The sequence below is a fragment of the Ciceribacter lividus genome (assembly GCF_003337715.1).
GTDB lineage: Bacteria > Pseudomonadota > Alphaproteobacteria > Rhizobiales > Rhizobiaceae > Allorhizobium > Allorhizobium lividum.
In genome coordinates, this window is record NZ_QPIX01000003.1 from 226051 (window position 1) to 340836 (window position 114786).

101 protein-coding genes and 2 tRNA genes (1 of these 103 only partly in view) are annotated in these 114786 nt (G+C 64.2%); 71 read left to right on the top strand and 32 right to left on the bottom strand.

Going from position 1 to position 114786, the window contains the following annotated elements; all coding sequences use genetic code 11:
- From DFR48_RS07320 to folD, 23 genes are all read left to right on the top strand, one after another.
- The coding region (locus tag DFR48_RS07320; RefSeq protein ID WP_280956414.1) for a flagellin at nucleotides 1-313 on the top strand (313 nt) is incomplete at its 5' end.
- Between the two features lie 272 nt (nucleotides 314-585).
- Complete coding sequence (locus DFR48_RS07325) at nucleotides 586-1551, top strand: flagellin N-terminal helical domain-containing protein (RefSeq protein ID WP_114362519.1); 966 nt, start codon at nucleotides 586-588, stop codon at nucleotides 1549-1551.
- Between the two features lie 272 nt (nucleotides 1552-1823).
- Complete coding sequence (locus DFR48_RS07330; RefSeq protein ID WP_114362520.1) at nucleotides 1824-2468, top strand: GTPase; 645 nt, start codon at nucleotides 1824-1826, stop codon at nucleotides 2466-2468.
- The gene (locus DFR48_RS07335) at nucleotides 2465-3691 is read left to right on the top strand and encodes a MotB family protein (RefSeq protein ID WP_114362521.1); all 1227 of its coding nucleotides are present in this window, start codon (nucleotides 2465-2467) and stop codon (nucleotides 3689-3691) included. Before DFR48_RS07330 ends, DFR48_RS07335 begins: the two co-directional genes overlap by 4 nt.
- A gap of 4 nt (nucleotides 3692-3695) precedes the next feature.
- Nucleotides 3696-4994 (top strand): chemotaxis protein MotC, encoded by a 1299-nt coding sequence (motC, locus tag DFR48_RS07340; protein ID WP_114362522.1) that lies wholly within the window; start codon nucleotides 3696-3698, stop codon nucleotides 4992-4994.
- A 34-nt stretch (nucleotides 4995-5028) separates the two neighbouring features.
- Nucleotides 5029-6480, top strand: coding sequence for a flagellar hook-length control protein FliK (gene fliK, locus DFR48_RS07345; protein WP_170141819.1), 1452 nt, complete (start codon nucleotides 5029-5031; stop codon nucleotides 6478-6480).
- Nucleotides 6398-6985, top strand: a complete 588-nt coding sequence (locus DFR48_RS07350; RefSeq protein ID WP_210205969.1) for a transglycosylase SLT domain-containing protein — start codon at nucleotides 6398-6400, stop codon at nucleotides 6983-6985. The genes fliK and DFR48_RS07350 overlap by 83 nt, the downstream gene beginning before the upstream one ends.
- A gap of 281 nt (nucleotides 6986-7266) precedes the next feature.
- Nucleotides 7267-7938 (top strand): transcriptional activator Rem, encoded by a 672-nt coding sequence (gene rem, locus DFR48_RS07355; RefSeq protein WP_114362524.1) that lies wholly within the window; start codon nucleotides 7267-7269, stop codon nucleotides 7936-7938.
- A gap of 130 nt (nucleotides 7939-8068) precedes the next feature.
- Nucleotides 8069-9274, top strand: a complete 1206-nt coding sequence (locus tag DFR48_RS07360) for a flagellar hook protein FlgE (protein WP_114362525.1) — start codon at nucleotides 8069-8071, stop codon at nucleotides 9272-9274.
- A 19-nt stretch (nucleotides 9275-9293) separates the two neighbouring features.
- Entirely contained in the window at nucleotides 9294-10748 is a 1455-nt protein-coding gene (gene flgK / locus DFR48_RS07365) for a flagellar hook-associated protein FlgK (protein WP_114362526.1), read from the top strand.
- Nucleotides 10749-10752: 4 nt separating this feature from the next.
- Entirely contained in the window at nucleotides 10753-11781 is a 1029-nt protein-coding gene (locus DFR48_RS07370; protein ID WP_114362527.1) for a flagellar hook-associated family protein, read from the top strand.
- Between the two features lie 37 nt (nucleotides 11782-11818).
- Nucleotides 11819-12166, top strand: a complete 348-nt coding sequence (gene flaF, locus DFR48_RS07375) for a flagellar biosynthesis regulator FlaF (RefSeq protein ID WP_114362528.1) — start codon at nucleotides 11819-11821, stop codon at nucleotides 12164-12166.
- Entirely contained in the window at nucleotides 12163-12612 is a 450-nt protein-coding gene (gene flbT, locus DFR48_RS07380) for a flagellar biosynthesis repressor FlbT (protein ID WP_112688995.1), read from the top strand. The genes flaF and flbT overlap by 4 nt, the downstream gene beginning before the upstream one ends.
- Nucleotides 12603-13079: a flagellar hook assembly protein FlgD gene (gene flgD / locus DFR48_RS07385; protein WP_114362529.1), complete on the top strand. Its 477-nt coding sequence runs from the start codon at nucleotides 12603-12605 to the stop codon at nucleotides 13077-13079. Before flbT ends, flgD begins: the two co-directional genes overlap by 10 nt.
- 48 nt (nucleotides 13080-13127) lie before the next feature.
- Nucleotides 13128-13394: a flagellar biosynthesis protein FliQ gene (fliQ, locus tag DFR48_RS07390; RefSeq protein WP_112688999.1), complete on the top strand. Its 267-nt coding sequence runs from the start codon at nucleotides 13128-13130 to the stop codon at nucleotides 13392-13394.
- 118 nt (nucleotides 13395-13512) lie between these two features.
- On the top strand, nucleotides 13513-15600 hold the full coding sequence (gene flhA, locus DFR48_RS07395) for a flagellar biosynthesis protein FlhA (protein WP_114362530.1): 2088 nt from the start codon (nucleotides 13513-13515) through the stop codon (nucleotides 15598-15600).
- Nucleotides 15597-16346, top strand: coding sequence for a flagellar biosynthetic protein FliR (gene fliR / locus DFR48_RS07400; RefSeq protein ID WP_114362531.1), 750 nt, complete (start codon nucleotides 15597-15599; stop codon nucleotides 16344-16346). The genes flhA and fliR overlap by 4 nt, the downstream gene beginning before the upstream one ends.
- 10 nt (nucleotides 16347-16356) lie before the next feature.
- A complete protein-coding gene (locus DFR48_RS07405) occupies nucleotides 16357-16767 on the top strand; it encodes a hypothetical protein (RefSeq protein ID WP_114362532.1) in 411 nt (136 codons plus the stop codon).
- A 33-nt stretch (nucleotides 16768-16800) separates the two neighbouring features.
- Complete coding sequence (locus tag DFR48_RS07410; RefSeq protein ID WP_114362533.1) at nucleotides 16801-17355, top strand: rod-binding protein; 555 nt, start codon at nucleotides 16801-16803, stop codon at nucleotides 17353-17355.
- Nucleotides 17356-17377: 22 nt separating this feature from the next.
- Nucleotides 17378-17743, top strand: a complete 366-nt coding sequence (locus DFR48_RS07415; RefSeq protein WP_112689009.1) for a hypothetical protein — start codon at nucleotides 17378-17380, stop codon at nucleotides 17741-17743.
- The gene (locus DFR48_RS07420; protein WP_114362534.1) at nucleotides 17743-18273 is read left to right on the top strand and encodes a flagellar basal body-associated FliL family protein; all 531 of its coding nucleotides are present in this window, start codon (nucleotides 17743-17745) and stop codon (nucleotides 18271-18273) included. The genes DFR48_RS07415 and DFR48_RS07420 overlap by 1 nt, the downstream gene beginning before the upstream one ends.
- A 257-nt stretch (nucleotides 18274-18530) precedes the next feature.
- Complete coding sequence (locus DFR48_RS07425) at nucleotides 18531-19313, top strand: WecB/TagA/CpsF family glycosyltransferase (RefSeq protein WP_114362535.1); 783 nt, start codon at nucleotides 18531-18533, stop codon at nucleotides 19311-19313.
- Nucleotides 19314-19468: 155 nt separating this feature from the next.
- The gene (folD, locus tag DFR48_RS07430) at nucleotides 19469-20368 is read left to right on the top strand and encodes a bifunctional methylenetetrahydrofolate dehydrogenase/methenyltetrahydrofolate cyclohydrolase FolD (RefSeq protein WP_114362699.1); all 900 of its coding nucleotides are present in this window, start codon (nucleotides 19469-19471) and stop codon (nucleotides 20366-20368) included.
- Between the two features lie 26 nt (nucleotides 20369-20394).
- On the opposite strand, the gene DFR48_RS07435 is transcribed toward folD, so the two are convergent.
- Complete coding sequence (locus tag DFR48_RS07435) at nucleotides 20395-21420, bottom strand: LacI family DNA-binding transcriptional regulator (RefSeq protein WP_114362536.1); 1026 nt, start codon at nucleotides 21418-21420, stop codon at nucleotides 20395-20397.
- Nucleotides 21421-21696: 276 nt separating this feature from the next.
- Here DFR48_RS07435 and DFR48_RS07440 point away from each other — a divergent pair, with 276 nt between their 5' ends.
- The 7 genes from DFR48_RS07440 (at nucleotide 21697) to DFR48_RS07470 (ending at nucleotide 30539) form a co-directional block, all read left to right on the top strand.
- Complete coding sequence (locus DFR48_RS07440) at nucleotides 21697-23049, top strand: ABC transporter substrate-binding protein (RefSeq protein WP_114362537.1); 1353 nt, start codon at nucleotides 21697-21699, stop codon at nucleotides 23047-23049.
- A gap of 95 nt (nucleotides 23050-23144) precedes the next feature.
- A complete protein-coding gene (locus tag DFR48_RS07445) occupies nucleotides 23145-24386 on the top strand; it encodes a carbohydrate ABC transporter permease (RefSeq protein WP_114362538.1) in 1242 nt (413 codons plus the stop codon).
- A 16-nt stretch (nucleotides 24387-24402) separates the two neighbouring features.
- Complete coding sequence (locus DFR48_RS07450) at nucleotides 24403-25566, top strand: carbohydrate ABC transporter permease (RefSeq protein ID WP_114362539.1); 1164 nt, start codon at nucleotides 24403-24405, stop codon at nucleotides 25564-25566.
- 39 nt (nucleotides 25567-25605) lie between these two features.
- Nucleotides 25606-27261 carry a beta-galactosidase BglA gene (bglA, locus tag DFR48_RS07455; protein ID WP_114362540.1) on the top strand — a complete coding sequence of 552 codons (1656 nt, stop codon included), beginning with the start codon at nucleotides 25606-25608 and terminating at the stop codon, nucleotides 27259-27261.
- A 17-nt stretch (nucleotides 27262-27278) separates the two neighbouring features.
- Nucleotides 27279-28370 carry an ABC transporter ATP-binding protein gene (locus DFR48_RS07460; protein ID WP_114362541.1) on the top strand — a complete coding sequence of 364 codons (1092 nt, stop codon included), beginning with the start codon at nucleotides 27279-27281 and terminating at the stop codon, nucleotides 28368-28370.
- Between the two features lie 134 nt (nucleotides 28371-28504).
- On the top strand, nucleotides 28505-28912 hold the full coding sequence (locus DFR48_RS07465) for a hypothetical protein (protein WP_112689027.1): 408 nt from the start codon (nucleotides 28505-28507) through the stop codon (nucleotides 28910-28912).
- 349 nt (nucleotides 28913-29261) lie between these two features.
- On the top strand, nucleotides 29262-30539 hold the full coding sequence (locus DFR48_RS07470; protein ID WP_245415544.1) for a DUF2778 domain-containing protein: 1278 nt from the start codon (nucleotides 29262-29264) through the stop codon (nucleotides 30537-30539).
- Between the two features lie 4 nt (nucleotides 30540-30543).
- Here the strand turns inward: DFR48_RS07470 and DFR48_RS07475 are convergent, their stop codons facing one another.
- The gene (locus DFR48_RS07475) at nucleotides 30544-31557 is read right to left on the bottom strand and encodes an AraC family transcriptional regulator (protein ID WP_114362542.1); all 1014 of its coding nucleotides are present in this window, start codon (nucleotides 31555-31557) and stop codon (nucleotides 30544-30546) included.
- Nucleotides 31558-31641: 84 nt separating this feature from the next.
- Between DFR48_RS07475 and DFR48_RS07480 the strand changes: the two genes are divergently transcribed.
- Complete coding sequence (locus DFR48_RS07480) at nucleotides 31642-32844, top strand: MFS transporter (RefSeq protein ID WP_114362543.1); 1203 nt, start codon at nucleotides 31642-31644, stop codon at nucleotides 32842-32844.
- A gap of 81 nt (nucleotides 32845-32925) precedes the next feature.
- Here DFR48_RS07480 and edd read toward each other — a convergent pair whose 3' ends face one another.
- From edd to DFR48_RS07505, 5 genes are all read right to left on the bottom strand, one after another.
- Nucleotides 32926-34743, bottom strand: coding sequence for a phosphogluconate dehydratase (edd, locus tag DFR48_RS07485; protein WP_114362544.1), 1818 nt, complete (start codon nucleotides 34741-34743; stop codon nucleotides 32926-32928).
- 127 nt (nucleotides 34744-34870) lie between these two features.
- Nucleotides 34871-35569 (bottom strand): 6-phosphogluconolactonase, encoded by a 699-nt coding sequence (gene pgl, locus DFR48_RS07490; RefSeq protein ID WP_114362545.1) that lies wholly within the window; start codon nucleotides 35567-35569, stop codon nucleotides 34871-34873.
- Between the two features lie 5 nt (nucleotides 35570-35574).
- Nucleotides 35575-37047, bottom strand: coding sequence for a glucose-6-phosphate dehydrogenase (zwf, locus tag DFR48_RS07495; protein WP_114362546.1), 1473 nt, complete (start codon nucleotides 37045-37047; stop codon nucleotides 35575-35577).
- A 100-nt stretch (nucleotides 37048-37147) separates the two neighbouring features.
- Nucleotides 37148-38434: an NAD(P)/FAD-dependent oxidoreductase gene (locus DFR48_RS07500; RefSeq protein ID WP_114362547.1), complete on the bottom strand. Its 1287-nt coding sequence runs from the start codon at nucleotides 38432-38434 to the stop codon at nucleotides 37148-37150.
- An 8-nt stretch (nucleotides 38435-38442) separates the two neighbouring features.
- Nucleotides 38443-39879, bottom strand: a complete 1437-nt coding sequence (locus DFR48_RS07505) for a glutamine synthetase family protein (protein WP_114362548.1) — start codon at nucleotides 39877-39879, stop codon at nucleotides 38443-38445.
- Between the two features lie 127 nt (nucleotides 39880-40006).
- Between DFR48_RS07505 and DFR48_RS07510 the strand changes: the two genes are divergently transcribed.
- Nucleotides 40007-41188 (top strand): BaiN/RdsA family NAD(P)/FAD-dependent oxidoreductase, encoded by a 1182-nt coding sequence (locus DFR48_RS07510; RefSeq protein WP_114362549.1) that lies wholly within the window; start codon nucleotides 40007-40009, stop codon nucleotides 41186-41188.
- 151 nt (nucleotides 41189-41339) lie between these two features.
- Here the strand turns inward: DFR48_RS07510 and DFR48_RS07515 are convergent, their stop codons facing one another.
- Nucleotides 41340-41702, bottom strand: a complete 363-nt coding sequence (locus DFR48_RS07515) for a hypothetical protein (protein ID WP_114362550.1) — start codon at nucleotides 41700-41702, stop codon at nucleotides 41340-41342.
- A gap of 91 nt (nucleotides 41703-41793) precedes the next feature.
- Between DFR48_RS07515 and DFR48_RS07520 the strand changes: the two genes are divergently transcribed.
- Nucleotides 41794-42663, top strand: a complete 870-nt coding sequence (locus DFR48_RS07520; protein ID WP_114362551.1) for a LysR family transcriptional regulator — start codon at nucleotides 41794-41796, stop codon at nucleotides 42661-42663.
- Nucleotides 42664-42851: 188 nt separating this feature from the next.
- Nucleotides 42852-45383 carry a methyl-accepting chemotaxis protein gene (locus DFR48_RS07525; protein WP_114362552.1) on the top strand — a complete coding sequence of 844 codons (2532 nt, stop codon included), beginning with the start codon at nucleotides 42852-42854 and terminating at the stop codon, nucleotides 45381-45383.
- Between the two features lie 110 nt (nucleotides 45384-45493).
- On the opposite strand, the gene DFR48_RS07530 is transcribed toward DFR48_RS07525, so the two are convergent.
- A complete protein-coding gene (locus tag DFR48_RS07530; RefSeq protein ID WP_112689055.1) occupies nucleotides 45494-45739 on the bottom strand; it encodes an SMc00767 family acetate metabolism repressor in 246 nt (81 codons plus the stop codon).
- Between the two features lie 148 nt (nucleotides 45740-45887).
- Nucleotides 45888-47177 carry an isocitrate lyase gene (gene aceA, locus DFR48_RS07535; protein ID WP_114362553.1) on the bottom strand — a complete coding sequence of 430 codons (1290 nt, stop codon included), beginning with the start codon at nucleotides 47175-47177 and terminating at the stop codon, nucleotides 45888-45890.
- Between the two features lie 237 nt (nucleotides 47178-47414).
- On the opposite strand from aceA, the gene DFR48_RS07540 reads away from it, so the two are divergent.
- From DFR48_RS07540 to DFR48_RS07560, 5 genes are all read left to right on the top strand, one after another.
- The gene (locus DFR48_RS07540; protein ID WP_114362554.1) at nucleotides 47415-48839 is read left to right on the top strand and encodes a helix-turn-helix domain-containing protein; all 1425 of its coding nucleotides are present in this window, start codon (nucleotides 47415-47417) and stop codon (nucleotides 48837-48839) included.
- A gap of 182 nt (nucleotides 48840-49021) precedes the next feature.
- Nucleotides 49022-50083, top strand: coding sequence for a polyamine ABC transporter substrate-binding protein (locus DFR48_RS07545; RefSeq protein ID WP_280956415.1), 1062 nt, complete (start codon nucleotides 49022-49024; stop codon nucleotides 50081-50083).
- Between the two features lie 89 nt (nucleotides 50084-50172).
- Nucleotides 50173-51333 carry an ABC transporter ATP-binding protein gene (locus tag DFR48_RS07550; RefSeq protein WP_114362556.1) on the top strand — a complete coding sequence of 387 codons (1161 nt, stop codon included), beginning with the start codon at nucleotides 50173-50175 and terminating at the stop codon, nucleotides 51331-51333.
- A gap of 10 nt (nucleotides 51334-51343) precedes the next feature.
- A complete protein-coding gene (locus DFR48_RS07555; RefSeq protein WP_114362557.1) occupies nucleotides 51344-52249 on the top strand; it encodes an ABC transporter permease subunit in 906 nt (301 codons plus the stop codon).
- Nucleotides 52250-52258: 9 nt separating this feature from the next.
- Entirely contained in the window at nucleotides 52259-53074 is an 816-nt protein-coding gene (locus DFR48_RS07560; protein WP_114362558.1) for an ABC transporter permease, read from the top strand.
- 9 nt (nucleotides 53075-53083) lie between these two features.
- Here the strand turns inward: DFR48_RS07560 and DFR48_RS07565 are convergent, their stop codons facing one another.
- Nucleotides 53084-54901: an AsmA family protein gene (locus DFR48_RS07565; RefSeq protein WP_170141820.1), complete on the bottom strand. Its 1818-nt coding sequence runs from the start codon at nucleotides 54899-54901 to the stop codon at nucleotides 53084-53086.
- A 181-nt stretch (nucleotides 54902-55082) separates the two neighbouring features.
- Here DFR48_RS07565 and DFR48_RS07570 point away from each other — a divergent pair, with 181 nt between their 5' ends.
- Nucleotides 55083-57035, top strand: a complete 1953-nt coding sequence (locus tag DFR48_RS07570; RefSeq protein WP_114362560.1) for an acetoacetate--CoA ligase — start codon at nucleotides 55083-55085, stop codon at nucleotides 57033-57035.
- Between the two features lie 22 nt (nucleotides 57036-57057).
- On the opposite strand, the gene DFR48_RS07575 is transcribed toward DFR48_RS07570, so the two are convergent.
- Together DFR48_RS07575 and DFR48_RS07580 are read right to left on the bottom strand one after the other, a co-directional pair.
- On the bottom strand, nucleotides 57058-58629 hold the full coding sequence (locus DFR48_RS07575; protein ID WP_114362701.1) for an ABC transporter permease: 1572 nt from the start codon (nucleotides 58627-58629) through the stop codon (nucleotides 57058-57060).
- A gap of 216 nt (nucleotides 58630-58845) precedes the next feature.
- The gene (locus DFR48_RS07580; protein ID WP_114362561.1) at nucleotides 58846-62292 is read right to left on the bottom strand and encodes an ATP-binding protein; all 3447 of its coding nucleotides are present in this window, start codon (nucleotides 62290-62292) and stop codon (nucleotides 58846-58848) included.
- A 228-nt stretch (nucleotides 62293-62520) separates the two neighbouring features.
- Here DFR48_RS07580 and DFR48_RS07585 point away from each other — a divergent pair, with 228 nt between their 5' ends.
- Both DFR48_RS07585 and DFR48_RS07590 read left to right on the top strand, forming a co-directional pair.
- Nucleotides 62521-62970 carry a phasin gene (locus DFR48_RS07585; protein WP_114362562.1) on the top strand — a complete coding sequence of 150 codons (450 nt, stop codon included), beginning with the start codon at nucleotides 62521-62523 and terminating at the stop codon, nucleotides 62968-62970.
- A 136-nt stretch (nucleotides 62971-63106) separates the two neighbouring features.
- Nucleotides 63107-63183: transfer RNA gene (locus DFR48_RS07590), tRNA-His, on the top strand.
- A gap of 87 nt (nucleotides 63184-63270) precedes the next feature.
- Here the strand turns inward: DFR48_RS07590 and DFR48_RS07595 are convergent.
- Entirely contained in the window at nucleotides 63271-63714 is a 444-nt protein-coding gene (locus DFR48_RS07595) for a DUF1810 domain-containing protein (RefSeq protein WP_114362563.1), read from the bottom strand.
- A gap of 274 nt (nucleotides 63715-63988) precedes the next feature.
- Here DFR48_RS07595 and DFR48_RS07600 point away from each other — a divergent pair, with 274 nt between their 5' ends.
- The gene (locus DFR48_RS07600) at nucleotides 63989-64255 is read left to right on the top strand and encodes a hypothetical protein (protein ID WP_210205971.1); all 267 of its coding nucleotides are present in this window, start codon (nucleotides 63989-63991) and stop codon (nucleotides 64253-64255) included.
- Nucleotides 64256-64349: 94 nt separating this feature from the next.
- Nucleotides 64350-65033 carry a phosphoribosyltransferase gene (locus DFR48_RS07605; RefSeq protein ID WP_114362702.1) on the top strand — a complete coding sequence of 228 codons (684 nt, stop codon included), beginning with the start codon at nucleotides 64350-64352 and terminating at the stop codon, nucleotides 65031-65033.
- A 12-nt stretch (nucleotides 65034-65045) separates the two neighbouring features.
- On the opposite strand, the gene DFR48_RS07610 is transcribed toward DFR48_RS07605, so the two are convergent.
- Nucleotides 65046-66536, bottom strand: a complete 1491-nt coding sequence (locus DFR48_RS07610; protein WP_245415545.1) for a ribose-phosphate diphosphokinase — start codon at nucleotides 66534-66536, stop codon at nucleotides 65046-65048.
- A gap of 182 nt (nucleotides 66537-66718) precedes the next feature.
- On the opposite strand from DFR48_RS07610, the gene DFR48_RS07615 reads away from it, so the two are divergent.
- The 4 genes from DFR48_RS07615 to DFR48_RS07630 are packed head-to-tail and all read left to right on the top strand — an operon-like array spanning nucleotide 66719 to nucleotide 71941.
- On the top strand, nucleotides 66719-67753 hold the full coding sequence (locus DFR48_RS07615) for a hypothetical protein (protein ID WP_114362565.1): 1035 nt from the start codon (nucleotides 66719-66721) through the stop codon (nucleotides 67751-67753).
- Nucleotides 67754-67798: 45 nt separating this feature from the next.
- Nucleotides 67799-68455: an ABC transporter ATP-binding protein gene (locus DFR48_RS07620; RefSeq protein WP_114362566.1), complete on the top strand. Its 657-nt coding sequence runs from the start codon at nucleotides 67799-67801 to the stop codon at nucleotides 68453-68455.
- Nucleotides 68455-70863, top strand: coding sequence for an ABC transporter permease (locus DFR48_RS07625; RefSeq protein ID WP_114362567.1), 2409 nt, complete (start codon nucleotides 68455-68457; stop codon nucleotides 70861-70863). Before DFR48_RS07620 ends, DFR48_RS07625 begins: the two co-directional genes overlap by 1 nt.
- The gene (locus tag DFR48_RS07630; RefSeq protein WP_114362568.1) at nucleotides 70853-71941 is read left to right on the top strand and encodes a lipocalin-like domain-containing protein; all 1089 of its coding nucleotides are present in this window, start codon (nucleotides 70853-70855) and stop codon (nucleotides 71939-71941) included. The genes DFR48_RS07625 and DFR48_RS07630 overlap by 11 nt, the downstream gene beginning before the upstream one ends.
- Before the next feature lie 9 nt (nucleotides 71942-71950).
- Here DFR48_RS07630 and DFR48_RS07635 read toward each other — a convergent pair whose 3' ends face one another.
- The 3 genes from DFR48_RS07635 to DFR48_RS07645 all read right to left on the bottom strand — a co-directional run bounded on the left by DFR48_RS07635 (nucleotide 71951) and on the right by DFR48_RS07645 (nucleotide 75105).
- Nucleotides 71951-72586, bottom strand: a complete 636-nt coding sequence (locus DFR48_RS07635) for a response regulator transcription factor (RefSeq protein ID WP_114362569.1) — start codon at nucleotides 72584-72586, stop codon at nucleotides 71951-71953.
- Nucleotides 72583-74565 carry a PAS domain-containing sensor histidine kinase gene (locus DFR48_RS07640; RefSeq protein ID WP_210205973.1) on the bottom strand — a complete coding sequence of 661 codons (1983 nt, stop codon included), beginning with the start codon at nucleotides 74563-74565 and terminating at the stop codon, nucleotides 72583-72585. Before DFR48_RS07640 ends, DFR48_RS07635 begins: the two co-directional genes overlap by 4 nt.
- A 180-nt stretch (nucleotides 74566-74745) precedes the next feature.
- On the bottom strand, nucleotides 74746-75105 hold the full coding sequence (locus DFR48_RS07645) for an SHOCT domain-containing protein (RefSeq protein WP_210205974.1): 360 nt from the start codon (nucleotides 75103-75105) through the stop codon (nucleotides 74746-74748).
- A 329-nt stretch (nucleotides 75106-75434) separates the two neighbouring features.
- Here DFR48_RS07645 and DFR48_RS07650 point away from each other — a divergent pair, with 329 nt between their 5' ends.
- The 3 genes from DFR48_RS07650 to DFR48_RS07660 all read left to right on the top strand — a co-directional run bounded on the left by DFR48_RS07650 (nucleotide 75435) and on the right by DFR48_RS07660 (nucleotide 78653).
- A complete protein-coding gene (locus DFR48_RS07650; protein WP_114362570.1) occupies nucleotides 75435-76457 on the top strand; it encodes a TRAP transporter substrate-binding protein in 1023 nt (340 codons plus the stop codon).
- Nucleotides 76458-76685: 228 nt separating this feature from the next.
- A complete protein-coding gene (locus DFR48_RS07655; protein ID WP_114362706.1) occupies nucleotides 76686-77327 on the top strand; it encodes a TRAP transporter small permease in 642 nt (213 codons plus the stop codon).
- Between the two features lie 3 nt (nucleotides 77328-77330).
- A complete protein-coding gene (locus tag DFR48_RS07660) occupies nucleotides 77331-78653 on the top strand; it encodes a TRAP transporter large permease (protein ID WP_114362571.1) in 1323 nt (440 codons plus the stop codon).
- 52 nt (nucleotides 78654-78705) lie between these two features.
- Here DFR48_RS07660 and ubiV read toward each other — a convergent pair whose 3' ends face one another.
- From ubiV to ubiT, 3 genes are read right to left on the bottom strand one after another with little or no spacing between them, the layout of a single operon-like run.
- Nucleotides 78706-79641, bottom strand: coding sequence for a ubiquinone anaerobic biosynthesis protein UbiV (gene ubiV, locus DFR48_RS07665; RefSeq protein ID WP_114362707.1), 936 nt, complete (start codon nucleotides 79639-79641; stop codon nucleotides 78706-78708).
- 13 nt (nucleotides 79642-79654) lie between these two features.
- Nucleotides 79655-80632: a ubiquinone anaerobic biosynthesis protein UbiU gene (gene ubiU, locus DFR48_RS07670; protein WP_114362572.1), complete on the bottom strand. Its 978-nt coding sequence runs from the start codon at nucleotides 80630-80632 to the stop codon at nucleotides 79655-79657.
- Entirely contained in the window at nucleotides 80623-81132 is a 510-nt protein-coding gene (ubiT, locus tag DFR48_RS07675) for a ubiquinone anaerobic biosynthesis accessory factor UbiT (protein ID WP_170141831.1), read from the bottom strand. The genes ubiU and ubiT overlap by 10 nt, the downstream gene beginning before the upstream one ends.
- Before the next feature lie 105 nt (nucleotides 81133-81237).
- Between ubiT and DFR48_RS07680 the strand changes: the two genes are divergently transcribed.
- Both DFR48_RS07680 and DFR48_RS07685 read left to right on the top strand, forming a co-directional pair.
- Complete coding sequence (locus tag DFR48_RS07680) at nucleotides 81238-82746, top strand: UbiD family decarboxylase (RefSeq protein WP_114362709.1); 1509 nt, start codon at nucleotides 81238-81240, stop codon at nucleotides 82744-82746.
- Nucleotides 82743-83315 carry a UbiX family flavin prenyltransferase gene (locus DFR48_RS07685; protein WP_114362573.1) on the top strand — a complete coding sequence of 191 codons (573 nt, stop codon included), beginning with the start codon at nucleotides 82743-82745 and terminating at the stop codon, nucleotides 83313-83315. Before DFR48_RS07680 ends, DFR48_RS07685 begins: the two co-directional genes overlap by 4 nt.
- A 16-nt stretch (nucleotides 83316-83331) precedes the next feature.
- Here the strand turns inward: DFR48_RS07685 and DFR48_RS07690 are convergent, their stop codons facing one another.
- Nucleotides 83332-83967: a HupE/UreJ family protein gene (locus DFR48_RS07690; RefSeq protein ID WP_114362574.1), complete on the bottom strand. Its 636-nt coding sequence runs from the start codon at nucleotides 83965-83967 to the stop codon at nucleotides 83332-83334.
- 163 nt (nucleotides 83968-84130) lie between these two features.
- On the opposite strand from DFR48_RS07690, the gene DFR48_RS07695 reads away from it, so the two are divergent.
- From DFR48_RS07695 to DFR48_RS07705, 3 genes are read left to right on the top strand one after another with little or no spacing between them, the layout of a single operon-like run.
- Complete coding sequence (locus tag DFR48_RS07695; RefSeq protein ID WP_114362575.1) at nucleotides 84131-84733, top strand: HupE/UreJ family protein; 603 nt, start codon at nucleotides 84131-84133, stop codon at nucleotides 84731-84733.
- Nucleotides 84733-85479, top strand: coding sequence for a hypothetical protein (locus DFR48_RS07700; protein ID WP_114362576.1), 747 nt, complete (start codon nucleotides 84733-84735; stop codon nucleotides 85477-85479). Before DFR48_RS07695 ends, DFR48_RS07700 begins: the two co-directional genes overlap by 1 nt.
- Nucleotides 85476-86072, top strand: a complete 597-nt coding sequence (locus DFR48_RS07705; protein WP_114362577.1) for a DUF1007 family protein — start codon at nucleotides 85476-85478, stop codon at nucleotides 86070-86072. The genes DFR48_RS07700 and DFR48_RS07705 overlap by 4 nt, the downstream gene beginning before the upstream one ends.
- 3 nt (nucleotides 86073-86075) lie before the next feature.
- On the opposite strand, the gene DFR48_RS07710 is transcribed toward DFR48_RS07705, so the two are convergent.
- The gene (locus tag DFR48_RS07710) at nucleotides 86076-86957 is read right to left on the bottom strand and encodes a LysR family transcriptional regulator (RefSeq protein ID WP_112689133.1); all 882 of its coding nucleotides are present in this window, start codon (nucleotides 86955-86957) and stop codon (nucleotides 86076-86078) included.
- 118 nt (nucleotides 86958-87075) lie between these two features.
- On the opposite strand from DFR48_RS07710, the gene DFR48_RS07715 reads away from it, so the two are divergent.
- The 3 genes from DFR48_RS07715 to DFR48_RS07725 all read left to right on the top strand — a co-directional run bounded on the left by DFR48_RS07715 (nucleotide 87076) and on the right by DFR48_RS07725 (nucleotide 90895).
- Nucleotides 87076-88572 (top strand): CoA-acylating methylmalonate-semialdehyde dehydrogenase, encoded by a 1497-nt coding sequence (locus DFR48_RS07715; protein WP_114362578.1) that lies wholly within the window; start codon nucleotides 87076-87078, stop codon nucleotides 88570-88572.
- 192 nt (nucleotides 88573-88764) lie between these two features.
- Nucleotides 88765-89832: a YjgN family protein gene (locus DFR48_RS07720; protein ID WP_114362579.1), complete on the top strand. Its 1068-nt coding sequence runs from the start codon at nucleotides 88765-88767 to the stop codon at nucleotides 89830-89832.
- Entirely contained in the window at nucleotides 89822-90895 is a 1074-nt protein-coding gene (locus DFR48_RS07725; protein WP_114362580.1) for a M48 family metallopeptidase, read from the top strand. Before DFR48_RS07720 ends, DFR48_RS07725 begins: the two co-directional genes overlap by 11 nt.
- A 185-nt stretch (nucleotides 90896-91080) precedes the next feature.
- Here DFR48_RS07725 and DFR48_RS07730 read toward each other — a convergent pair whose 3' ends face one another.
- Nucleotides 91081-92109: an extracellular solute-binding protein gene (locus DFR48_RS07730; RefSeq protein WP_114362710.1), complete on the bottom strand. Its 1029-nt coding sequence runs from the start codon at nucleotides 92107-92109 to the stop codon at nucleotides 91081-91083.
- A gap of 195 nt (nucleotides 92110-92304) precedes the next feature.
- Between DFR48_RS07730 and rirA the strand changes: the two genes are divergently transcribed.
- The 3 genes from rirA to DFR48_RS07745 all read left to right on the top strand — a co-directional run bounded on the left by rirA (nucleotide 92305) and on the right by DFR48_RS07745 (nucleotide 95195).
- Nucleotides 92305-92778, top strand: coding sequence for an iron-responsive transcriptional regulator RirA (rirA, locus tag DFR48_RS07735; protein ID WP_114362581.1), 474 nt, complete (start codon nucleotides 92305-92307; stop codon nucleotides 92776-92778).
- A 191-nt stretch (nucleotides 92779-92969) separates the two neighbouring features.
- On the top strand, nucleotides 92970-94571 hold the full coding sequence (locus DFR48_RS07740) for a GMC family oxidoreductase (RefSeq protein ID WP_114362582.1): 1602 nt from the start codon (nucleotides 92970-92972) through the stop codon (nucleotides 94569-94571).
- A 90-nt stretch (nucleotides 94572-94661) separates the two neighbouring features.
- On the top strand, nucleotides 94662-95195 hold the full coding sequence (locus DFR48_RS07745; RefSeq protein WP_114362711.1) for a gluconokinase: 534 nt from the start codon (nucleotides 94662-94664) through the stop codon (nucleotides 95193-95195).
- Nucleotides 95196-95226: 31 nt separating this feature from the next.
- Here DFR48_RS07745 and DFR48_RS07750 read toward each other — a convergent pair whose 3' ends face one another.
- The 6 genes from DFR48_RS07750 to DFR48_RS07775 all read right to left on the bottom strand — a co-directional run bounded on the left by DFR48_RS07750 (nucleotide 95227) and on the right by DFR48_RS07775 (nucleotide 101172).
- Nucleotides 95227-95622 (bottom strand): GFA family protein, encoded by a 396-nt coding sequence (locus DFR48_RS07750; protein ID WP_114362583.1) that lies wholly within the window; start codon nucleotides 95620-95622, stop codon nucleotides 95227-95229.
- Nucleotides 95623-95728: 106 nt separating this feature from the next.
- A complete protein-coding gene (locus DFR48_RS07755; protein ID WP_114362584.1) occupies nucleotides 95729-97024 on the bottom strand; it encodes an NAD(P)/FAD-dependent oxidoreductase in 1296 nt (431 codons plus the stop codon).
- 13 nt (nucleotides 97025-97037) lie between these two features.
- The gene (locus tag DFR48_RS07760) at nucleotides 97038-98396 is read right to left on the bottom strand and encodes a glutamine synthetase family protein (RefSeq protein ID WP_114362585.1); all 1359 of its coding nucleotides are present in this window, start codon (nucleotides 98394-98396) and stop codon (nucleotides 97038-97040) included.
- A 299-nt stretch (nucleotides 98397-98695) separates the two neighbouring features.
- Nucleotides 98696-99949 (bottom strand): NAD(P)/FAD-dependent oxidoreductase, encoded by a 1254-nt coding sequence (locus tag DFR48_RS07765; RefSeq protein WP_114362586.1) that lies wholly within the window; start codon nucleotides 99947-99949, stop codon nucleotides 98696-98698.
- A 208-nt stretch (nucleotides 99950-100157) separates the two neighbouring features.
- Nucleotides 100158-100862: an SDR family oxidoreductase gene (locus DFR48_RS07770; RefSeq protein WP_114362587.1), complete on the bottom strand. Its 705-nt coding sequence runs from the start codon at nucleotides 100860-100862 to the stop codon at nucleotides 100158-100160.
- A 236-nt stretch (nucleotides 100863-101098) separates the two neighbouring features.
- Nucleotides 101099-101172, bottom strand: a tRNA-Gln gene (locus tag DFR48_RS07775).
- A gap of 264 nt (nucleotides 101173-101436) precedes the next feature.
- Here DFR48_RS07775 and DFR48_RS07780 point away from each other — a divergent pair.
- Nucleotides 101437-102987: a Ppx/GppA phosphatase family protein gene (locus DFR48_RS07780; protein WP_114362588.1), complete on the top strand. Its 1551-nt coding sequence runs from the start codon at nucleotides 101437-101439 to the stop codon at nucleotides 102985-102987.
- Between the two features lie 16 nt (nucleotides 102988-103003).
- Complete coding sequence (locus DFR48_RS07785; RefSeq protein WP_114362589.1) at nucleotides 103004-103726, top strand: RlmE family RNA methyltransferase; 723 nt, start codon at nucleotides 103004-103006, stop codon at nucleotides 103724-103726.
- 39 nt (nucleotides 103727-103765) lie between these two features.
- Here DFR48_RS07785 and DFR48_RS07790 read toward each other — a convergent pair whose 3' ends face one another.
- Nucleotides 103766-105172 carry a DHA2 family efflux MFS transporter permease subunit gene (locus DFR48_RS07790; RefSeq protein WP_114362590.1) on the bottom strand — a complete coding sequence of 469 codons (1407 nt, stop codon included), beginning with the start codon at nucleotides 105170-105172 and terminating at the stop codon, nucleotides 103766-103768.
- A gap of 314 nt (nucleotides 105173-105486) precedes the next feature.
- On the opposite strand from DFR48_RS07790, the gene guaB reads away from it, so the two are divergent.
- From guaB to DFR48_RS07820, 6 genes are all read left to right on the top strand, one after another.
- Nucleotides 105487-106980, top strand: coding sequence for an IMP dehydrogenase (gene guaB / locus DFR48_RS07795; RefSeq protein WP_114362591.1), 1494 nt, complete (start codon nucleotides 105487-105489; stop codon nucleotides 106978-106980).
- Between the two features lie 26 nt (nucleotides 106981-107006).
- Nucleotides 107007-107564: a hypothetical protein gene (locus DFR48_RS07800; RefSeq protein ID WP_114362592.1), complete on the top strand. Its 558-nt coding sequence runs from the start codon at nucleotides 107007-107009 to the stop codon at nucleotides 107562-107564.
- 97 nt (nucleotides 107565-107661) lie between these two features.
- Entirely contained in the window at nucleotides 107662-108537 is an 876-nt protein-coding gene (locus DFR48_RS07805) for a dienelactone hydrolase family protein (RefSeq protein WP_114362593.1), read from the top strand.
- 195 nt (nucleotides 108538-108732) lie between these two features.
- Entirely contained in the window at nucleotides 108733-109758 is a 1026-nt protein-coding gene (gene adhP / locus DFR48_RS07810) for an alcohol dehydrogenase AdhP (RefSeq protein WP_114362594.1), read from the top strand.
- Between the two features lie 120 nt (nucleotides 109759-109878).
- A complete protein-coding gene (locus DFR48_RS07815; RefSeq protein ID WP_114362595.1) occupies nucleotides 109879-111000 on the top strand; it encodes a DUF3734 domain-containing protein in 1122 nt (373 codons plus the stop codon).
- A gap of 73 nt (nucleotides 111001-111073) precedes the next feature.
- Nucleotides 111074-111856, top strand: coding sequence for a 3-hydroxybutyrate dehydrogenase (locus DFR48_RS07820; RefSeq protein ID WP_114362596.1), 783 nt, complete (start codon nucleotides 111074-111076; stop codon nucleotides 111854-111856).
- Here DFR48_RS07820 and DFR48_RS07825 read toward each other — a convergent pair.
- Nucleotides 111821-112795, bottom strand: coding sequence for a hydrogen peroxide-inducible genes activator (locus DFR48_RS07825; protein ID WP_114362597.1), 975 nt, complete (start codon nucleotides 112793-112795; stop codon nucleotides 111821-111823). The genes DFR48_RS07820 and DFR48_RS07825 overlap by 36 nt on opposite strands.
- A gap of 107 nt (nucleotides 112796-112902) precedes the next feature.
- Here DFR48_RS07825 and katG point away from each other — a divergent pair, with 107 nt between their 5' ends.
- Nucleotides 112903-114786, top strand: the 5' portion of a protein-coding gene (katG, locus tag DFR48_RS07830) for a catalase/peroxidase HPI (RefSeq protein ID WP_114362598.1). 288 nt of this gene lie beyond the right edge of the window; the window shows 1884 of its 2172 coding nt (coding positions 1-1884); it begins with the start codon at nucleotides 112903-112905; its stop codon lies off the right edge, out of view.

Consider the following 114786-nt stretch of genomic DNA (forward strand, 5'->3'; position numbering starts at 1 on the left):
CGACCTGACGATCGGTGCGAGCACGACGGCCGGCCAGCTCGACAAGCTGATCCAGATGGTCGACGATGCACTGACCTCGATGACCAGCGCCGCAGCTTCGCTCGGCTCGATCAGCATGCGGATCGACATGCAGCAGGAATTCGTCGCCAGCCTGACGGACTCCATCGACAAGGGTGTCGGCCGTCTCGTCGACGCTGACCTGAACGAGGAATCGACCCGCCTGAAGGCACTGCAGACCCAGCAGCAGCTCGCCGTCCAGTCGCTGTCGATCGCCAACTCCTCGTCGCAGAACATCCTGACCCTCTTCCGCTAATCGCGGAAAGGATCAGTCGAACGGACCGGCCGCGCCCCTCGGGGCGCGGCCTTTTGCGTTGTTACCTTGCGCGAGGCTTGCCGCCTTTTCGTTTTCGCGGTCCTTCGGCTCTACAACCCTTGCTAATCATGTTAAGTCTTTGTTAAATGTCCCCGTTAACGATTTGTTAACAGGTGACGGGGCGGCCCCAGGTCAGGTGCCGCCAGCATGATGCCCGCCTGTCGCCGCCGGCTTGGCGCCGGATGTCCCATGATGCGAACAGGGCACCCTCGATGACCAGTATTCTGACCAATGCTGCTGCCATGGCGGCACTTCAGACTCTCCGCGCGATCGACAACAACATGGAGACCACGCAGCGCCGTGTGTCCTCCGGTTATCGCGTGGAAACGGCTGCCGACAATGCCGCCTACTGGTCCATCGCCACGACGATGCGGTCGGACAATTCCTCGCTCTCGACAGTGTCGGACGCGCTCGGACTCGGCGCGGCGACGGTGGATACGGCCTACACGGCGCTCGACAACGTCATCAACGTACTGAGCGAGATCAAGGCGAAGCTCGTCGCGGCCAGGGAGCCCGGCGTCGACAAGGCCAAGATCAACGCCGAGATGACCGAGCTCAAGAACCAGCTCGTCTCCACCACCCAGTCCGCGTCCTTCTCCGGCCAGAACTGGCTCTACAATACCGATCCCACGGCACCCGGCACCAAGCAGGTTGTCTCGTCCTTCGTCCGCGCGGCGGACGGCACGGTTCAGGTGACCACGCTTGACTTCGACACCAGTCAGTCGGTGCTGGTCGATACCGTCGACGCGGCGCGCGGCATCCTGACCAGGGATGTCGACGCCGATCTATTGACGGCGAGCCCGAGCGGGGTCGCGCGCAACTACTTTCTCCTCGACGTCGGCTCGACGTCGCCCGCCACCGGCACGGAAATCAAGATCGACGGGACCACCACGGATGCGGTCATGGACGACATGATCAGCGTCGTCTCGGACCTGCTCGAGCAGCTGACGAATTCCGCCTCCACCCTCGGTGCGATCACCAAACGCATCGACATGCAGGAACAGTTCGTCTCCAACCTGATGGACGTGATCGACAAGGGTGTGGGGCGCCTGGTCGATGCCGACATGAATGAGGAGTCGACGCGGCTCAAGGCACTGCAGACGCAGCAGCAGCTCGGCATTCAGGCGCTTTCGATCGCCAACACCAATGCGCAGAACATCCTGACTCTCTTCAAGTGAGCGCGCTTTGCTCTCGTTGAACGCGTTGCGGTCGGACGCAGGGTCCCGGCGCACGGATGGACCTCGGGCCATTCATCCTCGCACAAGTTTGGATGCTTAGCGTCGAGGCGAATACGTCAAACTCCGGGAGCCTCTGCCTGCAAGGGATTGGTCGGCGGCCCGGCAGCGGAAACCGCGGTGGAAGTCAGGATGAAACGCAGTCAGAGTTTGTTCGCTGGGCGGGGCATGACGGGAACAGGCCCGTCGGGGCGAGCTGCCGGAGCGTGCCGCGCATGAGCCTGCCGCTAGCCCGCTACCTCAAGGACTTCTCCCAGCCCGCTGCCGGTGCGCCGGGTGCGCAGGGAATGGCCTTTCCGGAACAGGAGCCGGCCTTCGATATCGATTTCGCGGCCCCGATACCGGAGCCGATCGATCTCGACGCCGAGCGTCGCGCGGCCTATGCGGAGGGCTACGAGGCCGCAGGGCAGGACTTGCGCGAGAAGCTTGACACCGAGCGTCAGGCGCTCGTCGAGGAGCACGCTCGTGCCCTGGACGCCGTGCGCCAGAAGTTCGAAGCAGAGATTGCCAGAATGCTTGCGGATGGCCTGAATCGCACGGCGGGGCAGATCGCCCTCGCCGTCAGCGAGCAGGCGGCGGTGGCCGTCGCTCCCTTCCTCTCCGAACAGGTGGTGGCGAACGCGGTAAAGGATCTCGCCGAACAGCTGTCGACCGCGATTCTCTCCGGAGAGGCAGGCGCGATCGTTGTCAGCGGCCCGGCTGCCCTCTTCGAGATGCTGAAGGAGGCGCTCGGAGAGAATGCGCAATTGCTGCACCATGTCGAGGCGGAGGATCTCGATCTCACTGCCGATGTCGGCGGCACCGCGCTGGTTACGCGTATATCGGCCTGGACGGCTAGCCTGAAGAAAGTGCTGGGATGAGTGATAGCGAAAACCATCACCACGGCAAGAATGAGGTCGTGATCATCAAGCGCCACGGTGGCGGTGACCACGACGGCCATCACGGCGGTGCGTGGAAGATCGCCTATGCCGACTTCATGACCGCGATGATGGCGTTCTTTCTCGTGATGTGGCTCGTCAATGCCGCCAACGAGGAGACCAAGGCCTCCGTCGCGAGCTATTTCAATCCGATCAAGCTCGCCGATGAGAAGCCGACCGAAAAAGGCGTGAAGAAGCCCGTGGACCAGGCGGACGGGGAAAAGAAGAAGGAACGCTCGCAGGTCGAGGACCAGCAGAACACCGTGGGTGCCGCGGCGGCGACCGGCGAGGACCAGACGGCGACAGCGGGCGACCAGCAGAACTATTCCGAGGCCGATTTCTTCGAGAATCCCTATTCGGTGCTGGCCGAGATCGCCCAGGAGGTCGGCCAGCAGGCGAATGTCAGCGCCAAGGGCGAGGGTGGTGCAAGCGATTCCGGTCCCTCGACCGGCGCTTCCGGCGGGGAAGCCTATCGCGATCCCTTCGATCCGGACTTCTGGAGCCAGCAGGTCCAGGCGGCCAGGCAGGACGGCCAGCCGGCGTCGGACACCGCGCAGGCGGCGGAGCCACCGCGAGACCCGGCCAAGGACCAGATTGCGGCTCTCGACCCCAAGGAGACACGGCCGGAGACTGCGACGAAGGAGGCGATACCTGCCGAGGGAGAAAGCAAGAAGGCGGACGCGAAGGCCGACCCCGCTCCGGAGAAGGCGGCAACCGAGCTCAGAGATGAGATCGAGAAGGCCATCGGCGGCGCGAGCGGCAAGCTTGCCGAGGGCCTCGTCGTCAAACCGTCCGAAGGTGGCTTGCTGGTGACGATCTCGGACCAGCTCGACGCGCCCATGTTCAATGTCGGCTCCGCCGTCCCGCGCAAGGAGATGGTCGTTGCCATGGAGAAGATCGGCAAGCTTCTGCAGCAGCGACCCGGCTCGATCGTCATTCGCGGCCACACCGACGGTCGTCAGTTCAAGGGAACGGACAACGACAACTGGCGGCTCTCGATGGCGCGCGCTCACAGCGCCTACTATATGCTGCTGCGCGGCGGTCTTCCGGAAGGGCGGGTCCAGCAGGTATCGGGGTTCGCCGACCGGCGCCTTCAGGTGCCGGACGATCCGCTCGCCGATGCCAACCGTCGCATCGAGATCCTGATTCAAGCGGGCCAGGGATAGTCGGATGGCAAGTCTGAGGCGCTTCCTTTTTGGTTCTGCACTCGCCGTCCTGGGTCTTTCGGGCCCGGGGCAGGTGCGTTCGGAGGACCTGGAGACGATCGCGCCCTACAAGATGCTGCGTTCGCTGCAGTTCGTGCAGGATTCGGTGGTACTCGGAGACCATTCGGCAGGTGAGATGCAGCGCTTCATGCTCGAGACCATCGACAAGCGCCTGCGACAGGCCGACGCTTCCGTTTTCGAGAGCACCGACAATGTCGATGCGGCCCTGATCTACGCCATGAGTGGCGGCAATCCACAGACGCTGGAATATCTCGTGGCGAGGGACGTCGACGGCAACTTCGACAATCGCGTCACCGATGCACTGCGCAAGTATCTCGCGGGGAAGGGGACACTGATCGCCAAATCCCTCGGTGAACTTGTGTGGGAGTACAAAGACAGCAAGATCGTTCCCTATCTTGCCCTTGTCGCCGGCAATGTGATGATTTCGACCAATCCCAAGGGTGCCCTGAAGTTCTATGACTGGGCGCGGTTGACTGCGCCTGGTACGATTGTGGAGGAGGCGGCGCTTCGTCGTTCGGTCGCCATCGCCATCGAGGCCGGTGACGTTCCCAAGGCGGCGACCTACGCGAACCGCTACGCGCGTCGCTTTCTCCATTCTCCCTATGCCAGCCAGTTCGCCGATCTGTTCGTGCGGCTCGTCGTCGAGCGGTATGAGCTCCTCAACGCCGACGACGTGAGCGCGACGCTCGGATACATGGACAAGGATCGGGCGCGCGAGATCTACCTGAGGATTGCGAGGGCTGCGGCGGTTCGCGGCAAGAACCAGCTCGCAGGTCTGGCCGCCGAGCGTGCCAAGGCGCTTTCCGGCACGGCGGAAGGTGCCGACACGCTGGCCCGCCTGTACGGAGGTCTTGCCGAGGTTCCAACCTCCGGCATCCTTTCGGCCGTCGACGCTCTCGCCAGTATACCGGAAAAGGATCTCTCGCCGGCAGATCGGGCCTTGCGCGCCGCTGCCGAGGCGGTTGCACGCGAAATCCTGAGCCAGCCGGTACAGGAAGGCTCGTCCCCGCAGCCTGCCGATGCTCCAGCGACGGCAGTCGAAGCCATGGCCACGCCGGAGCAGGGAGAGCCTCTGCAGTTTCCGGGCGAGGTGCCTGCATCCGAAACCGTCGCCAAGAAGACAGCTCCCGCCACGACGAAGGCTGATGAGATCGCCATGGATCCGCAGTTCCGGGATTTCGTCTCATCCGGGCGTTCCAGACTTCAGGAAATTGACAGCCTGTTACAAGAAGAGGCGCAGTGAAATGATCGATATCGGTGTCACAGGAACGAGCCCCTTGCCTGATGCTATGGGCAGGGCAGGCAGTACGACTGCTTCCACTCGATCGGCCGATGGCGGCTTCTCGGAGGCGCTGGAGGGCGCCGAACGACGAAGCGACAAGGCACCGGTCGATGATGAGCGTCCGGCACCGAGGATCGATATTTCGGCAAGGAACTTGCGGAGTCGTCCCGATGGCGACACACCTGCCATAGAGGAAGAAGTCCCGGAGGACGCGGACGCACGGACGCCGGCGAAGGCCCGGGACTACGACGGCAAGGACGCGAGCGCGGCTTTACTGGCGCGAACATCCGGGATTGTGAAGACAACATCCGGGGTAGCGAAAACCTCGCATGAGATGCCTTCGGGGCGCGGAGAGGTGACGGGACGTCGCGGCGCGGAAGCCGACAAGCCGGTGGCACGGGGGGCTCGATCTGCGATCGGACGGGAGGTCGCCGACGCCGAGACCGATCAGGCGGTCGAGAACGCCGTTGATGTCCCGGCCACGGATGTCGGCGAAGTGCTATCCCTGCTCAACGGCACGGCACCAGGCATTCCGGTGGATGCGGAACTGGCAGGAGCGGAGAAGGAGCGATCGGATCGATCCGCCGGAGGCAAGGACACGATGATCCCTGTCTTCGATACGAGACCCGCCTCGGCGGGTCAGGCGATCCGCGACACTTCTCTCGACGGACAGCCCATGGAGGCTGTCGCTCCATCCGAGTCCGACGCGGATCGCACGTTCCGCTTCGCGCGCCCCGACGGAAAGGGGCAGTCGCTGACGATGCGGGTGAGCGAGTCCGGGGACGCGGCCGCCTACGAGGCCGGCACGGCAGCGGCCGACGGTGCACAGACGGTCGCGGTATTGGACGCTCGCCGCTATCTTGCTCCCGCCTCGACCTCCAATGCGGCCAATATCGCCGCGACGCTCGCCGGTGACGGAGAGTGGCTGCAGGCTATGCAGCCTGCCGCAGAACTTGCGAACGCCGCGGCCGCAGCAGGTGGCGCGAAGGCGGTTCACACGCTGAAGATCCAGATGACGCCTATCGAGCTCGGAAGTGTGACGGCGAACTTGCGCCTCAAGGGTGATGAACTGACGGTTCACCTCACCGTGGAGAGCCATGCCGCCCTCCGCCAGCTCAGCGACGACCAGGGTGACATCCTGAAGGCGCTGCGGGCACAGGGGCTGACGATCGACCACGTCCACGTCAGCATCGCTCCTTCGGCTGAACGGACAGCAGGTGGTGACGGTGGTCAGGGTGCTCCGCAGTGGCAGCAGGGTGGCCAGCAGGCACAGCAGGGCGGCGGACAGAGCGCCGGAGGTGGTGCACGGCAGGAGGCGTTCGGCAGCACGCGCGGTGACGATGATGGCAGAGGAAGGATCGGAAATGAGGCAGGCCTGGCTGAAACGGCTGGCAATAGTGGCGGTGCCGTCCCTGGCGGCGCTCGTCCTGACCACGTTTACCTCTGAGAGCCGCGCTTCGTCGGGTGCCTGCGAACGCGAGATCCAGCAGGCTGCGGCCCGCTACGCCATCCCGGAAGGCATCCTTTACTCGGTCGGTCTGACGGAGACGGGGCGCCGTGGCTCGCTGCAGCCCTACGCGCTGAACGTCGAGGGCAAGCCTCTGTTTTTCGACAGTCGCAGCGAGGCGATCAATGCCTTCATGGAAGCGCGCCGGCAAGGTGCCAAGCTCATCGACGTCGGCTGCATGCAGATCAACCAACACTTCCATCTGGAGAATTTTTCCTCGGTGGAAGCGATGTTCGATCCTCGCCAGAATGTCGATTACGCGGCACGATTTCTGTTGCGTCTGCATGGACGTCATGACACCTGGACGATGGCGGTCGCACGCTATCACGCCGGCCCCGACAACGACCCCGCGCAGAAGCGTTACGTCTGTCGCGTCATCGCCAATCTGGTCGCCACCGGCTACGGAAAATGGACCGTAAACGCGCGGAACTTCTGCGACGTATAAACAACTAAAAGTTGAGCTTCAATTCGATCCACAGGATTTGGCGGTAATGTGGCCGGATTTTGGCGAATTATGTCGGGCAAGAGCCTTGTTAACCATTGTCGAAATTATCCACGAGAGATTAGTGTCTCTTTCGGTCCGTAGCCACTAGATGTAGCTCAAATCAGCACCCGATCCTTAATCAACTATTAATATCTATCGTTAACATTAAGCAGTTGTCCCCGATTCCTCCGATTCGTACCCATAGTGCATCGAAGTACCCACACTGATTCGGAGGCGGACGAATGATCGTAGTGGTTGATGAGCGTGAGCTCGTGAAGGAGGGATACACCTCCCTTTTCGGGCGTGAAGGAATTCCATCGACGGGGTTTGACCCGGCGGAATTCGGCGAATGGGTGAATACGGCTGCGGACGGGGACATCGCGGCGGTGGAGGCCTTTCTCCTGGGGCAGGGGGACCAGACGATGGATCTGCCGCGGGCGATCCGTGATCGCACCCAGGCCCCGGTTATCGCCGTGAGCGACCAGCCCTCGCTGGAGGCGACGCTCGCACTGTTTGATTGTGGCGTCGACGATGTCGTGCGCAAGCCCGTGCATCCGCGGGAAATTCTCGCCCGGGCGGCGGCCATCCGGCGCCGGCTGCGGGCGATCAGCAACTACACGGAGATCGGTCCGATCCGGGTCTTCAACGATGGCCGTGATCCCGAGATCGACGGCGAAGTATTCCCGCTGCCGCGGCGCGAGCGGCGCATCCTCGAATACCTCGTCCTCAATCGCGGGCGCCGCGTTTCGAAGTCGCAGATATTCAACGCGATCTATGGCATCTTCGACGAGGAAGTCGAAGAGAACGTCGTCGAGAGCCACATCAGCAAGCTGCGCAAGAAACTGCGCAAGAAGCTCGGCTTCGATCCGGTCGATTCGAAGCGTTTCCTCGGCTACTGCATCGATTGGAGCTAAGCGGGTGACCGGGTCTTCGGTGTCCCGGCTCACCGTCCATGATCTCGGTCAATCGGTTTCGGCGTTCCAGACAGCTTCACGCAAGGCCCACCTCCTACTCTCCCAACGACGATAGAAACGAGGAAGTTTCATGAGCCTTTACGGTACCATGCGAACCGGCGTGTCCGGAATGAATGCCCAGGCCAACCGTCTCGGAACGGTCGCCGAGAATATCGCGAACTCGAGCACTGTTGGCTATAAGAAGGCCTCGGTCCAGTTCTCCTCCATGATCCTGCCGGCAACCGGCGGCGCCTACAACTCGGGTGGCGTCGAAACCGATATCCGCTACTCGATCTCGGATCAGGGTACCTTCAGCTACACGACCTCGGCGACCGATCTGGCGGTCAACGGCAACGGCTTCTTCATCGTCAGCGGCGGAGACGGCGTCGAATATCTGACCCGTGCTGGCTCCTTCGAGGTGATGGACGACGGCACGCTGCGCAATGCCGCCGGCTACACCCTGATGGGCTACGAGTATTCCTCGACTTCGGATCCGACAATCGTCGTCAACGGTTTCGAAGGCCTGACGCCTGTCAATCTTTCCTCGGCTTCGATCTCGGCGACGGCCTCCACGGAGGGTCAGCTCAATGTCAACCTGCCGTCCGGCGAAGCCGCGGGCTACAGCAAGGCGACCTCGCTGGTGGCTTATGACAGCCAGGGCAACAGCCGTCTGCTCGAATTCACCTACACCAAGACCGCGGCGAATACCTGGACGGTCGAGGCGAGCTATGCAGGCCCGCCGGTCACCACGGTCGTTCCCTCGACGACCCTCAACTTCGACGCCGATGGGAAGCTCACGTCTCCGCTATCGTTGACCACCTTGGGGTTTGCGGTTGACGGCGCCAACATGGGCGCGATCGCGATCGACATCTCCGGTTCCACGCAGCTCGCTGCCGCCTTCTCGGTTGAAACGGGTGCAAAGATCAACGGCAACGCTGCGAGTGAAGTGGTCGGCTACGAAATCGATGACAAGGGCGTGGTCTCGGTAGTTTACGACAACGGCGACCTTACGCCTCGCTACCGCGTCGCGCTCGCGACGGTGCAGAGCCCGGACAATCTGACGCCCATCGCCGGGAACCTCTATTCCCAGAGCAATGACTCCGGCGTGATCGTCATGGGTTACGCGGGTTCTGCCGGGTTCGGCACGATCCTGTCGGGCGCGCTGGAGGACTCCAACGTCGATGTCGCCGAAGAACTCACCGCGATGATCGAATCGCAGCGTAACTACACGGCCAACTCCAAGGTGTTCCAGACCGGCTCCGAGTTGATGGACGTCCTCGTCAACCTGAAGAGATAATGTAAGGTTCGGCTAGCCAATGTCGCTCACGTCTGCAATCAACACGACTAAGGCAGCGTTCCGGAATATGGCGGATCAGTCCTCCGTTATTTCGACGAACATTGCCAATGACGGCAACGAAAACTATGTGCGTCGTTCGGCGGTCGTAACCAATACCATTTTCGGTGCCTCCACCGTTGTTACGCAGCGCAATCAGCAGCTGGCGCTGCTCTTTCAGACGGTCAGCGCCAACTCACAGTCGAAGGCGCAGAGCACCCTTCTCGACGGTCTGGAGACTCTGAAATCGAGCCTCGGGGGCAACGAGTACGAACTCGCTCCCTCGACCTACATGTCGACGCTGCAGAGCAGCCTCCAGGCCTTCGCGGCATCGCCGGGCCAGCTCGCCCTTGCCCAGACCGTTGTAACCGACGCTCTCGACGTGGCGAACTCGCTGAACCGCGTGTCGGGAACCGTTCAGAACCTGCGTGCCGATGCCGATGCGGAGATCGAGTCGCAGGTCGCCGAGCTCAACCGGCTGCTCGCCGACTTCAAGACGGCCAACGATACGGTGGTCCAGGCGACCGCGACCGGCAGTGATCCGAACAACGCACTCGACGCGCGCGAGACGATCCTGAAGGAAATATCCGGCATTGTCGGTGTCTCCGTTGTCATGAGGGAAAACAACGACATCGCCCTCTATACGGCGGATGGGACGACCCTCTTCGAGACGATTCCGCGTTCTGTCTCCTTCAGTCGCACCTATACTTATTCGGCGACTGTCACCGGCAATGCCGTCTACATCGACGGCGTTGCGGTGGAGGCCGGTGTCGGCGGCAATAGCAGCGCGGAAGGCTCGCTCGCTGCGCTTCTGCAATTGCGCGACGATGTTGCGCCCACCTTCCAGAACCAGCTCGACGAAGTCGCGCGGGGCCTGATCGAAGCGTTCCAGGAAACCGATGCCGGCGGGGCCAATCCGCTGCCGGGCCTGTTCACCTGGCCGACCGGCACCGTGCCTGCGTCGGGCACCGTCGTTCCCGGACTTGCCGCCTCCATCACCATCAACAGCGCGCTCGTGACGTCGTCCGGTGGCGATCCGACCTTGCTGCGCGACGGCGGCATCAATGGCGCGGCCTACGTCAAGAACACCACAGGAGGGAGTGGCTACTCCGACCTGCTGCTCACCTATGTCGAGAATCTCAGCACGTCGCGGCCGTTCGATCCCTCGGCCGGACTGGATACGTCGTCCGGTCTTCTGACCTTCTCGACGGACTCCATCGGCTGGCTCGAAGAGATGCGGGCGAACGCCACGACGGCAACCGACAACAAGACTGCTCTCTATGAAAGAGCGTTCCAGGTCTATTCGTCCAAGACCGGCGTCAGCCTCGACGAGGAACTGTCGCTGCTGCTGGATGTCGAGCAATCCTACAAGGCTTCTGCCAAGCTGGTGTCGACCATCGATTCCATGCTGAAGGCGGTCCTGGACATGGCGGGATAATCTGATGTCGACGAGCAACGTTTCGAACCTCTCCATCCAGACTTCGATGCGCCTGACGATCCGTCAGGCGCAGGCCGAACTCATCAAGGCGCAGCAAGAGGTAACGACCGGTATGTATGCCGATGTCGGAGCCTCCATCGGCAGCGAAACGTCCAGGGTTCTCGACCTGACCCGCGACAGCATGCGTTTGCACTCGATGATCGACACCAATGCGATCGTCACCCAGCGTCTGGATGCTTCGCAGGAGGCGCTCAACCAGATGGCGACCTCCGCGCAGGAAATGCAGGACGCCTTGATCGCGCTTGGTCAGTCCGGCACGACGACCACCATCGATGTGGCCGTCAACACTGTTTCGAACGTGTTGTCGAACTTCACCAATCTGGCCAACACGTCGTTCAGCGGCGAGTACCTGTTCTCGGGCGTCAATACCGACGTGCAGCCGCTCGCCGAGTATGACGCCGGTTCGGCGGCGAAGGCCTCCTTCGATGCGGCCTATGCCGCCTATCCGTGGTCGGCGCCGAAGACCGCCGCCGAGATGGACGACTTCATCACCAACGTGATCGAGCCTATGTATACCGGAGCGGGCTGGACGACCGACTGGTCGAGCGCCGCGGATGCGGTGATGACGAGCCGCATCAGCCAGAGCGAAGTCGTAGAGACCTCGACCAGCGCCAACGAGAACGGGATGCGCTATTTCGCGCTCGCTGCCGTGGTTGCGAAAGAACTGCTCGGCCAGAACCTCGATGAAAGCGTGCGTTCGATCGTCACCGACAAGGCAATCGCATACATCAGCAAGGCTACCGCCGGGTTGAACGAACAGCGCACGCAGCTTGGCCTTTCCCAGAGTCGGGTGAAAAAGGCCAATACGTCGCTTCAGATCCAGATCAACATTCTCGATACGACAAAGGCGGACCGGGTGGAGGTCGATGCATACGAAGCCTCGACGCGGGTCAACAATCTCCTGTCGCTCGCAGAGGCATCCTACACCCTGACCTCCAAGATCCAGCAGTTGAGTCTCGTGAACTACCTTTGATGATCAAAGGGAAGCCATGACTATGAAGGACAGTTGAATGTATCAGTTCACATATGCCGAGATCATGGAAGATGACGTCTCGAACGCCAAGGACCGTGAACGGCAGGCGCTGTCGCGATCGATCGAGTTGCTCGAGAAGGCACGCGATGACGAAGAGTATTCCCGCAATGCCATCGAGGCGCTCTTCTATACCCGCCGGGTCTGGATCCGCCTCATAGAGGACTTGAAGCAGCCCGAGAACGAGCTCGGAGCGGAGCTGCGCGCCAACCTGATTTCCATAGCCATCTGGATCTTGAAGGAATGTGATCGGATCAGGAAGCGCGAGTCCAACAATTTCCAGAGCGTAATCGACGTGACAACCATCATCAGGGATGGACTGAAATGAAAAGTACACTGCGCATCTCTCTCAAATCCGGGGAACGCATCTTCATCAACGGCGCAGTGCTGCGTGTCGACCGCAAGGTCGCGCTGGAGTTCCTCAACGACGTTACCTTCCTGCTCGAAAATCACGTCCTGCAGCCGGAAGACGCCACCACTCCGCTTCGGCAGCTCTACTTCATCGCACAGATGATGCTGATCAACCCGGAGGGCCGCGAACAATCGATGGCCATGTTCCGCAAGTCGATCACCATGCTGCTCGCCTGCTTCCAGAACGACGAGGTTCTGGCCGAACTCAAGCGGGTCGACGGCATGGTTACCTCCGGCCGTGCCTTCGATGCCCTGAAGGCGATCCGTGGCCTCTATCCGATCGAGGATCGCATCCTCAACAACCAGGAGATCGCGCCGGCGACGGTGGAGCAGATTAGCAAGGAGATGGCACCATGGCGGTAAGCGGCGTGAACGCGGCGGCCGGCACAAACAATGCGGCGTCGACCACCAAGACCACGGGGACGAACGACAAGTCGGCGTCGGATGCCGCGGCTGCAGCCTCGCTCGACTACAACTCCTTCCTGAAGCTGCTGATTGCGCAGATGCAGAACCAGGACCCGACCGATCCGATGGATGCGACGGAGCAGATCGCGCAGCTCGCCACCTTCTCGCAGGTCGAACAGACGATCCAGACCAATGCCAAGCTGGAAACGCTAATCACCGGTGATGCGCTGAATGCCGCCTCGAACTACATCGGCCAGACGATCACCAGTGCCGACGGCAAGATCACCGGCATCATCGAGTCGGTCCGCGTCTATGCCGACACGATGGTTGCGACCACGACCGACGGGAAGGAAGTCCCGATCACGGTCGGCGTGACGGTCGGCAAGCCCTCGACGTCGGGGGACGGTGCTGATACCTCTGCATGAGGACGCGCGGGATGTGATTCCCGCGCCAGGAAGAGGGATTTCCGCTCGATGAATGAGGCCGACGCCCTGGACATCATGCAGGCCGCGGTGTGGACGGTGCTTGTGGCATCAGGTCCCGCCGTGCTCGCGGCGATGATCGTCGGCGTGGTGATCGCCCTGATCCAGGCGCTCACCCAGGTTCAGGAAATGACGCTCACCTTCGTTCCGAAGATCGTCACGATCCTCATCGTGATCGGCATCAGCGCGCCTTTCGTCGGCGGCCAGATCGCCCTCTTTTCGAATCTCGTCTTCTCGCGCGTGCAGTCGGGTTTCTAGGCGGGCGCTCCGTCTGCTCTGCCACCCTCGCGCAAGCTTCGTCTCCTAAGCCTTCATGTGAATACGGCCGACTGCGTCCAGCCTTCGGCCGCCTTCTCATGAAGAGACGGAACGAGTTATGGCACAACCCACTGCAGTCCCCCTTCCGAAGGTGAGTCCAAACGGCCGCGACGTCGGCTTCGCCCTCGGCATCGTGGGCATTCTCTGCATCCTGTTCCTGCCGATTCCGCCATTCCTGATCGACATGGGACTGGCCTTCTCGATCGCCTTTTCCGTTCTCATCCTCATGGTTTCGTTGTGGATACAGCGGCCCCTCGATTTCTCGTCCTTCCCGACCATTCTGCTCATTTCGACGATGATCCGGCTGTCGCTCAACATCGCGACGACCCGCGTCATCCTCTCTCACGGAAATGAAGGGCACACGGCCGCCGGCGGCGTCATCGCCGGCTTCTCGAGCCTTGTGATGTCCGGCGACTTCGTCATCGGTCTGATCGTGTTCATGATCCTGGTGACGGTCAACTTCATCGTCATCACCAAGGGCGCCACGCGCATCGCGGAAGTCGGCGCCCGCTTTACCCTGGATGCCATTCCCGGCAAGCAGATGTCGATCGACGCCGACTTGTCGGCTGGCATCATCGACGAGAAGGAGGCCCAGCGCCGCCGCCACGAACTCGAGCAGGAAAGCTCGTTCTTCGGCGCCATGGACGGTGCTTCCAAGTTCGTCCGCGGTGACGCCATCGCCGGCCTCATCATCACCGCCATCAACATTTTCGGCGGCATCGTTATCGGCTACTTCCGCCACGGCATGGAAATCGGCCAAGCCGCAGACGTCTTCGTGAAGCTGTCGGTCGGCGACGGTATCGTGTCGCAGGTGCCGGCGCTCATCGTCTCGCTTGCCGCCGGCCTTCTCGTGTCGCGCGGAGGAACGCCCGGCTCAACCGATCAGGCCGTCGTCAACCAGCTCAGCGGATACCCACGCGCCTTGTCCGTTGCGGCGGCCCTGATGGTGCTGCTGTCAATCATTCCCGGCCTGCCGTTGGTGCCCTTCCTTGCGCTCGGCGGCATCATGGCCTTCGGCAGCTGGTTCATTCCGCGCCAGATCGAAGCGGAGAACAAGCTGAAGCGCGAGCAGGAGGAAAAGAAGGTCATCCAGACCAAGGAGGCCGAGAAGGACTCGGTCAAGTCGGTGCTGAAGACCGCCGAGATCGAGCTGGCGCTCGGCAAGCTCGTTTCGACCCGGTTGCTCGGCGCTCACCAGGAACTCGCTTTCCGCGTCGGCAAGATGCGCCGAAAGTTCGCGAGCCAGTACGGCTTTGTCGTTCCCGAGATCAAGGTCTCCGACGATATCGCCATCCCGGAAAAGGCCTATCAGATCCGCATCCATGGCACGACAGTCGCTTCCAACCAGCTTCGGGTCGGGGAAGTGCTGGTCATCACTGGCTCCGGCCGCAAACCGAAGGTGCCGGGTGACGAAATCCGGGAACCGGCTTTCGGCATGCCGGCGGTTTCCGTTCTGGAAGCGTTTACCGAAGACCTCAAACGCGAAGGCTTCCACCCGATCGACAACGTCTCCGTCGTGCTGACGCACCTGAGCGAAGTGATCCGGAACAACCTGCCGCAGCTTCTCTCCTACAAGGACGTCAAGATACTGATCGACCGGCTCGATCCGGAATACAAGAAGCTCGCGGACGAGATCTGTTCGTCGCACATGTCGTATTCGGGACTGCAGGCGGTGCTGAAGCTTCTGCTGGCCGAACGTGTGTCGATCCGAAACCTGCACCTCATTCTGGAGGCCGTTGCGGAACTCGCTCCCCATGTCCGCAAGACCGAACAGATCGTCGAGCATGTCCGCGTGCGCATGGCCCAGCAGCTCTGCGGCGATCTCGCCGACAACGGCGTGCTGCGGGTGCTGCGGCTCGGCAGCAAATGGGACCTCGTTTTCCACCAGGCACTGAAGCGTGATGCCAAGGGCGAGATTGTCGAATTCGACATCGATCCGCGCAGCCTGGAAGAATTCAGCGAGCAGGCGAGCAAAGTAATCCGTGAATTCATGGACCGCGGCATGCCCTTCGTGCTTGTCACGTCTCCGGAAACGCGCTCCTATGTCCGCATGATCATCGAACGCCTCTTCGCGACCTTGCCGGTTCTGTCGCATGTCGAACTCGCCAAGGGCATCGAAATCAAGATACTGGGCTCCATTTCATGATAACCGACCCCGAGGGGACCGTGCTCGCCCTGTTTGCGGCCTTCTGCCGCATCGGGACGTGCCTGATGGTCCTCCCCGGTTTCTCGTCGGCAAGGGTCGCCCCTCAAATCCGGCTCTTCATTTCGCTTGCCGTGTCGCTCGCCATCCTGCCGGTTCTCTGGGACAGCATCTATCCCAAGGTGCACTCGGCCGGCTACGGCTACATCGGCATCGTCGCCGGCGAGGTCCTGGTCGGCGCGATGTACGGAATGATCCCGCGGCTCTTCGTCCTCGGCCTGCAATTTGCAGGATCGGCGATCTCGATGTCGATCGGCTTCAATGCGCCGGGCGGCGCGGACATCCTCGAGGACAACAGCGAGAACCAGCTGACCAACATGATCAGCTTCGCGGGGCTCATGCTGCTCTTCGTGATGGACTTCCATCACACGGTGTTGCGCGCACTCGTCGATTCCTACGGACTGATGCCGCTTGGCGTCTTCCCGGATGCGCAGAAAATGTTGATTTCGCTGACGGATACCCTCGGCACGACGTTCTATCTCATGCTGCGGCTGGCAAGCCCCTTCATCATTTTCGGGCTGATGTTCAACTTCTCCGTCGGTCTCATCAACAAGCTCGCCCCGCAGATCCCCATCTACTTCATTTCGCTGCCTTACCTCATCATCGGCGGCCTCTTCCTCCTCTATTTCGCGATAGCCGCGCTGGTCAGCCAGTTCGCCGGGCAATTCGCAGTCATATTCCTGGGATAGGGGCGGGGATATGGGACCGACCAGAAAATCGGAAAAGCTCGCCCGCCTCGTCTCCGTCCAGCGACACATGGAGCGCATGGCCGAGAGCGACCTTTCCAATACCGCCCGGCAGCGGGACGAAGTCGCGGCCTCGATGCACACGGTGATGGATGCCATCGGGTCGCTCGACCCCGTTCATCGGCTTTTTGCCCAGAACTATGCGGAACGCTTCGACCGTCTGGCGAACATGGAAAAGCAGCTTGCCGGCATCCAGCAGGCGCAGGAGGCCAAGGTCGTCAGGGAGCGAGTGAAGGGCGACCGCCTGGAGGAGAACAGGCGAGACGCCCGGCTGGACGAGGATCGCGAGGCCGACGACAACGCCATCTACGACCTCGTCGACATGCGCTACGCGACGCCAGCCTCCAGCAAGCTTCAGGAGTGATAGTCCCCGCGAACAAGCAATGAGGACGATCACGTGGCAATCTCACCTCCGAGCGATCTCGTTCTGGATGTCGTCCAGGCAGCCGACCCTCTGGACGTACAGGCGGCGCAGGCTCGTCTGAAGGCAAACCGGGCAGCCTTCGCCGCGACCAGCCTTGCGGAGAAGGGGGCGGGTTTCGGAGCGGCGGTCGACATCCTGGACGGCGCTGCATCGAAGGCCGGTCTCGGCAACGTGCAGAAGACCGGACACGACGAAACGCCGAAGGTCTACCGCGACTTCGAGTCGGTGGTCCTGCAGAACTTCGTGAAGTCCATGCTGCCGACGGATGCGGAAGCCGTCTACGGCAAGGGCAATGCCGGTGAGATGTGGAAGAGCATGATGGCCGAGCAGATCGGCGGGGTGCTCTCGGAAAACGGCGGTATCGGCATCGCCGACCAGATGTATTCGCAGGAACTCGCGCGGCACCGTTCGAAGGGCGTCGTCAACGCCGCCGTCGACGAGAAGGACCGCAGTGTTGCTCTCAGCATGGTGACCGATCTCGAGCGACGAACGCTCGGCGTCTCGGAAACCGAAAAACACAGCGCATAACAATCAGGATCTGGGGCTCTAAATGGAAGTCACCTCTAGCGACTACCGCATCAAGACGGTTCTCGGCCGTCTTGAAATGATCATCGACAACGAGAACCAGCGCATCGGCAAGGATCCGGAGTTCGACCTCAAGGTTTCCAATGCGCACAAGAGTCGCTGCCTTTACGAACTCACCATGCTCTGCCGCGACTCCGATCCGCGCGACCTGGCGGCGGGCTACATCGAGCAGATGCACAGCCTGAAGAAGAAGCTTGACCTGAACGCACAGCGCGTCGAGGCCCACCTTCACGCCGTCCGCGCGGTCGCCGATCTCCTCAAAGGTGCAGTCAGGGATGCCGACGCTGACGGCACCTACTCCCAGGAACAGTTCCGGTACAGCGAAAACTGATGGTCAAACTCGTCTTCGCCGGATTGTGGGTTTGCATCATCACGCTCGGAGCGGTCTTCTTCTCCGTTCGCATGGCGACGGCGCCCGTCGCCGCACCCGAAGCCGACGCCAAAGTGCCGACGGAGCTTGTCCGCGGAGAGTCGATCACGGTTCCGATGATCGCCAGCGGAGGCGTCAAAGGCTATTTCCTCGGGCGCATTTCCTTCATGGTGAACAAGGAGAAGCTCAAGGGCGCCAATCTGCCGATGACCGAGGTGATGACCGATGAGTTGTTCACGCTGCTCGTCGGCAACAAGATGGTCGATCTCGCCGATACCGAGTCCTTCGACCTCGCAGCGTTCCGTGAGGCGATAAAGGCCGACATCAACAAGCGGCTGGGAGACGGCCTCGTCGACGAGGTCCTCGTCGAACAGCTCGACTACCTGTCGAAAGAAGACGTCCGCGCCACCAGCGAGGCGCCCAAGAGCCCGACCGCCGCACCCGTCAAGATCGTTGAAGGTGTGAAGGTTCAGGATCCGGCCACCCACTGACGGCGCCGACCGGCTTCGCGCCGTGTCGTCCATAGGGCCTCCGATCCTTCCGCGGGGCAGTCGCCTCGGCCAATGCGGAATGCGCGGTTAATGTGGCGCTGTGCATTTGACTGATTTTCTTAAGCGCAATGTGATATTCAGCTGCTAAGGGAATTCCGATTGTTCTCCCGGAGCCTGAGTCCGATGCCGTCGCCTGATGCGTTTCCCTTCCGAGGTTTCGAACGGTGTTCCCGCGGCCGGGCCGGAGCAGGCTTGAAATGACGTCTGCCGCGAACAAGACAACCTGCTCGCAGCATCGCACGGTTTTCGGATTCCCGGTCTGCGACATGAGCTGGCAGGAGGCGCTCGCCCTCGTGAGCGATCTGGCTTCTTCGCCCTCCGGCCAGACCCAGATATTCTTCCTCAACGCGAACAACGCCAACATCATGCTGGCCGACGAGGAATACCGCAGGGTGCTCGAGGGGCACCTCGTCCTGCCGGACGGGATCGGCATGGATATCGCGTCGAAGTCGTTCAACGGCGTGCCGTTTGCCGCAAACCTCAACGGAACCGACTTCGTGCCCGCCCTTCTCACCTACATGGCCGTGGGCAAGCGTGTCGGCCTCATCGGTGGCCATCCGGACGTTCTGTCGAAGGCCGCGGCGCGGCTGCGGGAACACAGCCCCTGGCACGAGATCATCGAGATCGCCGACGGCTTCTTCGACAAGAACGACAGTGCGGCGGTGCTGGAAAAACTGGCCGCGGCGAAGGTCGACGTGCTGCTGGTCGCCATGGGAACGCCGCTGCAGGAAAAGTGGATCGGCCGGAACATCGCCCCGGAGCATGCCCGCGTCGTCATCGGTGTCGGCGCGCTCTTCGATTTCCTTGCCGGACGGGTTCCGCGTGCACCGGAGTGGGTGCGGCGGCTGCGATGGGAATGGGCTTACCGCCTCTGGATCGAGCCGAAGCGTCTCTGGTACCGCTATGTCGTCGGCATTCCGGTCTTCCTCCTGAGGGTCGTGCAGCACAAGATTGCCGGGCGTCGCGATCACAGGTCGTGACCCGGAGCGGTCTCTGGCTTGCATTCCCGCGGTCCGGCGCGCTTGGTTTCCGCTTGCAATTGCCGTTTTTTGACACCATAGGGCGGGCACAGGCAAACGGCGCTACGTCCCGGACGCTAGCTTTGCCGGCAGCAAACCAACGTGAGGGGATGAGCGTGACCACGGTTATTGACGGCAAGAAGGCGGCAGCTTCGGTCATCGAGGCAGTGACGAAAGCGGCCGCGGATCTGGAAAAGGATACCGGCAGGAGGCCGGGACTGGCAGTTGTCCTGGTCGGCACTGACCCGGCGAGCCAGACTTACGTGGCCTCCAAGAGCCGGATGGCGAAGGAGTGCGGTTTCACCTCCGTTCAGCATACGCTCCCGGAGGAGACGACGCAGGAGGCGCTGTTGGCGCTCGTGGCGGAACTCAATGCCGATCCGTCGGTCGACGGTGTGCTCGTCCAGCTGCCGCTCCCGAAGCACCTCGATTCGGAGAGGGTCATCCAGTCGATCCTGCCCGAAAAGGACGTCGACGGCCTGCATGTCGTCAATGCCGGCAAGCTTGCGACGGGAGACAGCGAGACCGGTCTCGTCTCCTGCACGCCGGCCGGGGCGATGATCCTCGTCCGGTCGATCCACGGCCGCGACCTGTCCGGCCTCAACGCGCTGGTCATCGGCCGCTCCAATCTCTTCGGCAAGCCGATGGCGCAGCTCCTGCTCGCCGCCAATGCCACCGTCACCATCGGCCATTCGCGCAGCCGTGACCTCCCGGCACTTGCCCGCAACGCCGATATCCTGGTGGCCGCGGTCGGCCGGCCCGAGATGGTCAAGGCAGACTGGGTGAAACCGGGTGCGACGGTGATCGACGTCGGCATCAATCGCATCGCTGCACCGGAGCGGGGCGAGGGCAGGACACGGCTCGTCGGCGACGTCGCCTTCCCGGAATGCGCGCCTGTCGCCGGTGCTATCTCGCCGGTTCCCGGCGGTGTCGGTCCGATGACGATCGCCATGCTGATGGCGAATACGGTCATCGCCGCCTACCGGGCGGAAGGCAAGCCGGCGCCGAAATTCTGACGGCGATCCCGCCGGGGCCGGTCCGCTCAGCGCGGGGCCGGTCCGGTCGATGCGCGGATGACGAGGTCGGCCTTCCAGAGTTCCTGCTCCGCGGGCTGTGGCTCCGTCCGCTTGATCTGCGCGATCAGCCGCTCGGCTATGCGAATGCCGGCAGCCCTCAGTGATGAACGGGTGGTCGTCAGCGGTACCGTGAAATTCTCCGGCTTGAGAAGCGGCAGGACGTCGTCATGGGCGACGAGCGAGATATCGTGCCCGAGCCGGAGGCCGGCGAGATTGATGGCTCTGACGGCGCCGAGCGCCAGCACGGTACTGGCACAGAGCACGGCCGTCGGCGGATCCTTCTCCTGCAGCAGCGCCGACATTTGCCGGAAGCCCTGTTCGTCGGTCATCGCGGTGTGGTGGGTGAGGGCGGGGTCGAGCGACAGGCCACGCGCCTTGAGCGCCGCCTTGGTGCCCAGTTTGCGGCGAATGGCGAAATCCAGATCCCGCGGGCCGTTGAGAAGTGCGATCCGCCGGTGGCCGAGATCGAGCAGAAGGTCGGTCGCATCGCGGAACGCACCCTCGTTGTCGACGTCGAGATAGGGATAGTCGTCCTGCAGGCCGTGTGAACGTCCGTGGATCAGGAAGGGTACGTGCAGCGATTTCGCCATGGCGATACGGGGATCTTTCTCGCGCATGTAGGCGAGGTAGTACCCGTCGACGCTGCCGCTCGCCACCAGCCAGCGGATCGCCTGTTCTTCTTCCCGCGGATGGGAAGGCATGATGACGAAATGGAAATCGTGCTTCAGCGCTTCTTCGCCGATGCCGGACAGGAATTCGCCGAAATGCACGTCGGAGGCGTGTCCGGCGGCCGTCGGCATCACGAGGCCGATCGATCCCGCTCGTCCGGTCGCAAGGCGCTGCGCGGCACGGTTTGGGCGATAGCCGGTCTCTTCGGCCGCCTTGAGCACGCGCTTTCGCGTTTCTTCGTTGACCTCCGGATAGCCGTTGATCGCCCGGCTGATCGTCGTCTGCGACAGGCCGAGAAGTTCCGACAATTGCTTGAGGTTCACGGTCCTCCACTCCTCCTGGGCGCCGGCTCCTTTGGGGAGCTCGGCCTATTTAGCAGCAGCCCGGGGGCTGACAACAAGAAAATAAAAAGGCAATCTTGCGTTGTTTGAGTGATCGCGAAAGCACGCGGCATCCAGGGCCGACGTGACGAAAAGAGCTTGACTCTTTTTCCTGCAAAGTGAAATGACTGAGAAGCCAAAGCGCTTTGAATAACCCGCTTATTGACAATTTGGCCCGTCGGCTCATCCGACGGAGAGTGTGATGGGAGGTAAGATCACATGAAGAAGGCCTTTACTTTGGGCGTTGCCGTACTCGCCCTGACTGCCGTGTCCGCCGGTGCTGCGGAGCTGAAGTTCAAGCCCGGCGAAGACAGCAAGTTCAACTGGGCGAGCTACGAGGAGCTGAAGAAGACGCAGCTCAAGGGCGAGCAGATCACCATTTTCGGGCCTTGGCTCGGCCCCGACCAGCAGCTGGTCGAGAGTGTTCTTGCCTATTTTGCCGAGGCGACAAGCGCCGACGTGCGTTACACCGGTTCCGACAGCTTCGAGCAGCAGATCGTCGTCGACCTCGAAGCCGGTTCGGCTCCGAACATCGCGATCTTCCCGCAGCCCGGCCTGGCATCCGACATGGCAAAGCGCGGCTTCCTGACCGATCTCGGCGACGACAACGCTACTTGGCTCAAGGACAACTATGCGGCCGGTCAGTCCTGGGTCGACCTCGGCACCTATGCCGGCAAGGATAGTGCCAAGCATTTCTACGGCTTTCCCTTCAAGACCGACCTGAAGTCGCTCGTCTGGTATTCTCCGGAGAATTTCCAGGATGCCGGCTATGAAGTGCCGAAGACGATGGAGGAACTGAAGGCGTTGACCGAGAAGATCGTCGCCGACGGCGGCACGCCGTGGTGCATCGGTCTCGGTTCGGGCGCGGCCACGGGCTGGCCGGCGACGGACTGGGTCGAAGATCTGATGCTGCGCACCACCTCGCCGGAGAACTACGACAAGTGGGTTTCCAACGAGATGAAGTTCAGCGACCCGATTGTCATCAACGCGATCAACGAGTTCGGCTGGTTCGCCAAGAACGACAAGTTCGTTGCCGGGGGCACGGCAGCCGTCGCCTCCACGGATTTCCGTGACAGCCCGAAGGGCCTCTTCTCCTCGCCCCCGCAGTGCTACATGCATCGCCAGGCCTCCTTTATCCCGTCCTTCTTCCCCGAAGGCACGGTCGTCGGTCAGGATGTCGACTTCTTCTACTTCCCGGCCTATGCCGACAAGAATCTCGGCAATCCCGTTCTCGGGGCCGGTACGACCTTCACCATCACCAAGGACAGCAAGGCTGCCCGCGCCTTCATCGAGTTCCTGAAGTCGCCGATCGCCCATGAAATCTGGATGGCGCAGAAGGGCTTCCTGACCCCCTACAAGAAGGTCAACACCGAGGTCTTCACCGATCCGACCGTCCGCAAGATGAACGACATCCTGCTGCAGGCGACCACCTTCCGCTTCGACGCTTCCGACCTGATGCCGGGTGCCGTCGGCGCCGGCAGCTTCTGGACCGGCATGGTCGACTATGTCGGTGGCAAGTCCGCCGACGATGTCGCCGCGTCCATTCAGAAGTCCTGGGACGCCATAAAGTAAGCGTCACGGAGAAGAATGCTGCTGACGGGCTCTCCCGGGGCATCGCGCCCCGGGAGAACCGCGCAGCCGGACGGCAAGCGTCGGGGGAGGACATCATGCATCCAGCATTGCAGGCTCTGGTTACGATCGTCATCGGTGTCGGTGGTTGTGTCGCCTATTTCTACCTGTCGAACGTTTTTCTCGACCGTGTTCTTTTCCCCGCGGCAGGCCCGAACGCCGGGCGCAACATCAACCGGGCCAATATGGTTCGGCCGTGGCTGTTCCTGTTTCCCGCCCTTTTCGCGCTCGGCCTTTATCTCGCCTACCCCGTCTTCGCGACGCTGTGGCTGTCGCTCACCGATCGCAGCGCCGGCGGCGCGTTCGTGGGGTTCGCCAACTATCAGCGGATGTTGAACGAATCGAAGTTCTGGGAAGCCATCAGCAACAACATGCTTTGGCTGATCGTGGTGCCGGCCGCATCCACTGCCTTCGGCCTTCTCGCCGCCCAGCTGACCGACCGTATCTCCTGGGGTAGTCTTGCGAAGTCCCTGATCTTCATGCCGATGGCGATTTCCTTTGTCGGCGCCTCGGTCATTTTCAAGCTGGTCTATGACACGCGTGCCGCCGGGCAGGAACAGATCGGTATCCTGAACGCTCTCTGGCTTTCCTTCGACGGAGGCTGGGGTTCCCTCCTCGTGCTGCGTCTTCTGCCGGCGCTGATCCTGCTCGCGTTTGCGGCCTTCGTCGCCTACGGCATCTACCAGGCGCTTCGCCCGCTCGTCTGGGGAGTCGGCTACCACGGCGGAAGCTCCTGGCAAGGCGTGCCGGTTCGCCTGGCGATCACCGGCGCCGGCGCGTGGCTCTGCTATCTTTCCCTCCATTCGGTCTACGCGGTCTTCGCCTTCGATTTTCCCTACGGGCAGCCCCAGACCTGGCTCACCATTTCCTTCTGGAACAGTTTCTTTCTGATGGTCGTGTTGATCTGGATTCAGACTGGCTTTGCCATGGTGATCCTCTCGGCAGCCCTGCGCGGGATACCGGAAGAGACCGTCGAGGCGGCGGTCATCGACGGTGCCAACGATTTCGAGATCTTCTTCAAGATCAAGGTGCCGCAGATCATGGGCACGGTGGTCGTCGTCTGGACCACGATCACGCTGGTCGTCCTGAAGATCTTCGACATCGTCTATGCCATGACCAACGGCCAGTGGGAGACACAGGTTCTCGCCAACTACATGTACGACAAGCTGTTCCGCGCCAATGACTGGGGTGTCGGCTCGGCGAGCGCCATCGTCATCATGCTCCTGGTGCTGCCGATCCTGGTCTGGAACGTCTACAACGCGCGCAAAGAAATGCGCTGAGCGAGGGGCTGGAACAATGGCATCGATCGCAGGCAAGAAATCCGGCCTCGTATGGGCGGTCCACATCTCGGTTCTCGTTCTGGTGGTCCTCTGGCTGTTGCCGACGGCCGGCCTCTTCATCTCGTCCTTCCGCACCGCGGATCAGATCGCGACCAGCGGCTGGTGGAGTTCCCTGTTCCCTCAGGAGCAAAACCTTGTCCTGCGCGCGGCCGCGCCTTCTGCGCAGAAGCAGGAGGGGAGCCTCTACGTCCTTTCGGGCAATATTCTCGCCGACAACAAAGCCTCCGCCGAGATGAACATATCGGCCTGGGGAACGTCCTCGCGCGCTATCGGCCAGTATGCGCCGGGCGATACCGCCGATCTCGGCGAGAGCGGCCGTGTCACCCTTCAGGCGAACGGTGATTATCGCATCGAGAGCAATGCCGAATTCACCGGAAGCCGGCCCCCGCGTCTCTTCGTGACCGCGACGGTGCCTCCGAAGTTTACGCTGGACAACTACCGGCACGTGCTTCTCTCCGGTTCGACGACCGACTCTATGGCGAATGCCTTCTTCAACACGCTGACGGTGACGATTCCGGCCACGGTCATCCCGATTCTGATCGCGGCCTTTGCCGCCTATGCGCTCGCGTGGATGGAGTTTCCAGGCCGCGCCCTGCTGATCGCCGCCGTTGTCGCCTTGCTTGTCGTTCCGCTGCAGCTCGCGCTCATCCCGCTTCTCAGGCTGCATCTCGCCATCGGCATCGGCAAGGGCTATCTCGGCGTCTGGCTCGCCCACACCGGGTTCGGCCTGCCGCTCGCGATCTACCTGCTCCGCAACTACATGGTCGGCCTGCCGCGCGACATCATCGAATGCGCGAAGGTGGACGGCGCTACCGACTTCCAGATCTTCACGCGCATCATCCTGCCGCTTTCGTTTCCCGCGCTCGCGTCCTTCGCGATCTTCCAGTTCCTGTGGACCTGGAACGATCTTCTGGTGGCCAAGGTTTTCCTGATCGACGCCACCGGGGAAACCACCGTCATGACCAACCAGATCGTCGAGCTTCTCGGAACCCGCGGCGGCAACTGGGAAATCCTCGCGACGGCAGCCTTCGTTTCCATGGCTGTGCCGTTGGCCGTCTTCTTTGCGATGCAGCGCTACCTCGTCCGTGGCCTGCTGGCAGGTTCGGTCAAGGGCGGCTGATCGGCGGCGGCCGAAATGTACAATACAGAAGGAAGAAACATGACAGCAATGACTGAGGCGACGCTCTCGCCCGACAAGGACTGGTGGCGCGGCGCGGTGATCTACCAGATCTATCCGCGCTCCTACCAGGACTCCAACGGCGACGGCATCGGTGATCTCAAGGGGATCACCGCGCGCCTGCCGCACATCGCGGGACTGGGCGCCGACGCCATCTGGATTTCTCCCTTCTTCACCTCGCCGATGAAGGATTTCGGCTACGACGTCTCGAACTATACCGACGTCGATCCGATGTTCGGATCGCTGGCCGATTTCGACGCGATGATCGCCGAGGCCCATCGCCTCGGGATCAGGGTCATGATCGACCTCGTCATCTCGCATACGTCCGACCAGCATCCGTGGTTCGTCGAAAGCCGTTCGAGCCGCATCAATGCGAAATCCGACTGGTATGTCTGGTCCGATCCGAAGCCGGACGGCACGCCGCCGAACAACTGGCTCTCGATCTTCGGCGGGTCCGCCTGGCAGTGGGACCCGACCCGCATGCAGTATTTCATGCACAACTTCCTGACCTCGCAGCCGGACCTCAACATGCACAATCCGCAGGTCCAGGATGCGGTGCTCGACGCCACGCGCTTCTGGCTGCAGCGAGGTGTGGACGGCTTCCGGCTCGACACGATCAATTTCTACTTCCACGACAGGCTTTTGCGCGACAACCCGCCGCTTGCGCCGGAACGGCGCAACGCCTCCACCGCGCCGGCGGTCAATCCCTATAACTTCCAGGATCACCTCCACGACAAGAACCAGCCGGAAAACCTCGAATTCCTGAAGCGTTTCCGTGCGCTGCTCGAGGAGTATCCGGCGATCGCGGCCGTCGGCGAGGTGGGCGACAGCCAGTACGGGCTGGAGATCGTCGGCCAGTACACGTCCGGCAACGACAAGATGCAGATGTGCTATGCCTTTGAGTTCCTGGCTCCCGAGCCGTTGACCCCGAAGGTGATCGCCGAGACCCAGAGGGCCTTCGCCGCAGCCGCGCCGGAGGGCTGGGCTTGCTGGGCTTTCTCCAACCACGACGTGGTCCGCCATGTGAGCCGCTGGGGTGCTGGCGTCGCTGACCGTACCGCCTTCGCCAAGCTGATGGCGGCAATTCTGATGACCCAGCGCGGCTCGGTCTGTATCTACCAGGGCGAGGAACTGGGGCTCACCGAAGCCGACATTGCCTTTGAGGACCTGCAGGATCCTTACGGCATCGAGTTCTGGCCGGAGTTCAAGGGACGCGACGGCTGCCGCACGCCGATGGTCTGGGACAATCTCGCCGCCCAGGCGGGTTTCTCCACCGCCGCGAAGACCTGGCTGCCGATCCCGGTCGAGCATGTCCTGAACGCCGTGAGCGTGCAGGAGGGCAGGGAAGATTCCGTGCTCGAGCAGTACCGTCGCTTCCTCGGCTTCCGACGTGGCCATCCGGCGCTCGTCAAGGGCGCGATCGAGTTCCACACGGTCGACGCGACGGCACTCGTCTACAGCCGCATTCTCGGCGACGAAACCGTCCTCTGCGCGTTCAACATGAGTGCGGAACCGGCGACGCTGACGATGCCCGCCGGCCGGTGGACGGCACTCGAAGGGCACGGCTTTGCAGTCGAAGTCGTTGGTGACAAGATCAAGCTTCCGGCCTGGGGCGCGTTCTTCGCGCGTCGTGGCTGACAACGAGAGGGGAGAACATGGCAGGTCTCGTTCTGAAGGATATCCGCAAGAATTACGGGCAGGTCAAAGTCCTTCACGGCATCGACCTGGAGATCAAGCAGGGCGAATTCATCGTCTTCGTCGGGCCATCAGGTTGCGGCAAGTCGACCCTGTTGCGCATGATCGCCGGGCTGGAGGATGTGACCTCCGGCGAGCTCCTCATCGACGGTCAGATCGTCAACGATGTCCCGCCCTCGAAGCGCGGCATCGCCATGGTCTTCCAGTCCTATGCGCTCTATCCGCACATGACGGTCTACGACAACATGGCCTTCGGAATGCGGATCGCCGGGCTCGCCCGCGACGAGATCGACCGCCGGGTGCGGGCCGCCGCCGATATCCTGCAGCTCGGCCCGTATCTCGACCGGCTGCCGAAGGCGCTCTCCGGCGGCCAGCGCCAGCGCGTCGCGATCGGCCGGGCGATTTGCCGCGACCCCAAGGTCTTCCTCTTCGACGAGCCGCTGTCGAACCTCGATGCGGCATTGCGCGTGGCGACCCGCATCGAGATCGCCAAGCTCAACGAGAGCATGCCGGACACGACGATGATCTATGTCACCCATGACCAGGTCGAGGCGATGACGCTTGCCGACCGCATCGTCGTGCTCTCGGCCGGCCGTATCGAGCAGGTCGGCGCGCCGCTCGAGCTTTACGAGCACCCTGCCAACCTTTTCGTCGCGCAGTTCATCGGCTCGCCGGCGATGAACATCATGCCTGCAACGATCGTCGAAACCGGCAAGACGACGACGATCGCACTCAAGGATGGCAGCACCGTTTCGGTGGACATCCAGACGCCGGCCACTGACAAGGGAAAGAAGGCGAGCTTCGGTGTGCGGCCGGAGGATCTCAGCATCGCCAACGGCGACAACCAGCTCTTCGAGGGCACCGTCAGTCTCGTCGAGGCGCTCGGCGAAGTGACCCTCCTCCATGTCGATGGCCCGGTCGAGGACGAACCGATCACGGTCAAGCTGCCGGGCGTGGCCGACGTCAGGAAGGGTGCGACGCTGCGCTTTGCCGCGGACCGGGTGAAACTGCATCTCTTCGATGAGAGCGGGCGCAGCTATTACAAGGGTTGACCACAGGTCCTTAACCTCTCGTTTGCCATGATACAGAACCCGCACGGAACGCAGGTTTGGGCCTTCGTGATGTCACGTTCTGTTAAATCTCGAAGAGCTACTTTTCCTTCAGACGATGTGGAAGGGGAACCGAGATGGGAAGCTTTTCGGGTGGCACGAACTACCTGCAGAGGGAAGAATCCTTCATGTACGACCGCGAAGGGCGGTTCCGCATGGAAGACACCCGCAATGCGGCGCGCATCGAGTATACCGAAAAGGGCGTCATGCACATGGCGGCGCGGCGCTGCGACGTCATCAGGATTTCCCGCAGCAGCGCCATCCTCGCACTGCTCACCCAGTACACGCTGCCGCAACAGTTCTACCTCGATATCCCCGATGCGCGGATTTCAAAGATCGGTTGTGTCCTGATGAAGGTCTTCGTCAACGACACGATCGAAGTGCGTTTCCTTCGCCTGCTTACGGAGAAGGAGCTCGATCGCATCTTCGTCTTCTCGACCCATCCCGCCCATCGCGACAAGGTGCTCGACATCCGTTCCTGGTGAGAACCGTCTTCCGCTGAAGCGGAAGCGATGACGAACGAATACGAGGCCGTGCCTGTGCGCGGCCTTTCTGTTTGCCGGCATCGTCGACCCCATTCCCGGACCCATCCTGCGGCTCTCCGGCCGCCGGGGCACACTTCTTCGCAGCGCGTAAACCTCTTGGTTACCAACTTTCTTCATAGTTTAGCTTGTCCGAAAGGCGTCGCCCCTCTTTGGCCATAACCGGATCATCAATTCGGCAAAGTTGCTGGGCAGGAGCGGCGGATGAGTTTTGTGTCCGGTAGCGAGTAAGAGTATGTCGTCCCTGACCCAGTTGCGTCGTCAGCAGAACAGTGCCTCACTAAGAGGCGGTGTGTCCCGCAAGTCTCTCGTTGTGGCAGGGCTGCTCGGCGCCGGCGTGGTGACCGCGCTCTGGACCTCGGCGGTCATTGCGACCGTCCACACCATGGGTGGCTCCGGCGATGTCGCCTACCGGCACGGCACCAGGGCCGGCCTGGCACTGGCGCTCCACGATGCCTCGCTCGTCGCCAGCCCGTCTTCCAAGACCTCTCGTCCGCCGGCGCCGCCGGCCGTCATCGAGGCCGCCAAGATGCGGATCGCCGCGGCGGTCGCCAGCACCGACGATGCCGAATTCGCTGTCCTTCCCGATGAGATGAGCCTCACGTCCGTCGACAAGTCCGACCGGCTCGCCTGGTCGCGGGCCGGTGTCTCCCCCGATGAGCAGGCGCTGGCGGTTCTGAAGAAGGCGCTGGCCCGCGCGGATGGCGAGCGTGTGGCGAGGCTTGCTCTTGCGGCCGAACTCGAGAAGGAGCAGGCGACGTTCGCCAAGGCGCAGATGACGGCCTCTGCAGCCTCTACGAACGACGAACTGACCACCGGCTCGATTCCCGCCTCGAACGACGCGGCGACCGCGCTCGCCTATGCCGCACCCACCTCGGCGCGCGAGACGGTCGACAGCGCGCTCGTCGAGGATGCCTTCGACGAGGTGCTTGCTGGCGGCGAGGAGATCGACGACGCCCTTCCGGAAGACGGGCCTTTGCCCGCGGTGCGCCCGCGGATTGCCGCGCCTGCCGCGAAGGCCGAAGTCGAGCAAGACCCCAAACCGGAGGACAAGCCGGCGAAGTCGCCGCTCCTCACCTATGCCAAGCCTTCGAAAACGATCATCGAGGAGGACGAGGACCGTCCATCGATCTTCGGCCGCAAGGCGCAGCTTCCCGGCCGCGGTAGCCGGATTGCCGTCTACGACATCTCCGCCGGCATTGTTCACATGCCGAACGGCGAGAAGCTCGAAGCCCATTCCGGCCGCGGTTCCTACCGAGACAATCCGAAATACGTCCATGTGAAGATGCGCGGCTCGACGCCGCCGAACGTCTACAGCCTGCGCATGCGCGAGTCCCGCTTCCACGGGGTCGAGGCGATCCGCATGACCCCGGTCGGTGACGCCAAGATGTATGGCCGTGACGGCTTTCTCACCCACACCTATCTCCTGAGGGTGCGCGGCGATTCCTCCGGCTGCGTCGTCTTCAACGACTACAACCGTTTCTTGAACGCCTTCAAGCGCGGCGAGGTCAAGACCCTGATCGTCGTGCCGCGCATGGCCGACCTCAACCGCTACATGGCGATGCTCTGAGGCACTACATCGCAGTGGGGGACCGTTCCTGCCTTGCCTCGCCGGCGAGTGCGCCGGGCGGTCGTCCGGTTACCCGTTTGAATGCCCGCGAGAAGGCCGCCTGCGAACCGTAGCCCAGACGATGGGCGGCGGTCTCGATCGGCATGCGGTCGCGGCTGATCCACTGGGCGGCAAGCCGCATGCGAAGCTCAGTCAGGTAGCGCACGGGCGTCACGCCCGTAACCGCAAGGAAACGCTCGGCGAAGACGGAGCGTGATGCGCCCATGAGCTTCGCCAGTTCCGCAAGCGTCCAGTCGCGACCGGGCTCGCGATGAAGGGCGACCAGCACGCGCCCGAGACGCGGATCGCGTAGCGCGGCAATCCAGCCGGTCGCGTCGCCACAGCCGCATTCCACCCATGCCCGGACGATGGAGGCTGCGACCACGTCTGCGAGGCGGGCGAGGATGCCCGCATAGCCGGCGCGGCCCTGGCTGACCTCCCGTGCCATCGCCTCCAGCATCGGCAGGATTTCCGGATAGCGCACCATGATCGTGCCCACCCGCATGACCTCGGGCATCAGCGCCACGAGCGGATGCATGCTGCCGAGATCGAAATCCATGCAGGCGGAGAAGATCAGGACGCGTTCCTTCTCGCTGCAGGCGCTCTCGTCGCAGGCCCTGATGTCGCTCACCATCGAGCAGAGAGGCTCCCGCCGCAACGAGGCGAGCTCGGTGCAGGGCCGGGAGATGTCCGGCGATGAACCGATCAGGTGAAGGCCACCGCGCGGCAGAAGCGCCGCATCGCCCGCCTTCATTTCATGAAGTACGCCGCTCGGTGCCCGCAGCGCAATCGACCCACGCGCCACGAACAGGAATTTGGCGCGGCTGTCTCCTTCGCCGAAGGCATAGGCGAAGGGTGGCGAGAGCTCCATGCGGCGGTAGTCGACGCCTACGAGCCGCATGCCGAGCAGCAACTCGCTGACGAGGTCCGTGTCGAGTAAGCCGGACGGAGTTGGACTGTCGGACTTTCGATCAAGCATAACGGACTATGTGGCATAGAAAGTCCGGAGAGTCCAGCCTAGCTTCTTGCCATGTAACTCCTCCCATCGCGAAAGGACAAACCGATGACTTCCACGACCAACCGCGACCGGGGCGCCGGCGGACCGCAAGCGCCGGCCTGGCCCGCCGTCATCTCCATGGCGCTCGGCGTCTTCGGCCTTGTGACTGCGGAATTCCTGCCGGCGAGCCTGTTGACGCCGATCGCCGCCGAACTCGGCATTAGCGAAGGGACGGCCGGGCAGGCGGTGACCGCGACCGCGGTCGTCGGTTTTGCCGCCAGCCTTCTGATTACCGCTGCGGCGCGGCGTGCCGACCGGCGCCACCTTCTGCTTTTCTTCTCGATATTGCTGGTGGCGTCGAACCTCTTCGTCGCACTGGCTCCCGGCCTGACGATGCTGCTTCTCGGCCGGGTGCTGCTGGGACTGGCGCTCGGTGGTTTCTGGACCATGGCGACGGCCGTCACCATGCGGCTGGTGCCGCCGGTCTTCATCCCGCGGGCACTCTCGATCATGTTCAGCGGCGTCTCGGCGGCGACGATCCTCGCCGCACCGCTCGGCAGTTTCCTCGGAGATCTGGCCGGCTGGCGGAGCGTCTTCTTTCTCGCCGCAGGGCTCGGCGGCCTGGCGCTTGTCGTACAGTTCATCACGCTCCCTTCGATGCAGCCAACTGGCAGCACGCGCCTGTCGACGCTCGTGGAGGTATTGGCACGGCCGGGTATCGGGCTTGCCATGGCAAGCGTCACGCTGGTCTTCGCCGGCCATTTCGCCTTTTTCACCTATCTGCGTCCCTTCCTCGAAGAGGTCACGGATGCAGGCATCAGCGCTGTTTCCGGTATCCTCTTGGGTTTCGGGCTCGCCAATTTCCTAGGAACGTTGCTTGCGGGACCGTTGCTGGGGCGCAGCCTGCGCATGACGTTGACCGCAGCGCCGCTGCTGCTTGCGGTTCTCGCCATGTCTCTCGTCGGTTTCGGCCAGAGCGCGGTTGTCGATGTCTCCGTGGTCGCGCTCTGGGGGCTTGCTTTCGGCGCTGTGCCGGTCGCCTGGACCACCTGGCTCACCCGTGCGGTGCCCGATCAGGCGGAGACGGCAGGCGGGTTGTTGGTCGCGGCGATCCAGTTCTCGATCGCGCTCGGCGCTGCCGCCGGCGGCGTGATCTTTGACGTGTCCGGCGCTGCCGGTGTTTTTTCGGCGAGCAGCCTCGCCCTTCTTGTGGCGGGCCTGACGATCATGGTCGGCGTCCGGCCGCCGGCGGTCGCGCTGGCCGAATAGGACCATTTGGAAGCGGGCAGTACGAGGCCCGGCAGACAGCACCCTCTCCTCCGTCTGGAGGAGAGGGTGTCGCGTTTCCGGTCAGTAGAGGACGCTGGCGCCCTGGTCGGCGGGGCCGGCGGTGCGGCGGAAGGTGGCGAAGAGTTCGCGGCCGAGACCGAATTCGTTCTCGGAAAGATCGACCGTAACCGCCGGGCGGGCGTCGAACTCGGCCGCGTCCACCATCACTTCCAGCGTCCCGGTGACCGCGTCCAGCCGGATCATGTCGCCGTTGCGGATCCTGGCGATCGGTCCGCCGTTGCTCGCCTCCGGCGTCACGTGGATCGCCGCCGGCACCTTTCCCGAAGCGCCGGACATCCGCCCGTCGGTGACGAGCGCCACCTTGTGGCCGCGGTCCTGCAGCACGCCGAGGGGCGGGGTGAGGCGATGCAGTTCCGGCATGCCGTTCGCGCGCGGGCCCTGGAAGCGGACGACGGCGACGAAGTCGCGGTCGAGCTTGCCCGCCTTGAACGCGTCCTGCAACTCCTGCTGGTCATGGAAGACGATCGCCGGCGCCACGACCACGTGCCGCTCGGGTTTCACGGCGGAGATCTTGATCACCGACTTGCCGAGATTGCCGGTCAGCATCTTGAGGCCGCCGGTCGGCTGGAACGGCGTTTCGATTGAGGCGAGCACCTTCGGATCAGCGCTCTTCTCGGGGGCCGCCTCGCGTTGAACGGTTCCGTCGTCCGCGAGCCTCGGCTCGACGGTGTAGGCGGCGAGCCCGTGGCCGTAGACGGTGCGGACGTCCTCATGCAGGAGACCGCCCTTCAGGAGTTCCTTGATGAGGAAGCCCATGCCGCCGGCGGCATGGAAATGGTTCACGTCGGCGAGGCCATTCGGGTAGACGCGGGCGAGAAGCGGCACGATGTCGGAGAGATCGGAGATGTCCTGCCAGGTCAGCTCGATACCGGCGGCGCGCGCCATCGCAACGAGGTGCATGGTGTGGTTGGTGGAGCCGCCGGTTGCATGCAGCCCGACGACGCCGTTGACGATCGAGCGTTCGTCGATCATCTCGCCGACCGGCGTGAACGCGTTGCCGAGTGCGGTGATGGCGAGCGCCCGCTTGGCGGCCTCCCGGGTCAGCGCGTCCCTGAGCGGCGTGTTGGGGTTGACGAAGGAGGCGCCCGGCATGTGCAGGCCCATGATCTCCATCAGCATCTGGTTGGAGTTTGCCGTGCCGTAGAAGGTGCAGGTGCCGGGACCGTGATAGGATTTCGATTCCGCGTCCAGCAGTTCGGCGCGGCCGACCTTGCCTTCGGCATAGAGCTGGCGGATGCGCGACTTTTCGTCGTTCGGCAGGCCGCTGGTCATCGGCCCGGCCGGAATGAAGACGGCCGGCAGGTGGCCGAAGGTCAGCGCTGCGATCGCCAGGCCGGGGACGATCTTGTCGCAGATGCCGAGATAGACCGCCGCATCGAACATGTTGTGCGAGAGGCCGACGGCCGTCGCCATGGCGATCAGGTCGCGGGAGAAAAGCGAGAGCTCCATGCCGGGCTGGCCCTGGGTGACGCCGTCGCACATGGCCGGAACGCCGCCGGCCACCTGCGCCACGCCGCCGGCTTCGCGCGCGGCGTCGCGGATGATTGCGGGGAAGGTTTCGAACGGCTGATGCGCCGACAGCATGTCGTTGTACGAGGTGATGATCCCGAGATTGGGCACGGTGTCGCCGGCGAGATCCGCCTTCTCCGACGGCGCGCATGCGGCGAAGCCGTGGGCGAGATTGCCGCAGGAGAGCACGGAGCGGTGGACGCCCTTGGCGATCTGGCTGCGGACGCGGTCGAGATAGCGCTCGCGGCTCGGCTTCGAGCGTTCGACGATTCGCCTGGTGATGGCTTCGATGCGTTTGTCGGCGGTCATGGATGTCATCCTGTCTGTTCGGGTGAACGGACCGCGAAGGGAAGATCGCACGCCCGTTCGGGCTCATCTCGGCGCCGGCCCGGCCGGCAGTCGGGCTGCCGGCGGTGCGGACGCGACAAGGAGGGCGTCAGGGCGCCCAGTATATCTCGACGGGCGAGGCGGCGCGATTGAGAACCGCACGAACCGGCATTTCGGCCTCGTCCGTTCCGGCGAGCGCCTTTTGGAGCACGGCCTTCTTCTCCGCGCCTTCGATATGAAGCACCAGAAGCCGGGCATCCTGAAGGCTGGAGAAGGAGAAGGTGAGGCGGGTTTCGCCGGCACCTTCGGCCTCCATGGTCATCACCCGCCGCGGCAGCGAAAGGTCGAGCGCTTCCGCAAGATGGTTGCCGCCGGGGAAGAAGGAGGCGGTGTGGCCGTCATTGCCCATGCCGAGCACGACGATGTCGAAGGGCTGCGCGAGTACCGCCGCCGCTTCGGTCGCGCGTTCGGCGGCTTCTTCCGCCGAGGCCGCGGGGCTGAAGAGCGGCAGGAAGCGTGCGTTTGCCGCGGCGTTCTTCAAAAGATGCGTCGCGACCAGGAGGTGGTTGGAGCGCGGATTGTCGGCGGGCACGAAGCGCTCGTCGACGAGCGTCACGGTGACCTTCTCCCAGTCGATCGCCTCGCGCGACAGGGCCTCGAAGAAGGCCTTCGGCGTCGAGCCGCCGGAAACGGCGATCGAGGCTTCGCCGCGCGCGGCGACAGCCGCCGAGAGCGCTGCGGCAACCGTGGCGGCAAGTGCTGCCGCGAGTGCGGCGCCGTTTTCGAAGATGTTTTCCTTCATGACCATGGCGCCTACTCGATCTCATGCCAGGTACGGCCGTCACGCTCGATGAGCGCGATCGCCTGGCTCGGGCCCCAGGTGCCGGCCGTGTAGCCCTGCGTCTTCTGCCCGGTTTCCTCCCAGGCGGTCAGGATCGGATCGACCCACCGCCACGCGGCCTCGACCTCGTCGCGACGCATGAACAGCGTCTGGTTTGAGCGGATGACGTCCATCAGCAGGCGCTCGTAGGCATCCGGATTGCGCACGTCGAAGGCCTGCGCGAAGCTCATGTCGAGCGAAACGTGGCGCAGGCGCATGCCGCCCGGTCCCGGATCCTTGATCATCAGCCACTGCTTGACGCCTTCGTCCGGCTGCAGGCGGATGACGAGCTTGTTCGCCTCGATGCGGCCGGCGGCATCGCCGAAGATCGAATGCGGGATCGGCTTGAAGGTGATGACGATTTCCGACATGCGGGCTGCGAGCCGCTTGCCGGTGCGCAGATAGAAAGGCACGCCGGCCCAGCGCCAGTTGCCGATCTCGGCCTTGATGGCGACGAAGGTTTCCGTGTCGGAGGGGCCTTCGAGTTCTTCGGTATAGCCCTTGACCGGACCACCGGCGGAGGCGCCGGCCTTGTACTGACCACGCACCGTCAGGCGCTCGACGTTCGAAGGGTCGATCGGCTTCAGCGAGCGCAGCACCTTGAGCTTCTCGTCGCGGACGGCTTCCGCGTCCATCGAGTTCGGCGCTTCCATGGCCACCAGGCAGAGAAGCTGCAGGATGTGGTTCTGCACCATGTCGCGAAGCGCACCGGCCTTGTCGTAGTAGCTGACGCGGCCCTCGAGCCCGACCGATTCGGCAACGGTAATCTGCACATGGTCGATATGGGCCGAATTCCAGAGCGGCTCGTAGAGGGCGTTGGCGAATCTGAGCGCCATCAGGTTCTGCACCGTCTCCTTGCCGAGATAGTGGTCGATGCGGAAGATCTGTTCTTCCTTGAAGACCTTGCCGATCGTGTCGTTCAGCACCTGTGCCGAGGCGAGGTCGCGACCGATCGGCTTTTCGACGACGATGCGGGTGGACTTGGTGATGAGGTCGAAATCACGGATCTTGTCGGCGATGTCGCCGAAGATCGACGGCGAGACGGCGAGATAGAAGGCTCGCACGATGTCCTTGCCGTCGTCGAGCAGCGTCTTCAGTCGGTCCCACCCCTCCGGCGACTTCGCGTCGACCGGGACGTAGAAGATGCGTGCACAGAACTTCGCAACCTCGGCGTCGTCGTATTCGCCCTGACGCAGATGCTCCTTGAGCGCGTTCTCCGCGAACTTGCGGTAGTCGTCGTCGGAGAGCGGCGTACGTGACGCGCCGATGATGCGGGTCGGTTCGGTCAGCTGGCCGGCGAGCTGCCGGTGATAGAGCGCCGGCAGAAGCTTGCGTTCGGCAAGGTCGCCGGTGCCGCCGAAGACGACGTAGTCAAAGGGCTCAACGGGGATAATCTGGCTGCTCATGCGAGGCATCTCTCAGTCGGAAACGTTGGTGCGTTTCTAATCTAATCGATTTAAAAAAGCCAGTGGGCCGATGCCGATTTCGCGCCTGATCGCGAAAAGTTCAGAACCTGTCCCTCAACGCATACCACGTAAGCGCAAGGAAGAGCAGCGGGCTGCGGAACGGCGGACCGCCCGGGAATGGCCGGATTTTCAGGTCCCGCAGGTATTCGAGTTCCGACGAACGGCCAAGCACCATCTCGCCATAGAGCTTGCCACAGTAGTTCGACAACATGACGCCGTGGCCGGAATAACCGCCGATCGAGGTGACGCCCGGCATCACCTCGCGAACGAAGGGTTTGCGCGGCATCGTGATGCCGACCGAGCCGCCCCAGCCGTGGGTGATCTCGATCGTGCTCAGCTCCGGATAGATCTCGGCGATCTGCCGGCGGATATGGGCAGAGATGTCCCGCGGCGCGTCCGCCGTATAGGCCTCGCGTCCGCCGAAGAGCAGCCGGCCGTCGCGGGACTTGCGGAAATAGCGCACGACGAAACGGGAGTCGGCGACGGCCTCGCCACCGGGGATGACGGTCGGAAATTTGTCGAGTGGCGCGGTCGCCCCGATGAAGGAGCGGATCGGCATGACATGCGCAGCGGTGACCGGCTCGAGATTGCCGATATAGGCATTGGTGGCGATCAGCACGCGGTTTGCGGTGATCGTTCCCTTCGGCGTGTCGATGAGCGTCTTGCTGCCGGCCTGCCGGATCGCCGTTGCCGGCGTCATCTCGTGGATCGCGGCCCCGGCGGCGCTTGCTGCGCGTGCAAGCCCGACGACTAGTTTCAGCGGATGGATATGGCCCGTGCCGCTGTCATGGACGCCGTAGTGATAATGGCTGGAGCCGAGGCGTTCGGCAGTTTCCTTCGCATCCATGAACCGCAGATGCGGATAGCCGTAGCGGGTTGCGGCAACCTCCGCGGTGTGCCGGTACTCCTTCTCGTGCCCCGGTTTGTGGGCGACGTTCATCTGCCCCGGCATGAACTCCATGTCGATCTGGTGTTCGGCGGCGAAATCGAGGAGGTATTTCTTCGCGTGTTCGGCAAGGTCGAACAGTGCCTTCGACCGTTCGTAGCCGAGTTCGGCTTCGAGTTCGTCGGGATAGGCGCGCTGGCCGGTGCCCAACTGGCCGCCGTTGCGGCCAGACGCCCCGTCGCCGATCCGGCTGGCCTCGATCAGGACGACCGAGACCCCGTCCTTGGCGAGCGTATAGGCGGCCTGCAGGCCGGTATAACCGCCGCCGACGATGGCGACATCGGCCATGGTCGAGCCGTCAAGCGCCGGATATTCGGGACGCTCGCCGACGGTCGCCTGGTACCAGGAAATCCCCGGCGCGATCGGGCTTTGCCAGGTCATGGGCGCCCTCACACGTTCAACAGCAGGAATTCACGTTCCCACGGGCTGATCACCTGCATGAAAGTCTCGAACTCGCCGCGCTTCACCCCGGCATAGAGCCCGATGAACTCCTCGCCGAGCACCTCGCCGAGCGCCGGTTCGGATTCCATCAGCGACACGGCTTCGAGCAGCCCGCGCGGCAGCTCGACCGAACCTTCGTTCGCGGTGCCTTCGGACGCTTCTGTCGGTTCCGCGCCCCTGACGATGCCGAGATAGCCGGCGGCGAGCGAGGCGGCCAGCGCGAGGTACGGGTTGGCGTCCGAACTCGGCAGGCGGTTTTCGACACGGCGGGCGGCGGCATTCGACACCGGCACGCGGAAGGCGGTGGTGCGGTTGTCGTAGCCCCAGGCATTGTTGACCGGCGCCGACATGTCTGGCGTCAGCCTGCGATAGGAGTTCACATAAGGCGCCATCATGACCAGCGCCTTCGGCACGAAGGCCTGCATGCCGCCGATGAAATGGAAGAATTCCTTCGACGCAGACCCGTCCGGATTGGAGAAGATGTTCTTGCCTGTCTCCATGTCCACGACGGACTGGTGGATGTGCATGGCCGAACCCGGCTGTCCCTGCATGGGCTTCGCCATGAAGGTCGCATAGATGCCGTGCTTCAGCGCCGCCTCGCGGATCGTGCGCTTGAACAGGAAGACCTGGTCGGCGAGTTCGATCGGATCGCCGTGGCGCAGGTTGATCTCGAGCTGGGCCGGACCTTCCTCGTGAATGAGGGTGTCGATCTCCAGCCCCTGCTTTTCGGAGAAGTGGTAGATGTCGTCGATCAGCTCGTCGAATTCGTTGATCCCGGCGATCGAATAGCCCTGACCGCCGAGGATAGACCGGCCCGACCGGCCCTTCGGCGGATGCAGCGGATAGTCGGGGTCGTCGTTCATGGCGACGAGATAGAACTCGATCTCGGGTGCCACGACGGGTCGCCAGCCTTTTTCCTCGTAGAGCCGCATGACGTTCTTGAGAACGTTGCGCGGCGTATAGGAAACCTGGTCGCCGTTCGAACCGACGACATCGCAGATGACCTGTGCAGTCGGATCGGTTTCCCACGGGACGACCGAGAGGGTCGAGAGGTCGGGCACGAGCTTGAGGTCGCTGTCGCGCGGCTCATAACGGAACTGGCCGCTCTCTTCCGGATACTCGCCGGAAATCGTGTGGCGGTAGAGCGCCGAGGGCAGGGCGAGCGACGTATCGCCGGTGAACTTCGAGGTCGGCATCATCTTGCCGCGCGGCACGCCCGCGAGGTCCGGCGTGATGCATTCGATGTCCTCGATGCCGCGGGCGCGGAGCCAGGCGGTTGCGTCCTTCCACGTCTTCACGCCGCGGGTCGACTGGATGTCCGGGGGAATGCTTGCCTTTTTGGATGCCGCGCCGTGGGGTCTGAGCATTGTTTTCTTAGCAGGCATGTCTCACCGGTTGGGTTGTTGATGGCGCCATCATAACCGGACTTCGCGAATTGGCGAGGGGGGAAACGACGTTGACTTTGCGGCGCTGATCGAAAACACAGGTCTTCTTTGTCACGGGGGCCGGGACTTGGCACGTATATTTGATGTTGCTGTCATAGGAGCCGGAGCCGCCGGCATGATGTGCGCGCTCGTCGCGGGCAAACGCGGCCGCCGCGTAGTGGTCCTCGACCATGCCCGTGCGCCGGGGGAGAAGATTCGCATTTCGGGCGGCGGCCGCTGCAACTTCACGAACATTCATGCCGGGCCGAAGAACTTCCTCTCGGCCAATCCGCATTTCGCCAAATCCGCACTCGTCCGCTTCACGCCCGCCGATTTCGTCGCGATGGTCGATCGCCACGGGATCTCCTGGCACGAGAAGACGCTCGGACAGTTGTTCTGCGACGACAGTGCCAAGGACATCATCCGTATGCTGCTCGACGAGATGCGGGCGGCGGGTGTGGAACTGCGGCTTGGCGTCGAGATTTCCGCGGTCGAAAAGGGTGAGGGCGGCTTTCGCCTGCAAACGACGGATGGAGAAATCCGCGCCGCTTCCGTGGTGATCGCGACCGGCGGCAAGTCGATACCGAAGATGGGGGCGACGGGCCTTGCCTACCGCGTCGCCGCTGACTTCGACCTCACGGTGACCGAGACGCGCCCCGGCCTCGTGCCCCTCACGCTCGACCCGGCGCTGCTTGCCGAGCTTTCGCCGCTTGCCGGCGTTTCCGTCGATGCCGAGGTGCGGCACGGCAAGACTGCGTTCCGGGAGGCGCTGCTTTTCACCCATCGTGGCCTGTCCGGCCCGGCCGTCCTGCAGATCTCCAGCTATTGGCGCGAGGGCGACGAGATCACGCTTTCGCTCGAGCCGGACGTGGATTTTGCCGCGGTGCTGAAAGCCGCGAAGAAGGAGAACGGACGTCAGGCCGTGCAGACCGTTCTGGCGCAGCACTTGCCGAAGCGGCTCGCCCAATATGTCGCCGAGCGGCAGAAGATCGAAAAGCCGCTCGCCGACTTGTCGGACAAGGCGCTGGAGGCGCTTGCCGCATTCCTCCATGGCTGGGCGATCAAACCGGCCGGCTCGGAAGGTTACCGCACGGCGGAGGTGACCCTCGGCGGCATCGACACGGCTGAACTCGACTCGAAGACGATGATGGCGAAGCGTGTGCCGGGGCTCTATTTCGTCGGCGAATGCGTCGATGTCACCGGCTGGCTCGGCGGCTATAACTTCCAGTGGGCCTGGGCCTCCGGCCATGCCGCCGGCGAGAGCGTGTGATAGGCTTTTTCAGCACTTGTTAACGGGGCGGGCGCATGCTCGTCCGACGGGATACGACGATCGTCGTTGCGACATCTTGTCGAGTGGCGAACCGCGACAACCGTGGACTAGGTTGCTCAACAGTATTCGTGGGGTAGCAGTGATGAGACAGTCAAATCGCAGAGCACGTGCAATCGCCATTGCCCGGACGCAGGACGATCGCCGTGTTCTTCTTCGGCGCACGGCCGCCCTCGGCTTCGCCGCCTGCTGCATCCTGACAGCCTTCGCCGTACTCGCCCTTTAGGCAATACGGCGTCGCCGTCGCGCCGGCCTCGCAGCGGCTGGCCTTTCCCTCACAATCTGCGACGGGCGGTTTCGCCCGGCCGGATAGCCGGGCGAAGATCTTGCGCGCCCTGTGCCACGGAGCCTCACCATAGCGCGCATAATAGGCGTCTTCCTCTGCGAGCGTCGGCCGCCGCGGCACCGGTCGCGAAGACAGCAGGCGGACGAGCAGCAATCCTTCGAATTCATACATGGATGCATCTCCTTCGGGTGAAACACATCCAGCTATTTATGCTGCCAAATTTGCTTTATGAACCGACAGAAATGCACTAGGTTTTTCAGTCATGAAAAACCCATCCTGGGACGCCTACCAGATTTTCCTGCTCGTCGCTCGCCATGGCGGTCTTTCCGGCGCGGCCATTGAGACCGGGTTGAGCCCGGCGACCATCGGCCGGCGGATGATAGAGTTCGAGCGTCGCATCGGCCGTCCGCTCTTCGTGCGCAGTCAGGCCGGCTACGGGCTCACCGGCGATGGACGGCAGCTCCTCGAACACCTGGGCGAGATGGAGGTCGCGGCCCGCCGCGTCGAAGTCTGGCGCGAGGAGGCCGCGGCTCCCGCGCTGGTCAGGCTGGCAGCTGGCACCTGGATTGCATGGCTCGTCAGCGAGAACTTCCCGGCCCTGCTTAGCGAGCGCGATCCGTTCCGCATCGATATCCACATCGCCGAGCAGCGGGCGGCGCTGGCGCACCGCGAATGCGACATCGGCATTCGCGCCTTCGAGCCGGAAGAACTGAACCTCGCCAAGATCCCGGCGGGCACGGCCGCCTACGCCCCCTACCGGGCGCGCAACACCGTAGATCACGGGCCTGCCCGCTGGCTGGCGGTGGATACCGAAAACGCGATCTCCGCCTATCTGCGCTGGCCGCATGAGAACAAGGCCGAGAATATCGTGGTGACCGTCAACCGTCCCCGCTCGCTGCGCGACCTTGCGCTTGCCGGGGCGGGGATTGCCGTTCTGCCGTGCTTCGTCGGCGATCTCGAACCGAAGCTCGAACGGGCCGGGCCCGAAATCGCCGAGCTGCGCCACCGCCAATGGATCGTGATGAACAACGACGACCGTCACCGGCGCGAGATCCGGACGGTCGCCGACCGTCTGTCGCGGCTCTTGAAGGCGCACGAGGAACTCTTCTGCGGCAAGCGCCCGCTGGCCTGAGGCATCGTGGACGCGGCCGCTCGCGTCGGCGTCGCGTTTGCAGGCAGACGTTCCGTACATTTGCACCCTTGCTTTAGTAGTATTTCATTCAGGTTTTTTTTAGTTCCCCGTGAGAGAAGCTTCTTCAAGGGCTCAAGTCAGGTCCGTTCACTTTGATCGAACACGACAATTCATGAGGGGTAAGGCTGATGCTGGTTGACCGTCTGCTGGCGCGTTTCAAGATCCAGACCAAGGTTCTCGTCTTCATCTTTCCGTTCGTGCTGAGCATTTCGGCGGTGGGGCTCACCGGCCTCTATGCCTCGAACATGCTGCAGGGGCGTATGGACATCTCCAACACCGTCCTGCAGACGCTGAGCGGGTTCAAGAAGGTCTATGTCTCGATGACGACCTTCCTGCAGGAGACGAACGGCGAGACCAGGGCGGCTCTCGAGGACGACATCAAAGCGCAGTCGGCCGCGCTCAAGGACACCCATGCGAACCTCGCAGGGCTTGAAGGCCAGGCGGAAATGAATGCGGCGATCGCCGGCACCGACGCGATCGGCGTCAAGGCGGCGGACCTCTGGAGCCTGCACCAGGACGAGGTCACTCTGCACGCCGGACTTGAAGACGATCTCGCCGCACTGATGGCTGCCCGCGGCGAACTCATCAAATATGCGACGACCGTGCGCGAGGCGCTTGCCGCCGACGAGGCGAAAGCCAAGGGCCTGCTGCGGCAGGCGGAGAAGCTCAACCGTGGAGCGTCCCTCATCTCCAAGATCGTCACCGCTTACAACACGCTGACGACGCCGCAGGAGAAGATGGACCTGATCAAGAAGGAATTCGGCGACCTCGCCACCGCGAGCGCGGACATTACGAGTGTCCTGCCGGTCGACCAGGCCGCGCTCGGCAATGCGATCGCCGACAGCATCGGCGTGGTGAAGAAACAGATCGATCTCGGCGTCGTCAACGACGGAACCATCGGTGTCGTCGACCGGGCGATCAATCTTCTGCGTCCGGCCGGCATCAAGCTGCAGGGCGCCTCGACCGTGAAATCCCGCGAGGCGACGCGCGTCTTCGGTACGCTCGACCGGCCGATGGCCGAGGCGACGGCGCTGCTTGCGGCGACCCAGACGCTCGCCGATGCGGTCAATACCGTGGATTCCCGCGCCTCCCGCTTCCTTGGAGCGCCGCAGGAGGAGAACCTTTCGCGCCTGAAGACCGCGCTCGACGGTCTGCGTGCGGACGCCGATGGACTCATCGCCGATCCCGCAGTCGCCAAGGATGCCCATGAGAAGGTCGCTGCTCTGTTGCCGCTTGCCGACTCGATTGCCACGCGCGCCGGCGACCTTGTCGGGCTCGCGGTGAAGCGTGCCGAGTCCTTCAAGGCGGCCGCAAGCGATATCGACGGGATCTGGTCGAACCTCACCGCCTTTGCCGCCCTGCAACGCGAGGCGGCGGGAAGTGAACGCGACAAGGCGAACCGCATCTCGGCGAGCGCGACGATCCTCGGCGTGCTAATCGCGATCTTTGCCGGCATCGGCCTCGTCGTCACGTTCAAGGGGCCGATCACCCAGATCACCGCGGCCATGCGCCGGCTCGCCGCCGGCGATCTCGATGCCGGTGTGAATGGCGACGCCCGCGCCGACGAGATCGGCGAGATGGCCCGTGCGCTCGGCGTCTTCAAGGAGAATGCGCTTGCCAAGATCCGCATCGAGGCGGAAAGCGAACAGGAGCGCGCCGCGGCGGAGGCCGAACGGCAGCGCAACGATCTCGAAAAGCAGGAGATCGACCGGCAGATCGAGTTTGCCGTCAACGCGCTTGCCTCCGGTCTCGGGCGGCTCGCCGACGGCGATATCTCGGCGATGATCGAGACACCCTTCGTCGGCCGGCTTGAGGACTTGCGCAACGACTTCAATCGCTCACTGACCCGTCTTCAGGATACGATCGGCACGATCATCACCAATGTTTCCCTCATCCAGGGCAACGGTCAGCAGATGTCGCAGTCCGCAGCGGAGTTGTCGCGTCGGACCGAAGCACAGGCCGCCTCGCTGGAAGAGACGGCGGCGGCCGTCGACGAGATCACGGTGACCGTGCGCTCCTCGGCCGAACGGGCCCGCGAGGCGAACGCGATCGTGGTTGCGACCCGCAGCAGCGCCGAGGATTCGGCCGAGGTGGTCGGGAATGCGATCTCGGCCATGGGCCGGATCGAGAATGCCTCGCAGAAGATCGAGCAGATCATCGACGTGATCGAGGACATCGCTTTCCAGACGAACCTGCTTGCGCTCAATGCCGGCATCGAGGCGGCCCGCGCCGGGGACGCTGGCAAGGGCTTTGCCGTCGTCGCCCAGGAGGTGCGTGAGCTTGCCCAGCGCTCCGGCTCCGCGGCGAAGGAGATCAAGGACCTGATCAACACCGCGGCTGCCGAGGTGGGCGGCGGCTCGCGTCTCGTCCAGCAGACGGGTGAGGTTCTGACGCGCATCGGCGAACAGATAATGACCATCAGCCAGCACGTCGAGGTGATTGCCCGCGGCAGCCAGGACCAGTCGGCGGCGCTCGCGGAGGTCAACGACGCCGTCAACCAGATGGACCAGATGACCCAGCAGAACGCCGCGATGGTGGAGGAGACGAGTGCGGCAAGCAGCCAGCTCGCCTCCGAGGCAGATGCGTTGCTGGCTCTCGTCCAGCAGTTCCGCATCGATGGCCGGCAACAGGATCACCGGGCGGTCCGCCCGGCGGCCTGATCGCGTCACCGCACAAAAATAAGCCCGCGCAGGTCCCCGGATTTCCTCCGGCCGGGGCTCGCGCGGGCAAGTTCCGGCACCCATCGGGCGCCGGGTTGGGATATCTCGTCTCAGGCGGCGTTGCGGCCCTGAGTAACGATGACCGGGATCAGCAGGTCACCCCAGTTGCCGTCGCCGCCGTGATGGCGTGCCGAGCGGACGAGCTCGACGGATACGCCGGCGTCGACGGCCTTCATGACGGATTGGTTCAGGCGGTGCAGGTCGTTCGCGACCATGCGGATCATTGCCTGTTGCTCGGCGGTCATGGCCGATGCCTGTTCTTCTGCGCGTTCCTTGACTCGGGTCTGGGGTGTCATTGCATTTCTCCTCTTATATGCGGGGTTCTTGAAACCTCCCCCTTGAGGGGGGGAGGTCGTAGCGAAGCTACGGGTGGGGGTGATTTGCTCCGTTCACCCCACCCCGGACCTCTGGTCCGACCCTCCCCCTCAAGGAGAGGGTAAGGCATTACTCAGCCGCCGGCTTGAACTGCTCGGTTTCGGTCGATTCCTTCATCGCCGTCGTCGAAGACTGGCCAGCGGTGATGGCGAGCGAGACGGCGTCGAAGTAGCCGGTGCCGACTTCGCGCTGGTGCTTGGTCGCCGTGTAGCCGTTCGCCTCGGCCGCGAATTCCGCCTGCTGCAGCTCCGAATAGGCCGCCATCTGGCGATCCTTGTAGCCGCGGGCGAGTTCGAACATGCCGAAGTTCAGCTGGTGGAAGCCGGCGAGCGTGATGAACTGGAACTTGTAGCCCATCGCACCCAGCTCCTTCTGGAACTTGGCGATCGTCGCGTCGTCGAGGTTCTTCTTCCAGTTGAACGACGGCGAGCAGTTGTAGGCAAGCTTCTTGCCCGGATGCGCCTTCTGCACGGCCTCGGCAAACTTGCGGGCCTGTTCGAGGTCCGGCTTGCCGGTTTCCATCCAGATCAGGTCGCAGTAAGGCGCATAGGCGATCGCGCGTGCGATGCAGGGCTCGATGCCGTTCTTGACCTGATAGAAGCCTTCCGCCGTGCGGCCGGCATCGTAGTCGACGAAGGGCTTGTCGCGCTCATCGATGTCCGAGGTCAGCAGCTTTGCGGCTTCCGCGTCGGTACGGGCGACGATCAGCGTCGGAACCCCCATGACGTCGGCGGCAAGGCGGGCAGCGGTCAGGTTGCGGATGTGTGCGGCGGTCGGGATCAGAACCTTGCCGCCGAGATGGCCGCACTTCTTTTCCGATGCGAGCTGGTCCTCGAAATGAACGCCGGCAGCGCCCGCCTCGATGAAGGCCTTCATGATCTCGAAGGCGTTGAGCGGACCGCCGAAGCCTGCTTCCGCATCGGCGACGATCGGGGCGAACCAGGTGTCGACCGAAAGGCCCTTGCCTTCCTGAGTTTCGATCTGGTCTGCGCGCTGCAGCGTGCGGTTGATGCGGCGTGCAAGTTCCGGTGCGGCGTTCGCCGGATAGAGCGACTGGTCCGGATACATGGCGGACGCGGTGTTGGCGTCGGCGGCGACCTGCCAGCCGGAGAGGTAGATGGCCTTCAGGCCGGCGCGAACCATCTGCATGGCCTGGTTGCCCGAGAGCGCACCGAGCGCATTGACGAAGGGTTCTTCGTTGATCAGCTTCCACAACCGGTTCGCACCCATTTCGGCGAGCGAATACTTGATCTCGACCGAGCCGCGCAGCCGCTTGACGTCTTCGGGCGTATACGGGCGCTGGATACCGTCATAGCGGTCCTTCGATGCGCTCGGGACGAGATTGTAAAAATCAGTCATAGCAAACTCCCTTTTGCTCCGGTGCTCAAGAAGCCCGATTTCCTGGTTCGCGGCTCCTCGCTCTTGATGTGACGATATTTACAGTGCGGCGCAAAAAACGGCCAGAAAATTCGAGAAAACAACAGGATGAAAGAGGTTAGAATGTCTTGCGTTTGACAATGCGACGCTGTAAAATTGTAAAAACAGTAAAAGAGCTCTGAGGCGTTGGATCGGCCTCGTTCTGTAAAGGTATGTAAAATGGCGGAGCACAAGATCTTTGCGGGCCCAAGGGTCCGGCGTATCCGCAACGGTCTCGGCCTCACTCAGACGGCCATGGCCGAGGCGCTGGAAATCTCGCCCTCCTACCTGAACCTCATCGAGCGCAACCAGCGCCCACTGACGGTGCAGCTGCTGCTGAAGCTCGCGGCCGTCTACAAGGTCGATCTCGATGAATTGCAGGGGGAGGCCGGCGGCACCGCGAGCCAGTTGCGCGAGGTCTTTGCCGATCCATTGCTCGCCGGCGAGGTGCCGGGCGACCAGGAACTCATCGAGGTGGCCGAGGCCGCACCAAACGCCGCGAACGGCGTGATAAAGCTCTACCGGGCCTATCGCGAGCAGGCGAGCCGGCTGACCGACCTCGCCGAGCTCCTGGCTCGCGAGGGCCATGCAACCTCGCTTTCCGGTACGCGGCTACCGATCGACGAGGTGCGCGAGACCTTCGAGAAGCGGCCGAACTTCTTTGCGCGGATCGAGGATGCGGCGGAGGCCTTCCACGCCGGGCTCGGTCTCTCTGCTGGCGACGATCTCGTCGTCGCGCTGAAAAACTGGCTTCGCGCCAAGCATGGCATCGTCGTGCGCGCACTGCCGATCCATGCGATGCCCAATCTGCGTCGGCGCTACGACCGGCATTCGATGCGTCTCTTCCTGTCCGAGCGGCTGTCGCCTTTCGACCAGTTGCGGGAAATCGCCATGGAGGTCTGTCTGCTGGCGCTCGGAGAGGAGATCCTTGCCGAGCTGGAAGGGCTCTCCTTCTCGACCGGCGAGGCGAAGCGTCTCGGCCGCTTCGAGCTCGCTCGTTATGCCGCCCATGCGCTCATCATGCCCTATGGTGCCTTTCTTTCGGCTGCCCAGCGTGCCCGATATGACGTCGACGTCCTGCGCTCCCGCTTTTCCGTCTCCTACGAACAGGTGGCGAACCGGCTGACGATGCTGCAGCGCCCGGGTGCTGCAGGCATCCCCTTTTTCATGCTCGAGGTCGACAATGCCGGCCATCGCTTCCGCAAGGCAGGTGCGAGCGGTTTCCCGCAGGCGAAGTTCGGCGGCGGCTGCCCTAAGCTCAACATCCATGCCGCCTTCGCCCAGCCCGCGCAGATCCTCGTCGACCATGTGGAAATGCCCGACGGCACCGGCTTCCTGACGGTCTCGCGAACCCTCGACGGGCCGCAGGCGGGATTCAACGAGCGGGTCCGGCGTACAGCACTGCTGCTCGGCTGCGACATCGCCTACCGCGACGAAGTGGTCTATGGGCAGACGGTCGCCGGCGGCCTGCCGCCGGTTGCCGTCGGTACGGTGTGCCGGCTCTGCGAGAGGCAGGGTTGTCTCGCCCGCGCCGAGCCTCCGGTGACACGTCCGCTCGGCCTGGACGAAATGGTGACCGGGCTCTCTGCCTTCGACTTCCAGTGAACGACGCCTTCTTGCAGTGAACGACGCCTTCTTGCCGATATAGCTTTTTCCCCTTGTCGCCCGTCGATTTCCTTTCTAGTCTGCCAAAAAAACAAAGAATAACGAGGGGCGTTCGCCCACCCGGGGAATAAAAGACAGGAGATATTATGATATCCGATTTCACTCGTTTGGCGTCCGTAGCCATGGCGACGCTGCTGTTTGCGGCTGCCGCAAATGCAGAAGACCGTGTGGTTCACGTCTACAACTGGTCGGACTACATCGACGAGTCGGTGCTGGAAGAATTCACCAAGGAGACCGGCATCAAGGTCGTCTACGACGTGTTCGACAGCAACGAACTGCTCGAAACCAAGCTGCTTGCCGGTGGCTCGGGTTACGACGTCGTCGTTCCGACCGCTCCCTTCCTCGCGCGCCAGATCCAGGCGGGCGTCTTCCAGAAGCTCGACAAGTCGAAGCTGCCGAACTTGAAGAACATGTGGCCGGAAGTCATGGAGCGCCTGGCCAAGTATGACCCCGGCAACGAATACGCCGTCAACTACATGTGGGGTACTACCGGCATCGGCTACAATGTCGACAAGGTGAAGGCCGCGCTCGGCGATGTACCGGTCGACAGCTTCGACGTTCTCTTCAAGCCGGAGAATGCCGAGAAGCTGAAATCCTGCGGTATCAACATCCTCGACGCCTCCGACGAAACCTTCGCGATCGCGCTCAACTACGTCGGCAAGAATCCTGACAGCAAGGAAGCGGCCGAACTCGAAGAGGGCGGCAAGGTCTACATGAATATCCGCCCGTCGGTGAAGACCTTCAACTCGTCGGCCTATATCGACGACCTCGCCAACGGCGACATCTGCATGACCATCGGCTGGTCCGGCGACATCCTGCAGGCCAAGGCCCGCGCCGAGGAGGCCAACAACGGCGTCCACGTCGAATACGTCATTCCGAAGGAAGGCACCTATATGTGGTTCGACAATCTGGCGATCCCCGCGGACGCCCAGAACGTCGAAGAAGCCCACGAGTTCATCAACTTCCTGATGAAGCCCGACGTTATCGCCAAGGCGTCCAACTACGTGCAGTATGCGAACGGCAACCTTGCCTCACAGCCCCTGCTCGACGAGAGCGTCTTCAAGAATCCCTCCGTCTATCCCGATCCGGAGACGATGAAGAAGCTCTTCACGATCTCGCCCTATGGCCCCAAGGAACAGCGTGTTCTCAATCGCGTCTGGACACAGATAAAAACGGGCAACTGACCCGCGGGCGAATTGACCGGGCGCGCATCGACGCGCCCGGTGTCGTTTTCACGGAATGATCTTTTAGATTCAGGAATTTGGGTCGGGCAATGGCGAAGTCTCTGGGGCCGGTAAAACGTAAATTCTCACCATGGACCGATCCGAATGCGGTGCCCTTCATCCGCTTCGAGAACGTCACCAAGCGCTTCGGTGACTTCACGGCGGTGAGCAATCTCACTCTAGACATCTACGAGCGGGAGTTCTTCTCGCTGCTTGGGCCTTCGGGATGCGGCAAGACCACGCTCATGCGCATGCTGGCGGGCTTCGAAGACCCCACCGAGGGACGCATCCTGTTGCAGGGCAAGGACATCTCCGGCGTTCCGCCCTACCGCCGCCCGACCAACATGATGTTCCAGTCCTACGCGCTCTTCCCGCACATGACCGTCGAGAAGAACATCGCGTTCGGGCTCGAACAGGACAAATTGCCGAAAGGCGAGATCGACGCGCGAGTCCAGGAGATGCTGAAGCTCGTCAAGCTCGAGCAGTTCGCCAAGCGCAAGCCGAACCAGCTTTCGGGCGGCCAGCGCCAGCGTGTGGCGCTCGCCCGTTCGCTCGCCAAGCGTCCGAAGGTGCTGCTGCTCGACGAGCCGCTCGGCGCGCTCGACCGCAAGCTGCGCGAGGAGACGCAGTTCGAGCTCATCGACATCCAGACGACGCTCGGCCTCACCTTCCTGATCGTCACCCACGACCAGGAAGAGGCGATGACGGTGTCCGACCGCATCGCCGTCATGGACAAGGGCGTCATCGTGCAGGTGGCGACGCCGGCCGAGATCTACGAGGCACCGAACAGCCGCTACGTCGCCGATTTCATCGGGGACATCAACATCGTCGAGGGCACCTTCGAAGGCCGCACGAACGACGGCCGCAACGGCAGCGAAGTGGCCAGGGTCTCCTGCGGAAGCTTCACGGCCGTGGTGGAGCAGCAATGCGACGTGGCGCCCGGCGCGAGTGTCGCTTTCGCGGTTCGTCCCGAAAAGGTGCGCATCTCGCTGGACACTCCGGAGGAGACCGCGACCAATGCGCTTTACGGCGAGGTCTGGGACATCGGCTATCTCGGCGACTTTTCGGTCTTCGTCGTCAAGCTGGAGGACGGGCGCACCTTCCGCGCCGCGCAGGCCAATATCTCCCGTCTCGTCGACCGGCCGATCACCTACGGCGACATGGTGTGGCTGACGTGGCCGGCCGATGCCGGCCTCGTGCTGACGCGCTGAGGAGAGAACGATGGAAGAAGAGATATCACTCCCCAAGGCAAGCCCGGCACGCTGGCTCGTCGTTCTCGTTCCGTATGTGTGGATGGCGCTTTTCTTTCTCGCGCCCTTCTTCATCGTCGTGAAGATATCGCTCTCCGACACCACAATCGCGATGCCGCCCTACCTGCCCGTGTTCGAGGGCTTCTCCGCGCTCCGCGACTTCATTTCGCAGCTCGATTTCGAGAATTACTTCTTCCTCACCGAGGATCCGCTCTATTACAGCGCCTATCTGTCGTCCCTGCGGATCGCGGTGATTTCCACCTTTCTTCTGCTCCTGATCGGTTATCCGATCGCGCTCGGCATGGCGCGGGCCTCCGTCACCATCCGGCCGACGCTGCTGATGCTCGTCATCCTGCCCTTCTGGACCTCGTTCCTGATCCGCGTCTACGCCTGGATCGGCATTCTCAAGCCGGAGGGGCTTTTGACGCTCGTGCTGCAGGCTCTGCACATCTATGGACCGGACCAGCAGGTACAGATCTTCCGCACAGAAACGGCGATCTTCATCGGCATCGTCTATTCCTATCTGCCCTTCATGGTGCTGCCGCTCTATTCGGCGCTCGAAAAGCTCGACGGCACGCTCCTGGAGGCGGCAAGCGACCTCGGATGCCCTCCGTGGAAGGCCTTCTGGCGCATCACCTTCCCGCTGTCGATCCCCGGCGTGATCGCCGGCTCGATGATCTGCTTCATCCCGATCACAGGCGAGTTCGTCATCCCGGACCTGCTCGGTGGCCCGAATACGCTGATGATCGGCAAGACGCTCTGGACGGAGTTCTTCGGCAATCGCGACTGGCCGCTCGCCTCCGCGGTCGCCGTAGTGCTGCTGCTGCTGCTGGTCATTCCCATCATGATATTCCAGAATCAGCAGCAGAAGGTGTGAGGTGACGCCATGAAACCGGGCAAGTTCGACGCCACCGTCCTCACCATCGGGTTCGCCTTCCTCTATCTCCCGATTGTCATTCTCATCATCTATTCCTTCAACGAATCGAAGCTCGTCACCGTCTGGGGCGGTTTCTCGCTCAAATGGTACGGTGCACTCTGGCAGAACCAGGGCCTGCTCGATGCCGCCTGGGTGACGATCCGCGTCGGCCTGATCAGCGCCACGCTGGGCACCGTACTCGGTACGCTGGCGGCACTGGCGCTGGTGCGCTACGGCCGGTTTCCGGGACGGATGCTGTTTTCCGGCATGGTCTACGCGCCGCTCGTCATGCCGGAGGTGATCACCGGCCTGTCGCTGCTTCTGCTTTTCGTGGCGGTTGGCCTCGATCGCGGCATGCTGACGCTGACGCTCGCCCATGTCACTTTCACCATGTGCTACGTGGCGATTGTCGTGCAGTCGCGGCTCCTGACCTTCGACCGCAGCCTCGAGGAGGCGGCGCTCGACCTCGGCTGCCCGCCGGTCCGGACCTTCTTCAGGATCACGCTGCCGCTCATCATGCCGGCCGTCGTTTCCGGATGGATGCTCGCCTTCACGCTGTCGCTCGATGATCTGGTCATATCGAGCTTCACGACCGGGCCCGGAGCGACCACCCTGCCGATCAAGATCTATTCGCAGGTCCGTCTCGGGGTCACGCCGGAGATCAACGCCGTCTGCACCATCCTCATCGGCGTCGTGACCATCGGCGTCATCATCGCCTCGATCACCACCAAGCAGCGCGAGTTGCAGCGCCTGCGCGACGAGCACGTCGCCGCGACCCAGGCCTGACGGCGTTCCTTACGGCGCAGGCGACATCACGGGATCGGGCCACGAACCGCCGATGAAGAAGCGAAGCGGCGGTGCCGCCGCGTCCCCGGCAGTGGCCGGCGGCGAGAGAGTGGCTGAAAGCGCAAGACCCTGGCTCGCATAGGGAATGATGCCGGACAGCTGCAGGTCGTCCGACGGCCCCTTGATCCGCGCCTCGTCGATCGTCGCCGATCCTGCGGAGAGGTGCGCTGCGAAGACCAGTGTGTCGAAGGGCAGGTCGGCGCCGATTCCTTCGCTGAGGTGGAAGAAGGGCTTTTCTCCGGCGAGGCGACGCAGTGCCGCGGTATCGACGCCACGCAAGGTGCCGGCGCTGGCTGCAAGTCGTATCGTGCCGTCGATGCCGGAGGGGTCTGCCGTCCATATAGGACGGTCGGCCTTGAGGGCGAGTTCGAGCGAGCCGCGACCGTCTGGCAGCGGCCCCTTGAGCGTGAGGCGTTCGGCAAGATCCGACAAGTCCGCGTCGGCGAGCGAAAGCTGCAGTGTTCCGCCGCCGGCAAAACTCGGGCCGGCACCGTCGAGCCGCGCCTGCAGACGGCCACTCGCAAAGGTACCGTCGGCAATGTCGAACCGAATCTTGTCGGGGGTGGCGAGCAGGCTTGCGGCGATATTCTCGATCGTGAAGGGCGCGAGCCGCGCTTGGCCGGCTGAAAGAGATAGATCGAAATCGAGTTGGCGCGGGGGTGCTTCGCCGGAGTCGTCCTTCTGGGAAAAGGCGTCGAGCAGGCGGGTGATGTCGAACCGGTCGAAGGCGAGCGTGCCGGAGAGCCGACGTCGCCCGCTCTCCGGCGGCGACAGTTCGAGAATGCCGGTCGCATGGGCATCATCGACCGTGAGCTCCAGTTGGTCGAAACGCAGGTCGCGGCCGGTCCTGACGAGTTCGGCGGAAACGCTCGCGGTTTGCGCCGTCTCGATCCCCGGCAGGTGCACGCCGCTCAGGGCGGCAAGCGATTTGACGTCGCGACTGCTGGCTTTCATGGCGCCGGAAACCAGATCGTCGCCGGCGAGACTTGCCCGTCCGTCGAAGGAGGCGGTCAGGATCGGCGAGGTCCAGTCAAGCCCGATTGACGCCTCGCGCCCGCCGAAGAGCAGCAGCGGTTGCGGCGTCGAGAGATCCAGCCGGGCCTCGCGGCCCCCGGTCCTGAGCGTCACATAGGCGGTGAGCGCGGAGGAGAGCCGCGGCCACGAGACGTCGGCCAGGATGCCGTCGACGACGAAGGTTCGTCGCGAGGCCTGGTCATGGATTGCGATGCTACCCTCCTCGACCGTCACGGAGCCGACCTCGGCGTCGGCGTCGGCGTCCAGCGTCTGGTGTCCATCCTCGCGCGGACGAACGCTCTTCACCGCGCTGCTGAGGCGCCCCTCGCTCGCCCAGTCGAGCCGCGCTTGCTGGTCGCGCTCGACGAAGACGCGGGGGTGCCCCAGACGGAACTCGCGAAATTCCGGAGAGCCACGGACCGCGTCGAGCAAGCCGAAAGAGGCGGAGAGCCGTTCGATTTCGGCGAGCACCTTCTCGCCCTCTGCGGTCGGCTTGCTGATCCGCACGGCATTGAGGGTGATCCGCGGTTCGGGGAAGAAGGAGATTTCCGGAGCGCCCTTGATGTGGACGGTGTGCCCGGTCCATTCGGCGACGGCCCGTTCCAGGGCCGACCGCACGAGGCTGCTCGATACGAGATAGGGGGCGGCGAGGCGGGAGACGAGATAGACCGAAAGGACGGTGAGAACGGCGACGAGGCCCCATTGCAGGAACCGTTCCGTCCTCCGCTTCTGCCTGGTTATCTTCCTGGGCACGCTCTTGTTCCGTTCGTCGATCATGTTCGAATGTAAGCCCGTTCCGCCGCTTTGGCGATGCGGCGTCTCGACCGCGGATATCGCAAATGCCGGGCGGTGGCAATTCACCCGGCTGCTGCACCTGCGCTCTTTATATTGCGGTGCAAACTGCTATACATGCAAAGGACGTGAGGAGTACACCATGCAACACGAAATGCCGCTTTGGTCGCCGTCTGAGGAATTCCGAAAGTCGACCCCCCTTTATCATTTCATGCACTGGTGCGGTGAACGCACGGGACGCGATTTCCGCGACTATGACGCGTTCTACGACTGGTCGATCGCGGAACGCGGGACCTTCTGGTCGTCCGTGTGGGACTATTGCGACGTCAAGGGCGAGAAGGGAGAGCGCATGCTCGTCAATGGCGACGATATGCTCGGCGCTCGCTTCTTCCCGGATGCCAGGCTCAATTTCGCCGAAAACCTCCTGCCGCTTGCCGGAGAAGGCGATGCCCTGATCTTCCGTGGCGAAGACAAGGCGGAAGACCGCTGGTCCTGGGACCGGTTGCGATCGACGGTTTCGCGTTTGCAACAGGCCTTCCGGAGCCTCGGCCTCGGGGAGGGCGACCGGATCGCCGCGATGATGCCGAACATGCCGGAGACGGTGGCGCTGATGCTCGCTGCGGCCTCCCTCGGGGCGATCTGGTCTTCCTGTTCCCCGGACTTCGGCGAGCAGGGCGTGCTGGACCGCTTCGGTCAGATCGAGCCGAAGCTCTTCATCTGCTGCGACGGCTATTGGTACAACGGCAAGAAACAGGATGTCGTCGACAAGGTGCGTGCGGTCGCCGCCAAGCTCGGATGCCCGGTCGTGGTCGTTCCCTATGCGGGTGACGCAGGCGCCCTCGCGGGCTCTCTTCCAAACGGCAGGACGCTTGCCGACTTCGTGACGCCTTATGAAGCAAAGGCCGTCGAATACGTACGGCTGCCATTCTCCCATCCGCTCTATATCCTCTTTTCCTCCGGCACCACCGGCATTCCGAAATGCATCGTGCACTCGGCCGGCGGGACGCTTCTGCAGCACCTGAAGGAGCAGCGCTTCCATTGCGGTCTCCGCGCCGGTGAGAAACTCTTCTACTTCACCACCTGCGGCTGGATGATGTGGAACTGGCTCGTTTCGGGTCTCGCCTCAGGCGCCACCCTCTGCCTTTACGACGGTTCGCCCTTCTATCCGGACGGCAACGTCCTCTTCGACTATGCGCAGGCAGAGAAGTTCGCGATCTTCGGAACCTCGGCAAAGTACATCGACGCCGTCCGCAAGGGCGGGCTGACGCCGAAGACGACGCACGATCTGTCGAGCCTGAGGCTGATGACCTCGACCGGATCGCCGCTCTCGCCCGAGGGCTTTTCCTTCGTCTACGAGGGCATCAAGTCCGACATCCATCTCGCTTCGATCTCCGGCGGCACCGACATCGTCTCCTGCTTCGTCCTCGGCAATCCGCTCAAACCCGTCTGGCGCGGCGAAATCCAGGGACCGGGGCTCGGCCTCGCCGTCGACGTCTGGGACGACGAGGGCAAGCCGGTGCGCGGCGAGAAGGGCGAGCTGGTCTGCACCAGGGCCTTCCCGTCGATGCCGGTGATGTTCTGGAACGATCCGGACGGGGTGAAGTACCGCGCCGCTTATTTCGAGCGCTTCGACAACGTCTGGTGCCACGGCGATTTTGCCGAGTGGACGAACCATGACGGCATCATCATTCACGGGCGATCGGACGCCACGCTCAACCCGGGCGGCGTGCGCATCGGCACGGCCGAGATCTACAACCAGGTCGAACAGATGGACGAGGTGGTCGAGGCGCTCTGCATCGGACAGGACTGGGACGACGACGTGCGTGTCGTGCTGTTCCTCAGGCTCGCGACCGGTGTCAGCCTCGACGAGGACCTGGTGAAGAAGGTGAAGAACCGCATTCGCACCGGCGCGTCGCCGCGGCACGTGCCGGCCAAGGTGATCGCCGTTTCCGACATTCCGCGGACGAAGTCCGGCAAGATCGTCGAGCTCGCCGTGCGTGACGTCGTGCACGGTCGGCCGGTCAAGAACAAGGAGGCGCTCGCCAATCCGGAAGCGCTCGACCTTTTCGCTGATCTTGCAGAGATCAAGTCCTGATCGTCTCGTGTGACCGGGGCGGTCAGCCCCGGTTCTCGAGCGAGCGCGAGACGAGCACGACCGGGATCAACCCGGCGACGATGATGATGAGCGCGGCGACGGAAGCGTCCTGCACCTTGGCCCGCGAGGCATCCTCGTAGACGAGGGTCGCGAGCGTATTGAAGTTGAAGGGCCGGAGCAGGATCGTCGCCGACAACTCCTTCATCGTCTCGATGAAGACGAGAAGCGCGGCCGTCAGCACCGCCGGCCGCATGTTGGGCAGCAAGACCTCTTTCAGCGTCTGGAAACGTGTGCGCCCGAGCGCCCGCGCCGCCATGTCGAGGTGCGGCGAGAGCTTGTGGAAGCCGGCGTCGATGGTCCCCTCCGCCATGGTGAGAAAGCGCACCGTCGCGGCATAGACGATCGCAAAGCCGGTGCCGGAAAGCAGCAGGCCCGTCGAGATGCCGAACGTCGAGCGCAGCGCGCCGTCGACGGCGTTGTCGATCGCCGCAAGCGGGATCAGCACGCCCATGCCGAGGATCGTGCCCGGCACGCCGTAGCCGAGCGAGGCGAGGCGGCTTGCGCCCGCCGTCAGCGCTGTGCGTTCGGTCCGCGATGCATAGGCGAGCATGAAGGCGAGCAGGATCGTCACGATCGCGGCGGCGGAGGACACCAGTATCGAGTGGCCGAGCGCCTTCAGGAGGCGCGCATCGGCGAAATCGTCGAGACGGCGGAGCGCGAAGGCGGAGAGAACGGCGACCGGCGTGACGAAACCGACGAGAACCGGAATGCAGCAGAAGACCGTAGCGGCCCATCGGCGAGCGCCCGTGAGCGTCAGGCGCACGGCGTCGGGAACGACCGCCGTCGTCTTGTTGGACGAGAAGCGCTGCAGGCGCCGGGCACGCCGCTCCACCACCAGCAGGCCGACGACGAAGACGAGCATCACGCACGCGATCTGGGCCGCACCCGAAAGGCTGCCCCGGTTGAGCCAGGTGTCGTAGATCGAGAAGGTGAGCGTGTTGACGCCGAGGTATTCGACCGCGCCGATATCGTTCAGCGTTTCCATCATGACGAGCGTCAGCCCGACGATGATCGCCGGCCGCGCCATGGGGATCTGGACGCGGGTGAAGACCCTGAGCGGTCCCGCGCCGAGGGTGCGCGCAACGTCGGCCGCGGCGCGGCCCTGCATGACGAACATCGAGCGGCAGGCGAGATAGACGTAAGGGTAGAGAACCGCCGACATCACCAGCACGGCCCCGCCGAGCGAGCGTATGTCGGGAAAGCTGTAGTCACGGGCCGACCGGAATCCGAAGAGCGCGCGATAGGCGCCCTGTACCGGCCCGGTGAAATCGAGGAATTCGCCGAAGGCGTAGGCCGCGAGATAGGAGGGGATGGCGAGCGGCAGCACCAGCGAGGAGGAGAGAAGGCGCCGCAGCGGGAAATCGCAGGAGGCGACGAGCCAGGCGGTTCCGATCCCGAAAAGGCCGGTGAAGACGCCGGTGGCGGCAAGCAATGCCAGCGTGCGGCCGGTCGCTCGCGGCACGACATTGGTCAGCATGTGCTGCCAGTCGCCGCCGTCGCCGAGCCCGATCACGAAGATCGCGACGATCGGCATGGTCACGACGACCGCGGCGATGATCGCCGAGACGGCTGCAACCCCGACGCGGCCTCGCGCCGGTCTTGCATATCCTGTCGCTGCTGCGGACGTTTCGACCGACAAGCCTTTCGCCTCCGATGCCCGATTGCCTTGCCCCTGACGGGCGACCCACCAAGACCCTCTAGCGGAAACCGGCGGGGAAGGGAACCGGCGGCATTGCCGCCGCGCGCGGCGTCAGTTCGCCAGCACGCGCGGCGAAGGGAAGATGATCTCGACGAGCGTGCCCTCGTTCGGTGCCGAGTGGATCGCGAAGCTCGCCCGGTTGGCGTCGACCATTGCCTTGGTCAGCGGCAGGCCGAGCCCGGTTCCGTCGCTGCGGCCGCGCCCACCCGCGGCGACCTGCCGGAACGGCTTCATCGCCATCTCGAGTTCGGTGCGCGACATACCGATGCCGGTGTCGCGGATGCGCAGGACGACGCTGCCGTTGCTCTCGTAGGAGGTCGACACGATGATCTGTCCGCCCGACGGGGTGAATCGGATGGCGTTCGCCAGGATGTTGAGCACGATCTGCTTGATCGAGCGAAGGTCGGCGACCACGTTCGGCACCGACTGCGACAGGGCCGTGCGGATGATCACGCGCTGCGTGTTCGCCTGCGGCTGAACAAGCGAAACGGCAGACGCAACGGCTTCGTTCAGGCCGACGGCCTCGAAGTCGAGTTCCATTTCGCCCGCTTCGATCTTGGAGATGTCGAGGAGGTCATTGACGATGTCGAGCACGTGGCGGCCGGAGCGAACGATGTCGTTGGCGTATTCGGTATAGCGCGGGTGGCCGATCGGGCCGAAGCGCTCACCGGCCATCATGTCGGCGAAGCCGATGATGGCGTTGAGCGGCGTGCGAATTTCGTGGCTGACGCGTGCTAGGAAGTCGCTCTTGTGGGTATTGGCGGTTTCGGCGGCGCGCTTGGCGTTGCGCAGCTCCTCCTCGGTCCGCTTCCATTGCGTGATGTCGCGGATGACGGCGCAATAGCCGTTCGAAGCGGCGAGCTTGCCGATGGTCATGAACAGCGGCAGGAACCCGCCGGACGCCTCGCGGCCGATCACCTCGCGCCCGTCGTTCAGCACGCTTGCGACGCCGTGGCCGGCAAGACCCGCCAGATAGTCGAGAACCGCCTTCTGGCTCTCATGGGCGAAGAGCATCACGAAGGGTTTGCCTCGGGTCTCCGCCTCGTCGAAGTTGAAGAGGGCGCTTGCCGCACGGTTCATCGAGCGGACGTCGCCCTCGGGCCCGAGCACGACGACGCCGTCGGTCGCCGTTTCGAGTATGGCGCGCAGTTCCTCGATTTCCGCCTTCAGCGCATGGTTCTCGTCGGCGGGTTTCGGCACCGGCTCGACGACGGTGAGCTGGACAGGGGGCCGTGCTGCCTTCACCGGAGCTTCGGTGGGGATGAGAGCAAGCAGGAGCGCACTCGACTGTTCCCACCGCACCGATTGCAGGCGCGCGGTGACCGGCACCAACTGGTCGTCGGCGCGCACCACCACCATGCCGCTTGCCTGCTCGGCGGCACCTTCCAGCTCCTGGCGCTGAAGCAGCGCGTCGAGGCCGCCGGCCTCCGCCAGAGCGTCCAGAGAGCCGTAGCCGGTGAGGTTCAGGAATTCGGGATTGGCGTGAATCAGCCGGTCGCCGACATGGACGAGCAGTGCCACCGGCATCAGGTCGATGACGTCGGGCGAAAGCCCGATGTCGCGTCGGCTGCGCGGCAAGGCGGTAGATGCAGTCGGCGAGAGTTCCTTCGCCGGCTGAGCCGGGGTGGATTCAGCGGGCATCTCCGTGACAGCCGCGGTCTTCTCTTCCGTTTCCGCCACCGGGGCTTCCGGCTCGGGCTGACCGGGCTCGGCGACTGGCGGCTCCGCAGCGCCGTCGCGTGTTTCTTCCTGTTGTGGCGCTCCCGCACCGATCAGCCCGCTCGCCTCGAGCCGACGGGCGATTTCGCGGAAGGCCGCTTGCTCGACCGGGGTGAGGCCGTCGCGGCCGCGCGCACGTCGTTCTTCGATCTGCACCACCTTGTCGGAATGCCGCTTGCCGGGCGTTTCGGAGATGAGAAGCGCCGGCGGCTCGCTTTCCGGACGTGGCCGTTCCTCTTGTTCTGCTGCGGTTTCTGCCGGGACGGAGGTCTGCGACGGCTCCGCTGCTGCGGCTTCAGGGGGCTCTGCGGCGGGCTCTCCGTCCGCCGGCGAGACGTCTTCGGAGGGCGCCCCGAGCGCCAGACCGGTGCCGGCGGCGTCGACGGTGGCGTCTGCCAGTCGCACGATGCCGAAGCCGCGGAAACCGTCGAAATCGCGGTTGCGGTCATAGGTCGGGAGCGCAGCGAGGTCGACGGGCACACGCAAGGTCGTGCCCTCCACCGGCCAGAAAACGGTGCGCCCGGACCATGTGTCGCGACGCTTCAGGAGGTCGGCGATCTTTCCCTCCGGATCGAGGTTGAACGTCTGCGCGACCTCGACGAAGGTCCGTCCTTCGATGGCCGCCGAATGCGGCCCGACGGCTTCGGCAAACTCCTTCGAGACTTCGCTGAAACGACCTTCGGCGTCGATCTTCCAGACGAAGCGCGAGGCCCGGCTGCTCGGACGATAGGCGAAGTCACGGTCCGATGTTGCCCCCGTCGTGGAGACCTCCGGTTCGGAAACGGCAGGCGCTTCAGCCGGCATCGGCAATTCCGCCTTTTGCCGCGGCTCTTCCTCCTCGATCGCCGCCTCGGCGGCTGTCGTGGTCTGCTCGGTCGGAAATTCCGGCGTCGCAGCGACAGCAGGGGCAGTCTCCTCCACTGCGACCTCTTTCGTCTCTGTCGTTTCGGCTTCGGGCGTCAGGACCTCGGGCGGCGTCTCGATCTCCTCGATATCGCCGATCGCGTCCACGACCGCGCCGTAATCGGCGGCGGCATCCTCGACCTGCGGCTCCTCGGGCGCTGCCACTTCGGCGGCCGGCTCTTCAAAGCCGCCGCTCGGATCGAGATTGCCGAGGATCGTCTCCACCGCGAAGAGGAGGTATAGCGCCGGCTCATCGGCGACCTTGCCGATTGCTGCCGGCAGATAGCCGCGGCCGGTCGGGATCGGTCGCTTCACCAGCCGGTCACGGTCGGCATCGACGAGTGCCACCAAGGTGCGCGCCGTCTGGGGTGTGATCGACAGGCCGGAAAAGGCGGGCGAGGCGGCAATGATCCGGCCGTCGGCGGCAAGCATCGCCATATGCGTGTCCGGATCGTCGAGCCCGGTCAGCATCTCGCTTGCGCATTCGTCGACACTCGGTCGTCGGCCTGTCGGCGGTATTGCGAGCAGCACCACCGGCTCGCCCGAGCGGATCTCGACCATTTCGGCCGTTGCCTGAACGGGGACGCGCTGAAAACCCTGGGTCAGCCGGAGAAGCAGCGAACGCTGGTCGCCGACCTTCTGCAGCTGCCGCGCGGTCGATTCGATCTGGCGGAAGGCGAGGTCGCCGCGGTCGGGCCCCTGGTCGAGGAAATCGTAGATCGAACCGTTGCCGAAGAAGCGCGCGCCCGCACCGTTCGCCCAGAGCACCTGCTCGAGCCCGGCGGAAAACAGCACCAGGGCCTCGCCGCGCGCAAAGCGCCCGCGGACACTCTCGTGCACGGCGACGTCGATGAACGGGTACTGCTGAACAGGCATGATAGACCCAAATTAGCAACCGCCGCGTTATTCGGCAATTAACAGATTCTTAATATCTCCGGGTGCCGCGAGGGTCCAGCACGGCACAGGGCTTTCGGAAAACACGGTTAACCGTTCCGACAATTGTGCGGCGCACAATAATGTTGCAATGCACAAGAAGAGGTGCTATATAAGGATCATCCAATCCATTCGGGCGCCTTAAACGTCCCAACACAGGAGTGCATCGAAATGGCAAATGCAAACAAGAGCGACGTCTTCTCCTTCTCGGCTTTCGACCCGTCGAAGTTCACCGAGACCTTCCGCGACTTCGCCGAAAAGGGTGCTGCGCAGTCGAAGGACGCCTACGCCAAGATGAAGACTGCCGCCGAGGAAGCCAGCAAGACCGTCGAGAACACGATGCAGACCGCCCAGGCCGGCACTGTCGAACTCGGCCTCAAGGCCATCGAAGCCCTGCGGACCAATGCCGACATGTCGCTTTCCCATATGGAAGCGCTGCTCGGCGTGAAGTCGGTTGCCGAACTCGTCGAACTCCAGACCGCCTTCCTGCGCAAGCAGGCCGAGGTGACGGTCGAGCAGGCGAAGGCCATGCAGGAAGCCGCCAAGAAGGTTGCCGAGACTGTTACCAAGCAGGGCAAGGAAGCCGCCGACAAGGCCATGTCCTCGCTGAAGGTCGCCTGATCCGGGGCAATCCGCATCATTGAAATGAAAGGGCCGGGGCTTTGCTCCGGTCTTTTTTTGTCCATGTCGAAAAGGGCTTGAAAAAAACGCCGAGTGCTCGTATGTGACCCCCTACAGCGTCCTGGGCGCTGTTTGTGCGGTTGTAGCTCAGTTGGTTAGAGCGCAGGTTTGTGGCACCTGAGGTCGTAGGTTCGATTCCCACCAACCGTACCATTTTCTCTCTTTGAGAATTCCCCCGAAACATTGCCTTTTCCATTGGTCGTCGCCGCTTCGAGCAGTCGGCCGTCCTGTCCCTGCCGACTACTCTTCGACGCCGAGGAGCGACAACGTGCGCGGATCGGGACTGCCGTAGAAGTGCCGGAGCGCCTCGCCGAAGGGGTGGTCGGCAGCATCCGCCGCGAGGAAGAGCGTCAGGCACGAACGGAACTTGACGTCGTCCGGCGAGCCTAAGATCGCGTTCGCGCTCCGCTCAGGGTGCGAGAGAACGGCTTCGACGCATTCGCTCAGCCGCGGTCCGAGGAGTGGATGGGCGAGATAGGCGCGGGCTTCGCCGAGCGAGGCGATGCCGTAATATTGCGCCATCGGCGAGTGGCCTAGGCCGGAAAGTTGCGGAAAGACGAACCACATCCAGTGTGTCCGTTTGCGGCCCTCGCGCAGTTCCCGAAGGACGTCGGCATAGACCGGCGCCTGCGCCTCGATGAAACGTTCGAGATCAAGGTCATCTCCGTCGTCGTGTCCTGCCATGGCACCCTCCCTGGATCAGGCTCAATCTGGTGTCCTGCCTGCATCTGCAACCATGCCGGGCGAGGCCCACATTGTCCCCAGTTTTCGCCCAGGCGTGCAGGATTGCAACAGGTAGCGTTCTGCCCATTTTTTGCCCGAAAATGTCGTGATCTTTCGTGTTCGGGGCGAGGCAGGCGTTCGGGAGGCACCTGCCGCCGCACAATTCCCGCCGTGACTTTGTCGTCCGAATCGGATGAGAGAGCGCGCTCCAATAAGAAGCATGAGGGAGGAGCCCTTGGACATCTCGCAAGACGATGTCGCCCTGATCCGGGTGATGAAGCACTATTTCGAAACCAAGGCCGAGGTCGGCGCGCTGAAGGCGCAGCTTGAGACCGCCCGACGTGCGGCTGGCACGGAAGTCGCGGTCTTCTACGACCCTCGCTGCAATCTGGAATATGCCGAGGCTATCGTCCGCCAGGAACAGCTGAAGCGCGACATGCTGCGCCTCATGGATTGCGCCGAGGCCTGGGGACGCGGAGAGGCGATCACGGCCCTGCGCTGAGCCGCCGCGACGATTGCGCAATTGCGGCCTGCCTGCCGACGGCGTTATCCTGCGATACGAGACGGCAAGTCGCGCTTCGAAGGAGGTGGCCCGCATGTCCTTTATCGATCGGAACGAGGCCGGCGAACGGCTGGCGACGGCACTTGCCGGCTACCGCGGCACCGACGCGGTGGTGCTGGCGCTGCCGCGCGGCGGCGTCGAGGTGGGGCTGCCTGTCGCACGGGCACTCGGTCTGCCGCTCGACCTTCTCCTTGTGCGCAAGATCGGTGTTCCTTTCCAGCCGGAGGTCGCCATGGGTGCGATTGTCGACGGCGACAAGCCGGAGGTCGTGCGCAACGAGGACGTGATCCGCTATGCGGGGGTGTCGGACAAGGATTTCGACGCCGCCTGCCGCAAGCAGCTCGAAGAGATCGAGCGCCGCCGCGGCATCTATCTCAAGGGGCGCGAGCCCGTCCCGGTCGGCGGCAGGACCGCCATCATCGTGGATGACGGCGTGGCGACCGGGGCGACGCTGAAGGCCGCGCTGAAAGGGCTCGCGGCGAAGAACCCGCGCCATATCGTGGTCGCGATGCCGGTGATACCGGCAAGCCTGATCCCGGAGCTGGAGGAACTCGCCGAAAAGGTCATCTGCCTCGAAGATCTCGGGCCGATCGGCGCCGTCGGCGCCCACTACCGCTATTTCCCCCAGCTCGAAGACGCAGACGTCGTCGCCTGCCTCGATGCCGCGGCGAAGCCAACGGTCGCAAAGCCGGCCGAAGAGGGACCTCCGCCGGCGTGAGATTGCGCGCGATCAGCTGCCGGAAGGCGCCTGGCATCGGGTGATTGCCGCCGAGAAGATCTCGGCGACCGAGACGATTGCCAGCCGTTCGCCGAGGGGCGAGGCGGCGGCATCGACCTGTACTGTATCCGTGATCAGCAATTCCGCGATCGGCGCCCTGGCGAGACGCTCCTCCGCTCCTTGTGAAAACAGCGCGTGCGTTGCGATCAGCCGAACCTCCCTGGCGCCGCGCGCCATGCAGGCCTCGGCGACCCTGACCATCGTTCCGCCGGAGCTGATGAGGTCGTCGATGATGATCGCCACGCGGTCCTTCACATCGCCCGCGAAGAGGTCGCCGGAAACGACGCCGGCGCTCCGCTGCTTTTCCATGAAGGCTTTGCCGACCGGTCGCCCGAGCTGCTTTTCCAGCCGTTCGCGAAAGCTGTCGGCGCGCTTGCCGCCGCCGAGATCGGGGGAGACGACGGTGACCTCTGCAGAGCCGACCTTTTCCGCGGTGTGGCGGGCGAAAGCGTCATAGGCGTCGAGGTGCAGCGTCGGAATGCGGAAGGACGACTGGTAGGCCGCAACATTGTGAGCTTCGATCGTGATCACCCGATCGGCGCCCATCGCCTCGATGAGTTCGGCGACGTAACGGCCGGTCAACGGATCGCGCGACTTGGTCTGGCGGTCCTTCCGGAGGTAGCAGAGGTAGGGTGTAACCGCGGTCACACTCTTCGCGCCGTTGGTCTTCAGCGTCGCGATGAAGAACAGCAGCCGGCATAACCGGTCGTTGGCCGAATGGCCACCGCCGCCGTTGAGGCTCGCGATAACGAAGGCGTCGCGGCCGCGCACGCTTTCGAGTGGCCGTGCCTTGTGCTCACCGTCCTCGAATTCCCGCTCTTCGAGCAGGCTCAGTTCCAATCCCATTGCCCGGGCGACCCGGCCGCCGAACTCGATGTCGCGGGCGAAGGAGAAGAGTAGGGGAGCGGGTGCGGCGGCAGACTTGGCCGGGCCGGCAGCGGCCGCGGCGACCGGGCGCAGCAGGACGCCGCCGAAGACCGCATCGATCGATCGTCCGTCCCCGGAGAGCGGCGCGACGACGATTTCCGCGACGATGCGGCCGCCATCCGCCCCGTGGGTCGTGAAGGTGGCGGAGATCGGCTCTCCCGTGCGGCAAACGAACTCGAACAACATGCGCAGCCGTACGCTGCCGCGCGGGAAGGCCGCATCCGAGAGCAGCCTCGTATCGCCTTCCTCGCCGATCAGGGGACGCACGGCCTCGGCGCCCGCATGGAGCACGTAGTCGCGCTCGGCCGTCTTCGCCCGGCGAAAGATGAAGGCTGCCTGAGGGCTGGCGTGGGCCACCGGTTCGAGCGCCGCAATCGGCGGGGCGATCAGGTCGGCGCGCTTGTCCTTCCAGTCTTCGAGAAGCGTCGCCAGCACCTCGTCTCGCGGGGTGGGTGCGCTGTCGATGCGGTTGAAGAACTGCTTCAGGCCGGGGTCGAGTTGAGCAAGCACTGTCATGGTAACCTCGCATGCGTGAGCGTCGCCCTTGAGCCTTGTCACGTCTGCAGCGCCTCCGTCTTGATCGGTGTCAAAAGGCGGCGTGCGCTTTCCTGCAAGACGCGCGTTGACAGGCGTCAAGGCATCCCTGTCTAATCCCGCGCATATTATGATGTCTTCATGGATGGGAAGCCATAGGCCTCATGCCGGTTACGATCGAAGAGAAGCTCGACGCGCTCCGAAAGCCTGCGCTCTATGGGAACGGAGCCGCAGACGTGCTGGCCGTCGAAACCCATATGTCCTGGGTCTTTCTCGTCGATGATGAGGTCTACAAGATCAAGAAGCCGGTGCATTTTCCCTTCGTCGACTTCACGACGCTGGACGCGCGTGAACGAAATTGCCGCGAAGAAGTGCGTCTGAACCGCCGGCTTGCGCCCGACGTCTATCTCGGCACAGTGGCACTGGTCCGTCGGGCGGATGGGTCCGTCGCGCTCGGAGGCCCGGGTGAGGTGGTCGACTGGCTGGTGCGCATGCGCCGTTTGCCGCAGGACCGCATGCTGAGCGCAGTGCTCACCGCCGGCGGTGCGGACGGGGCGACGGCCGACCGGCTGACGCGGGTGCTTGCGGACTTCTACCGCAAGGCGGAGCGCTCGCCGCTCTCCCCGCAGGAGCACGTGCAGTGTTTCGAGAGCCAGCAGGTGCAGAACCGCCAGGTGCTCAGCCATCGGGATTTCGACGTCGACATGCAGGCCATCCGGCGGGTGCTGAACCGTAACGACGAGTGCCTCCACGCGCTCCGGCCGTTGATCGAGGGGCGGGTGGCCGATGGCCGCTTCGTCGAGGGACATGGCGACCTCCGGCCGGAACACGTCTGCCTGACCGATCCGATCACCATCATCGATTGCCTGGAGTTCAGCTACCTGCTTCGCCTTGTCGACCCCTTCGAGGAGATCGCTTTCCTCGGCATGGAATGCGCCTTCCTCGGCGTACCGGAGATCGGGCGGGAGCTTGCGGCCCGTCTCGGGGCGGCGTTGGGCGATTCGGTCGCGCCGGAACTCTATCAGTTCTATTCCGCCTTCCGTGCGACGATGCGAGCCCGTATGGCACTCGGCCACCTCGTCTACGGCCCGGCGGTCAACCGCCCCGCCTGGGAACGCAAGACCGACCGCTACATCGCGCTCGCCGAACATTTTCTCGCCATGCCGGAACTGGCGGCAGTCTCCGCCCGCGATATATGACGGGTACGGCGCCGGCCCGAACGCCGCCGATATGAGGACGACGTGATGCTGCTTCAACTGCGCAAGGTGAGCAAATCCTACATGACGGCGGAGGGACCGCTTGAAGTTCTGCATGAGGTCGATCTTGCGCTCGATGCCGGAAGCACGCTGGCGCTCACCGGGGAGTCGGGCAGCGGCAAGTCGACCCTCCTTCATCTCGCCGCCGGCCTCGACTCACCGGATTCGGGTGTTGTCGAGATCGCCGGTCAGAACGTCGCGACGCTCGATGATGCGGGGCGGGCGGCGTTGCGGCGCGGCACGGTCGGCCTCGTCTTCCAGCAGTTCAACCTCATTCCGTCCCTCGACGTAGCGGCGAACCTTGCCTTTCATGCGCGGCTTGCCGGCCGGCATGATCCCCGTTGGCAGGCGGAGCTGACGGAGAGACTCGGCCTGAGCGGTCTCGCGCGGCGCTATCCCGAGCAGCTTTCCGGCGGCCAGCAGCAGCGGGTGGCGATCGGCCGAACGCTTGCCGCGCGCCCGAAGCTGGTTCTCGCCGACGAGCCGACCGGCAACCTCGACGAACCGACGGGCGACGCCGTGCTGGCACTGATGCTGACGCTGGTCGCGGAGTCCGGGGCCGCTCTTCTGATGGTCACCCATTCTGAGCGCCTCGCCGCGCAACTCGACCGTCGCGTCCACCTCAAGGCCGGGCGGATTGCATGATGTGGCTCGCGGGGCTCGGTGCACTCCTTTCCCATTGGCGGCGCCAGCCGCTGCAGTTTGCCATGCTGTTTGCCGGACTGGCCCTTGCCACCGGCCTCTGGTCCGGGGTGCAGGCGATCAATGCCGAGGCGCGGGCAAGCTATGGCCGGGCTGCCGCCATGCTCGGGCAGAACCGGCTCGAACAACTCGTGGTGAAGGACGGAGGAGCGATTCCCGGCGACCGCTTCGCGGCGCTAAGGCGCGGCGGCTGGCTCGTCTCGCCGGTCGTCGAGGGCGAGTTGCGGATGGGCACCCTGCGCCTGCGGTTGATCGGCATCGATCCGCTGACGCTACCGGCCGAGGCGCGGCAGCTGGAGGTGACGGGCGGCGAGGCACTGCGCCGCTTCCTGACACCGCCGGGCCTCATCTTCGCCAGCCGCGAGACTGCGGCTCGACTCGCCGGCGAAGGACTGCCGCCTGTCGAGATCGCCGAGGATATTCCGGCCGGAACCGCGATCACCGATATCGCCGTCGCCCGACGGCTTCTCGGGCAGACGGAGACGATATCGCGCTTCGTGGTTGCTCAGGAGCAACCGCTTGGGCGGGCGCCGCTCTCGGTTATCGTGCCGGATCTGGAGCTGCGAAAGCCCGACGCGCAGGGCGATCTCGCCCGCCTCACCGACAGCTTCCACCTGAACCTCACCGCTTTCGGAATGCTCGCCTTCGTCGTCGGGCTCTTCATCGTCTATTCGACGATCGGTCTCGCCTTCGAACAGCGGCGGCCGACCTTGCGCACGCTGCGGTCGCTCGGGCTTCCGGTCCGCGCACTGACCATCCTGCTCGTGACCGAGCTGGCGGCCCTTTCGCTGGTTGCCGGGTTCTTCGGCGTGGCGCTCGGCTATCTCGTCGCCTCGGCCTTGCTGCCCGACGTAGCGGCGACCCTCCGCGGCCTCTATGGTGCCGACGTGCCGGGCACCCTGCAGCTGCGGCCGGAATGGTGGGCGACGGGGCTTGTGATCGCCGTCGCCGGCACGCTCGCCGCTGCCGGCCAGAACCTCTGGCGCGCCGTCCGGATGCCGCTTCTCGCTCCTGCCCAGCCACGTGCCTGGGCGCGTGCCTCGGAGGCGGGCCTGCGGGCACAGGCGGTCGCCGCCGTATCTCTGTTTGCCGTGGCACTCACGCTTACCGTTTGGGGACAGGGCCTCGTCGCCGGTTTCGCTCTGCTCGGCGCCTTGCTGCTCGGCGCGGCGCTCCTGTTGCCGGTGCTGCTGATGGCGCTGCTTGCGCTTTTCGAGAGGCTTTCGTCGGGCCCGGTCTCGGCCTGGTTCTGGGCCGACACGCGCCAGCAGCTGCCGCGGCTTTCGCTGGCGCTCATGGCGCTGTTGTTGGCCCTTGCCGCCAATATCGGCGTCGGCACCATGGTCGCGAGCTTCCGGCTCACCTTCACCGGCTGGCTCGACCAGCGGCTGGCCGCCGAGCTCTACGTGACGGCCAGGACCGAGGACGAGGCGCGCGCCCTGCGCAGCTGGCTCGAACCGCGCGTCGATGCCGTACTGCCGATCTGGCATGTCGAAGGCGAGGTGCTGGGCGGTCCGGCCGAAATCTACGGGGTCGCCGATCATGCGACCTACCGGGAGAAATGGCCGCTCATCGAGTCCGTGCAGGGAGTCTGGGACGCCGTTGCTCGCGGAGACGCAGCGGTGGTCAACGAGCAGCTCGCCCGCCGCCACGGGATTACGCCCGGCGACCGGCTGACCCTGCCCGGCGGATGGAGAGTTACGGTCGCCGGCATCTATTCCGACTACGGCAATCCGATCGGACAGGTAATCGTCGGCATAGACGCGCTCACCACCCATTACCCGGAGGTGCCGCGGCTGCGCTTCGGCCTCAGGCTTCCGCCGGCCGAAGCACCGGCACTCGCCGAGGCGTTGCGGACGGAATTCGACCTGCCGCCGCAAAACGTGCTCGACCAGGCGACAATCAAGCAGCGCTCGCTGCAGGTGTTCGAGCGCACCTTCGCGGTGACGGCGGCGCTCAACGTGCTGACGCTCGGGGTTGCGGGCGTGGCGATGTTTGCGAGCCTGACCACCCTTTCCGGCATCCGCCTCGCGCAGATAGCCCCGGTCTGGGCGATGGGCCTCACACGAAAGCGTCTGGTGCTGCTCGAACTCCTGAGGACCATGCTGCTTTCGGCCTTCACGCTGGTTGCGGCCCTCCCCACAGGCGTCGCGCTCGCCTGGGTGCTGCTCTCGGTGGTCAATGTCGCCGCCTTCGGCTGGCGACTGCCGATGCACCTCTTCCCGACCGACTGGCTGCGCCTCGCATCCCTCGCCGGGCTTGCTGCACTCGTCTCTGTGGCGATACCCTTGCGGCGGCTCGCAAGGATGACGCCAGCCGATCTTCTCAAGGTCTTCGCCAATGAACGTTAGGGCGTGCCTCCTCCGCCTTCTTTTCCTCGTCCTGTCGGTGCTCGCTGCGGTGCCCGGACCGTCGCGGGCGCAGGGGTTTGCCGGCCTCGGCACGCAGGCCGAGGGGTTCGCCGTTCCCGAGCGCGGCGTGCCCCTCGTTTTCCCGCGCGATCACGGCGCCCATCCCGACTATCGCATCGAATGGTGGTACCTGACCGCGAACCTGAGATCCGCCGCCGGCCGAAGCTTCGGGCTGCAATGGACGCTGTTCCGTTCCGCACTCACGCCCGGCGGCAAGGATGCCTCCCAGATCTGGATGGGGCATGCGGCGGCGACATCGGCCGAACGGCACCTCGTTGCCGAGCGCCTCGCCCGCGGCGGCTCCGGACAGGCCGGCGTGACACTGGCGCCGTTCTCGGCATGGATCGACGACTGGAAGATGGAAAGTCGCGTGAGCGCCGGGGCGCTTGCCGCCGGTGCCGACCCGCTTTCCAGCCTTGCGCTCGGCGCCTCGGGCAAGGATTTCCGCTATTCGATGGAGCTGGAGGCCAGGGGGCCGCTCGTGCCGCAGGGCGACCGCGGTTACTCGGTCAAATCGGTCGAGGGGCAGGCGAGCTACTATTATTCACAGCCCTTCTACACGATCAGAGGCACGCTGGTTCTGCCCGAGGGGGAGGTCGCGGTCACGGGTGAGGCCTGGCTCGACCGGGAATGGTCGTCGCAGCCGCTCTCCGCCGGCCAGACCGGCTGGGACTGGTTCTCGCTGCATCTCGGCAGCGGCGAGAAGCTGATGGCCTTCCGGTTGCGCGGCGACGGCCAGGGCTACACGTCCGGCACGTGGATTTCCGCCGACGGGCGGCCGACACCGCTCGGGCCTTCCGACCTCGCAGTCACGCCACTCGATACGGCGAGGGTCGCCGGTCACGTCCTGCCGGTTCGCTGGCGGGTCGAGGTTCCCGGCCACGGTTTCGACGTGACGACCGAGGCGTTGAACGTCGACGCCTGGATGACCGTCTCCTTTCCCTATTGGGAAGGGCCGATCCGTTTCTCGGGATCGCACGAGGGACAGGGCTATCTGGAAATGACCGGATACAGGTAGCCGCCCGGTTCAGGCGAGTTCGATTCCGTGTGAGGCGAGATTTGCGGCCAGCTCCACGGCATTCCGGGCCTGCATCTTTGCGAGAATGCGGGCGCGGTGGACTTCGACGGTGCGCATGGAAATCGAAAGCGCATCCGCAATCTGCTTGTTCAGCATGCCGGCCATCAAGAGCTTCAGCACGTCCATCTCGCGCGCCGAAAGCTGTTGCAGCTGCTGTTCGATCAACGCGCGCTGCCGGCTTTCCGACATCTTGCCGAAGCGCTTCTCGAGGCAGGAGATGACGGTGTTGACGAGCTGGTTGTCGTTGAAGGGTTTCTCGATGAAATCGGCAGCGCCCGTCTTCAGCGCTTCGACGGCAACCGGCACGTCGCCGTGTCCGGTGAGGAACACCACGGGCGCCTCGCAGCCCGCGGCCTTCAGCCGGTTGAAGGTCTCGAGCCCTGAAAGCCCGCCCATGCGCATGTCGAGGATGATGCAGGAAAAGGGTTCGAGCGGCAGTGCGGCGAGCAGCGCTTCGCCGCTTTCGAACGGAATGGCGCGCATCTGCCGGGACATGAGGAGGAAGGCGAGGGAATCGCGGATGGCCGGATCGTCGTCGACGAGATAGACGGCGGCGTCCTTCAGGAAGGGCTTTGCTGAAATCATTCGGCCGCCGCCCTTTCGGGTTGAGGCACCGGCAGAACGATCGAGAAGACCGTGCCGCCGGTCGGGCTCGGCCGGTGTTCGAGCCGCCCGTGGTGCAGCTCGATGATCGTGCGGCAGATGTTGAGCCCCATCCCCATACCGTCCTGCTTGCTGGTCACGAAGGGTTCGAAAAGACGCCCGGCGACCGTCGGCGAGATGCCCGGCCCGCTGTCCCGGACCTCGATCACCTGGTGGTCGTCCTCCTGGCGCAGTTCGACTTCCAGCCGCACGTGCCGCGCCGACGGTCCCCCCATCGCCTCGATGCCGTTGCGCATCAGGTTGATCATCACCTGCTCCATCAGGATGCGGTCGGCCCGCACCGGCGCCAGTCCCTTCGGCGCGAAGACCTTGATCGTCGCGTTGTGGTTGCTGGCATCGGCCTCGAGGAAGGAAGCCGTCTCGACGATGACGGAAGCGAGCTCGACATCCTGGAACTTGGGATCGCGCTTGCGCACGAAATCCTGGATGCGGCGAATGATCTGGCCGGCGCGCTCGGTTTGGAGCGAGAGTTTCTCGAGCGCCCCGACCACCTGCCGGTGATCGCAATCGGGAGACTGCAAGAGGTTCAGCGAGCCCGCCGCATAGCTCGCGATCGCCGCCAGTGGCTGGTTGAGTTCATGGGCGAGGGAGGACGCCATTTCGCCGAGCGTCACAAGGCGGCCGGTCCGCTGGAGGTTCTGCGACTGGACGCGGGCGATCTCTGCGGCCCGCTTCTGGTCGGAAATATCGATGATCGAGCCCATCCAGCCGCGATGCCGCCCATGGGCGTCGACCAGAGGCGCCTCGAAGACCTGCACTTCGAGATCGGAGCCGTCGCGGCGGCGGAAGCAGGTCTCGAAACTTTGGATCTTGAGCCCGCCCTTGTTGAGCGCCTCGTGGCGGGCGAGCGTCTCGGCAATACGGTCCTCATGCCAATAGGGCATCGGTGGCTTGCGTCCGGTCAGTTCCTCGGCGGTGAAGCCGGTCATCTGGCAGAAGGCGTTGTTGACGTAGAGGATCTTGCCGTCGTGGTCGCGGGCGCGCAGGCCGACGGTCAGGCTCTCTTCCATCGAGCGCCGGAAGGCCATTTCCGACCGCAGCCGCATTTCCGCGGCCTGGCGTTTGAGGCCGTTGCGGTAGAGAACGAGGAGCGAGAAGACGGCGAAGAGCGACAGCCCCAGCACGCCGGCGACCAGCAGATTGTTCGAGAGATTGCCACCGACCCGGTAGCTCGATATGGCGAGCCACGCGCCGGCGAGCGGCGGGTCGAAGCTGATCTTGTGGGTGAGGCTCGTGTCGGTCGGCTCGACACGGGTTTTTTCCGCGAGCACGGCATTGTCGATGTCGACGAGCTGCACGGCATATTTCTCGGTGATCCACCAGGGGATCTGGCGCGCGATCAGCGAGCGGATCGATATGACGGCCGAGACGCTGCCGCCGTCGCCCAGCGCCGTCGAGATGCTGGTAACGAGATCGCCGTCGGACGTCTTGGTGAGCGGCCCGTAGATCGGTCTGACGCTCGCGGCTGCTGTAGCCCGGTTGGGCAGTGGCGAGGTCGCACCGCTGCCGGATCCGGCGCCTTCCGGAACGGAGAAGACCGGCCGGCCATCGGCGTCGAAGAGGGCGATGCTCAGGACCTCGGGATTGTTCTGCAGATGGATCCGGGCGCGGTCGCCGAACTGCGGCAGACCGATCTGGTGATGGGCATGATCGAGCGCTAGCCGCGCGATGGCATCCTCGTCCACCGAGAGCTGGAAGCGCAGCGTCTGCTCCACCCAGAGCGCGTCCGAGATCAGCGTCGTGCGCAGCCGTTCGTTCTCGTTGTAGTTGATGGCCCAGAGGAGCAGCGAGATCATCGCCGTGAGCACGACGATGGTGACGAGCGGGATCACCTGCAGCAGGTCTTGCCTGCCGCCGTCAGCGGAATCCGGTCCGTCACTGCTGGATCTGAAGATCGTCAAAGCCGCTTTTGATGCCTCCCCGCGCGACTTCTACGCCAAAAGCCGCGGAATTTCGACAAAAAAGCGCATCGGTATCCAGTCGCCGGAGCAGGCATCACGGCACAGCGCGACGCTCACGGCCAAGCGTTGCGGTTCAGGCGAACGCCCGGAGCGGGGATTGGCAGTGGGCTTCGCCCGCTTTCAGTCCATCAGCCGTTTCTTGCGTTCGTCGAATTCCTGATGGTCGATCTCGCCGCGTGCATAGCGGTCCTTGAGAAGGTCGAGCGCCTTGCCGCTGCCGGAGGCGTTCGAAGGCAGGTTGATCGCTCCCGTGTATTTGAGGGCGTAGATGATTCCGACGACGATCGCCACCAGGATGAGAATCATGAAGATCGGACCGAATATCATGCCGAAACCTCCCCATTGATCGCCCCACATCATGCCGTGACCGTAGTAGTATGGCCTGTCCCGAGGATCTGCCGCCGCTTGGGCGAGGGCCGGAACCGCCGGTGCTGCGAAGATCGCGGCAATGGCCGCCGTGCGGACGAAGGTCTTGTACATCTGAGACTCCGATGCTGGCGAAAAATACGAGAAGCTCAATTAGTAATCCGGAAAGTATCTCCCGGCAATGCCGGATCGTTGTGGCAAAAGCGCGAAGTAATTGACACGACGTAAATATCAGGATTGCCGAATGGAATGGGCGTCACCGAAAAGAGCGTGCCCCGATTTGACCCAGACGCCGGCCTCCGGCCGTTCGTCCGGGTGCGGCCATGTGGAAATCCACAATAGCGCCACATTTCACGAAGGCCTAAGAGAGCGGCAGTCCGGGTGGTGGAACGCGGGGGGACGGTTCTCGCGTGGGCCCGGAGCATATCAGGAGGAGATATCCAATGTTCGATCGCCGCACGTTCCTGCGGACTGCCGCTGCAGTCTCGCTTTCCGTTTCCGCCTTCGCACTCACTGCATCCGGTGCTGCTGCCGCCGATCCGATCGTGATCCGTTTCTCGCACGTCGTCGCACCCGACACGCCGAAGGGCAAGGGCGCCGACAAGTTCAAGGAACTCGCCGAAAAGTACACGAACGGTGGGGTGAAGGTCGAGGTCTACCCGAACTCGCAGCTCTACAAGGACAAGGAAGAACTCGAAGCCCTGCAGCTCGGTGCCGTCCAGATGCTCGCGCCGTCGCTTGCCAAGTTCGGCCCGCTGGGCATCAAGGAATTTGAAGTCTTCGACCTCCCTTACATCTTCTCCGGCTACGACAGCCTGCACAAGGTGACCTACGGCCCAGTCGGCAAGAGCCTGCTCGACAAGCTCGGTGCCAAGGGCATCCAGGGTCTCGCCTTCTGGGACAACGGCTTCAAGATTATGAGCGCCAACAGCCCGCTGAAGACGCCTGACGATTTCCTCGGTCTCAAGATGCGCATCCAGTCCTCGAAGGTTCTGGAAGCCGAAATGAACGCGCTCGGCGCGGTTCCGCAGGTCATGGCGTTCTCGGAAGTCTACCAGGCGCTGCAGACCGGCGTCGTCGACGGCACCGAAAACCCGCCGTCCAACATGTATACCCAGAAGATGCATGAGGTGCAGAAGCACGCGACGCTCTCCAACCATGGCTACCTCGGCTATGCGGTGATCGTGAACAAGAAGTTCTGGGACGAACTGCCGGCCGACGTCCGCGGCAACCTCGAAAAGGCCATGACCGAGGCGACCGAATATGCGAACGGCATCGCCAAGGAAGAGAACGAGAAGGCGCTTGCGGCGATGAAGGCGGCCGGCACCACCGAGTTCCACGAACTTACGGCCGACGAACTCGCCTCGTGGCGCGAGGCGCTGCTGCCGGTCCATGACGAAATGGCCGAACGTATCGGCGCCGACCTCATCAAGCAGGTGCAGCAGGAAGCCGGCGTCAGCCAGTAAGCCCGCTTCAGCGACAGTTGACGCCGCATCGCCCCGCTCCTGGAGAGGGAGCGGTGCGGCGCTCGTTACGGACAATCGGCCCGCGCCGGTCCGGCCTCTCGGGGTATCGGCAAGCGGGCGTGACCGGCACGGCCCAGCAATCCGCCGACAGTTCGATGTTCCGGTTCCACCGGCACCGACGAGCGGGCGCGTATGAGGCCGGTCGATGCGACCGAGGAGGTCCCTTTCATGCTTCGCATCCTTGACAGGCTCGAGGAGATCCTGATCGCCACGCTGATCGCCGCGGCGACTGTGATCATCTTCGTCGCCGTCGTTCACCGCTACTCCCTCGGGCTGCTGGCCGACGTGGTCAGTCTGTCCCGAAGCCTGGATATGCCCTGGCTGATGGGCTTCTCGCGCACGCTCTATTTCGGCCTTCGCTCCGTCAACCTCGTCTGGGCGCAGGAACTCTGCATCATCCTCTTCGTGTGGATGGCGAAGTTCGGCGCTGCTTACGGCGTACGCACAGGCATCCATGTCGGTATCGACGTCGTGATCAACCGCATGCAGGCGAAGAACCGCGCCCGGATGATTCTGTTCGGGCTTCTCGCCGGCGCCTTCTTCACCGGCATCATCGCGACGCTCGGCGCGAATTTCGTCTTCCACATGTACCACACGGATTCGATCTCGCCGGATCTCGAAATGCCCATGTGGCTCGTCTATCTGGCGATTCCGCTGGGCTCCGCCCTCATGTGCTTCCGCTTCCTGCAGGTCGCCTGGACCTTCAGCCGCACCGGCGAATTGCCCCACCACGACCACGGACACGTGGACGGGATGGACGAAGAGGCCGAGGCGATTGCCGCGAGCCCGCTGACTGCGAAGGATCACTGAGCCATGAACGCGACACTCATCTTCGGAGGGCTCGTGGCCCTCATGCTGACCGGCATGCCGATCTCGATCGCGCTCGGCCTCACCGTTCTCGCCTTCCTGTTCACGATGACGGCGGTGCCGATCGACACGGTGGCCCTGAAGCTCTTCACCGGCATCGAGAAGTTCGAGATCATGGCGATCCCCTTCTTCATCCTCGCCGGCAACTTCCTGACCCACGGTGGCGTCGCCCGCCGCATGATCAATTTCGCGACCTCCATGGTGGGGCACTGGTACGGCGGGCTCGGGCTTGCGGGCGTCATCGCCTGCGCGCTCTTCGCAGCTGTGTCCGGCTCCTCGCCGGCCACCGTCGTGGCGATCGGTTCGGTGATCCTGCCGGCGATGACCCGTCAGGGCTTCCCGAAGCAGTTCGGCGCCGGCGTCATCACCACATCCGGTGCGCTCGGCATCCTGATCCCGCCGTCGATCGTCATGGTCATGTATTCGGTCGCGACCTCGGGCATGCAGGCGACCGGCCCCGACGGCCAGGTGGTCTCGGCGGCATCGGTCGGTGAGCTCTTCATGGCCGGCGTTATCCCGGGCCTCATTCTCGCGTCACTGCTCGCGGCCACCACCTGGTACCGCGCCTACAAGAACGACTATCCGCGGCTGCCGAAGGCGAGCTGGCTCGAACGCTGGCAGACGTTCCGCAAGGCCGTCTGGGGCCTGCTGCTGATCATCATCGTCATCGGCGGCATCTACACCGGCGTCTTCACGCCGACCGAAGCCGCCGCGATGAGCGCCGTCTACGCCTTCTTTATCGCCGTTTTCGTCTACAAGGACCTGAAGCTCTCGGATATTCCGCGGGTGCTGCTGTCCTCCGCCAACATGTCGGCGATGCTGCTCTACATCATCACCAACGCCGTCCTGTTCTCCTTCCTCATGACGCATGAGAACATCCCACAGGCGCTCGGCGAATGGATGGTGAACTCGGGTCTGAACTGGTGGATGTTCCTGATCGCCGTCAACATCCTGCTGCTCGCCGCCGGCAACTTCATGGAGCCGTCGTCGATCGTGCTGATCATGGCGCCGATCCTTTTCCCGGTCGCCGTGCGTCTCGGCATCGATCCGGTGCATTTCGGCATCATGATCGTCGTCAACATGGAAGTCGGCATGTGCCATCCGCCCGTCGGCCTCAATCTCTACGTGGCCTCCGGCATCACCAAGATGGGGATCACCGAGCTGACGGTCGCCGTCATGCCCTGGCTGCTCACCATGCTGGCCTTCCTGCTCGCGGTGACCTACATCCCGGAAATCTCGCTCTTCCTGCCGCGTTTCCTCGGCATGTAAGACGAAGTCCCAGCTACCGGGCGAAGCTTGCTCCGCCCGGTACTGCTCCGCCTCATGCAAGCGCTCCGTGGGCGGTGTTGCGGGCCCGCGCGACCCAGGCCGCACCTTCCCGTGCATGGTGGAAGCCGTTCGAGAGCGGCACGTCGGGATAGATCGCCCCGATCCGGGCGAGGGCCTCCTCCGCATTGATCCGTTCGGCGAGCGCATCCTCGTAAATGCGGGCGATCGCCGCCATGTCGCAGTCCTGCGGCGAGAGGCGGAAGCGTGAGACGCCGGCAGCGACGAGATCCGGCAGTTCGCCGACCAGTGCCTGGCAGGTGTGGGAGACCGTCTGGACGCCGTTGAGTGCGAGGAAGGACTGCCGGTCGAGGGTGCGCACCGGCATTCCGTCCGGCTCCTCGCCGCAGACGAACTGGCAATTGTCCTTGATCTGGCCCTTGGCGCGGGCATGCGCGCAGCGTGCGGAAATCGCGAGCGGAATGCGCCCGAAGGCAAAGACCTCGAGGGCGACGCCTGGAGTACCGGCGGCGATCTCCGCAACCGAGGCCATGGAAAGCTCCGGCGGCAGGCAGATCGCGGTCGCCCCGCGATTGGCGAGAAGTCTCGCGGTCGCGGCGTTGTAGACGTTGATCAGCGGCCCGATCGTGTGCCGCTTGCCGGCCAGAAGACCGAGCGCGGAAAGGTCGTTCGCCTCGACGATATGCGCGCTGTCGCGGATGAGATTGCGGACGTGCTGGGCCTCGCGCTCGAGCGTCACGAGTGCAAGCGTCGAAAGCCGCACGGACTTGCCCGCCGCCTCCAGCCGCTCGACCACCTCGGCGAGATGCGGCTCGGTGAAGTGCAGACGCTTCGAGCAGACCGTCTCGCCGATCACCACCTCGCCGACCGGGGCCTCGTCGGCGATGCGGAAATAGAAGTCGCGCCATTTCGGGCCGTCCCAGAGATAGAGAACGGGCCCGAGCACCAGTGCCGGATTGGCTGAAACCATGGTCATGTCCCTGTTATCTCCAGCGCTTTTCGTAGGCGCCGGATGTCGTCTTCTGGCCTTCGCTGAGGAGCCTGAGACGGGAGAGCAACGCCGGTCGCGCCGCCGCATCAGCGGACAGCGCCTGCCGGAGCGTCGAGACGACCTCGGCGACATAGGCTTTGCCGCGCTGCCGCCCCTCGACCTTGAGCGCGCAGACGCCCGCCGCCCGAAGTGCGTCCAGATGATCCATGACGTCGAGCGAGACCGGGTCCTCGAAGGCGTAGCCGCTGTCGCCGCCCGTCTCGAAACGGCCCTTGCAGAGCGTCGGATAGCCGGCGGCCTCGCCGGCCGGGAAGCGGTTGATCGTGTACTCTCCGAGTTCGGAAACGAGTTCGGCGCCGTCCTGGCGATAGCGGACGTGGCTTGCCGGCGAGCACACACCGTTCATGTTCGGCGACTTGCCGGTGGCATAGGAGGAAAGCGAGCATCGCCCTTCGGCCATGACGCAGAGCCCGCCGAAGACGAAGACCTCGATCTCGCAGCGGATCTGCGGCGCGAGCCGGGCGATGTCGGTGATGGTCAGCGTGCGCGGCAGCACCACGCGCTTCGCGTTGAAGGCGTCGACCAGGAAATTGATCGCGTCGGCATTGGAGGCGGAGGCCTGCACCGAGACGTGCAGACGCTGGTCGGGATGTCTTTCCGCGACATAGGCCATCAGGCCGAAGTCGGCGAGGATCAGTGCATCGGCGCCGAGCCGAACGGCCTCGTCGGCCGCCTTGTACCAGATGTCTTCGGCGCCGGCCCGCATGAAGGTGTTGAGCGCCACGAAGGTCATGACCCCCTTACGCTTGGCGAAGGCGATCGCCTCGCCGAGTTCGGCCGGCGTGAAGTTGAGCCCGGGGAAGTTGCGGGCATTGGTTTCGTCGCGGAAGCCGCAATAGACGGCGTCCGCGCCGGCGTTGACCGCCTCGCGGAAGGCGGCGGGCGTTCCCGCCGGGCAGATCAGTTCCATCGGCCGGCCTCCCCGGTAAGCGCACGGTCGCGGACATAGTTGAGCGCCCGGCTAACGAGCGGCGCGAAGGGACCGGAAGCTTGGCCGAGATCCTTCGGCAGGTCGATATTGCTGTCGTCGAGGGCGTTCCTGAGCGCCAGCATGGCTTCCATGTCGCCGGTGACGGTCAGGTCCCGCGAAAAGAACAGTGCATCAGCGTCGCAGCGGCCTTCGAGCAGCGCCAGCAGCAGGAAGAGCGGACCTTCGACGGCGGCGTCGGCCTCGGGTCGCTTCGGCTTGCGCACGACGGTAAGCGAAAGGCGGGAGGGCTCGACGAGGAAGCCGATCGGCAGATCGTCCGGCACGAAGCCGTAGCGCTTCTGGCGGTAGTCGCCGAGCCGTTCGAAGAGACCCGGATGGGCCTTCAGGACCCGGGTGAAGGCCAGTCTCGCCGCACGTTCGATCATGAAGACCGGAATGACGCCAAGGGGATCGGCGAGGGCAGGCGGAACACGCATCAGGAACACCTTTCGAAAGGGGAGGTCGCGCCATGCTAACGGCATCGAGGATGCGATCATTTGAGCCAGCGCAAAGACATGCAGGTTTTCCTCCGCCACAGAGGCGGGATGACCCAAGCTCCTCCGGCCATCCGCCGTTTCTCCGATCTCCAGCATTTCATGGGCGAACTCGAGCGGCGCGGCCGCCTGAAGCGGGTGGCAAGACCCGTGTCGCTCGTTCATGAGATCACCGAAATCCACCGGCGGACGCTGGAATCCGGCGGCCCGGCGCTGCTCTTCGAGAAACCCGTCGATGCCGCGGGCCGCGTCTGCGACGTGCCGCTTCTTGCGAATCTCTTCGGCACCCGGGAGCGGATCGAATGGGGCTTCGGGCTGGAGAGTGGCGGCCTGCCGCGGCTGGCCGCCATGCTCGCCGACCTGCGCGACCCGCGTCCGCCGAAATCCATGCGCGATGCCTGGGGCAAGCTGCCGCTCCTGCGGGCGGCGCTTTCGATGCGCCCGCGAAACGTCAGCCGTCCACCGGTGCAGGACGTAGTCTGGCGGGGCGAGGACATCGATCTCGGGCGCCTGCCGATCCAGTGGTGTTGGCCGGGCGAACCGGCGCCGCTCGTCACCTGGCCGCTCGTCATCACTCGGGCACCGGACGATCCGGCCGACGTCAATGTCGGCATCTACCGCATGCAGGTCCTCGACGGACAGCGCCTCATCATGCGCTGGCTCGCCCATCGCGGCGGCGCCCGCCACCACCGCATGTGGCAAAAGCTCGGACAGGACATGCCGGTGACGGTCGCGATCGGCGCCGATCCGGCGACCATCCTCGCTGCCGTCATGCCGCTGCCGGAGGGCATGAGCGAGATGAATTTTGCGGGACTTCTGAAGGGCAAACGTTCCGAATTCGCCCCGGCGCTCACCGTCCCGCTCTGCGTACCGGCCAATGCGGAGATCGTGCTCGAAGGCACGGTGTCCGCAAGCGATACGGCGGAGGAGGGGCCTTACGGCGACCATACCGGCTACTACAACAGCGTCGAGCGCTTCCCGGTGATGACGCTTTCGGCGATCACCATGCGCCGCAACCCCGTCTATCTCTCGACCTATACCGGCCGCCCGCCCGATGAGCCGTCCGTGCTCGGCGAGGCGATGAGCGAGATCTTCCTGCCGCTCGTCAAACGCCAGTTTCCGGAGATTGCCGATCTCTGGCTGCCGCCGGAGGCATGCTCCTACCGCGCCATGGTGGTGGCGATCGACAAGCGCTATCCCGGCCAGGCGCGGCGGGTGATGATGGGACTGTGGTCGATGCTTCCGCAGTTCAGCTACACGAAGCTCATCATCGCCGTCGACCCGGACATTAACGTCCGCAGCTGGCCCGACATCGTCTGGGCGCTGTCGACCCGCTTCGATGCGAGCCGCGACGTGACGGTGATCACCGACACGCCGATCGACTATCTCGATTTCGCCTCGCCGAAGCCGGGGCTCGGCGGCAAGCTCGGCCTTGATGCCACGACGAAGATCGGCCCGGAAAGCGAACGCGAATGGGGCCGGGTGCTGAAGATGTCGCCGGAGGTCACGGCGAAGGTCGACGCGCTCTGGGCGGACCTCGGGATCGGAGAGGCGTCATGAGCCGGATGCGGATCATACTCGGTGTCTCCGGTGCCTCGGGCGCCGCCATTCCGCTCCGCATATTGGAACGGCTGCAGGAGATCGAGGGTGCCGAAACCCACCTCGTCGTTTCCGACGCGGCACGACGCACCCTGTCCCACGAATGCGGTCCCGACGCGCTCGGGCGCCTGCTGGCGATGGCGACCGAGAACCACCCGATCCGCGACGTGGGCGCCACGATCGCCAGCGGCTCCTTCCGCACGGCAGGCATGATCGTCGCGCCATGCTCGATGCGCACGCTTGCGGCGATCGCCACCGGCATCGCCGATAACCTTCTCGTCCGTGCCGCCGATGTCCATCTCAAGGAGCGCCGCCGGTTGATCCTGCTCGCGCGGGAAACGCCGCTCCATCTCGGTCACCTGCGCAACATGTGCTCCGTCGCCGAGATGGGCGCGATCGTCATGCCGCCGGTTCCGGCTTTCTATCACCGGCCCGAAAGCGTGGAGGCCATCGTTGATCATATCGCCGCCCGCGCGATCGATCTCCTCGGCCTGCCGATCCCGCCGCTTGCACGCGAATGGGAAGGCTGAGCGTCAGGAAAACTGTCTAGACCAGCAGGTAATAGACCCCGCTTGCGGCGATCATTCCGCCGAGCGCGCGCACCACGTAGCCGCGGTAGAGCCGGCCGAGCGCGAAGCCGATGCCGATGCCGAGAATGTGGATGAGACCGGTCGAGACGACGAAGCCGACGGTGAAGGCTGCGGGATCGGTCGCCCGCAGTGTCAGCTGTCCGTGCGGATAGCCGTGGAAGATCGCGAAAAAGGCGACGATGACGAGGGCCGCCCATTCCGGAGCCACCCAGCGCGCGGCGATCACCCCGCCGAGCACGAGGAGCGAGACGGCGATCGCGAGCCGGATGAGGTCGTCGGGAAAGAGCCCGAGCATGCCTGCAAAGCCGCCGACGCACATGATGAGCGGGAAGGTGGCCGGAAGCGCCCACACGGACCGGCCACCCATCTGCGCGCCCCAGAGCCCGACCGCCAGCATCGCGAGAAAGTGGTCGAAGCCGGCGAGCGGATGACCGAAGCCGCTGCCGAAGCCGCCCATGACGCCGCCGAGCGCATGGGCAGAGGCTTCCGCGGGCGCAGCCGCCATTGCGACCGCCGCGAGAATGGCCGGCAGGAAAGATGTGCCGCGGCGGCGGATTCTGGGCCGGTGGGGAGACTTCGGCGGGCGGATCATGGCACTTCTCCAGGCTAGGCTAGGCTAGGCTAGGCTAGGCGACGGCGGACGACGGCGGCCTCCGACACGATCCATCTACAATTTCCGGTGATTCGGATATAGTCGAGGCCGACTCGCCGGCTGCCAGCCGGGACCTCGACACATCGAGCTGGAGATCGCGCCCATGCTGTTTTCGAATCTGTCGCGTCGCATTGCGGCGGTCCTGCTTTCCGGCCTGACACTGGCGACGGTGCCGGCCGTGGCGCATTCCCATATCCTGCAGGGGGAGGCCGGCGGTTTCCTGCACGGTTTCGAGCATCCCCTTTCGGGCGCCGATCATATGCTGGCGATGTTCTGCGTCGGCCTCTGGGGTGCGCAGATGGGCGGCCGCGCGGTCTGGAGCCTGCCGATCGCTTTCCCGCTGATCATGGTCGTCGGCGGTATGCTCGGGATTGCCGGCGTTCCGCTGCCGGCCGTCGAAAGCGGCATCGCCCTTTCCATCATCGTCCTCGGGGCCTCGATCGCCCTGCTGTGGCGCCCGCCGGAATGGCTCGCGCTCGCGGTGATCGGTGTCTTCGCGATCTTCCACGGCTATGCCCACGGCGCCGAGCTGCCGAATGCCACCGATCCCGCCGACTATGCCTTCGGTTTCGTGGTCGCGACCGGGCTCATCCACATCGCCGGCATCGCCGTCGGCCTCCTCTTTCAGCGCGTGCGCGCGGGCGAGCTGTCGCGTGCGCTCGGCGGGCTGATCGGTCTCGGCGGCCTCTACTTTCTCGTTTCCTGATGTCGATGCACAGGCCGGTGGCGGCGCCGTCGCGTCGAAGCCTTTGTCTGGCGGCATGTGCGCTTGCAATCACCGCCGCCGTGGCGCTTGCTGCTTCAGCCTACCAGTCCGGCTGGCAGGGCAATTGGCTCCTTGCCTCCGTCTTCACCGCCGAACGCATCCTGCCGCTTGTCGGACTCGGCCTTCTTCTCGGCCAGTTGCCGCGGCGGATGTTGCCGTTCGCTCTGGCGTCCCTCGTGTTGGGGGCGGCCGCCGGCATTCTGCTGCGCGAACCGTTCTTCGCGCTGATGGCCCCGGTCCCTGGCGCAGCGGCGCATCTTTTCCTGACCGGCCCGATCGCCTGCGTGCTCATCGGTCTGCCGCTCGTGCTGCCACGTGACGCCCGGACGTGGTTCGCCCTGCCGCTGCTGGCGCCTGTGGGTGCGGCTCTTGCGATTGCGACGCTTCTCGGCGATCCGACCCTGCACGAGCGGAGCTACCGGCCGCTGGCCTTTGCCGCCGAAATCTGGATCTCGGCCACCGTGGCGCTCGCCGCGGCCGCGTTCGATCGGGCCTGGCTGACGGTTGCCACCCGCATCTTCGCGAGCTGGCTGATCGCTATCGGCTTTCTCTACGGCGGGGCGTATATGGCGGCAAAGCGCACCGCGCTCGAACCGCCACCGTTTCCAGCGCTGCCGGCCGATGACGAGTTCCCGGGCTTCGGGCGCGTCCTGCAGGAACTCGACGGAAAGGAACCTGCTGGATGATCCACAACGCTGTCGTGCGCCGATGGCTCTCCGCCGGCCTTCTCTGGCTCGCCTCGGCCGGGCTTGCGACAAGCCACCCGGACATCGCCGTGACCGCGCGCGTGCTGTTCGATGTAGAGGCCGGTCGACTGGTTTCCGTCGCCGAGAGCCTCGCGATCGACGAAGCCTCGAGCCGTCGGTTGATCGCACGGTTCGATGCAAATGGTGACAGCATCTTCGACCCGGCGGAGCGCGAGGCGATGCGTCAGGCACTGACCGGCGATTTGGGCGGCATCGGTTTTTTCGCCGAGCTTTCGGTGGATGGAGAGCGGAGGGCACTCGGCGTGCCGGACGCCTTCGACGCCAGCATTTCTGACGGTGTCGTAACCGTCGTTTTCGGCTTCCGGCTGGAGGAGCCCGTCGCGCTCGCCGGCCGCAAGCTCGAACTCGTGTTGCGGGATCGCGACTATACCGCCGCCGTAGCCTTCGCCGCGGATCGGCCGGCGCTTGTCCGGGGTGGCGAGGGCTGCAGCGTCAGCCGCGAGACGCGTCCCGCCGACGCCTATTTCGGCGGGCTGGTCGTGCCGGAAGCTGTCGTGCTCGCCTGCCGGTGAGCCTCAGAGGAAGATCTTGCGTTCCTCGTTCACCAGTTCCTGCAGGTATTGCACGACCGTGCGCACGCGGGTCAGATCGCGGGCGCTTTCGTGGAAGATCGTCCAGTAGGCGCGCCGGATCGCCACCTCGGGCAACACCCGGCAGAGCTCCGGATACTGCCGGGCGATATAGGTGTGCAGGATGCCGATGCCGGCGCCCGAACGCACCGCCTCGGTCTGCCCGATCGCGCTCGATATCTCGAAGGCGGAATCCCAGCTGCGCGAGATTTCGCCGGTATAGTTGAGCGAGGCGGAGTAGATGAGGTCTTCCACGTAGCCGATCAGGCTGTGTTCCTTCAGCGCCTCGACATTCGCCGGACCTCCTGCTTCGGAGAGATAGTCGCGGGAAGCATAGAGGCCGAGCGTATATTCGGTGAGCTTGGAGGAAACGAGCCGACCGGTCTCCGGGCGCTCGACGGTGATCGCGATGTCGGCCTCACGGCTCGATAGCGAAAAGGCCCGCGGCACCGGCACGAGCTGGATCTTGAGCTGCGGATGCCGGTCGATCAGCCGCCCCAGCCGGGGCGCGAGGAAGGCGACGCCGAATCCGTCCGGCGCGCCGATCCGGACCGTTCCGGCAACCGCCGTGTCGGTTCGTCCGAGGCGGGCCTGGGCGGCGAGCATCTCGGTTTCGATGCGCTCGGCGGAGACGAGAAAGCCTTCGCCTTCGGCGGTCAGTTCGCAGCCGTTTGTCCGCCGCACGAAGAGGCGGGTCTGCAGCGCCTCCTCGAGCGCGGTCAGTCGTCGCGAGAGGGTCGCGTGATTGACCCCGAGTCGTCTTGACGCGGCAAGGATCTGGCCGGCCCGCGCCACGGCAAGGAAGATGCGAACGTCATCCCAGTTCATTCGCGACTGCCTCCAGAGAGCATCAATTTCTGCACAACAGATGCGTATATCATCGCGTTGTGTTGTGCAAATTAAAGTGGGATGCTGGACCCAGCGAAAAACCTGAGGAGGCACATCCATGTATGAGATCGGGCATTTCATCGACGGCAAGCGCGTCGCCGGCACCAGCGGCCGCACCGCCCCCGTCTACAATCCTGCGACCGGCGAAGTGCAGGCGCACGTGGCGCTCGCAAGCGCGGCGGAACTGAACGCGGCCGTTCAGTCCGCCAAGGCCGCGCAGCCGAAATGGGCTGCCACCAACCCGCAGCGCCGCGCCCGCGTATTCATGAAGTTCGTCCAGCTCCTGAACGACAACATGGACGAGCTTGCCGAGATGCTGTCGCGCGAGCACGGCAAGACCATCGAGGACGCCAAGGGCGACGTCATCCGCGGCCTTGAAGTCTGCGAGTTCGTGATCGGCATCCCGCACCTCGCCAAGAGCGAGTTCACCGAAGGCGCCGGCCCGAACATCGACATGTATTCGATCCGCCAGCCGGTCGGCATCGGCGCCGGCATCACGCCGTTCAACTTCCCGGCGATGATCCCGATGTGGATGTTCGCGCCTGCGATCGCCTGCGGCAACGCCTTCATCCTGAAGCCGTCCGAGCGTGACCCGTCCGTGCCGATGCGCCTTGCCGAACTGATGATCGAAGCCGGGCTGCCGGCCGGTGTGCTGAACGTCGTCAACGGCGACAAGGAAGCCGTCGACGGCATCCTCACCCACCCGGAAATAGGCGCCGTCTCCTTCGTCGGCTCGACCCCGATCGCCCGCTACGTCTACGGCACGGCCGCGATGAACGGCAAGCGCGCACAGTGCTTCGGTGGCGCCAAGAACCACATGATCATCATGCCCGACGCCGACATGGACCAGGCCGCCAACGCCCTGATGGGCGCGGGCTACGGTTCGGCCGGCGAGCGCTGCATGGCGATCTCGGTTGCCGTCCCGGTCGGCGAGGAAACCGCCAACCGTCTCGTCGAGAAGCTCACCCCCATGGTTGAGGCGCTGCGCATCGGCCCCTACACCGACGAAAAGGCCGACATGGGCCCGCTCGTCACCAAGGAAGCGCGTGAGCGCGTCCTCGGCCTTATTGGCAGCGGTGTGGAACAGGGTGCCAAGCTCGTCGTCGACGGCCGCGATTTCAAGCTTCAGGGCTATGAGAACGGCAATTTCGTCGGTGGCTGCCTGTTCGATAACGTCACCCCGGACATGGACATCTACAAGACCGAAATCTTCGGGCCGGTTCTCTCGGTGGTCCGCGCAAAGAACTATGAAGATGCACTCTCGCTGCCGATGAAGCACGAATACGGCAACGGTGTCGCGATCTTCACCCGTGACGGCGACGCTGCCCGCGACTTCGCAAGCCGCATCAATATCGGCATGGTCGGTATCAACGTTCCGATCCCGGTTCCGCTCGCCTACCACTCGTTCGGCGGCTGGAAGTCCTCGTCCTTCGGTGACCTCAACCAGCACGGCACGGACTCGATCAAGTTCTGGACCCGCACCAAGACGGTCACCTCCCGTTGGCCGTCCGGCATCAAGGATGGCGCCGAGTTCTCCATCCCGACGATGAAGTAAGACTGCCGTAGGCCGAGATTGATCTCTCTGGCCTCGGTACGGAAGTATCAGGATAGCTGTGAAGACGGGTCCCGAAAGGGGCCCGTTTTCCGTTTGGTCAACTTGCGATAGACGAAAAGCCGTGGCACGTCTGTCGCGGTTGCGTGCGTCGGGGGATGCACGTGCAGATTCGCCGATGAAAGGGCCGGGGGCATGACAGAGACAAGAGCCGCGTCGCAGGTGACGCGGGGGGAATTTCGTGGACAGGCCGGGGAGTATTTCGGCATCTGGATCATCAACATCCTTTTGACGATCGTAACGCTCGGCATCTATTCCGCTTGGGCGAAGGTGCGCCGCAACCGCTATTTCTACGGCAACAGCTTCATCGACAACCATTCCTTCGACTATCATGCGCGCGGCATGCAGATCCTCATCGGCCGCGCCATCGTCTTCGTCTTCTTCATCGCCATTCAGATCGTCAGCGTGTTCTATCCGCTGCTGGGTCTGGTCCTGCCCTTTGCGGTGCTGCTCGCTCTTCCGTGGCTGCTCTCGCGGGGCCTGCGCTTTTCCGCACGGGTAACGAGCTACCGCAACATCCACTTCGATTTCAAGGGAACTGCCTGGGGTGCCTTCGTCTCGGTGGTCGTCGGCGGGCTCGTCGCCTTCTTCAGCCTCGGCATCCTGGCGCCGCTCGCCAGCCGCTGGCTCTATCGCTACGTCTTCAACAACCTGCGTTACGGCGACCGTTCTTTCTCTACCGACCCGCGGATCGGCAAGCTCTATCGCGCCTGGATTCCGGCGATAGTCGTCACGCTGATCGGCGCCGCGATCTCGGTTGCCCTAGGCGCCATGTTCTACGCAGCAAGCGGCGCCCTCGAGGGCGTTACCAACGAGGAAGAGCCGGGCATACAGGTCATCGCCATGGTCTACGGTACGTTGATCCCCTTTCTGCTCGTCTATTCCATCGCTGCGGTGCTTTATCGCGTGGGCGTGCGCAACGTGGTGATGAATGCAATGCTTCTCGACGGCCGTCACCGGCTGTCCAGCGACATGGGGCGCGTGCGCTATCTGTGGATCGTGGTCTCCAACCTGCTCGTCACCATGCTGACGCTCGGCCTGATGCGACCCTGGGCGGCCGTCCGGGAGCGGCGGTATGTGGTCGGGCATTCCGGCATGATCATCGACGGTGACTTGGGCGATGTGAAGGCCTCGATCGAGGCAAGCGGCTCGGCCGTTACCGCTGAGTATCTCGACATGGAAGGTTTCGATTTTGGCTTCTGAGGGGGAGATCATCGCCGTCGGCCATTGGCATCCGCCGCGCTCCAGCCGCACCCTTGCTGCGCGGCTGCTGTTGGACGGCAGGATGCTTTCCGTGCGGCTCGACGGCGAGGCCGGCGATCCGGTCGCGGTCAACGACGTGGATGCGGTGAGCATTTCCGCCCGCGTCGGCCAGATTCCGCGCCGTATCGGTTTCGTCGACGGTTCCCTGTTCGAAACCGCGGACAATGATGCGATTGATGTCTGGCTTCGTGCGCGCCGGCTGCACCGCGGCGCGTTGGTTCATGAGCTTGAGCGATTTCATCCGCGCTTGCTCGGTCTGGTAATTGCCGTGTTCCTGCTGGCCGGCGCCATCTATCGTTATGCGCTGCCGGCACTGGTCGAGGTGGCGGTGCTGGTGACGCCGCCCGCTGTGGCCGACATGATGGCGTCGGGCACGCTTGCCTCGCTCGACCAGGCGGTCTTCTCCGAGAGTGGTCTCCCCCGGCCGCGCCAGAACGAGATCCAGACGAAGTTCGAGGAGATTGCCGCGCTGTCGAACCGTGGTGCCGACGGCTACCAACTGCATTTTCGCAAGGGTGGGCTGATCGGGCCGAATGCCTTTGCCCTGCCGGATGGCACGCTGGTCATCACCGACGAACTGGTCGATCTGGCCGAGGGTGATATCGAGATGATCCTCGGCGTTCTGGCGCATGAAATCGGCCATGTCGAGCGGGACCATTCGCTGCGGCAGTTCTATCGCGCGGCGGGAACCGCTGGCCTGATCATGCTGATCGCCGGCGATATCGGTAGCGCCGGCGAGGAAATCCTGACCGACGGTGCGGCGCTTCTGACGCTTTCCTATTCTCGTTCCGCCGAGAGCGAGGCGGACCGGATCTCGGTCGATCTGATGGCGAAGGCCGGCCATGATCCGGCGGCCATCGGCCGTTTCTTCGAGATCATCGAGAAGAAGCTCGGCGACCGTGGCGACACGACGATCTTTTCCACCCATCCCGGCACGCCGGACCGCCGCCGGCAGATTGACGAATGGGCCAAGGACACGGCAACGAAGAAGGGCGGCCTGTAGCCGCCCTATAGAGCATTTCCAGCTAATTCCGAGCCGTTCTGACGGGCGTATGGCGATCCGGTCTTTCCCGATGGCGGGCATCGCGCTGCGACCGGCTCACCACCGGAACGCACCCGCCAATCGAGAAACAGAACCGACCCCGAATTGGCCGGAAATGCTCCGGAATCCTGTCAGGCTTTTTGTGCTTACATCGACGGGCCGTCGTTGAGGCCGACCTTGTCGACCAGCTCGGAGGCCTTCTTGCGGTTCGCGGCGATGTCCGCGAGTGACAGCGTGTCGGGCTTGATCTCGCCGAAGGAGGCGACGACATCAGACACCTTCGCGCCCGGCATCACGGGGTATTCGAAGACCTGCTCGGCATAGATTTCCTGCGCCTCCTGCGAGGCGAGGAACTCCATGAACTTGACGGCGTTGTCCTTGTTCGGCGCGTATTTGGCGAGCGCCATGCCGGAAATGTTGACATGGGTACCGCGGTCGGCGGCATTCGGGAAGAGCACCTTGATGGCGGCCGCCCATTCCTTCTCTTCCGGCTCCTTGTCGTTGGTGATCATCAGGCCGACATAGTAGGTGTTGCCAAGCGCGATATCGCATTCGCCGGACATGATCGCCTTGGCCTGGCTGCGGTCGTTGCCGTCCGGCTTGCGGGCGAGGTTTTCCTTGAGGCCGCGCAGCCAGTTCTCGGTGTATTCCTCGCCGTGGTGGGCGACCATCGAGGCGAAGAGGCCGATATTGTAGGAGTGCTGGCCGTCACGCATGCAGATCTTGCCCTTCCACTTGGGATCGGCAAGCTCTTCGTAGGTGATGGCGTTTTCCTTGACCCGGTCTTTCGAAGCATAGACGACGCGGCCGCGGGTGGTGAGGCCGAACCAGTCGCCTTCCGGATCACGGTACTGGGCGGGAATCTGCTTGTTGATCGCCTCGTCGGCGAGCGGCTGGGTGACGCCGCCGGCCTTCGCCTCCATCAGGCGGCCGATGTCGACCGTCAGGATCACGTCGGCTGGAGAGTTGACGCCTTCGGCGCTGATGCGCTCGACGAGACCCTTGTCGAGGAAGAGGACGTTCGTCTCGATGCCGGTTTCCTTGGCGAAGGCATCGATCAGCGGCTGGATGAGTTCCGGCTGGCGATAGGAATAGATATTGACCTCGCCGTCGGCCATAGCTGCTTCGTTTGCGGCAAGAAGCGCCGCCGATGCCAGAAGACCTGCACGCAGCATCCGTGAAAACGTCATGAAGGTGTCCCTTCCTGTCTGGTGTTGTATATTCTTGAGCGTAATAGTCATGAATATGGCGAGGTGTCAACGGACTCTTCGTCGCACTGGCCGTGGGGAAATGTGAACTTGAGTATTTTGGAATTGTTCAAAAGTACAAAAGGCACTATATAGGGGGCAACCAAGCACGAGGAGTCATGCATGCGTTTGACGAAGCAGACCAATTATGCCGTGCGCATGCTGATGTACTGCGCGGCGAACAAGGACCGTTTGAGCCGCATCCCGGAGATCGCCAAGGCTTACGGCGTATCGGAACTGTTCCTGTTCAAGATCCTGCAGCCGCTCAACAAGGCGGGTCTGGTGGAGACCGTTCGCGGCCGAAACGGCGGCGTGCGGCTCGGCCGGCCGGCCGACAAGATCACCCTGTTCGACGTGGTGAAGGTCACCGAAGACAGTTTTGCGATGGCCGAGTGTTTCGAGGATGACGGCGAGATCGATTGCCCTCTCGTCGACAGCTGCGGGCTGAACGCGGCCCTGCGCCGCGCACTCGGCGCCTTCTTCGAGGTTTTGGCGGAGTACACGATCGAGGACCTCGTCAAGGCGCGTCCGCACATCAACTTCCTTCTCGGCCTGCCCGAGGCGCCGGCAAAGGCGATATCCGCGCCGGCCGCCTGATCGCGACAGGATCGCTTTCTTCGAGCCCCGCCGCGCCGAAAGGCCGGCGGGGTTTTCGTTTGCCTTGTCTCTCCGAAATCGTCGATTGCGTGAACGCACCCTCTTGAGCGGCTGCCGTGGTCGGTTTACGTATACGTAAACGGAAAACGGCGCCGTGGGTGTCGCACTGCCGGGGGCCTTGGGAGGGGACCATGTTCGACTATGTGATCGCCGGCGGCGGCTCGGCGGGAGCGGTTCTGGCTGCGAGGCTGAGCGAGGACCCCGACGTCAAGGTCTGCCTGCTGGAGGCGGGAGGCTTGGGGCGCGAACTGTTGCTCCGTGTGCCGTCGGGCGCCGCGGCCGTCGTGCCGGGCCGGCTGCCCTTTGCCAACTGGGCTTTCGAGACAGAACCGCAGGCGGGTCTGAACGGCCGGCGTGGCTACCAGCCGCGTGGACGCGGTCTCGGTGGCTCGAGCCTCATCAACGCCATGCTCTACGTTCGCGGCCATGCCGGCGACTACGACGACTGGGCCGCGGCCGGGTGCACCGGCTGGTCCTTTTCCGACGTGTTGCCTTGGTTCCTGAAAGCCGAGGACAACGTCCGCGGCGCCGGTCCGCTTCACGGCGCCGGCGGGCCGCTGCAGGTGAGCGATGCCGACTGGGCGCGGCCGGTGAACCAGGCCTTCATCGCCGCCGGCGAGGAACGGGGCTTTCGCCGGAACGACGATTTCAACGGTCCGGACCAGGAGGGGATCGGCCTCTACCAGGCGACGCAGTTCTGGCGCGGTCCGCGCAAGGGCGAGCGCTGCTCGGCCTCCGCCGCCTATCTCTCAGACCATCTCGACCGGCCGAACCTGACGATCGTTACCGGCGCGCGGGCAAGCCGCGTACTTTTCGAGCACGGCCGCGCCTCTGCCGTCGCCTACCGGGTCGGCCGCCGGGAACTGGTCGCCCGTGCCGCGCGGGAGGTAGTCGTCGCCTGCGGTGCACTGCAGTCGCCGCAACTCCTGATGCTTTCGGGCATCGGGCCGGCGGACGAGCTCCGCCGTCACGGCATTGCGGTCGTCGCCGACAGTCCGGAGGTCGGGTGCAACCTGCAGGACCATCTCGATTTCACCATGATCTATCGCTCGCGCGATCGCGACATGATTGGCATCGGCCTCCACGGCACAGCCGACATCGCGCGCGCCTCGCGGGAGTGGCGGCGCGAGGGTACCGGGCATCTGCGCTCGACCTTCGCGGAGTCGGGCGCCTTCCTGAAGACCGACCCGGCGCTCGACCGTCCGGATATCCAGCTCCATTTCGTCGTCGCCATGGTCGACGATCACGCCCGCCGGCTGCACATGGGCTACGGCTATTCCTGCCATGTCTGCCTGCTCAGGCCGCATTCGCGCGGGACCGTGACGTTGAGGAGCGCCGATCCGCTTTCCGCTCCTCGCATCGACCCCGCCTATCTCTCCGACCCGCGTGACATGGCAGGCATGCTCGCCGGCACGAAGGTGATGCGCGACATCATGGAGGCGAGCGCGCTCGCCGGCTACCGCAAGCGTGAACTCTACGCCGAGGCCGGCGGCTCGGATGCGGCGCTCACCGAACGCATTCGCGCTCGCGCCGACACGATCTACCATCCTATCGGCACCTGCCGCATGGGCTCCGACGATCGCGCCGTTGTCGATCCGGCGCTCCGGGTCCGGGGCATCGAGGGGCTCCGCGTGGTCGACGCTTCGGTGATGCCGACGCTGATCGGTGGCAACACCAATGCGCCGATCATCATGATGGCCGAAAAGATCGCCGCCGAGATGCGTGCCGGCTGATTGCAGATCACGTTCCCGGCGGGTGGACTCGGACGCGCCGATCACTATCTTCCGCTTCGTCACAATGAAGAGGACGGGAGTGGGCGGTTGATGCGGACGGAAACGGCAAGGCCTGAAGCGGTCATCGTGATGGGGGTCTGCGGCTGCGGCAAGTCGTCCGTCGGAGCGGCGATCGCCGAGCGTCTCGGCTTGCCCTTCGTCGAAGGCGACGTCCTGCATCCGCAATCGAATGTCGAGAAGATGTCGCGGGGCGAGCCGCTGAGCGACGAGGATCGCTGGCCGTGGCTCGAGATCATCGGCCGGACGATGGCGGATGCGCTGGGACGAGGCGATGGGATCGTCGTCTCCTGCTCGGCGCTGAAGAAGGCCTATCGCGACCGGCTTCGGGCTGCGATCGGCGGCAGGCTCTCCTTCGTTTACCTCGAGGGAACGCGCGAACTGCTGAGCGAGCGGATGGGGTCGCGCACCGGCCATTTCATGCCGACCTCTCTCCTAGACAGCCAGCTTGCCACGCTCGAAGTGCCGACCGGCGAGCCGGGTGTCGTAACGGTCGATATCGATCGTGGCATCGGGGAGATCGTGGATATGGCGGTCGCCGGGCTTTCGCCGGCCGCGGGTCGCTGAAGGCTGCCCGCAGCCTGTCTCGCGGTGAACGTTAGGACAATTCCGACTGGTCGATCACCGGCATGTGCGGCAGTTCATAATAGTCGCCGGCGGATTCCGTGTGAATCTGGCTCTCCATCCTGAGGCCGGTCTGCCCGTCGATCGTTCCGGCCCAGATCGAGATGTAGGGATTGCCGTGCCGGCGCCAGAACAGGTTGCTGCCGCAGTTGCCGCAGAAGCCGCGTTCCGCCGTGTCGGAAGACCGGAACCACCGGAGGGTGTCACCTCTGATCGTCACGTCGGCCTGTGCGGCTTGCGTCGCCGCAACATAGTGGCCGGACGTTTTCCTGCATTGGTGGCAATGGCAGGCGACCACCGGTCGCAACTCTCCCCGAACGTCGTAGGTAACGCCGCCGCAAAGGCAGCCGCCTGTTTTCGCTTGTGCCAAGGCTCTTCTCCCACGCGAAACCCGATCGAGTGGTGCAGCTTGGCATGGGGCCGTCGCGCCGGTTGGCTCCGAGACGACGGCTTTCGACCTCTGGCCGACCCGTTCCTCAGACGCCGAGCTTGTCGCGCAGGCCGTACCACCACGCGCCGAGAACGGTGAGCGGCACGCGGAAGGTCCTGCCGCCGGGGAAGGGAAGCGCCGGCAGCGAGGCCCAGACGTCGAAGCGACCGGCATGGCCGGCGACGGCCTCACCGAGGATCTTGCCGAGCAGATGCGTCGTCGTGACCCCGTGACCGGAATCCCCGTGGGAGAAATAGACGTTCTCGGAAAGCCGGCCCATATGCGGGATGCGCGTGAGCGTGAGCGCGAAGTTGCCGCTCCAGGCGAAATCGATCCGGGCACCCTTCAGTTGCGGGAAGGTCTTCAGCATGTTCGGGCGGATGACGCCCGTGAGGTTCGCGGGGTCATGCCCGCCATAGCCGATGCCGCCGCCGTAGAGCAGCCGGTTGTCGGCGGTGCGGCGATAGTAGTCGAGCACGTAATTGGCATCCTCGACGCAGTAGTTGGCCGGAAGCAGGTCTTCGATCAGCTTCGCGTCGAGCGGCTCCGTCGCCATGACCTGCGAGGAGACCGGCATCATCCGGTCGGTGATCTTCGGCAGCATCGAGCCGAGATAGGCATTGCCGCAGACGAGCACGTACTTCGCCTTCACCCGGCCCTTGGCGGTCTTCACGACCGGGTTCAGGCCCATGTCGAGTCCGGTGACGCGCGACTTTTCGAAGATCCGCACGCCGAGCCCTTCCGCGGCGGCGGCCTCGCCGAGCACCAGGTTCAGGGGATGGATGTGGCCGCCGAGACGATCGATCATGCCGCCGACATAGCGGTCGGATTTCACGTATTTGCCGACGTCTGCCTTGGCGACCATTTCGAGGCCGGTATGTCCGTGCTTCTCCCAGTTCGCCTTGACATGCGCCATCTCCTTGACCTGCTTGTCGGTGAAGGCGGCGAAGAAGCCGCCGTCGACGAGGTCGCAGCGGATGCCGTAGGTCGCGACACGGCGGCGGATGATCTCGCCACCCTCGAGCGACATCTCGCCGAGCTTCACCGCCTTGTCGGGGCCATAGCGCCTGGCGATCACTTCGAGGTCACGGCTGTAGCCGTTGACGATCTGCCCGCCGTTGCGGCCGGAAGCGCCGAAGCCGACGCGCTCGCCTTCGAGCACCACCACCGAGAAGCCGTTTTCGGCGAGTTCCAGCGCGGCAGAAATGCCGGTGAAGCCGGCGCCGATCACGCAGACGTCGGCTTCCGTCTCGCCTTCAAGTTCGGGACGGACGCGTTTGTCGTTGGCACTTGCCGCATACCAGGAATTGGCGTGGCCGGGATTGGTCGGGGAAGTCTGCATCGTCCTGTTCCTCTCAAACGGTCCGGATATAGGCGTCGTATTCCACGTCGGTGACGCGGAGCGAGAATTCCGAGATTTCCTGCTGTTTGCAGGCGGTGTAGAGCCCGCGATACTTCGGCCCGAGGGCAGCATAGGCGAAGCTCGACTTCGAAAAACGCTGCAGCGACTGGTCCCAGTTGGTCGGAAGCGGTTCGTGGTTGATCGCATGCTCGTCGCCGCTGATCGCGCCGCCCGGCTGCGTCTTCTCCTTCATGCCCGCGAGCGCGGCGCTGAGGATCATCGCGACGACGAGATAGGGATTGGTGTCGGCGCCGGCGACGCGATGCTCGATGCGGGTGGCGGGCCGGCTCGCGGTGATGACGCGCACGGCGGCCGAGCGGTTGTCGAAACCCCATGAAGCATAGGTCGGCGCATGCTCCGACGGCCGCAGCCGCCGGTAGGAATTCTGGTGGGGGGCGAAGACCGCCATGCTCTCGCCCATGGACTCCAACAGCCCACCGACCGAATGGAAGAGCTCCTCCGACGGCCCGTCTTCTCCGGCGTAGATGTTGGTACCGGTCTCGTCGAGCACCGAGAAATGGACGTGCATGCCGCTGCCGGCCTGGGTGCCGTAGGGCTTCGCCATGAAGGTGGCGTCGAGGTCGTGGCAGCGGGCCACGCCCTTGACGATGCGCTTCAGGAGCACCGCATAGTCGGCTGCCGCGAGCGCGTCCGGCACGTGGTTCAGGTTGATCTCGTACTGGCCTGGGCCGTTTTCGCGCAGCGTCGTGTCAGCCGGCACCTTCTGCGCGCGCGCCGCGGTCGAGATCGCGTGGAAGACCTCCTCGAAGTCCTGCAGTTCGGCGATCGACAGCACCTGCGTCTGGCCGGTGTGCCAGCGGCCTTCGCGGGTCTTCGGCGGGCGCACCGGATCGAGGGCCGAGCGCACCGGATCGATGAGATAGAATTCGAGTTCGGTCGCGACGACCGGCGTCAGCCCGAGCTTGCGATAGCGCTCGACGACGCTTGCCAGCACGTTGCGCGGGTTGGCGTAGAAGCCGCTGCCGTCCGGATTGCGCATCTCCAGCAGCACCTGCGCCGTCGGCCGCGACAGCCATGTGACGCGCGAGAGCGTGCCGGGAACGGGAAAGCAGAGCCCGTCGGGGTCGCCCGTGCCTTCCGCCAGGCCGGCGGCATTGACGTCGCGCCCCCAGACGTCGAGCGCATAGACCGAGCGCGGCATCGCCATGCCCTTGGTCAGGACGTCGAGCGCGCGTTCGCGCGGGATCCACTTGCCCCGTGGCACGCCGTTGACGTCGATGACGAACGCCTCCAGCACTTCGATGTCGGGGTTTGCTTCGAAAAAGGTCTTGGCTTGGCTTTCAATATCCATAAGGCACCGGCAGTGGTTTCAACGATCTGACCCACGCATGCGGAGATGCGCACGCGCAAACGGTATCGAACGACGCTAACGGTCGCCGAAATCTCCGTGGTGGTTCAGAAAGCGAAACATGCCTCAGCCTCTACAGTCTTCCCGCCGGGGCGCATCGGAAGGTGCGAAGACAAGGAGCACAGCCCGGCGGCTTTCCGCGACCACGCGGAAACTTGGTCTTACGACCGAAGACACCGCTATCACGAAATTGCCGCATTTGCCAGCCCTGCCGCAGGATGCATCGGCAGAGCGACGATACCCTAAGGCTTGAACCGCTCCGGACGCCAGGCGCTCATGTCGAGGAAGGGCGTCTCGCCGGTGACCGCTTCGGCGATCAGCCGGCCGGTGACCGGACCGAGGGTGAGGCCGTGATGGGCGTGGCCGAAGGCGAACCAGAGGCCGTCGTGGCGCGGCGCCTTGCCGATGATCGGCATCATGTCCGGCGTACAGGGCCGCGCCCCCATCCACGGTTCGGGATCGAGCCGTTCGCCGAGCGGGAAGATCGTGCGCGCCACCTTTTCGGCGCGCTCGACCTGCACCGGCGATTTCGGCGCGTCGCGGTCGGCGAATTCCGCACCCGTGGTCAGACGGATGCCCTTGTCCATCGGCGCGAGGAAATAGCCGCGCTCCTTGTCCATGGTCCAGTTGTTGAGAACGGCATTGCCTGCCGGCGCATAATGCATGTGGTAGCCGCGCTTCACGCCGACGATGAAGCTGTAGCCGAGCGTGCGGGTCACGTCCTCCGACCAGGGGCCGAGTGCCAGCACGACATCCTTGCCCTCCACAGTTCCGTCGACGGTCTTTACCTGCCAGCCCTTGCCGCCGGCGGCGGGCTTGAGCGTCGTTGCATCGCCCCTGACGAACCTGCCGCCGAGGCTTTCGAAATAGGCGAGATAGGCCATGGTCAGCCCGTGCGGATCGGTGACCGACCAGGGGTCGTTCCATTTCAGTGCGCCGACGAACTTGCCCGTCAGGTGCGGCTCCACGCGGGCGAGATCGTCCGCCGTCAGCGCCGTGAAGTTGATGGCCGCGACACCCGCCAGCCGCTCGGCCTCGGCGACTTCCTTGTCCATCGCCGCCTTCGTGCGGAAGGCCTCCATCCAGCCGTCCTTGCGGATCAGGCGTTCGGCACCCGCCGCCTTGATCAGGTCGGCATGCTCCGAGACCGAATTTTCGATGAGCGGCGCGTAGGCGTTGGCGATCGCCTGATGGCGCACCTTGTTCGAATGCCACCAGTAGCGCGACAGGAACGGCACCAGCTTCGGCATTGCCGTCGGATGGTAATGCGCGTCGATACGGTTGTTGAGCCCATAGCGCACCAGCATGCCGACTTCCTGCGGAAAACCGTAGGGCACGATGCCCTCGCGCTGGATCAGGCCGGCATTGCCGAACGAGGTTTCCTCGCCGGCGCCGCGCCGGTCGACCAGCACCACCGAGCGGCCGCGGCGGGCGAGATGGATGGCGGTGGAAACGCCGACGATACCGGCGCCGAGCACGATTGCATCTGCAGACATTCTATTCAGGATTCCGTTGCTGACAGGTCTTTCGCCGAAGATGCAATTGTCGATGCTGCGGCGCAAATGGAAAAATGCAAAGATCTGCCGATTGGCGTGAGGCGTTGCAAAAATGCGTGATGTCCTCGCAGACTCTTCGACGATCGGGCGTGGAGACGGCCGTCAATTGTCGCTGAGGCGGCTGCGGGTCGCAGATTTCGTCAGGCCGTCAAACCGACCGAGTCAGCCCGCCATCGACGCGGATGTTCTGTCCGGTGATATAGGCGGCACCGTCCGAGGCAAGGAAGGCGACGGTCGCGGCGATCTCGGCGCTCGTGCCGTAGCGCTTCATCGGCACGCCCGCGCGACGTTCCTCGGTGGCGGGGAGGCTGTCGATCCAGCCGGGCAGGACGTTGTTCATGCGGATATTGTCCGCCGCATAGGTATCCGCGAAGATCTTGGTGAAGGCGGCGAGGCCCGCACGGGCGACCGCGGATGTCGGGAACATCGACGACGGCTCGAAGGCCCAGGCGGTCGATATGTTGATGATGACCCCGGATTTCTGCTTCTGCATGATCGGCGTGACGAGGCGTGTCGGGCGCACGGCATTCAGGAAATAGACGTCGATGCCCGTGTGCCAGTCCTCGTCGGTCAGGTCGAGGACCGGCTTGCGCGGCCCGTGACCGGCGCTGTTCACCAGAGCGTCGACCCGCCCCCATTTTTCCACGGTCGCGTCCACCAGACGTTTGAGATCGTCGTTCGACTGGTTGGAGCCGGTGATCCCGATGCCGTCCAACTCCGCGGCCAGCGCCTCACCCTTACCGGACGAGGAGAGGATCGCCACGTTGAACCCGTCTGCCGCCAGACGCCGAGCGCATTCCGCTCCCATGCCGCTGCCGCCCGCCGTGATGATGGCTACTTTCTTTGCCGACATTGCAGGCACCTCTCTTCCACGATCGGGCGCCCTGTCGACCGCCCCGATGTTCCCTCAAGTAGAATTGTCCGACGGTAAGGAAAGGGGTCTTCATCGCTTTGACAAGCAAAAAGCGATCGGTGGGCGATGTGTTCGGGAAAATGCCGTCGTGCGACGGACATCAGGTCGCCAATGACGCCAAGACGGGATCCGGCGCGACTGGAAAATCAAGAAAATAACGTCGTTTTTGAGAGAATTGGCTGGGGAACCTGGATTCGAACCAAGATTAACGGAGTCAGAGTCCGTCGTTCTACCGTTGAACTATTCCCCAGCAGTGGGTCACGGCAGTGCGTGACCCGTCGGTGAGGCGGGCTTATAAACAAAAGCCGGCGACTTGCAAATAGCTGTTTTGAAAAAATCGGAAAAAATTCCCCTGCCGCGACGATGCTCTCACACGCCCGGCGCTGCACCGAATTCCGCCGGAAAAACAGTTTGGCTAAAACCGGACCCGCTGATATTATCGCGCCAACGAAAATCGAATATGGCGCCAGCGGCATGCCGCAGTCGGCCTTGCGCGGCGCAACGGAATAGATACGTGACAGACCCCGATCGCGGCCTCAGGCCGTCAAGCGAGGGGGCGTCGGCAGAAAGCCGCAACGGGGAGGCAACCCTCCGGCGCGGCAAGGCCAAGACGAATGCGCCGAAGGTTTCGGGCGCCGCCGTCGTGGCCGGCGAGGGGCAGGCGGCGACGTCGGCTCCGGCTGGACGTTCCGCAACCAACCAGGCGCACGAGCCGGTTCGCAAGCGAAAGCGCCGGCGACGCAACCGTTCGGGTCAAAACCAGCCTATCGATCTGCCGCATTCCGCAAATGCCGACAAGACGGCGGCGCCTGCGGCAGAGGCCGAGCATTCCCATCCCGGAAAACCGGGAAAGAAGCGCCGTCGCAACCGCAATCGCCGCAGCCTGCAGGGTCGGCCGCTCGCCTCAGGCAAGCCGGCCACCGCGCAGGCGGCCTCGCCGGCGCCGGCCGCCGCTCCCGCCAAGGCGCCTCTGCCGGCCAAGCCGCAGCAGCCGCAGCCGACGGAACGCCCGCGTCCGCCGGCGGCCGTTTCGCAGTGGTCGAACGATCTCTACGCGGCACTCGATCTCGGCACGAACAATTGCCGTCTTCTCGTCGCCCAGCCGACCCGCCCCGGGCAGTTCCGTGTCGTCGACGCCTTTTCGCGCATCGTGCGGCTCGGTGAAGGGCTTGCTGCGAGCGGCCGGCTTTCGGCGGAGGCGATGGACCGCGCGGTCGAGGCGTTGCGCGTCTGCGCGGCAAAACTCTCCGGCCGGCAAATCCGCCGCATGCGGCTGATCGCCACCGAAGCCTGTCGTGCTGCGGAAAACGGCGAGGAATTCCTGCACCGCGTGACGGTCGAGACCGGCCTCGAACTCGAGATCATCAACCGCGAGACGGAAGCGCGACTTGCCGTTTCCGGCTGCTCGTCGCTGGTCGGTCGCGAGGCGCGGTCGGTCGTGCTCTTCGACATCGGCGGCGGCTCTTCCGAGATTGCCGTCATCCGCATCGGCGAAAGCCGTTCGAGCCGGCTTGCCAACCACATCACCCATTGGACCTCGCTGCCGGTCGGCGTTGTGACGCTCTCGGAGCGTCATGGCGGCCGCGACGTGACGCCGGACGTCTTCGAGGCGATGACGGCCGAGGTCGGGGAAATGCTCGCGCGCTTCGACTGCCCGCCGATCGAAGGCGCCGAGAAAGGCGTGGCGTCCCACGATTTCCATCTGATCGGCACCTCCGGCACTGTGACCACGCTCGCCGGCGTGCATCTCGACCTGCCGCGCTACGACCGCCGCCGGGTCGACGGCCTCTGGCTCTCGGATGCCGAGGTGAGCGCCATGCAGGCGAAACTGCTCTCCTGGGATTACCAGGGCCGCGCGGCCAACCCCTGCATCGGCCCGGACCGCGCCGACCTCGTGCTCGCCGGTTGCGCGATCCTCGAGGCGATCCGCCGCCGCTGGCCATCGCCCCGCATGCGGGTGGCCGACAGGGGCTTGAGGGAAGGCCTGCTCACCGACATGATGGCCGACGACGGCGTCTGGCGGCGTGGGCGCAGCCGTCGCCCCTTCCGCGAGCGCGGGCGCTGAACAGGAAAGAACGAAGATGACCAAGGCTCCGATCGCCGGAAACCGCACCGGCCGCAAGCTCGGCCAGAAAGTCAAGAAGACCAAGCTCAAGGCCTCGTCGCGCCGCTGGCTCGAACGGCATATCAACGATCCTTACGTGCAGCGCGCCAAGCTCGAAGGCTATCGCGCCCGCGCGGCCTTCAAGCTTCTGGAGATCGACGAGAAGCACAACATTCTGAAGGGCGCCCGCCGCATCATCGACCTCGGGGCGGCGCCCGGAAGCTGGTCGCAGATCGCCGCCAACGTCACCGGGTCGACCGACGCGGACGTGCGCGTCGCCGCGATTGACTTCCTCGAAATGGCGCCGCTGCCTGGCGTGAAGATCCTGCAACTCGACTTCCTCGATCCGGAAGCGCCGGCAAAGCTCATCGAGGCCGTCGGCGGCACGCCCGATCTGGTGATCTCCGACATGGCCGCCCCGACCACCGGCCACCAGAAGACCGACCACCTGCGCACCATGCACCTCTGCGAGGTCGCGGCGCATTTCGCGATTGAGGTGCTCGCCGAGGGCGGCCACTTCCTCGCGAAGACCTTCCAGGGTGGCACGGAGCGGGAGCTTCTGACGTTGCTGAAACAGAACTTCCGCCAGGTCGTGCACGTGAAACCCAGCGCCTCGCGCTCCGAATCGGTCGAGATGTTCCTGCTCGCCAAGGGCTTCAAGGGACGCAAGCCCGCGACGGCTGAAGAGGCCGGCGACTGAGGGCACCAGACTCTGTCTGCGAAAGAGCGGAATAGGCGCCTATTTCACAGCGATGCTGTCGGGCTCTGGCCTTCCTCCGTGGCCGGAGACATTGGCGCCGGCATCGCGCGGCATCCGCAGGAAGGGCAGCACCGCCAGCAGCGACAGGCCCGCCACCACCGCGAAGGCGAGATGAAAGTCGGCAAGCCCGAGTGCATGGCCCTTGAGTGCCGTGCTTCCTTCGAGAATGGCGGCGGCCACCGCCACCCCGAGCGCCAGGCTCACCTGCTGTAGCACCGAACTCATCGACGTCGCCTGGCTCGCCTCTGCGTCGCCGATCTCCGCATAGCTCAGCGCATTGATGCCGGTGAAGAAGAAGGACCGGCAGAAGCCAGCGGCAAGCAGCAGTCCCATGATCAGGGCATAGGGTGTGCCGGGTGTGAAGAAGGCGTTCGCCGCCGTCGTCGCGGCACCGGTGATCGCCGCGGCAATGAGCACGGTGCGGAAGCCGACGGCCGCGAAGACACGGCGGGCGAGGAACTTGGTGGTGATCGCGCCGATCGCCCCTACGAAGGTGATGAGGCCGGACTGAAAGGGCGTGAGGCCGAAGCCGAGCTGCAGCATCAGCGGCATAAGGAAGGGGGTTGCCCCGGCGGCGATGCGGAAGATCGTCCCGGCGGTAACCGCGATGCGGAAGGTGGCGTTGCGAAAGAGGCCGAGGTCGAGAAGCGGCGTCGGATGGCGCCGCGCATGGCGGACATAGAGAAGACCGGCGGCGAGGCCGAGTGCCGTCGCTCCGATGCCGGCGGCAGGCGGCAGCGCCGGCAGGCTCATCACCGAAAGTCCGAAGACGACGCCGGAGGCCGCAAGCGCGCTCAGCGCGAAACCGCGCCAGTCGATCGGCGGCGTCTCGACCGGCGGCACCTCGGGCAGGTGGATGGTCGCGAGCCAGATGCCGGCAAGGCCGATCGGTACGTTGATCAGGAAAATCCAGTGCCAGCTGAAATAAGTGGTGATGAAGCCGCCAATCGGCGGACCGCTCAGCGGGCCGATTAGTCCGGGGATGGTGAGCAGCGCCATCGCCGAGACGAGCTCGCGTCGCTCCGTCGTGCGCAGGAGCACGAGGCGTCCGACCGGCGTCATCATCGCGCCGCCCATTCCCTGCAGGAAACGGGCCGCGACGAAGGCGACAAGCGATCCGGAGAGAGCGCAGAGGACGGAGCCGGCCATGAAGACGAGGATCGCCACGCGAAAGATGACCTTCGCGCCGAAACGATCGGCCATCCAGCCACTCGCCGGAATGAAGATCGCGAGCGCCACCATATAGGATGTGAGGGCGAGCTTCAGCGTGATCGGCCCGACGCCGAGAGCGGCGGCGATCGCCGGCAGCGCCGTCGAAATGACGGTCGAATCCATCTGCTCCATGAACAGCGCGACGGCGAGGATCAGCGGAACGATGCGGTTCATGCGGGCAGTGCTCACGGGAAGGAGGGGGCTTTCGCCGGTGCGTCGCGAGGCGCCCTTTCTACCCGAGGTTTGCTTTCCTTGCCAACGACGAATCGGCTTACCCTGGCGCGGAGGTTCACGTGTGCGTGAGGGATCTCTCGCCGCCGGTGAACCCAGAGAAACCCGGCACTCGTGCGTCTACGGATTTTTCTGTTCCCTTCCTGTCATAGACGTGTTACCAGCCCTCGCCAACTTCCACGTTGTCCTGCAGGAGCGGCCGGGCGGACGATTCGTCCCGGAGAGCCACTGCATTTTTTGAAAAGAGGAAATTGGCAATGGCACGCATCGTAATTTCGGCCACGGGAGCCGAAGCCCTGACTTTCGACGATGTCCTTCTGCAGCCGGGACATTCCGAGGTCATGCCGGGACAGACCAACATCGCGACGCGGATTGCCAAGGATATCGACCTCAGCCTGCCGATCCTCTCCTCCGCCATGGACACGGTGACGGAAAGCCGTCTTGCGATCGCCATGGCCCAGGCCGGCGGCATCGGCGTCATCCACCGCAACCTCACGCCGAGCGAACAGGCCGAGGAAGTCCGCCAGGTCAAGAAGTTCGAAAGCGGCATGGTCGTCAATCCGGTGACGATCGGCCCTGATTCGACGCTCGCCGAAGCGCTGGCGCTGATGAAGGCCCACGGCATTTCCGGCATTCCGGTGGTCGAGAACGGCGGCCGTCCCGGTCGTCTGGTCGGTATCCTGACCAACCGTGACGTCCGCTTCGCCTCCGATCCCTCGCAGAAGATCCACGAGCTGATGACCAAGGAAAACCTGGTCACCGTCAAGGAAAGCGTCGACCAGCAGGAAGCGAAGCGCCTGTTGCACGCCCACCGCATCGAAAAGCTGCTGGTGGTCGACGGCGACGGCCGTTGCGTCGGCCTGATCACCGTCAAGGACATCGAGAAGAGCCAGCTCAATCCCAACGCCGCGAAGGACCTCCACGGACGCCTGCGCGTCGCTGCCGCGATCTCGACCGGCGAGGACGGCCGCGAGCGCGCCGAGCGGCTGATCGATGCCGGTGTCGACGTGATCGTCGTCGACACCGCGCACGGCCACTCGCAGAAGGTTCTGGATGCCGTCGGCGTGGTCAAGAAGATGTCGAACTCGGTGCGCATCATCGCCGGCAACGTCGCGACAGCCGAAGGCACCCGCGCGCTCATCGAGGCCGGCGCGGACTGCATCAAGGTCGGCATCGGTCCCGGTTCGATCTGCACCACGCGCATCGTCGCCGGCGTCGGCGTGCCGCAGCTCGCCGCCGTGATGGCCGCTGCCGAAGAGGCCGCCAAGAGCGACATTCCGGTGATCGCCGACGGCGGCATCAAGTTCTCCGGCGACCTCGCCAAGGCGATCGCCGCCGGCGCCTCCGCGGTCATGGTCGGCTCGCTGCTCGCCGGCACGGACGAAAGCCCGGGCGAGGTCTTCCTCTACCAGGGCCGTTCCTTCAAGGCCTATCGCGGCATGGGTTCCGTCGGGGCCATGGCCCGCGGCTCGGCCGACCGCTACTTCCAGGCGGAAGTGCGCGATACGCTGAAGCTGGTCCCGGAAGGCATCGAGGGCCAGGTCCCCTACAAGGGTCCGGTTTCGGCCGTGCTGCACCAGCTCGCGGGTGGCCTCAAGGCTGCCATGGGCTATGTCGGCGGCCGCGACATCAAGGACTTCCAGGCGAAGGCGACCTTCGTTCGCATCTCCGGCGCGGGCCTGCGTGAAAGTCATCCGCACGGTGTCACCATCACCCGCGAAAGCCCGAACTACCCCGGCGCCGGCGCCTGAGGCGAGTGGATGGAGGGGAGCGGCAGATGCGAGCGAACAAGGTGATCCTGCTGCTGCTCGCCCTCTCGGGCGCCCTTGTCGCCTGGATGTTCTTCGGGCTCGATCCGGAGTTCCAGCGCCTCAGCGGGGCAGGGGGCTTCCTCGATGCCCGACTGTCCGGCTACGAGGCCGATGCGGTCCGGGGCCTTCAGGCGGCGCTTGCCGATCCGGCACGGGCCGAGGCGCGCGATCTGCTTCAGCTGATGTATCTCGGCCCGGACCTCGTCCTGCCGTTCGTGCTCACCCTCTCGCTTTGCCTGCTTCTTCGCGGCTATGCCCCCGGCGTCGTGCTCTACGGCCGACGCCTCGATGTCCGCCATGCCTGGCTGCTCTGCCTCGTTCCGGTCGCCTACGGCGTCTTCGACTATCTCGAGAATTTCGGGTTCCTGAGCTATTTCCCGCCGGCCGAGCCGGGTCCGTGGCTCGCCGAAAACCTGCCGCAGATCCTGCCTTGGGTGTCGCGCCTCAAATTCGTGCTGCTGTTCGTGTCCGGGCTCCTTGCGCTGCGCGTCACCGTCTTCTCGGGCCGTTCCGAGGGCCGGTAACGAAGATGTGTTGCCCGCAATCGCTGGTGGGCACTATCCTGCCTGCGGCGCGCCTGCGTTCGGGCCGCCATCCAGATACCCTGAACGGAGGAGCATCATGGACACGCCGAAAGTCACTCAGGCGATGATCGACGCCTATGACGAATACACTCATCTTACTCTGGATCGCCGCGCTTTCATGGAAAGGCTGACGGCACTTGCCGGCTCGGCGGCGGCCGCCGCCACGATCGCTCCGCTGCTTGCCGCCAGCAAGGCGAGCGCCGCCGTTATCCCCGAGGGCGACGCCCGCCTGAATGCCGAGAATGTGACCTATCCCGGCGGAACGACCGAGATGCAGGCCTATCTCGTTCGACCCAAGGATGCCGCAGGCCCGCTGCCCGGCGTCATCGTCATCCACGAAAACCGCGGCCTCAATCCGCACATCCGCGACGTTGCCCGTCGCATGGCGCTGGAGGGTTTCGTCGTGCTTGCGCCGGATTTCCTGTCGCCCTACGGCGGCACGCCGGATGACGAGGACAAGGCGCGGGAAATGTTCACGACGCTCGACATGGCTGCAGCCGTCAACAATGCCGAGTCGGGCCGCATCTACCTGGCCGGCCACGCCGATTCCAACGGCAATGTCGGCGCCGTCGGCTTCTGCTGGGGCGGAGGCATGGTCAACCGTCTGGCGGTCGCCTCGCCGGCGCTCGGCGCGGGGGTCGCCTACTACGGCGCCCAGGTCCCTGCCGATCAGGTGCCGTCCATCCAGGCGCCGCTTCTCCTGCACTATGCCGGGCTCGACGAGCGCATCAATGCCGGCATTGACGCCTACAAGGCGGCCCTCGACGCAAACAAGAAGACGTACGAGCTCTATGTCTATGAGGGCGTCAACCATGCCTTCAACAACGACACCTCCGCCGCCCGCTACGACAAGGCGGCGGCCGACCTCGCCTGGTCGCGGACGGTTGCCTTCCTGAAGAAGTACCTCGTCTGAGCAGTCCCTGTTGCGACGGTGCCGGAATTTTCCCGGGGCTGTCGCAACGCTGCGACACAAATCATCGTGAAGCACGGCAGATTTGACGCGGATCAAGAAACGCGATCGGGACAACGCTAGGATGCATACGTCGTGACGGGCAACCCCCGACGGCCAGCTGATTCCGCAACACGATTTCTGTCGAGGAGGAAGAGAATGGCATCGAGTATGAAAGCCGCCGTCGTGCGGGCATTCGGCAAGCCACTGGTGATCGAGGAGATGGCGATACCGGATCCCGGTCCGGGCCAGATTCTCGTCAAGTATCAGGCGACGGGTGTATGCCACACCGACCTGCACGCGGCGAACGGCGACTGGCCGGTCAAGCCCAATCCGCCGTTCATTCCGGGGCATGAGGGCGTCGGCTATGTCGCCAAGCTCGGCGCCGGCGTCACCCGCATCAAGGAAGGCGACCGCGTCGGCGTGCCGTGGCTGCACACCGCCTGCGGTTGCTGCACGCCATGCCGCACCGGATGGGAGACGCTCTGCGGCAGCCAGCAGAACACCGGCTATTCGGTCAATGGTACCTTCGCCCAGTACGGTCTTGCCGATCCGGATTTCGTCGGTCGTCTGCCGGACAATCTCGAATTCGGCCCCGCGGCTCCGGTGCTCTGCGCCGGCGTCACCGTCTACAAGGGGTTGAAGGAAACCGAAGTACGCCCCGGCGAATGGGTGGTGATCTCCGGCATCGGCGGCCTGGGCCACATGGCCGTGCAGTACGCCAAGGCCATGGGCATGCATGTGGTGGCCGCTGACATCTTCGATGAAAAGCTGAAGCTTGCGAAGGACCTCGGCGCCGACATTACCGTCAACGGGCGCGCCGCCGATGCGATCGAGCAGGTGCAGAAGGCGACTGGCGGCGTGCATGGCGCGCTCGTCACCGCCGTCTCTCCGAAGGCGATGGAGCAGGCCTACGGCTTCCTTCGCTCCAAGGGCACCATGGCGCTGGTCGGCCTGCCGCCGGGCTTCATCTCGCTGCCGGTCTTCGACACCGTGCTGAAGCGCATCACCGTGCGTGGCTCCATCGTCGGCACCCGCCAGGACCTCGAGGAATCGCTGGTCTTCGCGGGCGAGGGCAAGGTTGCCTCGCACTTCTCCTGGGACAAGATCGAGAACATCAACGACATCTTCCACCGCATGGAGGAAGGCAAGATCGACGGCCGCATCGTGCTCGATCTCGACTGAGTCACTGCGCGTACACCGAAACGTGAATGCAAGGGGCGGCTTGGGCCGCTCCTTGCTCTGGCGAGCCGTTCAGAACTTCCTATTTTATGGTGCAGTGCAATATTCAAGTTGCAGGGCACCATGTCGAATTCCAAATGCGAACAGATCTTTGTCTTTCAAGGTGGTGGCGCGCTCGGCGCCTACCAGGCGGGCGCCTACGAGGCGCTGCACGAACATGATATCGACCCCGATTGGGTCGCCGGCATTTCGATCGGTGCCGTCAACGCCGCGCTGATCGCCGGCGCTCCAAAGGAACACCGCGTTGAAAATCTCCGGACGTTCTGGGACAAGGTTTCGTCGAACCTGACCTTCGGGTTCGGCCATGACGGCGCTGATGTTCGCCGTATCTCCAACGAGATTTCCGTGATGGCCGGAGCGCTCACCGGCATACCCGGTTTCTTTTCGCCGCGCCTCTATACGCCATACCAGATCCTTTACAATCGCGACGCGGCCATTAGCTTCTACGACACGGAGCCCCTGCTCAAGACACTGGAGGAACTGGTCGACTTCGACCTTCTGAACAGTGGTCGGACCCGTATTAGTCTCGGCGCGGTCGAGGTCGTGTCAGGCAATTTCGCCTATTTCGACAATCGTCGCTACAGGCTGGATGCCCGGCATATCGCCGCTTCGGGCGCCTTGCCGCCGGGATTCGCACCGGTCGAAATCGACGGCCGTTACTATTGGGATGGCGGTCTCGTCTCCAACACGCCGCTGCAGTATGTCCTGTCCACCAATGGCTCCGAGCGTAACATGGAGATCTTCCAGATCGACCTCTTCAGCGCCCGCGGCGCCATGCCGAAGGATCATTTCGAGGCGGAGAGCCGTATCAAAGAGATCCGCTATTCCAGCCGGACGCGCCTGAACACCGACGATTTCGCTCGCAGGCAGGTCGTCCGCCGCGCCGCCAAGCGGCTCCTCGAAAGACTGCCGCCGGAATTCGCCGATGACGAGGATGCCAGAATTCTGAGGTCCATTGGCGTCGAATACGACGTGACGATCGTGCACCTCATCCACCGCCGGGCGGCCTCTGCCACGCACGCCATGGATGCCGAATTTTCACGGGCTTCGATAACGGAGCATTGGGCCGCGGGTTACGACGACGTCATGCACACGCTCAATCACGACAAGTGGAAAAGCCGCGGCCGCCCGCGCGACGGAATTCAGATTTTCGACCTCGCCCAGGAACGGCACGGGAAGAGCTGATTCTGCGCCCCGCCGTCCGGTATCGCGCCGGGCAGGGACGCACGGCCCCGGATAGGCAACAAGGAGAACGACCATGACGCTCAAGGGTAAAGTCTGCATCATCACCGGCTCGGCCAGCGGCATCGGCCATGCCATCGCCAAACGCTATGTGGAAGAGGGCGCGAAGGTCGTCATCGCCGATCTGAAGGAAGACCAGGCTCAGGCGGCGGCCGAGGCCCTGACATCGATCGGCCCGGGCGAAGCATTCGGTATCGCCATGGACGTCACGGACGAGGCGGCGGTCAATGCCGGCGTGGCGAAGACGGTTGCGAAGTGGGGACGGGTCGATGTCCTGGTGTCGAATGCCGGCATCCAGATCGTTCACAGAATAGAGGATTTCCCCTTCGCAGACTGGAAGAAGATGCTGTCGATCCATCTCGACGGAGCTTTCCTGACCACGAAAGCCTGCATCCCGCACATGAAGAGTCAGGGGGGCGGCGCCATCATCTACATGGGGTCAGTGCATTCGCACGAGGCCTCGCCGCTGAAATCGGCCTATGTCACCGCCAAGCACGGATTGCTCGGGCTGGCGCGGGTGGTGGCCAGGGAAGGCGGTTCGTCCGGCATACGAGCCAACGTCATCTGCCCCGGTTTTGTGCGGACGCCGCTGGTCGACAAGCAGATCCCGGAACAGGCGAAGGAACTCGGCATTTCCGAGGACGACGTGATCCGCAAGGTGATGCTCGGCGAAACCGTGGATGGCGAATTCACCACGGTCGAGGACGTCGCCGAGGTCGCGCTGATGTTTGCCGGTTTCGAGACCAATGCGCTGACGGGGCAGTCACTCGTCGTCAGCCATGGCTGGTTCATGAACTGAGCCTGACGGGAGGCCGTCGGGCTCCTCGTGACCACGCCCACTCGCGCGGAGCTTGCCGCGGCTCGCCACGATGCCCGCGGCCAATGCTTCCATGTCTTGCCGACGCGGGCTCGACCGCCGCCAGACAAGGCCGATCTCGCGCGAGGGGGCCGGGTCGGCGAAGGGAACGATGCGGATCGCGGTGCGCGCCGTTTCCGTATCGACGGCCATTTCCGGAATGAGTGTCATACCCATGTCGTGCGACACCATCTGCAGAAGGGTCGTCATCGAGGTCGCGCCGACATTGACGAGATTTCTTTTGTTCGCGGTCTTGCAGACCGCGAGTGCCTGGTCACGCAGGCAGTGCCCCTCTTCGAGCAACAGCAGCCGGTTCGGGTCGACCTGCGTTTCGGCGAGCGGCGAGACAAGCACGTCGCTTTCGTTGTCGGCCATGGCGACGAAGAAACGGTCGGTGAAGAGGCTGCGGCTCGCGACATTGTCCGCCTCGACGGGCAGGGCCGCGATCACCGCGTCGAGCCTGCCCTCGGCGAGGTCGCCGAGCAGCCGGTCGGTCACGGCTTCCTTGAGTTCGATTTCGATCAGCGGGTGCTCGCGCCTGAGATACGGCACCATCTGCGGCACCAGATAGGGCGCGACCGTCGGGATGATGCCGATGCGGATCATGCCTTCCAGCATGCCGCCCCTGCGGCGGGCGGCTTCCTCCAGCCGGTCGATGCCGGCGAGCACACCGCGCACGTGCACAAGGATTTCCTCGCCCTTGGCCGTCAGCAGTGTTGCCCCGCGCGTCCGCTCCACCAGCACCACCCCCAGGTGCTTCTCCATCTCCATGATCTGCACGGAAAGGGCAGGCTGGCTGACATGCACCATCTCGGCCGCGCGGCCGAAGTGCAGGGTGGCGGCGAGTGCTTCGAAGTAGCGCATTTGACGAATGGTAATCACGATAGGACAATCCTATCGTCATCCTCACTAAATACAATTGGAAATTATGAAGCACTTGGCCGATGGTGGCACCAGTTCACTCGTTTTTGCGAAAACAGGAGGCCAAGATGAACGAGCACGTCAAATCAACCGGCAAATGTCCGGTCATGCATGGCGGCAATACCGCCGTGGGCAAATCCGTCATGGAGTGGTGGCCGAACGCGCTGAACCTCGACATCCTGCACCAGCACGACACCAAGACGAACCCGCTGGGCCCGGACTTCAACTATCGCGAGGAACTGAAGAAGCTCGACGTCGAGGCGCTGAAGGCCGACCTTCGCGCGCTGATGCTCGACAGCCAGGAATGGTGGCCGGCCGACTGGGGTTCCTATGTCGGCATGATGGCCCGCGTTACCTGGCATGCCGCCGGCTCCTACCGCATCACCGACGGTCGTGGCGGCGCCAACACCGGCAACCAGCGCTTCGCGCCGCTCAATTCCTGGCCGGACAATGTCAACACCGACAAGGGTCGTCGCCTGCTGTGGCCGATCAAGAAGAAATACGGCAACAAGATTTCCTGGGCAGACCTGATCGCGCTCGCCGGCACGATCGCCTATGACGTCGCCGGCTTGAAGACTTTCGGCTTCGCCTTCGGCCGCGAGGACATCTGGCACCCGGAAAAGGACACCTACTGGGGCGACGAGAAGGAATGGCTGGCGCCGAGCGACGGCCGCTATGGCGACGTGACCAAGCCGGAAACGCTGGAGAACCCGCTTGCTGCGGTGCAGATGGGTCTCATCTACGTCAACCCGGAAGGTGTGAACGGCAAGTCCGATCCGCTGGCGACCGCCGCGCAGATGCGCGAGACCTTCGCCCGCATGGGCATGAACGACGAGGAAACCGTGGCGCTCACCGCCGGCGGCCACACGATCGGCAAGTCCCACGGCAATGGTAGTGCCGCCAATCTCAGCCCCGATCCGGAAGCCGCAGGACCGGAATTCCAGGGTCTCGGCTGGATGAACACCAAGGGGCGCGGCATCGGCCGCGATACCGTCGTCTCCGGCATCGAGGGCGCCTGGACCACGCAACCGACGAAGTGGGACAACGGCTACTTCGAGATGCTGTTCAAGCATGAATGGACGCTGACGCACAGCCCGGCCGGGGCCTCTCAGTGGGCGCCGATCACCATTGCCGAGGAGGACAAGCCGGCCGACGTCGAGGATCCCTCGATCCACGTCATGCCGATGATGACCGATGCGGACATGGCGTTGAAGGTCGACCCGATCTATCGCGAGATTTCGCTGAGGTTCAAGGACGACTTCGCCGCCTTCTCGGACGCCTTCGCCCGCGCCTGGTTCAAGCTGACCCACCGCGACGTCGGTCCGAAGTCACGCTATTTCGGCCCGGACGTTCCGGCCGAGGACCTGATCTGGCAGGATCCGATCCCGGCCGGCCGCAAGGACTACGACGTTGTAGCGGTCAAGGCCAAGATCATCAACAGCGGCCTCACCATCGCCGAAATGGTCACCACCGCCTGGGATAGCGCCCGCACCTTCCGCGGTTCCGACAAGCGCGGCGGCGCCAACGGTGCCCGCATTCGCCTGGCTCCGCAGAAGGACTGGGAAGGCAACGAGCCCGCCCGCCTCGCCAAGGTTCTGTCGGTTCTCGAAGGCATCGCTTCGGAAACCGGCGCAAGTCTTGCCGACGTCATCGTTCTCGCCGGCAATGTCGGTGTCGAACTGGCGGCAAAGGCCGCGGGCTTCGATGTCGAGGTCCCCTTCGCGCCCGGCCGTGGCGACGCCACCGCCGAGCAGACCGACGCGGACAGCTTTGCCGTGCTCGAACCGCTCGCCGACGGCTTCCGCAACTGGCAGAAGAAGGACTATGTCGTCAGCCCCGAGGAAATGCTGCTTGACCGCGCCCAGTTGATGGGGCTCACCGCTCCGGAAATGACGGTGCTCATCGGCGGCATGCGCGTTCTGGGCACCAACTACGGCGGCACGGCGCACGGC

Bases quoted from the DNA above. Each gene is read 5' to 3' on its own strand.
- DFR48_RS07325 (WP_114362519.1), top strand. From the start codon at position 586: ATGACCAGTATTCTGACCAATGCTGCTGCCATGGCGGCACTTCAGACT.
- DFR48_RS07330 (WP_114362520.1), top strand. From the start codon at position 1,824: ATGAGCCTGCCGCTAGCCCGCTACCTCAAGGACTTCTCCCAGCCCGCT.
- DFR48_RS07335 (WP_114362521.1), top strand. From the start codon at position 2,465: ATGAGTGATAGCGAAAACCATCACCACGGCAAGAATGAGGTCGTGATC.
- motC (WP_114362522.1), top strand. From the start codon at position 3,696: ATGGCAAGTCTGAGGCGCTTCCTTTTTGGTTCTGCACTCGCCGTCCTG.
- DFR48_RS07350 (WP_210205969.1), top strand. From the start codon at position 6,398: ATGAGGCAGGCCTGGCTGAAACGGCTGGCAATAGTGGCGGTGCCGTCC.
- rem (WP_114362524.1), top strand. From the start codon at position 7,267: ATGATCGTAGTGGTTGATGAGCGTGAGCTCGTGAAGGAGGGATACACC.
- DFR48_RS07360 (WP_114362525.1), top strand. From the start codon at position 8,069: ATGAGCCTTTACGGTACCATGCGAACCGGCGTGTCCGGAATGAATGCC.
- flgK (WP_114362526.1), top strand. From the start codon at position 9,294: ATGTCGCTCACGTCTGCAATCAACACGACTAAGGCAGCGTTCCGGAAT.
- DFR48_RS07370 (WP_114362527.1), top strand. From the start codon at position 10,753: ATGTCGACGAGCAACGTTTCGAACCTCTCCATCCAGACTTCGATGCGC.
- flaF (WP_114362528.1), top strand. From the start codon at position 11,819: ATGTATCAGTTCACATATGCCGAGATCATGGAAGATGACGTCTCGAAC.
- flbT (WP_112688995.1), top strand. From the start codon at position 12,163: ATGAAAAGTACACTGCGCATCTCTCTCAAATCCGGGGAACGCATCTTC.
- flgD (WP_114362529.1), top strand. From the start codon at position 12,603: ATGGCGGTAAGCGGCGTGAACGCGGCGGCCGGCACAAACAATGCGGCG.
- fliQ (WP_112688999.1), top strand. From the start codon at position 13,128: ATGAATGAGGCCGACGCCCTGGACATCATGCAGGCCGCGGTGTGGACG.
- flhA (WP_114362530.1), top strand. From the start codon at position 13,513: ATGGCACAACCCACTGCAGTCCCCCTTCCGAAGGTGAGTCCAAACGGC.
- fliR (WP_114362531.1), top strand. From the start codon at position 15,597: ATGATAACCGACCCCGAGGGGACCGTGCTCGCCCTGTTTGCGGCCTTC.
- DFR48_RS07405 (WP_114362532.1), top strand. From the start codon at position 16,357: ATGGGACCGACCAGAAAATCGGAAAAGCTCGCCCGCCTCGTCTCCGTC.
- DFR48_RS07415 (WP_112689009.1), top strand. From the start codon at position 17,378: ATGGAAGTCACCTCTAGCGACTACCGCATCAAGACGGTTCTCGGCCGT.
- DFR48_RS07420 (WP_114362534.1), top strand. From the start codon at position 17,743: ATGGTCAAACTCGTCTTCGCCGGATTGTGGGTTTGCATCATCACGCTC.
- DFR48_RS07425 (WP_114362535.1), top strand. From the start codon at position 18,531: ATGACGTCTGCCGCGAACAAGACAACCTGCTCGCAGCATCGCACGGTT.
- DFR48_RS07440 (WP_114362537.1), top strand. From the start codon at position 21,697: ATGAAGAAGGCCTTTACTTTGGGCGTTGCCGTACTCGCCCTGACTGCC.
- DFR48_RS07445 (WP_114362538.1), top strand. From the start codon at position 23,145: ATGCATCCAGCATTGCAGGCTCTGGTTACGATCGTCATCGGTGTCGGT.
- DFR48_RS07450 (WP_114362539.1), top strand. From the start codon at position 24,403: ATGGCATCGATCGCAGGCAAGAAATCCGGCCTCGTATGGGCGGTCCAC.
- bglA (WP_114362540.1), top strand. From the start codon at position 25,606: ATGACAGCAATGACTGAGGCGACGCTCTCGCCCGACAAGGACTGGTGG.
- DFR48_RS07460 (WP_114362541.1), top strand. From the start codon at position 27,279: ATGGCAGGTCTCGTTCTGAAGGATATCCGCAAGAATTACGGGCAGGTC.
- DFR48_RS07465 (WP_112689027.1), top strand. From the start codon at position 28,505: ATGGGAAGCTTTTCGGGTGGCACGAACTACCTGCAGAGGGAAGAATCC.
- DFR48_RS07475 (WP_114362542.1), bottom strand. From the start codon at position 31,557: ATGCTTGATCGAAAGTCCGACAGTCCAACTCCGTCCGGCTTACTCGAC.
- DFR48_RS07480 (WP_114362543.1), top strand. From the start codon at position 31,642: ATGACTTCCACGACCAACCGCGACCGGGGCGCCGGCGGACCGCAAGCG.
- edd (WP_114362544.1), bottom strand. From the start codon at position 34,743: ATGACCGCCGACAAACGCATCGAAGCCATCACCAGGCGAATCGTCGAA.
- pgl (WP_114362545.1), bottom strand. From the start codon at position 35,569: ATGGTCATGAAGGAAAACATCTTCGAAAACGGCGCCGCACTCGCGGCA.
- zwf (WP_114362546.1), bottom strand. From the start codon at position 37,047: ATGAGCAGCCAGATTATCCCCGTTGAGCCCTTTGACTACGTCGTCTTC.
- DFR48_RS07500 (WP_114362547.1), bottom strand. From the start codon at position 38,434: ATGACCTGGCAAAGCCCGATCGCGCCGGGGATTTCCTGGTACCAGGCG.
- DFR48_RS07505 (WP_114362548.1), bottom strand. From the start codon at position 39,879: ATGCCTGCTAAGAAAACAATGCTCAGACCCCACGGCGCGGCATCCAAA.
- DFR48_RS07515 (WP_114362550.1), bottom strand. From the start codon at position 41,702: ATGTATGAATTCGAAGGATTGCTGCTCGTCCGCCTGCTGTCTTCGCGA.
- DFR48_RS07520 (WP_114362551.1), top strand. From the start codon at position 41,794: ATGAAAAACCCATCCTGGGACGCCTACCAGATTTTCCTGCTCGTCGCT.
- DFR48_RS07525 (WP_114362552.1), top strand. From the start codon at position 42,852: ATGCTGGTTGACCGTCTGCTGGCGCGTTTCAAGATCCAGACCAAGGTT.
- DFR48_RS07530 (WP_112689055.1), bottom strand. From the start codon at position 45,739: ATGACACCCCAGACCCGAGTCAAGGAACGCGCAGAAGAACAGGCATCG.
- aceA (WP_114362553.1), bottom strand. From the start codon at position 47,177: ATGACTGATTTTTACAATCTCGTCCCGAGCGCATCGAAGGACCGCTAT.
- DFR48_RS07540 (WP_114362554.1), top strand. From the start codon at position 47,415: ATGGCGGAGCACAAGATCTTTGCGGGCCCAAGGGTCCGGCGTATCCGC.
- DFR48_RS07545 (WP_280956415.1), top strand. From the start codon at position 49,022: ATGGCGACGCTGCTGTTTGCGGCTGCCGCAAATGCAGAAGACCGTGTG.
- DFR48_RS07550 (WP_114362556.1), top strand. From the start codon at position 50,173: ATGGCGAAGTCTCTGGGGCCGGTAAAACGTAAATTCTCACCATGGACC.
- DFR48_RS07555 (WP_114362557.1), top strand. From the start codon at position 51,344: ATGGAAGAAGAGATATCACTCCCCAAGGCAAGCCCGGCACGCTGGCTC.
- DFR48_RS07560 (WP_114362558.1), top strand. From the start codon at position 52,259: ATGAAACCGGGCAAGTTCGACGCCACCGTCCTCACCATCGGGTTCGCC.
- DFR48_RS07570 (WP_114362560.1), top strand. From the start codon at position 55,083: ATGCAACACGAAATGCCGCTTTGGTCGCCGTCTGAGGAATTCCGAAAG.
- DFR48_RS07575 (WP_114362701.1), bottom strand. From the start codon at position 58,629: ATGCCGATCGTCGCGATCTTCGTGATCGGGCTCGGCGACGGCGGCGAC.
- DFR48_RS07580 (WP_114362561.1), bottom strand. From the start codon at position 62,292: ATGCCTGTTCAGCAGTACCCGTTCATCGACGTCGCCGTGCACGAGAGT.
- DFR48_RS07585 (WP_114362562.1), top strand. From the start codon at position 62,521: ATGGCAAATGCAAACAAGAGCGACGTCTTCTCCTTCTCGGCTTTCGAC.
- DFR48_RS07595 (WP_114362563.1), bottom strand. From the start codon at position 63,714: ATGGCAGGACACGACGACGGAGATGACCTTGATCTCGAACGTTTCATC.
- DFR48_RS07605 (WP_114362702.1), top strand. From the start codon at position 64,350: ATGTCCTTTATCGATCGGAACGAGGCCGGCGAACGGCTGGCGACGGCA.
- DFR48_RS07610 (WP_245415545.1), bottom strand. From the start codon at position 66,536: ATGACAGTGCTTGCTCAACTCGACCCCGGCCTGAAGCAGTTCTTCAAC.
- DFR48_RS07615 (WP_114362565.1), top strand. From the start codon at position 66,719: ATGCCGGTTACGATCGAAGAGAAGCTCGACGCGCTCCGAAAGCCTGCG.
- DFR48_RS07620 (WP_114362566.1), top strand. From the start codon at position 67,799: ATGCTGCTTCAACTGCGCAAGGTGAGCAAATCCTACATGACGGCGGAG.
- DFR48_RS07625 (WP_114362567.1), top strand. From the start codon at position 68,455: ATGTGGCTCGCGGGGCTCGGTGCACTCCTTTCCCATTGGCGGCGCCAG.
- DFR48_RS07630 (WP_114362568.1), top strand. From the start codon at position 70,853: ATGAACGTTAGGGCGTGCCTCCTCCGCCTTCTTTTCCTCGTCCTGTCG.
- DFR48_RS07635 (WP_114362569.1), bottom strand. From the start codon at position 72,586: ATGATTTCAGCAAAGCCCTTCCTGAAGGACGCCGCCGTCTATCTCGTC.
- DFR48_RS07645 (WP_210205974.1), bottom strand. From the start codon at position 75,105: ATGTACAAGACCTTCGTCCGCACGGCGGCCATTGCCGCGATCTTCGCA.
- DFR48_RS07650 (WP_114362570.1), top strand. From the start codon at position 75,435: ATGTTCGATCGCCGCACGTTCCTGCGGACTGCCGCTGCAGTCTCGCTT.
- DFR48_RS07655 (WP_114362706.1), top strand. From the start codon at position 76,686: ATGCTTCGCATCCTTGACAGGCTCGAGGAGATCCTGATCGCCACGCTG.
- DFR48_RS07660 (WP_114362571.1), top strand. From the start codon at position 77,331: ATGAACGCGACACTCATCTTCGGAGGGCTCGTGGCCCTCATGCTGACC.
- ubiV (WP_114362707.1), bottom strand. From the start codon at position 79,641: ATGGTTTCAGCCAATCCGGCACTGGTGCTCGGGCCCGTTCTCTATCTC.
- ubiU (WP_114362572.1), bottom strand. From the start codon at position 80,632: ATGGAACTGATCTGCCCGGCGGGAACGCCCGCCGCCTTCCGCGAGGCG.
- DFR48_RS07680 (WP_114362709.1), top strand. From the start codon at position 81,238: ATGACCCAAGCTCCTCCGGCCATCCGCCGTTTCTCCGATCTCCAGCAT.
- DFR48_RS07685 (WP_114362573.1), top strand. From the start codon at position 82,743: ATGAGCCGGATGCGGATCATACTCGGTGTCTCCGGTGCCTCGGGCGCC.
- DFR48_RS07690 (WP_114362574.1), bottom strand. From the start codon at position 83,967: ATGATCCGCCCGCCGAAGTCTCCCCACCGGCCCAGAATCCGCCGCCGC.
- DFR48_RS07695 (WP_114362575.1), top strand. From the start codon at position 84,131: ATGCTGTTTTCGAATCTGTCGCGTCGCATTGCGGCGGTCCTGCTTTCC.
- DFR48_RS07700 (WP_114362576.1), top strand. From the start codon at position 84,733: ATGTCGATGCACAGGCCGGTGGCGGCGCCGTCGCGTCGAAGCCTTTGT.
- DFR48_RS07705 (WP_114362577.1), top strand. From the start codon at position 85,476: ATGATCCACAACGCTGTCGTGCGCCGATGGCTCTCCGCCGGCCTTCTC.
- DFR48_RS07710 (WP_112689133.1), bottom strand. From the start codon at position 86,957: ATGAACTGGGATGACGTTCGCATCTTCCTTGCCGTGGCGCGGGCCGGC.
- DFR48_RS07715 (WP_114362578.1), top strand. From the start codon at position 87,076: ATGTATGAGATCGGGCATTTCATCGACGGCAAGCGCGTCGCCGGCACC.
- DFR48_RS07720 (WP_114362579.1), top strand. From the start codon at position 88,765: ATGACAGAGACAAGAGCCGCGTCGCAGGTGACGCGGGGGGAATTTCGT.
- DFR48_RS07730 (WP_114362710.1), bottom strand. From the start codon at position 92,109: ATGCTGCGTGCAGGTCTTCTGGCATCGGCGGCGCTTCTTGCCGCAAAC.
- rirA (WP_114362581.1), top strand. From the start codon at position 92,305: ATGCGTTTGACGAAGCAGACCAATTATGCCGTGCGCATGCTGATGTAC.
- DFR48_RS07740 (WP_114362582.1), top strand. From the start codon at position 92,970: ATGTTCGACTATGTGATCGCCGGCGGCGGCTCGGCGGGAGCGGTTCTG.
- DFR48_RS07745 (WP_114362711.1), top strand. From the start codon at position 94,662: ATGCGGACGGAAACGGCAAGGCCTGAAGCGGTCATCGTGATGGGGGTC.
- DFR48_RS07755 (WP_114362584.1), bottom strand. From the start codon at position 97,024: ATGCAGACTTCCCCGACCAATCCCGGCCACGCCAATTCCTGGTATGCG.
- DFR48_RS07760 (WP_114362585.1), bottom strand. From the start codon at position 98,396: ATGGATATTGAAAGCCAAGCCAAGACCTTTTTCGAAGCAAACCCCGAC.
- DFR48_RS07765 (WP_114362586.1), bottom strand. From the start codon at position 99,949: ATGTCTGCAGATGCAATCGTGCTCGGCGCCGGTATCGTCGGCGTTTCC.
- DFR48_RS07770 (WP_114362587.1), bottom strand. From the start codon at position 100,862: ATGTCGGCAAAGAAAGTAGCCATCATCACGGCGGGCGGCAGCGGCATG.
- DFR48_RS07785 (WP_114362589.1), top strand. From the start codon at position 103,004: ATGACCAAGGCTCCGATCGCCGGAAACCGCACCGGCCGCAAGCTCGGC.
- DFR48_RS07790 (WP_114362590.1), bottom strand. From the start codon at position 105,172: ATGAACCGCATCGTTCCGCTGATCCTCGCCGTCGCGCTGTTCATGGAG.
- guaB (WP_114362591.1), top strand. From the start codon at position 105,487: ATGGCACGCATCGTAATTTCGGCCACGGGAGCCGAAGCCCTGACTTTC.
- DFR48_RS07800 (WP_114362592.1), top strand. From the start codon at position 107,007: ATGCGAGCGAACAAGGTGATCCTGCTGCTGCTCGCCCTCTCGGGCGCC.
- DFR48_RS07805 (WP_114362593.1), top strand. From the start codon at position 107,662: ATGGACACGCCGAAAGTCACTCAGGCGATGATCGACGCCTATGACGAA.
- adhP (WP_114362594.1), top strand. From the start codon at position 108,733: ATGGCATCGAGTATGAAAGCCGCCGTCGTGCGGGCATTCGGCAAGCCA.
- DFR48_RS07815 (WP_114362595.1), top strand. From the start codon at position 109,879: ATGTCGAATTCCAAATGCGAACAGATCTTTGTCTTTCAAGGTGGTGGC.
- DFR48_RS07820 (WP_114362596.1), top strand. From the start codon at position 111,074: ATGACGCTCAAGGGTAAAGTCTGCATCATCACCGGCTCGGCCAGCGGC.